111 protein-coding genes and 3 tRNA genes (2 of these 114 running past the window's edge) are annotated in these 115343 nt (G+C 54.0%); 50 read left to right on the top strand and 64 right to left on the bottom strand.

Annotated features, from left to right (window positions below):
* The 14 genes from DY252_RS10770 to DY252_RS10705 all read right to left on the bottom strand — a co-directional run.
* A protein-coding gene (locus DY252_RS10770) for a cytochrome-c peroxidase (protein ID WP_174713877.1) crosses the window boundary here: on the bottom strand, window positions 1-627 show its 5' end (the start). It extends 651 nt beyond the left edge of the window; 627 of the gene's 1278 nt are visible here — the first part of the coding sequence; it begins with the start codon at window positions 625-627; its stop codon lies beyond the left edge, outside the window.
* Between the two features lie 215 nt (window positions 628-842).
* Window positions 843-1370 (bottom strand): gamma carbonic anhydrase family protein, encoded by a 528-nt coding sequence (locus DY252_RS10765; RefSeq protein ID WP_082923531.1) that lies wholly within the window; start codon window positions 1368-1370, stop codon window positions 843-845.
* 174 nt (window positions 1371-1544) lie between these two features.
* The gene (gene argC, locus DY252_RS10760; protein ID WP_064789503.1) at window positions 1545-2591 is read right to left on the bottom strand and encodes an N-acetyl-gamma-glutamyl-phosphate reductase; all 1047 of its coding nucleotides are present in this window, start codon (window positions 2589-2591) and stop codon (window positions 1545-1547) included.
* A gap of 162 nt (window positions 2592-2753) precedes the next feature.
* Window positions 2754-4100 (bottom strand): hypothetical protein, encoded by a 1347-nt coding sequence (locus DY252_RS10755; protein WP_064789502.1) that lies wholly within the window; start codon window positions 4098-4100, stop codon window positions 2754-2756.
* An 11-nt stretch (window positions 4101-4111) separates the two neighbouring features.
* The gene (locus DY252_RS10750) at window positions 4112-4969 is read right to left on the bottom strand and encodes a CgeB family protein (protein ID WP_064789501.1); all 858 of its coding nucleotides are present in this window, start codon (window positions 4967-4969) and stop codon (window positions 4112-4114) included.
* Window positions 4970-5002: 33 nt separating this feature from the next.
* Complete coding sequence (locus DY252_RS10745) at window positions 5003-5734, bottom strand: cephalosporin hydroxylase family protein (RefSeq protein ID WP_064789500.1); 732 nt, start codon at window positions 5732-5734, stop codon at window positions 5003-5005.
* Between the two features lie 16 nt (window positions 5735-5750).
* Window positions 5751-6809 (bottom strand): class I SAM-dependent methyltransferase, encoded by a 1059-nt coding sequence (locus DY252_RS10740; RefSeq protein ID WP_064789499.1) that lies wholly within the window; start codon window positions 6807-6809, stop codon window positions 5751-5753.
* Between the two features lie 7 nt (window positions 6810-6816).
* Window positions 6817-7662 (bottom strand): NAD-dependent epimerase/dehydratase family protein, encoded by an 846-nt coding sequence (locus DY252_RS10735; protein ID WP_064789498.1) that lies wholly within the window; start codon window positions 7660-7662, stop codon window positions 6817-6819.
* On the bottom strand, window positions 7659-8882 hold the full coding sequence (locus DY252_RS10730; protein WP_064789497.1) for a class I SAM-dependent methyltransferase: 1224 nt from the start codon (window positions 8880-8882) through the stop codon (window positions 7659-7661). Before DY252_RS10730 ends, DY252_RS10735 begins: the two co-directional genes overlap by 4 nt.
* On the bottom strand, window positions 8879-9439 hold the full coding sequence (locus DY252_RS10725) for a dTDP-4-dehydrorhamnose 3,5-epimerase family protein (RefSeq protein WP_064789496.1): 561 nt from the start codon (window positions 9437-9439) through the stop codon (window positions 8879-8881). The genes DY252_RS10730 and DY252_RS10725 overlap by 4 nt, the downstream gene beginning before the upstream one ends.
* The gene (gene rfbG, locus DY252_RS10720; protein WP_064789495.1) at window positions 9436-10503 is read right to left on the bottom strand and encodes a CDP-glucose 4,6-dehydratase; all 1068 of its coding nucleotides are present in this window, start codon (window positions 10501-10503) and stop codon (window positions 9436-9438) included. Before rfbG ends, DY252_RS10725 begins: the two co-directional genes overlap by 4 nt.
* Before the next feature lie 11 nt (window positions 10504-10514).
* Window positions 10515-11288, bottom strand: a complete 774-nt coding sequence (gene rfbF / locus DY252_RS10715) for a glucose-1-phosphate cytidylyltransferase (RefSeq protein ID WP_008890943.1) — start codon at window positions 11286-11288, stop codon at window positions 10515-10517.
* 218 nt (window positions 11289-11506) lie between these two features.
* Window positions 11507-12304, bottom strand: coding sequence for a hypothetical protein (locus DY252_RS10710; protein ID WP_064789494.1), 798 nt, complete (start codon window positions 12302-12304; stop codon window positions 11507-11509).
* A gap of 59 nt (window positions 12305-12363) precedes the next feature.
* Window positions 12364-13302: a GNAT family N-acetyltransferase gene (locus DY252_RS10705; protein WP_064789493.1), complete on the bottom strand. Its 939-nt coding sequence runs from the start codon at window positions 13300-13302 to the stop codon at window positions 12364-12366.
* A gap of 381 nt (window positions 13303-13683) precedes the next feature.
* Between DY252_RS10705 and DY252_RS10700 the strand changes: the two genes are divergently transcribed.
* Window positions 13684-14847, top strand: a complete 1164-nt coding sequence (locus DY252_RS10700) for an alpha-hydroxy acid oxidase (protein ID WP_064789492.1) — start codon at window positions 13684-13686, stop codon at window positions 14845-14847.
* A 149-nt stretch (window positions 14848-14996) separates the two neighbouring features.
* Here DY252_RS10700 and rpsI read toward each other — a convergent pair whose 3' ends face one another.
* The 5 genes from rpsI to DY252_RS10675 form a co-directional block, all read right to left on the bottom strand.
* Window positions 14997-15485 (bottom strand): 30S ribosomal protein S9, encoded by a 489-nt coding sequence (gene rpsI / locus DY252_RS10695; RefSeq protein WP_008890947.1) that lies wholly within the window; start codon window positions 15483-15485, stop codon window positions 14997-14999.
* The gene (gene rplM / locus DY252_RS10690; RefSeq protein WP_008890948.1) at window positions 15485-15952 is read right to left on the bottom strand and encodes a 50S ribosomal protein L13; all 468 of its coding nucleotides are present in this window, start codon (window positions 15950-15952) and stop codon (window positions 15485-15487) included. The genes rpsI and rplM overlap by 1 nt, the downstream gene beginning before the upstream one ends.
* 155 nt (window positions 15953-16107) lie before the next feature.
* Window positions 16108-16548: a PaaI family thioesterase gene (locus tag DY252_RS10685; RefSeq protein ID WP_008890949.1), complete on the bottom strand. Its 441-nt coding sequence runs from the start codon at window positions 16546-16548 to the stop codon at window positions 16108-16110.
* Window positions 16549-16686: 138 nt separating this feature from the next.
* Window positions 16687-16974: a hypothetical protein gene (locus tag DY252_RS10680; protein WP_064789491.1), complete on the bottom strand. Its 288-nt coding sequence runs from the start codon at window positions 16972-16974 to the stop codon at window positions 16687-16689.
* Between the two features lie 253 nt (window positions 16975-17227).
* Window positions 17228-18211, bottom strand: a complete 984-nt coding sequence (locus DY252_RS10675; protein ID WP_129542719.1) for a hypothetical protein — start codon at window positions 18209-18211, stop codon at window positions 17228-17230.
* A 181-nt stretch (window positions 18212-18392) separates the two neighbouring features.
* Here DY252_RS10675 and DY252_RS10670 point away from each other — a divergent pair, with 181 nt between their 5' ends.
* From DY252_RS10670 to DY252_RS10660, 3 genes are all read left to right on the top strand, one after another.
* Window positions 18393-19187 (top strand): enoyl-CoA hydratase, encoded by a 795-nt coding sequence (locus DY252_RS10670; protein ID WP_064789489.1) that lies wholly within the window; start codon window positions 18393-18395, stop codon window positions 19185-19187.
* Window positions 19188-19283: 96 nt separating this feature from the next.
* Window positions 19284-19913 (top strand): LysE family translocator, encoded by a 630-nt coding sequence (locus DY252_RS10665; RefSeq protein WP_008890953.1) that lies wholly within the window; start codon window positions 19284-19286, stop codon window positions 19911-19913.
* Between the two features lie 243 nt (window positions 19914-20156).
* Entirely contained in the window at window positions 20157-22127 is a 1971-nt protein-coding gene (locus DY252_RS10660; RefSeq protein ID WP_064789488.1) for a methyl-accepting chemotaxis protein, read from the top strand.
* A gap of 82 nt (window positions 22128-22209) precedes the next feature.
* On the opposite strand, the gene DY252_RS10655 is transcribed toward DY252_RS10660, so the two are convergent.
* The gene (locus tag DY252_RS10655; protein ID WP_064789487.1) at window positions 22210-23088 is read right to left on the bottom strand and encodes a protein-methionine-sulfoxide reductase heme-binding subunit MsrQ; all 879 of its coding nucleotides are present in this window, start codon (window positions 23086-23088) and stop codon (window positions 22210-22212) included.
* Window positions 23089-23289: 201 nt separating this feature from the next.
* Here DY252_RS10655 and DY252_RS10650 point away from each other — a divergent pair, with 201 nt between their 5' ends.
* Window positions 23290-23712: a CoA-binding protein gene (locus DY252_RS10650; protein WP_064789486.1), complete on the top strand. Its 423-nt coding sequence runs from the start codon at window positions 23290-23292 to the stop codon at window positions 23710-23712.
* Window positions 23713-23806: 94 nt separating this feature from the next.
* Here the strand turns inward: DY252_RS10650 and DY252_RS10645 are convergent, their stop codons facing one another.
* Both DY252_RS10645 and DY252_RS10640 read right to left on the bottom strand, forming a co-directional pair.
* The gene (locus DY252_RS10645) at window positions 23807-24460 is read right to left on the bottom strand and encodes a hypothetical protein (protein ID WP_008890957.1); all 654 of its coding nucleotides are present in this window, start codon (window positions 24458-24460) and stop codon (window positions 23807-23809) included.
* A 170-nt stretch (window positions 24461-24630) separates the two neighbouring features.
* On the bottom strand, window positions 24631-25530 hold the full coding sequence (locus DY252_RS10640; protein WP_063090081.1) for an OmpA family protein: 900 nt from the start codon (window positions 25528-25530) through the stop codon (window positions 24631-24633).
* A gap of 225 nt (window positions 25531-25755) precedes the next feature.
* On the opposite strand from DY252_RS10640, the gene DY252_RS10635 reads away from it, so the two are divergent.
* The 3 genes from DY252_RS10635 to DY252_RS10625 all read left to right on the top strand — a co-directional run bounded on the left by DY252_RS10635 (window position 25756) and on the right by DY252_RS10625 (window position 27937).
* Window positions 25756-26724 carry a mechanosensitive ion channel family protein gene (locus DY252_RS10635; protein WP_064789485.1) on the top strand — a complete coding sequence of 323 codons (969 nt, stop codon included), beginning with the start codon at window positions 25756-25758 and terminating at the stop codon, window positions 26722-26724.
* Window positions 26725-26922: 198 nt separating this feature from the next.
* Window positions 26923-27504, top strand: coding sequence for a DJ-1/PfpI family protein (locus DY252_RS10630; RefSeq protein WP_063090085.1), 582 nt, complete (start codon window positions 26923-26925; stop codon window positions 27502-27504).
* Window positions 27505-27622: 118 nt separating this feature from the next.
* Window positions 27623-27937 (top strand): ribbon-helix-helix domain-containing protein, encoded by a 315-nt coding sequence (locus tag DY252_RS10625; protein ID WP_008890961.1) that lies wholly within the window; start codon window positions 27623-27625, stop codon window positions 27935-27937.
* Window positions 27938-27980: 43 nt separating this feature from the next.
* Here the strand turns inward: DY252_RS10625 and DY252_RS10620 are convergent, their stop codons facing one another.
* From DY252_RS10620 to pyk, 3 genes are all read right to left on the bottom strand, one after another.
* On the bottom strand, window positions 27981-28964 hold the full coding sequence (locus DY252_RS10620; protein ID WP_064789484.1) for a hypothetical protein: 984 nt from the start codon (window positions 28962-28964) through the stop codon (window positions 27981-27983).
* 5 nt (window positions 28965-28969) lie between these two features.
* Window positions 28970-30496 carry a DUF2336 domain-containing protein gene (locus tag DY252_RS10615; protein WP_064789483.1) on the bottom strand — a complete coding sequence of 509 codons (1527 nt, stop codon included), beginning with the start codon at window positions 30494-30496 and terminating at the stop codon, window positions 28970-28972.
* Between the two features lie 363 nt (window positions 30497-30859).
* Window positions 30860-32281, bottom strand: coding sequence for a pyruvate kinase (gene pyk, locus DY252_RS10610; protein WP_064789482.1), 1422 nt, complete (start codon window positions 32279-32281; stop codon window positions 30860-30862).
* A gap of 285 nt (window positions 32282-32566) precedes the next feature.
* Between pyk and DY252_RS10605 the strand changes: the two genes are divergently transcribed.
* From DY252_RS10605 to DY252_RS10585, 5 genes are all read left to right on the top strand, one after another.
* On the top strand, window positions 32567-33040 hold the full coding sequence (locus tag DY252_RS10605; RefSeq protein WP_008890965.1) for a deoxycytidylate deaminase: 474 nt from the start codon (window positions 32567-32569) through the stop codon (window positions 33038-33040).
* 284 nt (window positions 33041-33324) lie between these two features.
* Entirely contained in the window at window positions 33325-33819 is a 495-nt protein-coding gene (locus tag DY252_RS10600) for a response regulator (protein ID WP_064780731.1), read from the top strand.
* A complete protein-coding gene (locus DY252_RS10595; protein WP_064789481.1) occupies window positions 33816-34370 on the top strand; it encodes a hypothetical protein in 555 nt (184 codons plus the stop codon). Before DY252_RS10600 ends, DY252_RS10595 begins: the two co-directional genes overlap by 4 nt.
* Before the next feature lie 263 nt (window positions 34371-34633).
* Window positions 34634-34710: transfer RNA gene (locus tag DY252_RS10590), tRNA-Asp, on the top strand.
* A gap of 243 nt (window positions 34711-34953) precedes the next feature.
* Window positions 34954-35030: transfer RNA gene (locus tag DY252_RS10585), tRNA-Asp, on the top strand.
* Here the strand turns inward: DY252_RS10585 and DY252_RS10580 are convergent.
* The gene (locus DY252_RS10580; RefSeq protein WP_129542718.1) at window positions 35019-35219 is read right to left on the bottom strand and encodes a hypothetical protein; all 201 of its coding nucleotides are present in this window, start codon (window positions 35217-35219) and stop codon (window positions 35019-35021) included. The two genes, DY252_RS10585 and DY252_RS10580, sit on opposite strands and share 12 nt — an antisense overlap.
* Between DY252_RS10580 and DY252_RS10575 the strand changes: the two genes are divergently transcribed.
* The 8 genes from DY252_RS10575 to DY252_RS10540 all read left to right on the top strand — a co-directional run bounded on the left by DY252_RS10575 (window position 35220) and on the right by DY252_RS10540 (window position 42570).
* A tRNA-Asp gene (locus tag DY252_RS10575) sits at window positions 35220-35296 on the top strand.
* Window positions 35297-35707: 411 nt separating this feature from the next.
* On the top strand, window positions 35708-37297 hold the full coding sequence (locus tag DY252_RS10570; RefSeq protein WP_064790424.1) for an ABC transporter substrate-binding protein: 1590 nt from the start codon (window positions 35708-35710) through the stop codon (window positions 37295-37297).
* Between the two features lie 26 nt (window positions 37298-37323).
* Window positions 37324-38391, top strand: a complete 1068-nt coding sequence (locus DY252_RS10565) for an ABC transporter permease (RefSeq protein WP_082923604.1) — start codon at window positions 37324-37326, stop codon at window positions 38389-38391.
* A 2-nt stretch (window positions 38392-38393) separates the two neighbouring features.
* The gene (gene nikC, locus DY252_RS10560; RefSeq protein WP_064790423.1) at window positions 38394-39317 is read left to right on the top strand and encodes a nickel transporter permease; all 924 of its coding nucleotides are present in this window, start codon (window positions 38394-38396) and stop codon (window positions 39315-39317) included.
* Between the two features lie 2 nt (window positions 39318-39319).
* Window positions 39320-40162 carry an ABC transporter ATP-binding protein gene (locus DY252_RS10555; RefSeq protein ID WP_064790422.1) on the top strand — a complete coding sequence of 281 codons (843 nt, stop codon included), beginning with the start codon at window positions 39320-39322 and terminating at the stop codon, window positions 40160-40162.
* An 11-nt stretch (window positions 40163-40173) separates the two neighbouring features.
* Window positions 40174-40938: an ABC transporter ATP-binding protein gene (locus tag DY252_RS10550; RefSeq protein WP_064790421.1), complete on the top strand. Its 765-nt coding sequence runs from the start codon at window positions 40174-40176 to the stop codon at window positions 40936-40938.
* A gap of 11 nt (window positions 40939-40949) precedes the next feature.
* Window positions 40950-41999 carry a dipeptidase gene (locus tag DY252_RS10545; protein ID WP_082923603.1) on the top strand — a complete coding sequence of 350 codons (1050 nt, stop codon included), beginning with the start codon at window positions 40950-40952 and terminating at the stop codon, window positions 41997-41999.
* Window positions 41941-42570, top strand: coding sequence for a hypothetical protein (locus DY252_RS10540; protein WP_129542717.1), 630 nt, complete (start codon window positions 41941-41943; stop codon window positions 42568-42570). The genes DY252_RS10545 and DY252_RS10540 overlap by 59 nt, the downstream gene beginning before the upstream one ends.
* Here DY252_RS10540 and DY252_RS10535 read toward each other — a convergent pair.
* Window positions 42559-42987: an acyl-CoA thioesterase gene (locus DY252_RS10535; RefSeq protein ID WP_064790420.1), complete on the bottom strand. Its 429-nt coding sequence runs from the start codon at window positions 42985-42987 to the stop codon at window positions 42559-42561. The two genes, DY252_RS10540 and DY252_RS10535, sit on opposite strands and share 12 nt — an antisense overlap.
* 295 nt (window positions 42988-43282) lie before the next feature.
* On the opposite strand from DY252_RS10535, the gene parE reads away from it, so the two are divergent.
* The gene (gene parE / locus DY252_RS10530; protein WP_063087262.1) at window positions 43283-45265 is read left to right on the top strand and encodes a DNA topoisomerase IV subunit B; all 1983 of its coding nucleotides are present in this window, start codon (window positions 43283-43285) and stop codon (window positions 45263-45265) included.
* 197 nt (window positions 45266-45462) lie between these two features.
* Window positions 45463-46044 (top strand): hypothetical protein, encoded by a 582-nt coding sequence (locus DY252_RS10525; protein ID WP_064790419.1) that lies wholly within the window; start codon window positions 45463-45465, stop codon window positions 46042-46044.
* 22 nt (window positions 46045-46066) lie between these two features.
* On the opposite strand, the gene DY252_RS10520 is transcribed toward DY252_RS10525, so the two are convergent.
* Window positions 46067-46828, bottom strand: a complete 762-nt coding sequence (locus DY252_RS10520; RefSeq protein WP_064790418.1) for an alpha/beta fold hydrolase — start codon at window positions 46826-46828, stop codon at window positions 46067-46069.
* Complete coding sequence (locus DY252_RS10515; protein ID WP_063087259.1) at window positions 46825-47385, bottom strand: hydrolase; 561 nt, start codon at window positions 47383-47385, stop codon at window positions 46825-46827. The genes DY252_RS10520 and DY252_RS10515 overlap by 4 nt, the downstream gene beginning before the upstream one ends.
* A 211-nt stretch (window positions 47386-47596) precedes the next feature.
* Here DY252_RS10515 and DY252_RS10510 point away from each other — a divergent pair, with 211 nt between their 5' ends.
* Window positions 47597-49462 carry a DEAD/DEAH box helicase gene (locus DY252_RS10510; RefSeq protein WP_064790416.1) on the top strand — a complete coding sequence of 622 codons (1866 nt, stop codon included), beginning with the start codon at window positions 47597-47599 and terminating at the stop codon, window positions 49460-49462.
* 91 nt (window positions 49463-49553) lie between these two features.
* Here the strand turns inward: DY252_RS10510 and DY252_RS10505 are convergent, their stop codons facing one another.
* Together DY252_RS10505 and DY252_RS10500 are read right to left on the bottom strand one after the other, a co-directional pair.
* A complete protein-coding gene (locus DY252_RS10505; protein ID WP_008891472.1) occupies window positions 49554-50000 on the bottom strand; it encodes an Rrf2 family transcriptional regulator in 447 nt (148 codons plus the stop codon).
* 4 nt (window positions 50001-50004) lie between these two features.
* Entirely contained in the window at window positions 50005-50505 is a 501-nt protein-coding gene (locus tag DY252_RS10500; protein ID WP_063087257.1) for a GNAT family N-acetyltransferase, read from the bottom strand.
* Window positions 50506-50978: 473 nt separating this feature from the next.
* Here DY252_RS10500 and DY252_RS10495 point away from each other — a divergent pair, with 473 nt between their 5' ends.
* Entirely contained in the window at window positions 50979-51458 is a 480-nt protein-coding gene (locus tag DY252_RS10495; protein WP_008891470.1) for an Lrp/AsnC family transcriptional regulator, read from the top strand.
* Between the two features lie 112 nt (window positions 51459-51570).
* Here DY252_RS10495 and DY252_RS10490 read toward each other — a convergent pair whose 3' ends face one another.
* Window positions 51571-52908, bottom strand: coding sequence for an MATE family efflux transporter (locus DY252_RS10490; RefSeq protein WP_064790415.1), 1338 nt, complete (start codon window positions 52906-52908; stop codon window positions 51571-51573).
* A 540-nt stretch (window positions 52909-53448) separates the two neighbouring features.
* On the opposite strand from DY252_RS10490, the gene DY252_RS10485 reads away from it, so the two are divergent.
* The 3 genes from DY252_RS10485 to DY252_RS10475 all read left to right on the top strand — a co-directional run bounded on the left by DY252_RS10485 (window position 53449) and on the right by DY252_RS10475 (window position 58102).
* Entirely contained in the window at window positions 53449-54147 is a 699-nt protein-coding gene (locus DY252_RS10485) for an alpha/beta hydrolase (protein ID WP_064790414.1), read from the top strand.
* Between the two features lie 300 nt (window positions 54148-54447).
* The gene (locus DY252_RS10480) at window positions 54448-56148 is read left to right on the top strand and encodes a methyl-accepting chemotaxis protein (RefSeq protein ID WP_064790433.1); all 1701 of its coding nucleotides are present in this window, start codon (window positions 54448-54450) and stop codon (window positions 56146-56148) included.
* Between the two features lie 253 nt (window positions 56149-56401).
* On the top strand, window positions 56402-58102 hold the full coding sequence (locus DY252_RS10475) for a methyl-accepting chemotaxis protein (RefSeq protein ID WP_064790413.1): 1701 nt from the start codon (window positions 56402-56404) through the stop codon (window positions 58100-58102).
* A gap of 95 nt (window positions 58103-58197) precedes the next feature.
* Here DY252_RS10475 and DY252_RS10470 read toward each other — a convergent pair whose 3' ends face one another.
* From DY252_RS10470 to DY252_RS10435, 8 genes are all read right to left on the bottom strand, one after another.
* Window positions 58198-58776 (bottom strand): YceI family protein, encoded by a 579-nt coding sequence (locus DY252_RS10470; RefSeq protein ID WP_064790412.1) that lies wholly within the window; start codon window positions 58774-58776, stop codon window positions 58198-58200.
* A 1-nt stretch (window position 58777) separates the two neighbouring features.
* Window positions 58778-59332 carry a cytochrome b gene (locus DY252_RS10465; RefSeq protein WP_064790411.1) on the bottom strand — a complete coding sequence of 185 codons (555 nt, stop codon included), beginning with the start codon at window positions 59330-59332 and terminating at the stop codon, window positions 58778-58780.
* A gap of 105 nt (window positions 59333-59437) precedes the next feature.
* Complete coding sequence (locus DY252_RS10460; protein ID WP_064790410.1) at window positions 59438-60031, bottom strand: YceI family protein; 594 nt, start codon at window positions 60029-60031, stop codon at window positions 59438-59440.
* Between the two features lie 34 nt (window positions 60032-60065).
* The gene (locus tag DY252_RS10455) at window positions 60066-60293 is read right to left on the bottom strand and encodes a hypothetical protein (RefSeq protein ID WP_129542716.1); all 228 of its coding nucleotides are present in this window, start codon (window positions 60291-60293) and stop codon (window positions 60066-60068) included.
* 38 nt (window positions 60294-60331) lie between these two features.
* On the bottom strand, window positions 60332-60781 hold the full coding sequence (locus DY252_RS10450; protein WP_064790408.1) for a DUF2155 domain-containing protein: 450 nt from the start codon (window positions 60779-60781) through the stop codon (window positions 60332-60334).
* A gap of 8 nt (window positions 60782-60789) precedes the next feature.
* Window positions 60790-61032: a hypothetical protein gene (locus DY252_RS10445; RefSeq protein WP_008891461.1), complete on the bottom strand. Its 243-nt coding sequence runs from the start codon at window positions 61030-61032 to the stop codon at window positions 60790-60792.
* A gap of 132 nt (window positions 61033-61164) precedes the next feature.
* Window positions 61165-61617: an outer membrane lipid asymmetry maintenance protein MlaD gene (gene mlaD, locus DY252_RS10440; protein WP_064790407.1), complete on the bottom strand. Its 453-nt coding sequence runs from the start codon at window positions 61615-61617 to the stop codon at window positions 61165-61167.
* A 201-nt stretch (window positions 61618-61818) separates the two neighbouring features.
* Window positions 61819-62181: an NADH:ubiquinone oxidoreductase subunit NDUFA12 gene (locus DY252_RS10435; protein WP_064790406.1), complete on the bottom strand. Its 363-nt coding sequence runs from the start codon at window positions 62179-62181 to the stop codon at window positions 61819-61821.
* Between the two features lie 951 nt (window positions 62182-63132).
* Between DY252_RS10435 and DY252_RS10430 the strand changes: the two genes are divergently transcribed.
* The 4 genes from DY252_RS10430 (at window position 63133) to DY252_RS10415 (ending at window position 69904) form a co-directional block, all read left to right on the top strand.
* Window positions 63133-66837, top strand: coding sequence for a vitamin B12-dependent ribonucleotide reductase (locus DY252_RS10430; RefSeq protein WP_064790404.1), 3705 nt, complete (start codon window positions 63133-63135; stop codon window positions 66835-66837).
* A gap of 98 nt (window positions 66838-66935) precedes the next feature.
* Window positions 66936-67508 (top strand): isochorismatase family protein, encoded by a 573-nt coding sequence (locus DY252_RS10425; protein ID WP_064790403.1) that lies wholly within the window; start codon window positions 66936-66938, stop codon window positions 67506-67508.
* A 179-nt stretch (window positions 67509-67687) separates the two neighbouring features.
* Complete coding sequence (locus tag DY252_RS10420; RefSeq protein ID WP_064790402.1) at window positions 67688-69520, top strand: autotransporter outer membrane beta-barrel domain-containing protein; 1833 nt, start codon at window positions 67688-67690, stop codon at window positions 69518-69520.
* 174 nt (window positions 69521-69694) lie between these two features.
* Complete coding sequence (locus DY252_RS10415; protein WP_064790401.1) at window positions 69695-69904, top strand: DUF3185 family protein; 210 nt, start codon at window positions 69695-69697, stop codon at window positions 69902-69904.
* 19 nt (window positions 69905-69923) lie between these two features.
* On the opposite strand, the gene DY252_RS10410 is transcribed toward DY252_RS10415, so the two are convergent.
* Window positions 69924-70976: a helix-turn-helix domain-containing protein gene (locus DY252_RS10410; protein WP_064790400.1), complete on the bottom strand. Its 1053-nt coding sequence runs from the start codon at window positions 70974-70976 to the stop codon at window positions 69924-69926.
* A 300-nt stretch (window positions 70977-71276) separates the two neighbouring features.
* Here DY252_RS10410 and DY252_RS10405 point away from each other — a divergent pair, with 300 nt between their 5' ends.
* The gene (locus DY252_RS10405; protein ID WP_064790399.1) at window positions 71277-72104 is read left to right on the top strand and encodes a DODA-type extradiol aromatic ring-opening family dioxygenase; all 828 of its coding nucleotides are present in this window, start codon (window positions 71277-71279) and stop codon (window positions 72102-72104) included.
* A 46-nt stretch (window positions 72105-72150) separates the two neighbouring features.
* A complete protein-coding gene (locus DY252_RS10400) occupies window positions 72151-72573 on the top strand; it encodes a secondary thiamine-phosphate synthase enzyme YjbQ (RefSeq protein ID WP_064790398.1) in 423 nt (140 codons plus the stop codon).
* An 18-nt stretch (window positions 72574-72591) separates the two neighbouring features.
* Here the strand turns inward: DY252_RS10400 and DY252_RS10395 are convergent, their stop codons facing one another.
* From DY252_RS10395 to DY252_RS10385, 3 genes are all read right to left on the bottom strand, one after another.
* Window positions 72592-73212: a TetR/AcrR family transcriptional regulator gene (locus DY252_RS10395; protein WP_064790397.1), complete on the bottom strand. Its 621-nt coding sequence runs from the start codon at window positions 73210-73212 to the stop codon at window positions 72592-72594.
* An 86-nt stretch (window positions 73213-73298) separates the two neighbouring features.
* Complete coding sequence (locus tag DY252_RS10390; RefSeq protein WP_064790432.1) at window positions 73299-74969, bottom strand: phosphoethanolamine transferase; 1671 nt, start codon at window positions 74967-74969, stop codon at window positions 73299-73301.
* Window positions 74970-75063: 94 nt separating this feature from the next.
* On the bottom strand, window positions 75064-75969 hold the full coding sequence (locus DY252_RS10385) for a DMT family transporter (protein ID WP_064790396.1): 906 nt from the start codon (window positions 75967-75969) through the stop codon (window positions 75064-75066).
* A gap of 269 nt (window positions 75970-76238) precedes the next feature.
* Here DY252_RS10385 and DY252_RS10380 point away from each other — a divergent pair, with 269 nt between their 5' ends.
* A complete protein-coding gene (locus DY252_RS10380; protein WP_064790395.1) occupies window positions 76239-76703 on the top strand; it encodes a RidA family protein in 465 nt (154 codons plus the stop codon).
* A gap of 66 nt (window positions 76704-76769) precedes the next feature.
* Here DY252_RS10380 and DY252_RS10375 read toward each other — a convergent pair whose 3' ends face one another.
* The gene (locus DY252_RS10375) at window positions 76770-77624 is read right to left on the bottom strand and encodes a LysR family transcriptional regulator (RefSeq protein WP_064790394.1); all 855 of its coding nucleotides are present in this window, start codon (window positions 77622-77624) and stop codon (window positions 76770-76772) included.
* A gap of 155 nt (window positions 77625-77779) precedes the next feature.
* On the opposite strand from DY252_RS10375, the gene DY252_RS10370 reads away from it, so the two are divergent.
* Window positions 77780-78394 carry a LysE family translocator gene (locus DY252_RS10370; RefSeq protein WP_064790393.1) on the top strand — a complete coding sequence of 205 codons (615 nt, stop codon included), beginning with the start codon at window positions 77780-77782 and terminating at the stop codon, window positions 78392-78394.
* Between the two features lie 69 nt (window positions 78395-78463).
* Window positions 78464-79381, top strand: a complete 918-nt coding sequence (locus tag DY252_RS10365; protein ID WP_064790392.1) for an NAD-dependent epimerase/dehydratase family protein — start codon at window positions 78464-78466, stop codon at window positions 79379-79381.
* A 5-nt stretch (window positions 79382-79386) separates the two neighbouring features.
* Here the strand turns inward: DY252_RS10365 and DY252_RS10360 are convergent, their stop codons facing one another.
* On the bottom strand, window positions 79387-79713 hold the full coding sequence (locus DY252_RS10360) for a DMT family transporter (RefSeq protein WP_062957772.1): 327 nt from the start codon (window positions 79711-79713) through the stop codon (window positions 79387-79389).
* 265 nt (window positions 79714-79978) lie between these two features.
* Here DY252_RS10360 and DY252_RS10355 point away from each other — a divergent pair, with 265 nt between their 5' ends.
* Window positions 79979-81169 (top strand): FAD-dependent oxidoreductase, encoded by a 1191-nt coding sequence (locus DY252_RS10355; protein ID WP_064790390.1) that lies wholly within the window; start codon window positions 79979-79981, stop codon window positions 81167-81169.
* 15 nt (window positions 81170-81184) lie between these two features.
* On the opposite strand, the gene DY252_RS10350 is transcribed toward DY252_RS10355, so the two are convergent.
* The 8 genes from DY252_RS10350 to DY252_RS10315 all read right to left on the bottom strand — a co-directional run bounded on the left by DY252_RS10350 (window position 81185) and on the right by DY252_RS10315 (window position 89255).
* Window positions 81185-82015 carry a phosphodiesterase gene (locus tag DY252_RS10350; protein ID WP_064790389.1) on the bottom strand — a complete coding sequence of 277 codons (831 nt, stop codon included), beginning with the start codon at window positions 82013-82015 and terminating at the stop codon, window positions 81185-81187.
* A 50-nt stretch (window positions 82016-82065) separates the two neighbouring features.
* Complete coding sequence (locus tag DY252_RS10345) at window positions 82066-83160, bottom strand: ABC transporter ATP-binding protein (RefSeq protein WP_064790388.1); 1095 nt, start codon at window positions 83158-83160, stop codon at window positions 82066-82068.
* The gene (locus DY252_RS10340; RefSeq protein WP_064790387.1) at window positions 83160-83975 is read right to left on the bottom strand and encodes an ABC transporter permease; all 816 of its coding nucleotides are present in this window, start codon (window positions 83973-83975) and stop codon (window positions 83160-83162) included. Before DY252_RS10340 ends, DY252_RS10345 begins: the two co-directional genes overlap by 1 nt.
* A 1-nt stretch (window position 83976) precedes the next feature.
* Entirely contained in the window at window positions 83977-84882 is a 906-nt protein-coding gene (locus DY252_RS10335) for an ABC transporter permease (protein ID WP_318532890.1), read from the bottom strand.
* Window positions 84883-85893 carry an ABC transporter substrate-binding protein gene (locus DY252_RS10330; RefSeq protein ID WP_231959811.1) on the bottom strand — a complete coding sequence of 337 codons (1011 nt, stop codon included), beginning with the start codon at window positions 85891-85893 and terminating at the stop codon, window positions 84883-84885.
* 29 nt (window positions 85894-85922) lie between these two features.
* Complete coding sequence (locus DY252_RS10325) at window positions 85923-86951, bottom strand: LacI family DNA-binding transcriptional regulator (RefSeq protein ID WP_165374904.1); 1029 nt, start codon at window positions 86949-86951, stop codon at window positions 85923-85925.
* 235 nt (window positions 86952-87186) lie between these two features.
* Window positions 87187-88587, bottom strand: coding sequence for an ATP-binding protein (locus DY252_RS10320; protein WP_064790385.1), 1401 nt, complete (start codon window positions 88585-88587; stop codon window positions 87187-87189).
* Window positions 88588-88595: 8 nt separating this feature from the next.
* On the bottom strand, window positions 88596-89255 hold the full coding sequence (locus tag DY252_RS10315) for a response regulator (RefSeq protein ID WP_064790384.1): 660 nt from the start codon (window positions 89253-89255) through the stop codon (window positions 88596-88598).
* A gap of 162 nt (window positions 89256-89417) precedes the next feature.
* Between DY252_RS10315 and DY252_RS10310 the strand changes: the two genes are divergently transcribed.
* Window positions 89418-89720 carry a PepSY domain-containing protein gene (locus tag DY252_RS10310; protein WP_082923601.1) on the top strand — a complete coding sequence of 101 codons (303 nt, stop codon included), beginning with the start codon at window positions 89418-89420 and terminating at the stop codon, window positions 89718-89720.
* 143 nt (window positions 89721-89863) lie between these two features.
* On the top strand, window positions 89864-90397 hold the full coding sequence (locus DY252_RS10305) for a cytochrome b/b6 domain-containing protein (protein ID WP_064790383.1): 534 nt from the start codon (window positions 89864-89866) through the stop codon (window positions 90395-90397).
* A gap of 140 nt (window positions 90398-90537) precedes the next feature.
* Here the strand turns inward: DY252_RS10305 and DY252_RS10300 are convergent, their stop codons facing one another.
* From DY252_RS10300 to DY252_RS10285, 4 genes are all read right to left on the bottom strand, one after another.
* Window positions 90538-91107: a sugar O-acetyltransferase gene (locus tag DY252_RS10300; RefSeq protein ID WP_064790382.1), complete on the bottom strand. Its 570-nt coding sequence runs from the start codon at window positions 91105-91107 to the stop codon at window positions 90538-90540.
* Between the two features lie 30 nt (window positions 91108-91137).
* The gene (locus tag DY252_RS10295) at window positions 91138-92181 is read right to left on the bottom strand and encodes a patatin-like phospholipase family protein (RefSeq protein WP_064790381.1); all 1044 of its coding nucleotides are present in this window, start codon (window positions 92179-92181) and stop codon (window positions 91138-91140) included.
* A gap of 158 nt (window positions 92182-92339) precedes the next feature.
* Window positions 92340-93815 (bottom strand): pentapeptide repeat-containing protein, encoded by a 1476-nt coding sequence (locus tag DY252_RS10290; protein WP_082923600.1) that lies wholly within the window; start codon window positions 93813-93815, stop codon window positions 92340-92342.
* A 244-nt stretch (window positions 93816-94059) separates the two neighbouring features.
* Window positions 94060-95193, bottom strand: a complete 1134-nt coding sequence (locus DY252_RS10285) for a LysR family transcriptional regulator (RefSeq protein ID WP_064790379.1) — start codon at window positions 95191-95193, stop codon at window positions 94060-94062.
* Window positions 95194-95448: 255 nt separating this feature from the next.
* On the opposite strand from DY252_RS10285, the gene DY252_RS10280 reads away from it, so the two are divergent.
* Both DY252_RS10280 and DY252_RS10275 read left to right on the top strand, forming a co-directional pair.
* A complete protein-coding gene (locus DY252_RS10280) occupies window positions 95449-95727 on the top strand; it encodes a CopG family ribbon-helix-helix protein (protein WP_064790378.1) in 279 nt (92 codons plus the stop codon).
* Window positions 95715-96008: a type II toxin-antitoxin system RelE/ParE family toxin gene (locus DY252_RS10275; protein ID WP_064790377.1), complete on the top strand. Its 294-nt coding sequence runs from the start codon at window positions 95715-95717 to the stop codon at window positions 96006-96008. The genes DY252_RS10280 and DY252_RS10275 overlap by 13 nt, the downstream gene beginning before the upstream one ends.
* A gap of 21 nt (window positions 96009-96029) precedes the next feature.
* Here the strand turns inward: DY252_RS10275 and DY252_RS10270 are convergent, their stop codons facing one another.
* Entirely contained in the window at window positions 96030-96983 is a 954-nt protein-coding gene (locus DY252_RS10270; RefSeq protein ID WP_064790376.1) for a LysR family transcriptional regulator, read from the bottom strand.
* A 205-nt stretch (window positions 96984-97188) separates the two neighbouring features.
* On the opposite strand from DY252_RS10270, the gene speB reads away from it, so the two are divergent.
* The 4 genes from speB to DY252_RS10250 are packed head-to-tail and all read left to right on the top strand — an operon-like array spanning window position 97189 to window position 100890.
* Window positions 97189-98205, top strand: a complete 1017-nt coding sequence (gene speB / locus DY252_RS10265) for an agmatinase (RefSeq protein WP_174713876.1) — start codon at window positions 97189-97191, stop codon at window positions 98203-98205.
* A gap of 57 nt (window positions 98206-98262) precedes the next feature.
* On the top strand, window positions 98263-99240 hold the full coding sequence (locus tag DY252_RS10260) for an ABC transporter substrate-binding protein (protein ID WP_064790375.1): 978 nt from the start codon (window positions 98263-98265) through the stop codon (window positions 99238-99240).
* Between the two features lie 40 nt (window positions 99241-99280).
* Window positions 99281-100075 (top strand): ABC transporter permease, encoded by a 795-nt coding sequence (locus DY252_RS10255; RefSeq protein WP_064790374.1) that lies wholly within the window; start codon window positions 99281-99283, stop codon window positions 100073-100075.
* Between the two features lie 14 nt (window positions 100076-100089).
* On the top strand, window positions 100090-100890 hold the full coding sequence (locus DY252_RS10250; RefSeq protein WP_064790373.1) for an ABC transporter ATP-binding protein: 801 nt from the start codon (window positions 100090-100092) through the stop codon (window positions 100888-100890).
* A gap of 414 nt (window positions 100891-101304) precedes the next feature.
* On the opposite strand, the gene DY252_RS10245 is transcribed toward DY252_RS10250, so the two are convergent.
* Genes DY252_RS10245 through DY252_RS10235 form a run of 3 tightly spaced genes read right to left on the bottom strand, consistent with a single transcriptional unit; the run spans window position 101305 to window position 109893 of the window.
* Window positions 101305-101550, bottom strand: coding sequence for a hypothetical protein (locus DY252_RS10245; protein WP_007091585.1), 246 nt, complete (start codon window positions 101548-101550; stop codon window positions 101305-101307).
* 11 nt (window positions 101551-101561) lie between these two features.
* Complete coding sequence (locus tag DY252_RS10240) at window positions 101562-108092, bottom strand: two-partner secretion domain-containing protein (protein WP_064790372.1); 6531 nt, start codon at window positions 108090-108092, stop codon at window positions 101562-101564.
* Between the two features lie 22 nt (window positions 108093-108114).
* Window positions 108115-109893 (bottom strand): ShlB/FhaC/HecB family hemolysin secretion/activation protein, encoded by a 1779-nt coding sequence (locus tag DY252_RS10235; protein ID WP_082923599.1) that lies wholly within the window; start codon window positions 109891-109893, stop codon window positions 108115-108117.
* Window positions 109894-110539: 646 nt separating this feature from the next.
* On the opposite strand from DY252_RS10235, the gene DY252_RS10230 reads away from it, so the two are divergent.
* Window positions 110540-113623 (top strand): FAD-binding and (Fe-S)-binding domain-containing protein, encoded by a 3084-nt coding sequence (locus tag DY252_RS10230; protein WP_082923598.1) that lies wholly within the window; start codon window positions 110540-110542, stop codon window positions 113621-113623.
* Window positions 113624-113631: 8 nt separating this feature from the next.
* Window positions 113632-113952, top strand: a complete 321-nt coding sequence (locus DY252_RS10225) for a Dabb family protein (protein ID WP_064790369.1) — start codon at window positions 113632-113634, stop codon at window positions 113950-113952.
* 101 nt (window positions 113953-114053) lie between these two features.
* On the opposite strand, the gene DY252_RS10220 is transcribed toward DY252_RS10225, so the two are convergent.
* Entirely contained in the window at window positions 114054-114305 is a 252-nt protein-coding gene (locus DY252_RS10220; protein ID WP_064790368.1) for a hypothetical protein, read from the bottom strand.
* A gap of 193 nt (window positions 114306-114498) precedes the next feature.
* Here DY252_RS10220 and vapB point away from each other — a divergent pair, with 193 nt between their 5' ends.
* On the top strand, window positions 114499-114729 hold the full coding sequence (gene vapB / locus DY252_RS10215) for a type II toxin-antitoxin system VapB family antitoxin (protein WP_064790426.1): 231 nt from the start codon (window positions 114499-114501) through the stop codon (window positions 114727-114729).
* Complete coding sequence (vapC, locus tag DY252_RS10210; RefSeq protein WP_064790367.1) at window positions 114729-115127, top strand: type II toxin-antitoxin system tRNA(fMet)-specific endonuclease VapC; 399 nt, start codon at window positions 114729-114731, stop codon at window positions 115125-115127. Before vapB ends, vapC begins: the two co-directional genes overlap by 1 nt.
* 134 nt (window positions 115128-115261) lie before the next feature.
* Here the strand turns inward: vapC and DY252_RS10205 are convergent, their stop codons facing one another.
* Window positions 115262-115343: the end of a hypothetical protein gene (locus DY252_RS10205; RefSeq protein WP_129542714.1), read on the bottom strand. The gene runs 488 nt beyond the window's last position; 82 of the gene's 570 nt are visible here — the last part of the coding sequence; its start codon lies beyond the right edge, outside the window — the gene reads right to left on this strand; its stop codon occupies window positions 115262-115264.

Raw genomic sequence — 115343 nt, 5'->3', positions numbered from 1 at the left:
TGCGCCATATGCATCATCCGCATCCGACCAGATATCATTGCCAAACAACGCCTTGAAGCCTGCAACATAATCGTCGTCTTCGCGCAGACGCGCAACCACACTGGCCTTGTCCGGCATCCCCATCTCAATCGGGTTCAGCGGCGGACCACCGGCCTGCTCAGCCAGATCCATCGCCCGTCCATCCCAGAACTGGCCTCCGACCGCGACACCATCTTCGCGCACATGAAATGGCGGGGAGAATTTGGCGTAGCTTGCTGTTGGTGCATTACGATCGCCAAGACTTTCGCCATCATCGCCCAATGAAAACGCCCCGCTTGCGACATCGCCCCGCGGATCACGGAACCCTGTTGATGGATCGTGGCAGGTGGCGCAGGACATGGTGCGATTGGATGAAAGGTTGGTATCGAAATAAAGTGCCTCGCCGAGGTCCGCCAGATTTTCAAAGGGTGACTGCGCCTCTGTGGCCGTCGCAACTTCCGACACACTCGCCGTGTTGCGATGTCCCGTATCGGCAAGCCGATGCAGCATCGCCGACGCCTCTTCCGCAAAGGCGGGACTGCCTGCAAAGCAGCCCATTAGGGCGAGAACGGAGGTTAGATGCAGTGACGAACGAAGACTGTGGGGCATCGAAAACACTTTGATTTGGTCGACTATCGGGTGAGGGTCACGCAATTTTTCAATCGCGAACGCTTTTCATTTACACCCACACAATTGCCCCTTGCCTTGATCAAAGTCAATGGCTGGCTGCCTTTGGCTTCCTTTACGTCCGTTTATTCAAACGCGCATCGACCAGAACCGGCATCACAGGACATCAGTCCAGTAAACCGCATTGCTGGGGGATCTTATGCCAGGTCCTCGGGGATTGATTTGACATATTCCTGCGCCAGATCGGCATAGCGATCAGCCGACACCTTGAAGAACTCGATTTCTTCCTGCGTCAGATCCCGCACCTTGCGTGCTGGTACCCCGGCCCAAAGCTCGCCAGCTGGAATGCGTTTTCCCGGTGCCAAAAGCGCATTGGCACCCAGCATCCCGCCCTGCTCAATTACACAACCATCCATCACGGTCGCACCCATGCCGACAAAGCTTCGATCTTCAAGCGTGCAGGCATGAATGATCGCCGAATGCCCAATGGTGACGTCATCGCCGATATAGGTGCCGAACTTGCCCTTGGCGACATGCACCATGGTCAGGTCCTGAATATTGGTGCGCGACCCAATGCGGATTTCATGCACATCGCCACGAATAACACAGCCAAACCAGATGCCGGTCTCAGCCTCGATTTCAACATCACCAATGATCGTCGCATTGGGGGCAATGAAGGCGGTTTCATCAATGGTGGGCTTTACCCCGCGATAGGACAAACGCATGCTGTGGGACCTTTCACAAACTGGCATTCAATGAGTTGCCGTCAGTTTAAAGTTGATACGGCCGACATGAAAGCCCGCTGTGGCAAAATTCCACCATTGCCCGATAAGATTCGCCGATAACGAAAAAGGCGGAACCAGATGGCTCCGCCTTTAATTTGTTGTTCGCCGGTTCGCTTACGGGAACAGCGGCTCGATCTCAAGGCCCATGGTTTCGGGCAGGCCCAGCATAACGTTCATGTTCTGAACCGCCTGACCGGATGCACCTTTGACCAGGTTGTCTTCGACCGCAACAATAATCACACGGCCCTGCACACGGTCCTTGACGACCCCCATCAACACATAGTTAGACCCACGCACATGGCGGGTCTGCGGCGTGACACCGAATGGCAGAACACGCACAAACGGCTCATCGGCGAACCGCTTTTCAAGGGCGGCCTGAATGTCCTCGGCCGTGGTGCCGTTGGTCATTTTGACGTAGATGCTTTCAAGAATACCGCGGCTCATCGGCATCAGGTGCGGGGAAAAGTTCACCACAACATCACTGCCGCAAGCCCAAGCAAGGCCCTGCTCGATTTCTGGCGCGTGGCGATGCCCGCCGGTGCCATAGGCATGAATGCCTTCGGTCACTTCGGCATACAACGTGCCTTCTTTCGGCGAACGCCCTGCCCCGGTTACACCGGATTTGGCATCAATGATGATGTCCTCAGCATGCACCAGCTTGCCTTCCAGAAGCGGCGTCAGTGCAAGCTGGACCGGTGTCGGATAACAGCCCGGATTGGCGACAACACGTGCCTTTTTGATCTTTTCTCGATGCAGTTCGGTCAAGCCATAAACGACTTCTTTCTGAAGGTCCTGTGCAGCATGTTCCGCGCCATACCATTCCTTGTAGGTCGCCGGATCAAACAGGCGGAAGTCGGCCGAAAGATCGACGACCTTTACGCGATCAGGCAGACCGGCAATGACTTCCTGCGTCGTGCCATGCGGCAGCGCACAGAAAATCAGATCGACGGTCGACCAGTCAGCCTCGGCTATCGAGATCATGGTCGGCAGTTTAATATGAGCAAGATGGGGGAAAACTTCCCCGAACGGGCGTCCGGCGCGTCGGTCTGCGGTCAACAGGGTAATTTCCGAAGCTTCGTGATGCGCAAGAATGCGAACCAGTTCCGCCCCGGTATAGCCACTGGCACCGAGAATTCCGACTTTGACCTTAACGTCGCTCATTTCAATTCCTACTCCATATTTAGCACCCGTTCGAAAACAGGCATTGATAACGCCCGGATGTTGGCAAACAAGCCCCGCAGATGCAAGCAATTAGGCGGGAAATACCCCTTACGATTTGCAATATTCCCATGCGCTTTGGTCATGGTTGCAAATCATTGCACCCTATTTCTTGCGCGCCCGGCGTACGGTATCGGGACAGGCGCGCGCATCCTCGGGCAAAACGGTATAGAATTTCTCAATCTTCTCGTATCCCGTGGGGCTTGCAACGGGATAGCTTGCAACGTAGCGTGCGTCAGACAGCCCAAAGTCACTGGCCTTTAGCCCGGATCGCTGCAACCACATGCGCCGATGGGCATCCGACACCACCACATCCGGGTCATCCACCAGAAAAATCGCATCACGGGCCAGCCGGTCATTGTATTTGTGATGCGTCGGCAGCCAGGCCGCCAGTTGTTTACGCAGCTCGCCCGGGCTTGGCACATTTCGCGTGCGGGTGACGAATTTTGTCATGCGGTCGACAAGGTCGCTGATATCGCCGGGTGGGACGGAACCATGGGTTGCACGGTCGATGAAAAAGGCCAGATCAATCTCGGTCGGATCTCGATTTATTACCGATTTCAGGGCGTTATACAATTTGAATAATCGCGCTATCTTGCCACCATCGGCATTGGCGGCGTCATATACCCGATGATACGCCGCCTGCACTTCATACCGCGCGCCATAGGCAGCAAAGCGTTTTTCGAAGGCAGTACGCTTACGCTCATCGACCCAGATCGCGCAAAGTATTTCAAAAGCCGCATCATTGTTGCCAAGCGCCAGGCGATGCATATCCTCGGTAAACGGTCCAAAGACGTTTTGCAGCAATCCGGGATTGGCGCGCTCGGCCGCAAACAGAATTTGCTGAATTTCCGCCCCTGCCCCGGCCGTTGCACCGCGCGGCCCCCATGTCAGATAGGCGCGCGGATCATTGGTATGGCAATAAGGATCACCTTCAAGGAAGGTCTTGCCGCTGCGGGGATTTTTCGACTGACAGAAATTGAACTGGATGACGTCGTAGTCCGTGCCCTCCAGCGCGAAGGTCAGGTGGTTGGCCCGCGTGATCGCATCAGGTGGTGGCAGTTGGGCTGGCATCAATAACCGCCAAAGCCCGACCGTGATTGCCCCATAACTCTCGGCTCCGACTGCGGCCCTAACAGCGGCATTCAGGCAAGGCTGCAGATCAACGATCGCCTGACGCGTCTTTGCGCCGACAACCCCGTCCGGCGAACCATAGCTACTGTCCGATTTGCCTGCACAATTCGCCGCCTGCGTAAAAAGCCGCTCCTGAAACACCGCCATCGCGCCATATCGGCCCAAGGTCAGTGCCCGGTTTTCAAACCGGTACAGGACCTGTGACAGGTTCTCAGCGGATGCCGGAAGTACAACCCCAAAGGCAATGACGCAGACAAGCGCAAACATGGCACCGGCACGGCACGCTGCAACTTTGATACGCGTGTGTGCTCGGAGCATGTCGATCAGCCTTAGTGCGTGAATTCCAGAAGGGGTTTGGTGAAATCAACCTGCGGATGCTTGATGATGCTGTTCAAAGCGCGACGCTGCAGCGCCTTACGTTTGGTTGTATCTTCGACAAGCTCAGACACCGCATTCACCAAACCGCCATAGGGAACATCAAGTATCCCTTTGCGGAAGCGGTCTTCGATGACCGTCTCCGGGTTAACTTCAGCCACCACAGCCTTGGCGTTGGTAAGCAGGTAAGAAACACGCACAATCTCGAAAATCTGGCTTTCGTAGAAGTGGTGATTCAGGATGACTTTTGACCGCGCAATCCACTGATCACGTTCCTTGCCATAAACCCCCATCAGAACCTTCAGGTTGAGCCCCTTGGCTTCAATCTGGTTCAAGATATCCCGCCGGCGCTCATTGATCGATCCATAAAACAGAACGTCAATGTCCTGTTCGACGGTAATATCGATCCGCTGGAGCTCTTTCTGGAAGCCAATCGGCAAGTAGCGGACCTTTTCAGCCCCCAGCGCCTTGATGACCTCGATATTGGCCGGGCTGTAATCCCAGATTTCAAGGCCAGACTCAAACCAGCCTGTCAGCTGCTCCCGCCATTTTTCTCCAACCCCCGTAAGCTGCTCGGTATTAAGGATAATCGTTCCCTCTGGCACCGCGCGCAGAGCCGAAACATCCAGCAAATGCGCCCCGACAATGACGTTCACGCCACCTTGCACAAACTGATTGGTCTGGATCTGGGCCGGATGCCCCGCCTCCCGGATCGAATACATCAAAAGCTCGGCCAACTCCGCAAACGCCAGCGAATGAATATAACCCGGAGGCTGGACGATGCAGATGTTGTAGAGTTTCTGAGTATTCATAATCAAAAATCTTTTCTGTTTAAATTGTTAGCTTTAGCTGGCTGTGCGCTTGAGATATCCGTCCGGCGCAACACTAATCAGAATCTTGTCTGAGATAGCCTGATCGATTTCAAACTCGGGGTGAGTTTTCAAATATTCCCAAACCGCTGTTTTCGGATTATCCCCAACCCCCCAAGGGCGATCAGGAAATGCATCATTTGAGAGATCTTCAACCACTGTATCAAACACTACGCAGTAACTCTCGACACTAACCAGCGGCGCGTAAAGTTTTAGCTCTGATAAAACATGTTCATGGGTGTGGTTGCTGTCGAGCACAACCAGAATTTTCGAATAGTTTGCAGCGACCTTCTTTACCTTGGAGAAGATCTCATCCGAAATACTGGATCCTTCCAGCATTTCAATCCTTGGATACATGGGATGTGCTTCGATGGCCTTACGGTTATGGGCACGAATATCAATATCAACGCCCAGAACTTTTCGCTTTGGCTTCGAAGGATCAAGCATCTCACCGTTCAGTACTGCTTCCGACATTTCCAAAAGCGCCAACATTGAAGCGCTAAAAATCAAGGACCCGCCGTGTGCAATGCCGGTTTCAATGATCAAATCCGGCTTCACCGTCCAAATCAGCTCCTGCAGGGCACATATATCCTGCGGATACTGTATGATCGGCCTTCCAAGCCATTCAAAATTATAAGAATATCGTTCCGATATAGACTCCCGCATAAACACATCAGCAGCATTTTTCAACGTATTGGATTTTTCCATTTTTGCGGACCCGCCTCTATTTTCTGGTATCTGTTTCAATAAGGTTGAACCTATCCGATGTTATCCGGCGAATTTCATCAGTGTAATTAGAGTTCATCACATAGACATCAGACCCTTGCTGTAGTGACGCCATCGCTTCATCCGGAGAAATCACCGGCACACCAGTTACGGGCAGGTATTTTCCCTGCTTAGCCGGGTTAATATCAACCGCGGCCTTCACATTGTATCCAGCACGCATCATCAATAATGCAAAGATAACGCCTTTCGATGCACCACCCCAAATAACGATATTTTTTTCAGGGTGTGTTGGAATATTCAAAAAGTCTTCCGGAAAGGGCAGTCGCTCATCTGAACCCATTTCAGGTGTCCCAAGTGAAGCCAGGTCTGCAACGACATAAAGATACTGACCACCGAAAAGTCGCCCCTTCTCCAGGATGCGGCCAAATATTCGGTCAAAATCGCTTAGACGGAAATAATTAACATGCTCATAGAAAATATCGAACCAAACCTTGTTTTCGCAGATCCAGTCAAAACACGGAACTTCGATATAAATGAGCCCCTTTTCACCGTTTGCGACCTTAAGCCGTTCAAGAAACGAAACGGGGTCGGGAATATGTTCCAATACATGTCTCAGAATCAGCCCATTGGATGGCGCCATAACTCCGGGCTCGAAGTATCGTTTCTCAATTTTTGGGTTGCTTCCTTCGTAAGTTGGATCAAACCCTGTAATCGTTGCTCCTTTGGATGACAGGAGCTCCAGAAAAAGGCCTTTTCCGCAGCCAACTTCTACAAGATCGGACAATTGCATTGTCCGCTGGATGATCTCAGAGACACCTTCAAGGTGATCCTTGAAGAAAGTGCTATGACCCTGCTCATTATCGTAGTTCGCGTCGTAGTCGATAATTGACGGATCAAATGCGATATTGCGAACTAAACCCGTTTGGAGGTCTTCGACGACTTCTATATCACCCGTGACACAACTTATTGCATCACTTTGGCTTGCATAAACACGGTTCTGAAGTACTGGAAACGACTTCTGCCGATACAACACATTGACACCTGAGCTTGAAGTCATAAAGTCGTTACTCCCCAACAATATAGGGCGGATCAATCACGTTGTCTTCGCGCGCGCCAAAGCGCAGAAGATCACATCGCCCAAACTCGTCCGCAACTTTTTCCGCAAGTTCTCTAACAGTCGTTGCCTTCCTGCTGCATATGTTAACCGGCCCCTGAACATCTCCCAGTGCGACCTCGACAATTTCTCGTGCTGCATCGGAGACATCCATAAAATCCCGAACCTGGGTACCCGACGTCAGTGCAACCGGCTCTCCTTTCCGGATTTGGTTTCGGATATGCGAAACCAATCGTCGTTCGTCTTCACCTTCTCCGTAGAGATAAAATAGACGACACCAGGCAAACTCAACTGCTTTCCCTTTCAGGTTTGAAGAATTCAGGAAAAACTGTGACAATGCCAAGTATAGTGCCGCCTTGGCAGCCCCGTAGGGTGAATTGGGCCTAAGCGGCGTGGTCACTGGCAAAACCTTTTGGGAAAGGTCATATTCAAAGCATGTGCCAATTCCGACGAACCTACTGACATTCGAGGTTTCGCAGGCTTGCGCCAGTTTTAAGGATCCAGACAAACAGTCAATGTTACGTGCTGATGTTTGGTATTTTCCCGGTTCAGCATACCACGCCAAATGGATAACGGTATCAACACCCTCCAGATGGCGCTGCCACCATTCTACACTTTCTTTAAACAGGTCGGTGGTGGAAACTATAACTGGCGCAAACTGATTGCTGTCAATGACGGTCAAATCAGGCTGCTGACGGGCAACAAGCTTTAATCTGACGTCCTTCTCACACAGCGATCTCAGCACGTGTCGCCCGACAAATCCCGTTGCACCTGTAACAAGGACCGACCGCGTCATACAATTTCCAGTTCAGGAACGGCAATTACAAACTTGGTATTGTGTTTGGTCAAATAACCAAGCTGTTCGCGTATTTCAGGCAGCAAGTTCCAAGGCAGTACAAGTACATAATCAGGTGCATTTTCCTTAAGCACTTCTGGTGCAAAGATCGGGATATGGCTTCCGGGCAGATATTTCCCCTGTTTTGAGGCAGCGGCATCACAAACGAAGGGCAACAAATCCTTTTTGACACCCGCATAGTTCAAAAGCGTATTGCCCTTTGCCGCGGCCCCGTAAGCGGCGACGGACTTCCCCTGCTTTTTGCAATTGATCAAGAACATCAGCAGGTCATCTTTGATCTTATCGGCGCGTGCCTGAAAACTCTCGTATGTCTGCGGCTTACGAAGTCCCATCTTTTCTTCTTGCGACAGGACTTCGGAAACAAATGACGTTGTTTCGATATCTGCATCCTTATGACAGCCATAGACCCGAAGACTGCCACCATGAGTTGTCAGTTCCTCTACGTCATAAATTCTCAGCCCCGCATCGTTAAAAATCTTCCCAACGGTGTAGAGAGACAAGTAAGAGAAATGCTCGTGATAAATTGTATCAAACTGACACAGCTTGATAAGCTGCATCAAATGCGGAAACTCAAGTGTAATGGTACCTGACGGCTTGAGCATTGTTGCCAAACCACGCGCGAAATCATTGATATCGGGAACGTGGGCAAACACGTTATTGCCGATCACCAGATCCGCCTTCCCATGACTGGCCGATAGTTTTTCGGCAAGAGCGTGACCGAAAAATTCGCGCACAACTGGAACGCCCAAGAGTTCTGCCGCCCTCGCGGTATCATCTGTCGGTTCCACACCAAGACACGGAATTCGCTGCATCACGAAATTTTTCAGGAGATATCCATCATTCGATGCAACCTCGACAACAAAGCTTTCTTCGTCGAGGTCCAAGTCACGGGTTACCTTTTCACAATACTTTGCAGCATGCGCGAGCCAGCTTTTCGATGTACTGGAAAAATAGGCGTAGTCGGAAGTAAAAAGGTCAGTTTCCTTCGTATAATCCTCTGTCTGCACCAACCAGCAATGATCACAAACCTGAACCCGCAGCGGATAGCAAACTTCCGGATCCGAAAGATGTTCACGAATGACATAACTATTAGATGGCGGCGCAAAGCCTAAATCAAGAAACCCGCTCGTCAGTGATGCATTGCAGTGCCGACAGTTCATAGCTTTATCCCTGAAAAATGTTCATCAATCATGGGATGCCCTTTGTCTCGCTTAGACAAATTCGCGCAAGGCAATGGCCATTTTATTCTTAATTCAGGATCATCCGGACTCAGGCCATCTTCAGACGCAGGGTCGTATGGGGCTGAATGCAAATATATCAATTCAACGTCATCCGTCAGCGTTTGAAATCCGTGCGCAAACCCTTCAGGAATTAGTATTGCTTCCCCGCGTTCTGACGATATCTTTTCGCCGTGCCACTGAAGGAAAGTGCTGGAATCTCGGCGGATATCGACAACCACATCCCAAATCTCCCCGTGAAGGCAAGTTACCAATTTTTTTTCGGAATATGGTGGACGTTGAAAATGGAGTCCTCGCACTGTGCCCTTTTCCGACGTCAGGGTATGGTTGATTTGCGCGATAGAAGTATCCCAGCCAGCTTTTTCAAACTCGTCACGGCAATACATGCGGCTTAAAAATCCCCGCTCGTCCCCCCTGAACGAACGCACAATCTTGCTGACCCCCGCCAAAGGCAGGTTATGTATTTCAAACCTGCTCATAATAGGGGAAGCCTTTTTTCAAAATCATAAATATCGGCAAGGCAAAGTTTACGGGCATCAGCCCCATCCAAAAATTTGCGGTACCACTTCATGGTTCGCTCAATGGACTCTTGCAAACTCCAGACCGGTTTAACACCAAGTTGAATTCGACTTTTTGAGCTATCAAGGCGCAGCGTTTTTGCTTCGTGCAAAGCATCCTGGGCAGCACCGAAAACAACCTTTCCACCACCAAACTTGCTGGCAGCCAATTCTGCAACAAATCGAACGTCGTCAGTCCCCTCATGGCTGGGACCGAAATTATATGCCCCGGCAAGCGAAGCGTCATTAAACGAGCGCTCAGCCAAGGTCAGATACCCGTAAAGTGGCTCAACCACATGCTGCCATGGCCTTACAGCATTTGGGTTACGAACCTCTAGTGTGCGTCCTGATGACCATGCCCGAACAGCGTCGGGCAACAACCTGTCTTCCGACCAGTCGCCGCCGCCAATCACATTTCCGGCCCTGGCAGATGAGATACTCACGCCCTTCTCTGCAAAGAAGGAATCACGAAACGATGAGATCACATGTTCGCTTGCAGCTTTGCTCGCACTGTATGGATCGTGACCACCAAGCGCTTCGTTCTCTCGATACGGCCAGAGCCATTCCTGATTCTTGTATACCTTATCCGTGGTAATCATGACCGCGCATTTAAGCTCGCTGCACTCCCTGAGGGCATTTAGCAAATGCGCTGTTCCCATGAAATTTGTATCAAAAGTCAAAAGTGGATCGCGGTAACTAGCCCTTACCAACGGCTGAGCAGCCAAATGGAAAACGATCTCGGGATTGATGGCCGTAACGTGTTGCGCCAAAGCATCACGATCACAAATATCGCAAAAAACGCTGCTGTTGATCACTGACGCGACACTGGCTGCATCAAACAAGTTTGGATTGTTATCAGGGCTCAGGCTAATCCCATAGACATCAGCCTGCATTTCAGCCAACCAGAGGCTCAGCCAGCCCCCTTTGAAGCCGGAATGTCCCGTTAGAAGAACTCTCTTTCCTTTCCAAAAGGATGAATTTTGCATTTTTGGAGCGCCTAATCCCAAATCTTCCAAGGGGCGGAACCCGTTTCCCACAAACGCTCGAGCATGTTCTTGTCTCGTAAGGTATCCATGGGCTGCCAAAAACCGTTATGTTCGAATGCTTCAAGCTGCCCGTCTTTGGCTAACCCGGCTAGTGGTTCCGCTTCCCAACTGGTTTCATCTCCTTCAATTCGTTCAAGCACTTTTGGCGACAGAATGAAGAACCCACCATTGATATAGCCACCATCACCGCGTGGTTTTTCCGAAAACCCTGTTACATGCGTTCCGGATCGCTCCAATGCTCCGTAGCGTCCCGGTGGCTGAACTGCTGTTACCGACGCTAGTTTCCCATGTTTCTTATGAAAATCTATGCTAGCGGTGACATCAAGATCGCAAACACCATCGCCATACGTGAAGCAAAATGCATCCTCGTCCTGAACATAGTCTCGCACACGTTTAAGACGCCCTCCGGTCATGGTTGCCTCACCGGTATCAACCAACGTGACACGCCACGGCTCTGCCTTGCGTTGATGGACTTCCATCTTGTTAGATTGCATGTCAAACGTGACATCAGACATGTGAAGGAAGTAGTTCGCGAAATACTCTTTGACCAGGTACCCTTTGTAACCACAGCAGATAACGAAATCATTGACGCCGTGTGTGGAGTACACTTTCATTATGTGCCAAAGGATCGGCTTACCGCCTATTTCAATCATGGGCTTCGGTTTAAGGTGCGTTTCCTCAGAAATACGCGTCCCCAACCCACCAGCAAGTATAACTGCTTTCACCACCCCTCCTTACGATCATAGACGTCACAGACAATGACGTGCTTGGCAAGCTATCAGGTTACCAGTTTTAACCAGTCTACTAAAACAACGCTGATTTTAGGATTCTCCATATAACTCGTTACGATAAAGATAAGGCCCATCCGAACGAAATATTTAGCCGCTACAAGTGATCAACGAAAACAGTTACTGAGGTCGACAATAGTCACGTATCTCAAGCGTTAGCGCCCGGGAAGATAAATATCCCCCTCTGAGACAGTATGCATCGTTCCCATAAAGCTCATTGGTATGTTTCCTTTGTTGGTATTGCTCAGATGCATCAACAAAAAGTAACTACCCAATCTTTCAGAACAAAAGGCAACAGCACGCTTCTGCACAGGATTGTCAGGGGCTTTAACTTTGAACTGATCGACAAACGCTAAATTACATCTGAAGACCTTTTCAGCAGCCACCTTCCACCAATCGGTCTTGAAAGTGCCCAACTCAATTCCCCCAGGTATCAGGAACTTGAAATTGGAAAACTGAAGCGTCTCTTTGGGATTAAGTACACCTGTTTCGAGCGTACAAATCAGATACTTATAGAAATCCTCAAGATGGTGGACAGAAGCATAGTGGTTGATGATGCTACCCAAATTAAGAAGAGACGGGAAAAAGAAATCTGATGCATCTGAAACAACCGGAGCAACTTCCTCCCCCTTGTTAACCGAATACATGCCGGGATAGTTTTTCGTTGGCTCGCCATATTTTGTCTGGCTCACGAATTTTCGGTATTGCCAGATCGTGGTCTTTTCAGGAGCTTTTTCACCTTGCTCAAGTAATAGCTGCAATATCACATAGGCCCCAAGGGAACCTGCGAGGTAATTGTGAACATGTTCGGGATTTTCACAGAAATCATATCCATGAATGATTTCAAACTCATCCGACTTGGGAGCTTTCTCTGAATTCAGCCAGATGACCTTGGCCCCTTCAGGCAACCGGTAAAGCGGCATTTCGCTATTACAAATGACGTATACTGACATCCGGTTCCCCTAAACACACCGTAAGACCCAGATTTAATTGTATATATGGGGAACCTATCTCAGTCCACCATACTCTCTGATTGCATTTCGGCGTACCCAGGAATTTCGGCCGTTCTGATAGTTGCCCAATCTTGATGCACCGCCAACAACGCCAACCGATACCGCCCGATCTTCTTAAACCCAAGCGCCTCATACGCCTTTGCGGCCGCTTCACTGTCGGTTGACAGAATAGCACGTCTAACACCCCGCGCCCGCACCGCCAGAAGCGTTTTCGCAACCAGGATACGAGCATAACCGTTCGAGCGTTCCTCGGGCGGGGTCCAGACGGGGCCGACTTGAACCATATCAGGCAAGGTTGCATTGAAGCCGGATAGCGACACCGCCTTGCCGTCGACGATCAGCCCCCACATTGTCCGGGCATCCAGCGCATGGACGAGGCGTGAAGCGATTTTACTATCAAGGCTTGGTGTGTCTTCCGCGCCGAGTGCCTCGATCTCGTAGGCGCGCAACCAGCGCAGCAATGTATTGCGGTCAATCTTTTCCGCATCAACCATCTGAAAATCATCGGCGCGTGCATTTTGCGGCACGATCAGGTTGCTGAGATCAAGCTCGTAAAGCACATCCGATGCATTGATCGCATAGGCCGCATCCTCAAGCCCCAGTTGGCAGAGCATATCCTGCGCCGTATCGGAATCACCAAACACACCTGCAACCGGTTTCAGCGGATCAGCAACAAATGCTGCCGTCAGGCCCTTTGGGATAGCCTTCTGATCGCCGGCCTCGACAAAGACATTGCCATTGCCGAACTGCGCGACAATCGCGCTGATGCCGCCATCTGGGGCCACTTCCCCGAACCAGTTGCCAGAAAGCGGGTGGCGACGTCGTTCGATACCGGCAGTTCGCAGGTTTCCACGCAGCACCATGCAGGTCGCTGCATGATTGGCAAGGAATGCGTTTGCGGCATCAAAATCGGCGTCGTGCAGCTTTCTGTACTGCATATCGTGGGTCCCTTTCTTTGGGCTTCAGGTAAGTGCCAAACTTTCAAATTGGCATAAAAAAAGACCGCTCCATTAGCGGCCCTTCACATATCGCAAGGTTATCCAACAGAGGTTCAAACAGTTATGTTTTGAAAACTCGTCGCATCGTTCCAACCATCGGATCACACCTTAAATTCAAAAATTTATCATCTCAGAGATTTGTTAATATCACAACCTTCCAAATTTTCGATCCCTCTTTTTAAAATTCTTTGGTGCCAACAACATCGGCCTGAATCCGGCTTACGAAAACAACAACTCAGAAGCTGATTTTCAATTCGGTTTGCGACAACCTCGGAAAGTGGTATTACCAATACAAGGCACATTTTATTCGGAGTTGACCTCATGCCAGTGATTACCTGCGTCGAAGACCTTAAACGCATCTATAAACGGCGCACACCGCGCATGTTTTACGATTACGCAGAATCCGGAAGCTGGACCGAGCAGACATTCCGTGAAAACACTACCGATTTTCAGGAAATTCACCTGCGTCAGCGGGTCGCAATCGACATGGCCGGGCGCTCCACCAAAAGCCAAATGATCGGTCAGGATGTAGCCATGCCCGTCGCCCTTGCCCCGGTCGGACTGACTGGCATGCAAAGCGCTGACGGCGAGATCAAGGCTGCGCGTGCGGCAGAGAAATTCGGCGTCCCCTACACGCTGTCGACCATGTCGATCTGCTCGATCGAGGATGTGGCCGAAAACACATCCAAGCCGTTCTGGCTGCAGGTTTACACACTGAAAGACGACGACTTCATGAAGCGCCTGTTTGACCGCGCCAAAGCCGCCAAATGTTCGGCCGCAGTCATCACGGTCGATCTTCAGATGCTGGGCCAGCGCCACAAAGATCTGAAAAACGGTCTGTCCGCCCCGCCCAAGCTGACTTTCAAATCGGTTACCAACATGATGACCAAGGTCCAATGGGGCCTTGGCATGCTCGGCACCAAGCGGCGCTTCTTTGGCAACATTGTCGGTCATGCCAAAGGGGTTGCCGACGCGTCATCGCTGAGCACCTGGACCGCCGAAGCGTTCGATGTATCCCTTGATTGGGATCGTATTCGCGAATTCCGCAAAATGTGGGACGGGCCGCTGATCATCAAGGGGATCATTGATCCGCGCGATGCCCTGGAAGCACTCAATGTCGGCGCAGACGCCATCATCGTTTCGAACCACGGCGGACGCCAGCTTGATGGCGCCCTGTCCTCAATCCGGGCCCTACCGGCGATCATGGATGCCGTCGGCGACAAGATCGAAGTCCACCTTGATAGTGGGATCCGCTCTGGCCAGGACGTTTTGAAAGCCTTGGCACTTGGTGCAAAGGGCACCTATATCGGCCGCGCTTATGTTTATGGCCTTGGTGCAATGGGCGAAGCCGGTGTGACCAAGGCGCTTGAGCTCATCCAAAAGGAGCTTGAAGTGTCCATGGCGCTGTGTGGACGCACGGAAGTCACCAAAGTCGACCGTGACATCCTGATGATCCCGCGCGATTTCTCGGACCGCTGGCAATAAGCAACAGGTACGTCTTGATACGAAACAGAAAGCGGCGCTCTCCTGTGTGAGAACGCCGCTTTTTTTATTGGCTTTCGCAAAAAGAAAAAGCGCCACCCGAGGGTGACGCTTTTCCAAACAGTATCGCGAGCCTTGTGCCCGAAAACGACTTAACGTTTCGAGAACTGGAAGCTACGACGAGCTTTGGCGCGACCGTATTTTTTACGTTCAACAGCACGCGAGTCACGGGTGAGGAACCCACCAGCTTTAAGTGACGGACGCAGTGCCGGCTCGAACATGGTCAGTGCACGGGAGATACCGTGACGAACGGCACCGGCCTGACCGGAAAGACCGCCACCGGAAACGGTGCAGACAACGTCGAACTGATCTTTGCGATTGGTTACGCCGAACGGCTGGTTGATCACCATGCGCAGAACCGGACGTGCGAAGTAGTCTTCGAACTCACGGCCATTGACGGTGACTTTGCCCGAGCCCGGTTTGATCCAGACGCGTGCAATTGCGTTCTTACGACGGCCGGTTGCATAGGAACGGCCCTGTGCGTCGATCTTCGGCTCCGGCAGGGTGCCTTCTGCAGCAGCAGCAACTTCGCCGCCCTGTGCCAGATCCTTGAGATCTTCAAGAGTTTTGGTGTCGGCCATTATTTGCCACTCCGCTTATTCTTTTCGTTCATAGCCGCTACGTCGAGGACTTCCGGCTTCTGAGCTTCATGCGGATGCTCGGTACCAGCATAGACGTGCAGTTTGGAAAGAACCTGGCTGCGCAGCGGGCCACGGCTCATCATACGCTCAACAGCTTTGATGATGACGCGTTCCGGATGCTCACCGTTCAGGAGCTTGTCCATGGTGCGTTCTTTGATGCCGCCCGGGTAACCGGTGTGCCAGTAGAACTTCTTGTTCTGAAGTTTACGGCCAGTCAGTTTGACTTTTTCGGCATTGACGATGACGATGTGATCGCCACAATCCATGTGCGGGGTAAACATCGCTTTGTGTTTACCACGAAGACGGTTGGCAACAACGGCTGCAAGGCGGCCAAGGACGACGTCTTCTGCGTCGACCACGAACCATTTGCGCTCGATGTCGCTCGGTGTCGCAGTGAAGGTTTTCATTATTTCTATACTCGAAAACTGGGTTCCACGGAGGGAATGTTCCCTCGTTGAAAGTCGGCGCATTATGCCAGCATCCAACAGGAAAACAACAGGAATATTTCACATTAAATCAATGACTTAACGGTAGAGGTATTATTTTACCACAACAATTTAGCCTATTTTTCGGCCGGCGGCATGGCATAAGTCCCGATCACATGCGCGCAAAGGCTGTCATCAACGGCAGATCGAATATGGCATTCGGCAATTAAAAGCCGCCTGCCCGCCTTCAGGATTTTGGCCTCTGCAATCAGATCGCCGGGCTTTGCCCCGGACAGGAAATGCACTGTCGCCTCGGTTGTTACCGCCAGATCCGCCTTGGGCACCACAAGCCACGCCACGGCATACAGCGCAATATCGGCCAGCGCAAAGATCGCAGGCCCGGTCACCACATTGCCCGGACGCAGATAGCGTTCCTTGAATGGCAGACGCAGGATCGCGGTATCGCCTGAGAGGCTTTCGGTCCTGACATCCATATCCCCGACAAACGGGACCTTCTCGCGCATGATGGCATCAAAGTCGGCTGGCGTTACGCCGGTCCGGGTCACGGAACTGTTCATGGCTTGGATGGCCTCCCTGTGGAGCTGCTTTGACGCAGCATTTTTGTTTCAGGGAGATAGCCTGACATAACGTTTACGTTAACGTCAACAATTTGCGCATACACAGACCGCTTTTAGGGGACATCAGATCCCCAACCACTAGCGGGTCAATATCCCGGCCACATCAGTATAGATCGCCACCACGACACACAGGATCACGATAGCCGCAATCGCCGTTGCGCCGAGCCCGGGCAAATTTTCACGCATCCACTCACCGGGCGACATACCCGGCCCCGGATCAGATTTTTGCCTGAACCGGGCGTGAACCGGCCCACGCGAAAGATCACGCAGCGGTTTGTCGACTTCGTCGTTGGATGCCCAGTGAAAACGGTTCTCTGGCAAGTAAACAGGCTGACGGTCTTCCTGACCGGTTTCGTCATACATCATGGCGACTTCACAGCATCGATTGCTGCCTCCTGCAACAGGGTGAACTGTCTTTTCGCCCTGATCCCGGCATCATTTCCATCATGCCATGATCACGGCGGCCCCCGCCTCGGATGATTTCGCTCTGTCTTCCCCGTACCTTGTTCTTATCGTTGCGCAACGCGCAAGGCCCAAGCGGCCCTGACGTCACACCACCGAATTCCTCCTTGATACATGGGGATTAAGGCAATCGTTCGGCAATAGTTTGTTATCTGTGTTATCTGCCGAGAATTGCCGAAAATTCGTTGACCGTCAGAACCAGCACATAGCCCACAGCCACCGCTGCAATCATATAGGCTGCCAACCGCGCGATCATCTTGTTAAAGCCCAAGGGTTCACCCGGCTGTTTACGCCCCTTCGATGATTGCCCTTTTGCAGATCCCGCCGACTTTCCCTGCTTTTGCAAAATCGCCTGACGCTTGGCATCAAGGTCTTCATGCAGGGCCCAGTTGTCTTCGCTATCTGGCAGATTGATGCGGGACTTTCGAACCTCGGCTTCTTTCAGGTCGTCTACCCGGCCTGCAATGTCATTGCCAACATCCCCACCCTGGCTGTCCTTTTCCCGGGTCCGATCAAGCAATGTCTTACCGCCATTCAGACTGTCGACATAGTCGTCATAGGCGCTACGTTCCTTGTCGATGGCAGCCCTTTGGGCAGCTTCATGGGCTGTACGATCCTGTGGTCGCACCAATTGTCCGCCCCCTGCACCGCCCGCGTCTGATGCACCAGATTTCAGCTGGCTATCGTCTGGCAGGAACATCGAAACAAGCCCGCTTGCCTTGTCCGGGACATAGACATGGCGATTAGGTTTGACCTTTGCCGCGGCAACCGCAACCGAACTTTTGACATCAGAGAGCTTTTCACTCTTAACCGGCATGGTAGGCTTTGGCCCGATCATGGCTGGTGGACGCAGATCTTCCTCGATGACAGGATCGGGTGCATCACCGGCGTCCTCGTCTTCAGGATTGATCTTGGGTTTGGGCATCAGAAAGGCTGGAATATCAAAGCCGTTCTGTAAAAGGCGTGCACGGGCCTCTGCGCGATATCTTTCAAGATCGCGTTCCATCATGTCCTTGCTGTCAAACCGCTTGATGGGCGTTTCACGCACAGGTTTTGTCAGCCGCACAGACTCACGGACTGTCCGGGTCGGAACGAAACGCCCCGGTGCCCGCCCCCGCCGATTTGGGAAATCTTTACTCATGCACAACCACTTGCCGAATTAATTTTTATCGATCAGGCAAAGACAGAATAACATTCGGCACATCCCCAAGGTTTTATTATTGGCACAGGCCGCTAACCCTTTGCGTGTAATTCTACTACGGTATACCGTGTTTTAAAAATCAAAAAACGTCAAACACATACAGCCATCCGGGAGGCCCGCCATGACCGTTTCCACAACCGAGCCAGAGCTTGTCACACGCACAGACAATGACGGCTCTGTCACCCTGACGATGAACAACCCCAAACGCCGCAATGCCCTGTCGGGGGCGATGATGACGGCCCTTAAGGACGCGTTTGACAAGATCGCCAAGGAGACCACCGTCAGATGTGTCATTCTGGCAGCAGAGGGTCCTGTCTTTTGTGCCGGCCACGACCTTAAGGAAATGAATGGCATTACAGAATGTGATCAGCATGCCAGCCTGTTTACGCAGTGCAGCGACCTGATGATGACGATTGTCAGTCTGCCGCAACCCGTCATCGCGCGCGTGCGCGGCATGGCAACAGCAGCCGGTTGCCAGCTTGTCGCCAGTTGCGATCTGGCTGTTGCCGCCAACAGCGCCAAGTTCGCGACCCCGGGGGTCAATATCGGCTTGTTCTGCTCTACACCGATGGTCGCACTTAGCCGCAACATTGCCCGTAAACATGCCATGCGGATGCTTCTGACCGGCGATCCGATTAATGCCGAAACCGCCTTTTCCATGGGACTGGTGTCAGACGTGGTTGGGGATGAGGAACTTGAAGAACACACAAACGCCCTGGCCGCCCGGATTGCCGCCCGGTCGGGCATGACGGTTCGGCTTGGCAAACAGGCATTTTACAAACAGCTCGAAATGCCGCTGTCGCAGGCCTATTCCTATGCATCCGATGTGATGACCGCGAATATGCAAAAACATGACGCCCGCGAAGGGATCGGCGCCTTTATCGAAAAGCGCCACCCCAGCTGGCGCCACGAATAGACTGCCCTATATCGGGTAAATTACCTTATGATGGTATTTGCAAACCCTTCGGAATGACGCATTCTGTGAACAGATACCTTTTTCGGAGTACGCCCCATGTCGTTTGAAATCTGGCTTGCCTTTGCTTTTGCCTGTGCTGTGGTTCTGGCCATTCCCGGCCCGACCATCATGCTTGTTGTCAGCTATGCCTTGGGCAAGGGTAAACAAACTGCATGGGCAACGGTTCCGGGGGTTGCACTGGGCGATCTCACCGCAATGACGATCTCGCTGGCCGGGGCTGGTGCGTTACTCGCGGCCTCGGCAGAGGCTTTTACCGTACTCAAACTCGTTGGGGCGGCCTATTTGATCTATCTTGGCATCAAGATGTGGCGTGAAAAGCCCGAAGCCCTGCACGACAACCCGGATGCCAAACGCAACCGTCCGTCGCGCATGTTCCTGCAGGCCTATATCGTCACCGCCCTGAACCCCAAGGGCATCGTTTTCTTCATCGCCTTTGTGCCGCAGTTCGTGACAGCCGGCGATCCGCTTTTGCCTCAGTTCACGATCATGACCGCAACGTTCGTCATATTGGCTGCGATCAACGTTGCGATCTGGGCGGTAATGGCAAGTGCGCTGCGTGAACGGTTCCGCCACCCATCCGCCCTGCGTCGCCTGACACGCATCGGTGGCGGGGTCATGATTGGTGCTGGATTGCTGACTGCCCTCACCCGCCGCGCAGCGGGCTGAGGGCCCCACCCCGTCCATAAAGACCGTCACCTCCTCCAATCGTCAAAAATTTGCTTCAGACGATTGTCTGGAGGTTTTCCTATGCTTACCGCAACATTATAACCTTTAGATATATAAATACCCGTATTATTTGGTATTCACATAAACCCAAAGTTGAGTTTAGATGATCTCCGCAAGTCTTCAGAAGAATGAATATTTATAATTCTTCTAAGAAAAACAATAGATAGGCGGGGAAGTGTGGACATGCTGAAATCTTTGAAAATAGGTCCGCGACTAAGTATCGCGATGATCTTTATAACCTTTGCGACTGCATTGGTGATCGGGCTTATCAATCTTTCGATTGAACGTGACATTGTCGCAGGTGCTGAACAACGCGAACTGCGCGTCAATTTCGAAAAGTTGCGAAGCGCGCTGGACATGGAAGCCGCCCGTGCGCTTGCGATGGCGGATTTTGCTGCAACCATCCCCGCCGCCCAAAAAGCCATGGCGGAAGATGACCGCGATACGCTGGCCGATATTTTCGGCCCTGGCTTCGCCGAACTCAAAGAAAACCATGGCGTGCGTCAGTTCCAGTTCCATAAGGCCCCGGCGATCTCGTTCCTCAGGGTTCATAAGCTTGAGAAATTCGGTGACGATCTGTCTTCGTTCCGCAAGACAGTGGTCGAAACCAATACAAAACAACAACCCATTAGCGGCCTGGAAGTCGGTGTTGCCGGTCTTGGCATGCGCGGTGTCACACCTGTTTTCAACGATGGGACGCATGTGGGCTCGGTTGAATTTGGATTATCCTTTGGTCCGGCCTTCTTTGAAAACTTCAAGGCACACTCCAACACCGATGCCGCCCTTCTGATTGACCGTGACGGCACCTTTGAAGTCTTCGCCTCCACCTTCCCCGAAGGCTTCCTTGATATTGCATCGCCCACCCTTGCCGCGGCACGTGACGGCGAACAGATCCTTGCCCCGCAGGATTCCGAGGGCACCGAACTGGCCCTGATGGCGCGCCCGATCACGGATTTTAGCGGCCAGAACCTTGGCATTGTCGTCATGGGCATTGATCGCAGTTTCTTTGCAAGCGCGATCAACGACGCCACCACCCTGTCACTGGGTGTAAGTATTGTAACCCTGCTGGTCGCACTACTGATCGCCTTTAGCGTCAACCGGTCGATCTCTCATCCGATCCGGGCCATGACCGCGGCCATGAACAAGATCGCTGGCGGCGAACTCGACACCGAAGTCCCGGCAAAGGATCAAAAGGACGAAATCGGCGAAATGGCCAGCGCGGTCATAATTTTCCAGACCAACGCACAGCGCATGAAAAGCCTTGAGGCCGAGCAACAAGAACTGCGTCGAAGAAACGAGGAAGAGAAAAAGACTCTCGGTCGCAAGCTTGCCGATGAATTCGAAAATACAGTCGGGGCCATCATCGACGGCCTTGAAAACGCGGCACGCGACATGGATGACGCATCCCGCGTCATGTCCGGCACGGCTGATGAAACGACCCAACAAGCAAAGATCGGCATGGATGCTGCGCAAAATGCATCAAACAACGTTGCCACCGTTGCCGCCTCGTCCGAGGAACTGTCTGCCTCCATCACGGAAATCAGCCGTCAGGCCAACCATTCAAGCGAGGTAGCCGCCAATGTCTCAAACAAGGCAACCAGCACGCGCGAAACAGTGGACGGCCTTGTCGAGGCCTCTGCACGTATTGGTGATGTCATAGCCCTGATCAACGACATCGCGGCCCAGACCAACCTTCTGGCCCTGAATGCCACGATCGAGGCCGCCCGTGCTGGCGAAGCTGGCAAGGGCTTTGCGGTTGTCGCCAACGAGGTCAAAAACCTCGCATCTCAAACCAGTCGCGCGACACAGGAAATTTCCGAGCAGATCGAAAGCATCCAGAACGCGACGAAGCTGTCCTCGACCGCAATCAACGAGATCACCGATATCGTCGGTGAACTTAACGAAAGCGCATCGGCGATCGCGGCGGCGGTCGAAGAACAAGGTGCTGCGACTCAGGAGATTTCCGGCAGTGTGGAAAATGCTTCTGTCGGGACCAGCGGTGTGACCGAAAGCATCAGCTTGGTCAGTGCGGCTGCTGTCCGGTCGACCGAAAGTGCCGATACAGTTCTGAAATCAGCCCATGAACTGATGGAGTACTCGGTCAATCTGCGTCGCGAAACCAACAACTTCCTGAGCAAGATTCGCTCGGAATAAAGCCAATCGCACCGGTCCACTGTCAGTCAGTCGACGGTGGACCGGAATTTCACGAAACCGCAGACATAGCTGGTTATGCCACTTAACGCGATGATGCCTCGGCGGTGACGCTGTTATTCCCAACGAGCCGTGCGATCCAGCTCCGTGCCGGTTTATCTCGCCCGAACAAAGAAATCACACTGATCGCGACACCGGCCAGCAACACATTCCATGCCGGACGCAACGGCCACATCCATTCAAGATTGGCCGCAACCACGCGATCGGCAGGAATACCGGTCGCCAAGGCATACCATGCATATTCAATGCCGGCTGTTGCCAACCCGGCAATCACCGCAATGACAGACAAAGTCACAACGGATCTAAGCGACCATCCCCGCCAATGGGCAAAGCGATACAGCATCAGGCCGACAAACATCCCGGCCATCAGGGTTGCTTCACTGACATCGACCTTGGACTGCAAAAAGAAATGCACCACGCCAAGTACGGCAATCGGATAGACCAGTTTATGCAGGCGCCCCCACTTGGCCCCCAGCCTGCGCATCGCTGATTTGGTGGATGTTGCGGTCAAAACCGCCAACCCAATCAGGGCAACAAACCCGATTGTCAGATAAATCCGCAAAACGATCTCGCTGGCAATGCGGCCAAGATCAAGATTCTGGCTGATCGCATACAGGCCGAAATGGATCATCACATAGCAAAAGGCGGCCACACCAATTTGGCGGCGCACCTGTCCCAGTTTTGAAAATCGGGTTATGCGGCGAAGCGGTGTGACCAGTAGCGTGATCAGTAATATCCGGATGGTCCATTCACCGCTTTCCAGAATAGCTTCCTTGACCGGGATGGTTGCCCCGCCCTCGGCAATGACCGGCCACAACAACACGATGCCGGGCACAAGAAGTGCAACAAAGACTGCCAGTTTGAAAAAGGAAAACCGCCCGGAAGGATCAAGCCATGGATACATACAAAACAACCCTGTCAGGTTTCGCCGATCCCCCAGTCAAAAAGCATTTGGTGGCCGCCGTCACTTAAATTGCCATCAACTTTCCGCGAGGGCAGACATTTGCACGCCCGTGACATGCTTGGTGACGCATATCAACGTTGCAGGAAGCCACCACTCATATAACATTCATACACAGTGATCACCCGAAGTGGATGAACCCAAATGGCCGAATTTCAAAATCCCACCGATCCGGAAATCAAAACGCTTCTGGAAACGACAAAGACCATCGCGCTTGTTGGCGCCAGCCCCAAGCCGGAACGCCCGTCAAACCGGGTGATGAAGTTCCTGCTTGATCAGGGATACAGAGTTATTCCGGTCAATCCCGGTCAGGCCGGCGGCACCATTCACGGTCAGACTGTTGTGGCACAACTTTCCGATATCGCCGATCCGGTCGATATGGTCGATATTTTCCGTAACAGCGAAGATGCCGCTGGCGTCGTCGATGATGCCATTGCAATCGGTGCAAAGTCGGTCTGGATGCAGCTTGGCGTGATCAATCCAGAGGCTTGTGCGAAGGCCAAGGCAAACGGTATGACCGCGGTGATGGATCGCTGCCCGGCAATTGAACTGCCGCGCCTGACCTAAAGTACCAGTCCGACAGGACGCCATTGCATTACGACAACAAAAAAGGCACCGGATCATCCGGTGCCTTTGTCGTTTCAAAACATCTTTGAAAAGCTTAGCTGAGCCCGCACTGCGCAATCAGATCCGGGACAAGGCCCTGGTTGCCGATAAACACCGGCTGCACGGCACTGGTCACGGTGTATGCCGTGGTTTGCTCATCAACAATCGTGTCAAAGTGACCAGCTGTTTCGAGCACCAGTGACATCACACCATCCGGCTTGATGCGAAGGGCAGCAAATCCATTGGCATATTCGGTGCGCGCGCATTCGCGACCCAAAATAACATCGAAACGATTGATCAGGGCATACCGCGGATTTTCAACCAGATCGTCGCGACCGGAAACCTCACTCGGCTTCACACCGTATTTCGGCACATATTTCGCAAAGTTCGTTTGCGACTGGACAATGTAACCATCCGGGAAATAAACCGCGACATCCTCTGCCAGCAGGATACGATCCCCGATGACCTGGCCAGAACGCAGAAGTTCCTTGATTCGCGTGCCCGGAATTTCACCGGAGAACGCGTTGAATCGCAGGGTCTTTCCGTCGCCGCGCAAGTCAGCGAAATAACGTTCAAACGGAACGACCGGTGTTTTGTCTGCCGCGCGCGCAGTCGGCAAGACCGACATGGTTGCAACTGCCAGTGTGGCAACTGCAAGAGCAACGCCCCCCGAGCGCCGCGAAAAGACCGTCTTGATGGCCTTCAGCATTTGTCCCCGCCTCTCACTTAAATCAGGAATACAATCCAGAGATTATTCACATTAATCCCAAATTCAACACCTGTTTCCGCCAAAAATCGCCAGATCGTCAAAACCACATAGAAAAACAACGAGGTGGCATTATGCCACCTCGTTGCCAAAGATTTGGTAAATGTCGGTGATTAGTCGACAGAAATCGTCACACGACGGTTACGCGGCTCGCGAACACCATCCGGAGTCGGGATCAGAAGATCGCCTTCACCAACAGCATCCTGCGAAACCATGTCGCCTTTCACACCGCGACCGGTCAGCTCGCTAAGGGCTGCTGCGGCACGACGCTCGGACAGACGCAGGTTGTAGGCTGCCGGACCGGCAGCATCAGCGTGACCAACGACGGTGATGTCACCCATCGAGGATGCCCACTGCTCAGCAGCTGCATCAAGAACACGCTCGGAAACCGGGGTGATCGCAACGCTGTCAAAATCGAAGAAGATGGTGAACAGACGCGGCTCAGCAGCGGCAACCGGGGCTACAACAACGGCCGGCTGTTCTGCACGCAGCTCAGACATTGCAGCTTCGAAATCTTTCCAGCACTGGCTGATCAGCTCGGTCTGCCAGCCTTCTTCGCTTTCCTCGACCCAGCAGTCATAACGAGACTGTGCGATCGCTGCGGTTGCCGGCATTGCTTCGCGCTTGCCGTCATCAAGAAGGGCCAGAAGTTCGTCACGGACGGCGCGTTTCTGTGCAATTTCCTCATCAGAGAAGCGCCAGTTTGCCGGATCTTCCGGAAGAACGATGGTGTCACCGCTCACGCGACCGGCTTTCTTCGCAAAGAAGTCGGCATCGAAGAAGTCATACCATTCGTCAGCTTCGCGCTGTGCGTATGCAAGATATTCGGCCTTAAGCGCTTTACCGAAGTCAGTGGTCGGCTCTTCGGACGAGAGCGCAGACGAGACCGAGCTGCTGTAGGTGAACGGGTTACCGCCGTAAGGTACCGCGGTGCCGCTATTGTCCACACTGCTACATGCACTCAGAAGCGCAACGCCACCAAGAGCACAAAGAATTTTCGGATTGATCTGCATGTCTTACCCCTGTCATTAAGGTTGTTCTTCAGCTAATAACTTAACACCAATGATGGTGGAATTATGGTCTTAAACGAACAGAATTCTGGTTTGTTCCAGCCATCTGTAAAAAATGGTGTTGGCGTCCTACTTTTCAAGCGCACTCAAACCTGTAATGCTAATCCTCTCATACAGAAGTATGGTTGGCAATCAACACAATTATGACACGGAGCGGACGAGGTTCAAATGATTGAAACCGATGTAGCGACCATCACAGAAATGCTTAAAGGATTTGCACTGGGCTTTGGCCTCGATTTGCTTGGCGCTATCCTGATACTAATCGTCGGCTGGTGGGCCGCCGGCCGGGCGGCAGCATTGGTCCGCCATTCCCTAAAGAATACAAAGTTTGTTGATGCGACTTTAAAGCCGCTTGCATCAAGCATTGTACGTTACGTGATCTTGATTTTCGTCATCGTCGCCGTTCTGTCGAACTTCGGCGTCGAAACAACCAGCATCATCGCCGTTCTTGGTGCCGCTGGTCTGGCAATTGGTCTTGCCCTGCAGGGTACACTATCAAATATTGCCGCCGGTGTCATGATCCTGATCTTGCGTCCGCTCAAGATTGACGAATTTGTCGAAGCTGGTTCGATTTCAGGCACCGTTGTTGAAATAACATTGTTTACCACCTTGCTCAAAACGCCGGATGGTGTGTTTATTTCTGCCCCGAACTCGCAAATCTGGAATAGCGCGATCAAAAACTATTCGCGCAATCCAACCCGCCGCCTCGATATCAAGGTTGGCATTGCCTATGATGACGATGTTGATGCGGCCCTCGAATTCCTTAAAAACCTTGTCGCATCCGATGAACGCGTACTGAAGGATCCGGAACCGATGAGCTTTGTCGCCACCCTTGGCGAAAGCTCGGTTGATCTGACCGCACGCGGCTGGGTTGCAACCAGTGAATTCTGGCCGACCTTCTTCGATCTGACCCGTAAATCGAAAACGGAGCTCGAAGCGGCCGGTTTCTCTATTCCCTTCCCGCAGCGCGACCTGCACGTGATCGAAAGTGCAGAAACCGCAAGCACCGCAAAATCCATTGCAAAGCCGGCAGCCAAACCTGCGGCAAAGAAACCGGCAACCCGTTCACGGTCAACCGCATCGAAAACGGCGGCCAAAACCACGGCTGAGAAAAAGCCGGCAGCATCCAAAAGCTGATCTCTTTTTCACAAAACCGCATTTCGAAAGAGGCCCAGACGGGCCTCTTTTTTTGTTCGGGTGACGGACGCCACAACGTACACCACGTCAACTTCCTCGCACGTAGTACCCCGCTGTTACCCGCCCAGCTTGCATCAGGCGTATAGTTCCCTGCCCTTGCCCAAAAGCGGCAAATGAAAACAAGCGGGAGGATAAAACATGTCTGCGAAAAAAATTCTGATGATTACCGGCGACTATGCCGAAGATTACGAAACCATGGTGCCGTTTCAGACATTGCTTGCGGTTGGCCATCATGTCGACGCCGTTTGCCCGGACAAGAATGCCGGCGATACGGTTGCAACGGCCATCCATGATTTCGAAGGTGATCAGACCTATAGCGAAAAGCGCGGCCACAACTTTGCCCTGAATGCCGATTTTGCGACGGCCCGTGCCGAAAACTATGACGCGCTTGTCATCCCCGGCGGTCGTGCACCGGAATATCTGCGTCTGAACGAAGATGTCATTCGTCTGGTGCGTGATTTCCATGCCGCCAACAAACCGATCGCTGCTGTCTGCCATGGCGCGCAACTTCTTGCAGCAGCCGATATCATCAAGGGTCGCAAGGTTTCCGCCTATCCGGCCTGCGCACCGGAAGTCAAACTTGGCGGCGGCACCTATGCCGACATTGCTATTGATGATGCCTGCATCGACGGCAATCTGGTAACCGCACCGGCTTGGCCGGCACATCCGAAATGGATGGCCGCCTTCCTCAAGGTTCTTGGCACTGAAATCAATTTGTAACTCATCGGCGCCCAAACGGTGATTGCGTTTGGGCGCCATTTGATCGACCATTGCGCCAAACAAAAAGAAAACCGCTGCACATCTCGTAACAGCGGCACAAACAGGAAAGGGCGTTCAAATGTGTCAGATATATTCTGGAACTGACCCGGAACTTTATCAGTCTGTCAGCCGGTCTGTACGGATCAATGGTGTTGTCACAAGCCTGCGCCTGGAGCTGCGTTTCTGGCAGATTCTTGATGAAATCGCCGCGGGTGAAGGTTTCAGCACCCCGCAGTTTCTCGGCAAAATCCACGACGAGGTCGTCGCCCAACGCGGTGACATCCCGAATTTCGCATCGCTTGTGCGCGTGATTTGCACCGTATATCTGGAAAAACAGGCTGGCCTGCATGTTCATGTCCCGGCAAACACCGCGACATCACAGATGCTGAGCTAGCCAATCGCAAAGCGTATCGGCAGCAAAGCTCAGGGTCTGAACCCTAGTTAAGCCAGGAAGACAGTTCGCGCGTGCTGAAGCCGCCGCTGGTCATAATGCTCGGCGTCGCATTGCGCTTCAAAGTCGGCTCGGCCGGTTTGATGATGCTGTTGCGGCGATGCATGCCCGCAGCCGCCCCGAAATCGATCTGTGACCGCCCGACAAGATCGGCCGCCGTGATACGCGGCCCGGATGCATCCGCATTGCCCGATGCATTAATCGGCGTTTGTTTGGCATGTGGCAGCTGCTGTTTCTGCTTTGCCTCGTAGATCCAGCGCAATTCCTGCTTCAGGGTCTGGTATTCCGGCGTATCGGGTGCGGAATTGACTTCATTGACGATCTGAAGCTTTACCATCTGTGGAAAACGATCAAGGCGTTCCAGCAGCATGAATTTCACACTTGGCCGCACTGCGTCTGAGCGCATCAGCTTCATCACCAGACGGCGATAGATATCAATCCTAAGGTTGCCATTTGATGCGAGTTCGATGAATTCCTCGACAAACTCGCGCGCAGCCATCTTGCCATCCAGCAATGCGCGCAGGTTATCCCCCATCGCCCGGCGATAGGCTTCGCGGATTTCCACAACGTGATTTGAGGCGCGCGTGCGCACAAGATGGAATGCTTCTGGGCTGAATGCGTTCTTGGTCAGAAGTTTGGCGCAATCGGCAACCAGTTCATGCTTGGTTGCTTCGGAAACGACTTCAAAGACCCCGGTGATCAGTTCCTTGCATTTGGCATGCGGCCCCATACGGATCGCAGCCGCCAAGGCCATCGGGCTTTCCGGATCCCTGGTTGCGATCACGGCAAGGGCCAGCGGATCGTCATATTGCATCAGGGCAAGATCATTGCTCAGCAAATGTTCCGGCATCAACAGGCGCTGCTGTTTGGCCGCCCCGGTCACGGTAAGCGGCTCGCCAGACAGATAGCTTTCCTTGATGGTAAGGGCATGTTTCAGCCCGTCATAAGAGATGCCGTGATTGCTGCTCATGGCACTCAGTCCTCTTTGAGACCTTTGGACCGCCTGTCAGAGACGAGCCCCTCGAGCCCGCCACTGTTGCGCCCGCTGCGCGGTCGAAGTCCCTGGCCGCGCGACATGGTCCTGCCGGTTGGCTTTGCTGTCTGTGCAGATGCCGGCGCAGGTTCGCTTTCTTTTTCGACCTTCATGCGCGAAGCCACCGGCTTCATGTCGCTAAAGAAATCGATATACCAGTCCATATCGGCAGCTGCCATTGCAAAACGACCACCGGCCGCCGGACTTTCGATTGCCGATTCCGGGATACCGTTGCTGATCTGCAAAACAACAGCCGCCGGTGCGGTCATCCCTGCCCGCCATGCAAGGGCTGTGATCGCCCGGGCACTGCCGGAATCAAGGATTTTGGAAACGGCATTGGCGCGAATTTGCGCGTAATGGGCAAGTGCCTGCACCACCAGCGCATCATCATTGCGCGACAGGGCATCAAGCACATACTGGTCAATCGTCATCTTGGCATCTGTTGCCTCGATGACATCGTTTTCGACCATTTCATTGTCTGCGATCTCGACATCCATGTCTCTATCACGCGACGGCATCGGCACCCGGTTTTCAAAACGGGCCTTTTCAATCCGCTGACGGACCGACTGGCGCAACGCGCGGGCAACCTCAGTCCGCATCCGGCCCTGCTCGACCAGCGTGTCAAACAGGGACGCCATGATGAAATGGGCAATACGGCGCTGGGCCTGACGTGAAATGCGATTCTGACCACCGAGGATATCGTTCTCCGGCACCTTTGGTTTTGCGGTCTTTTCAACAAAATGCGGCGTCATCGGCACAACGTTTCGCGGCGCGTCATCAGATGACAGCAACCGGTTCAGCAAGCCGCCCTTTTCCTTTTCCGCCTGCTGCTCGATCAGGCGGGCCTTGGCGGCGGCCTCAAGCTCGGCACGTTCACGTTCGGCTGCGGTTTGAATGAATTCACCGCGCCCGCGCATGATATCAAGGAAGTCGGAATCGCTCAGAAGCTCTATATAATCGGCAATCGATACCCGGCCAATCGCCTGAATATCCTGACGTAAACGGTTGGCAGCCTGACGGGTCATGTATGGTGTATGGCCCAGTTCCTGTTCGATCAGCGCAATCACCTGCGGGCGATAACAGTCGCCCATATTGGCAATCGCCGAAACGAACTCGTCAACCATTTCAAGTCGTTCAGACGGGCTCAAATCTGTCAGATGCCGACGCAGACGGCGCGCCACATCCATGCGTACGTCGCTGTCAAAATCAGGTACATCCTCGGCATCTTCCAGCGCGTCCAATTCAGAAGAAAGACGGGCTGCGTGTTCAAGGGCCGATGCATCGGCGTTATTTTCGGAAACATGTCTGCGGGGAATCGCGCGACCCTGAACGCGACCTGTATCAGATCCAAACGTTTCAGGTGCGATGGTGCGAACAGTGTCGGCCAGATCACGCAGCTTGGCCGAGGCTTTATCATCAAGCCCCCCATCGCCCGCATTTTTCTGCCGATTGAACATCCAACTCAGCATTATCGCAGTAATTCCCCTGGTCCCGTGCCTGGCGACGTATCGGCATCGACGTTGCGATACCTTATTTTTGTGTTTTGTCAGAACAGCTTAACCCAAACTGACAGTGTTACACAACCAGACAAGGCGTCTAATTTTCATAACCTAATCTCAAGGGCACATATCAATAGACAGAGCCTTGATTACAGAATGACTATCGGCGCAAAGACTCAAAAAAACATTAACGATACAGGGGTCTATGCCCCCTCCTGTCCGTTGCCATCGAAAAACCTGCGCGCCGACGGATTTCTGGCAGTATGCGCAAATGAAAACGGGCGCCCCAAAAGGACGCCCGTCATCGAAAATCGTTTCACGCAATCATTTGCGTTAATTATTGCCGACCCATGCAATGCGCAGAATATTGGTCGCCCCCGGCGTTCCGAACGGCACACCGGCGGTGATGACAAGCGAATCACCCGGTCCTGCAAATTCTTCACGCTTTGCCACTTCGGTGGCGATCCCGACCATTTCGGCAAAGTTGGTGGCATCACGGGTAAAGACCGGATGCACGCCCCAGCACAAGGCAAGGCGACGTGCGGTCTGAATCCGCGGGGTCAGACCAAGAATTGGCACTTCCGGACGTTCACGTGCAGCACGGAATGCCGTCGACCCGGACGATGTATAGTTAACAACCGCTTTGGCACCGATGGTAGTGGCCACCTGACGGGCGGCTGCACTGATTGCATCCGGTGCGTTATGCTCCGGATCCGGGCGGTTGGCGTCACGCATCCGGTAATAAAGATCGTCCTGCTCCACACGGCGCAGGATACGGTCCATGATCGAAACGGTTTCAAGCGGATATTTGCCAACCGCACTTTCGGCTGACAGCATCACCGCATCGGCACCGTCATAGATCGCGGTCGCAACGTCGGATGCTTCGGCACGGGTCGGTGCCGGATTGGACACCATCGAGTCAAGCATCTGGGTCGCAACGATCACCGGCTTGCCGGCCTCGCGGCACGCTTTGATGATACGTTTCTGCAGGATCGGCACATCTTCCGGCGGGCATTCGACACCAAGGTCACCACGGGCAACCATGATCATGTCCGACAGATCGACAATCTCATCAAGGTGATCAATTGCCTGCGGCTTTTCCAGTTTGGAAACGATGGCTGCACGGCCCTGAATGATCTTGCGGGCCTCGGCAACGTCTTCGGGACGCTGCACAAACGAAAGCGCCACGAAATCAACGCCCATTTCCAGACCGTAATCCAGATCGGCACGGTCCTTTTCGGTCAGCGGTGAGAGCGGCAACATCACATCCGGAAGGTTGACACCCTTGCGGTTGGAAAGCGGCCCACCGGTAATGACGGTACATTCGGCCGACTTGTCGTCGCATTTCTCGACACGCATGCGCAGTTTGCCATCATCAAGCAGCAGGTTAGCACCCGGCTTGATAGCAGCATAGACTTCCGGATGCGGAAGCGACACGCGCGTGCTGTCACCCGGCTTCTTGTCCATATCGAATTTGAACGTATCACCGGCGGTGAGTTCAACTTCACCGTCGGCAAAGGTACCAACACGAATTTTCGGACCTTGAAGATCCATCAAAATACCGATCGGGCGGCCGAGTTTTTCTTCGACGACACGGATCGCTTCAAAACGGGCCAGATGTTCTGAGTGTTCCCCATGCGAGAAGTTCAGGCGGAACACATCCACACCTGTCTGCACAATTTTCTCGAGGATTTCTGGCTTTGAACTTGCCGGCCCCAGGGTCGCGATGATCTTCGCCTTACGTTGACGGCGCATCGGCTACTACCTCTTGTTATTCGGTTTACACGTGAGCCTTCCCGCTTCGGCCTGCATCTGCGGCGAGACGAAAAGGCGTCCTGATCTTTTCTGGGGGTAACCCCTTAATAATCAATCAGCCCCTATTTGAACAGGGACTTTTCATTAAATGCCTTTACAAAAATGTGATTTTTCGCTGGACAATTACAAGAAGCACCTTCTTTAAAGAACCCGTACCGGTGAAACGTGCCGGTCAAAAACGAATGCCCAACAGACCCATTTTACGGCGCAGACAGGACCCTTTTCATGAGCAAATGGCACCACCGCTTTCTTGGACTTGCAGCCCATATTGCAGACTGGTCAAAAGACCGCAGCACCCAGGTCGGTGCGGTTGTCATCGGCCCGAAAAAAGAAATTCGTGCTGTTGGCTATAACGGGTTTCCGCGCGGGGTCGATGACGAAGTCGAAAGCCGCCATCAGCGTCCGGAAAAATACGCCTATACCGAACATGCCGAACGCAATGCGATTTATAATGCCAGTTACACCGGCACATCCCTTGATGGCTGCGCCCTGTATGTGACGCACTTTCCGTGCTGTGATTGCGCGCGCGCCATCATCCAGGCAGGCATCGCCGAGGTCTATGTCGACAAATCGAAACTAACCCCGGACTTTCTTGAACGCTGGGAACAGGATATGAAGATATCGACCGAAATGTTCGAGGAGTCCGGTGTTGCCGTTAAGGTGATTGATGACGACGGCGTCACCAAGCCCATGAAATAAAAAAGATCTTCCTCTTTACTCTTGAAAAAAAGGCCCAATATTGGGTGTGTTCAAACCGGACGCGAGCATCAAAAACAAAAAGACGTAAACGTCGTTTGTTCTAACTTTTCAACTGGCTTGGGGTCAGTATTTGTCAGATTTTCGGGCTGAACACAGAGTGGTTTGGCCTTGCTGGAAACCAGACAAAGGTATAAGGGTTTATACATCAGCAACTGGTTAGATTTGCTGCTGTATCCCCCTGAACAGCGACGCATTTCGTGATGATGCTCAGGAACCGAGGCCGGATGAACGCGAAAATAGACTTTAGTAAGATTAGTTTTCTGATCGTTGACGGGGACAAGATTTCAGCTCAGGTGGTCTATGACACGCTCGCCTATCTCGGAGCCAGTCATATACAGCGTGTAAAATCGCCGAATGATGCCTTTGACGTACTACGCACCGAAAAAATTGATATCGTGATTTGTGAATGGCGCTTGCGCGGCATGGATGGCCTCGAATTCCTCGATGTCATGCGCAATTCGACCAATTCACCAAACCGGTTCATTCCGGTGATTATGCTGACCGCACATTCCGAGATGCGTTATGTGACGACGGCACGTGACCTTGGGATTACTGAATTTCTTGCCAAACCCTTTAACGCCAAGGCACTTTACAGCCGTCTGGTTTCGGTGATCGCCCGACCAAGACGTTTCATTAACACTGGAACGTATTTTGGCCCGGACCGACGTCGCAGACAGGTCCAGTTTGATGGTCCTGATCGTAGGAGCCTTGACGAATGACCCATTATGACTGGGGAAGCGGAGCCATCGTGAAGCCGGAAGAACCTAAGAAAAAGAAGAATGTGCAGATCATCCCTGCGCAGACCGATCTGAAACGCAAAGCTGTCAACTTCATCAAGGGATTTGACATCAACCTGTCACCTGAACAGCTTGAAGAGCTCGAACAGGTTGTACAGCGCAGCTCCGAGACCTTTGTCCGCGACATCGGCAAGGACCTGATGGAATGCCGCAAGCTGGTAATCAACGCCCTGCGCGACAAGTCCAAGCGGCCAGAAGCCATCATCGCGGCAAATGACCTCGCCTATTCGGTCAAGGCCCTGGGCGGTACCTTCCAGTATCCCCTGATGACCCAGATCGCAAAATCGATGGAAATCTTCGTTGCCGACCGCACCACGGCCAACGAAAAACAGCTGCTGGTGATCCAGCTCCACATCGACTCGCTTTATGTCATTCTGGCCGGCCGCGTGACCGGTTTTGGCTCAACCGTCGAACAGGCAACTGTCGCGGCCCTAACCAAACTGACCGAACGCTACGCAGAACCGCGCGAGTAGCCCCACACCTCTTGACCGCAGACGATCTCGCTCACCGGGCAGCATTTCACGATGCATTCTCAGGTGGTGCTTGTGCGCGCGTGGCAATTCCAAATATCCCCCTCACCTGCTTGCCTTCGCAAAGCCTGACAGGTGAACTTTAACGTGCCCGATGCATGGTCGGTTTCTACCGCCGGAAGAACGCGGTTAAAAATTGAAAAATCATGGCAAAAAAGCGCTTGCACCACCTGTGACCGGCTGCTAAAAACCGCGCCACGCACCATGCGGGTGTAGCTCAGTTGGTTAGAGCGCCGGCCTGTCACGCCGGAGGCCGCGAGTTCAAGTCTCGTCACTCGCGCCATTCCCTCCCTGATTGGGAATGACGTACAAAATAAGCGCCGCGATTTTTCGCTGGCGCTTTTTTGTTTTCCACCCGCTTTTTACACATTTACCCCACCCCGGATCGACCGCTTTTCGCTGCGAAACAGGCGTCGCATCGAGACTGCCAAGGACGATCAGACTGGTAAATTTCCGGTCCGTCTTTTTTTTGCAAAAAAGCCCTTGCCAGACCGAACCACCCCTTATATAAACCGCGCCACGCCATGCGGGTGTAGCTCAGTTGGTTAGAGCGCCGGCCTGTCACGCCGGAGGCCGCGAGTTCAAGTCTCGTCACTCGCGCCATTCCCTCCCTGATTGGGAATGATGCACAAAATAAGCGCCGCGATTTTTTCGCTGGCGTTTTTTTTGTTTTTGCGCCGCTTTCTTGCCGATCAAACCGGCAAAACACTTCCGCGCATTTTTCTTCAAAAATCGGTCAAAAAACACTTGCCTCAATTGGGTGGTCTTTATATAAACCGCGCCACGCACCATGCGGGTGTAGCTCAGTTGGTTAGAGCGCCGGCCTGTCACGCCGGAGGCCGCGAGTTCAAGTCTCGTCACTCGCGCCATTCCCTCCCTGATTGGGAATGACGTACAAAATAAGCGCCGCGATTTTTTCGCTGGCGCTTTTTTGTTTCTAGGGCCAAACCGCGGCGGAAAAGCACCGCGCTACCCGCATGGGTAATTTCATCAAGACTTCACACAACCTTAAGAAATCCATTTTCGGGAAAGTTGTGCCATTTGCTGATTTAGACAGCATTGCTGACCGACTGGTCATTGATTAATCGTATAAATTATGCTCAGCTCCACATGCACTAAGCGAACCTGCAGGCCGCCCCGCAATTATAAGGGCCTGAAGGCGTCGATAGAACTCCGGATGGTTATAAAGCTGAGCCCGTCTCGTTTTGGCCCTCCCTTTCGATAGCCGATCAGTCCACGCATTGGCCTGCAGTCCCACAACAACAATCGGGAGGCGCATCATGCGCAAATTTATTGCAGGGCTGGTCATGGGGACCGCGCTCGCGACCGCACCTATGATGGCTCAGGCCGAAACACCGAAAAATGCTTTGGTCATGGCTTTTGCCATTGATGACATCATCACGCTCGACCCGGCACAGATTTTCGAATTCTCGGGCGCTGAATATGCCGGTAACACCTATGACCGCCTGATCGGTTTCGACAATGACGATGTGTCGAAGATCTATGGCGTCGTTGCCGAAAGCTGGGATGTCTCCGAAGACGGCAAGACCTTTACCTTCAAAATTCGTGACGGCATTACCTTTGCCTCTGGCAACGAACTGACCGCTGAAGACGCAGCCTTCTCCTTGCAGCGCGTGATCCTGCTGGATCAGTCGCCGGCCTTCATTCTCGGCCAGTTCGGTTTCACCGCCGATAACGTCAAGGAAAAGATCTACGCCACCGACGATTCCACGCTGGTCATGGAAGTCGACAAACCTTACGCACCAAGCTTCGTGCTGTATTGCCTGACCGCTGGCGTTGGCTCTGTTGTCGACAAGGAAGAAGTCCTTGCCCATGAAGTGGACGGTGACCTTGGCCACGAGTGGCTTAAAACCAACTATGCCGGCTCCGGCCCGTTCAAGCTGAACAAGTGGACCGCGGGCGAAAGCCTTAGCCTGACCGGCAACGAAGATTACTGGGACGGCGCGCCAGAAATGAAGCGCGTGATTATCCAGAGCGTCAAGGAAGCCGCAGCCCAGCAGCTCCTCCTTGAAAAAGGCGATATCGATATTGCCCGTAACCTCGAAGCCGATCAGCTGGCTGCCATTTCAGACAATGACGACATCAAGATGATGTCCAAGGGCAAAGGTGCTCTGTGGTATCTCGGCCTGTCGCAGAAAAACGAATATCTGTCGAACCCGAAAGTCCGCGAAGCTCTTAAATACCTTGTCGATTACAAAGGCATTTCCGAAACCATCCTGGCTGGTCGTTCGCAGATCCATCAGGCCTTCCTGCCTGAAGGTTTCCTGGGCGCATATAACGAGAACCCCTATTCCCTGGATATCGAAAAGGCCAAAGCCCTTCTGGCCGAGGCAGGCTATCCGGACGGGTTTAGCGTAACCATGGATACCCGTAACACCACCGCGATTATGGCGATGGCTCAGTCGATCCAGGCGACCTGGTCACAGGCTGGCATCAATCTGGAAATCATTCCGGGTGATGGCAAGCAGACCCTGACCAAATACCGCGCCCGTCAGCACGATATCTATATCGGCCGCTGGGGCCCGGACTATCAGGATCCGCACACCAACGCATCCACCTTTGCATGGAACCCGGACAACTCCGACGATGCCGCTGCCAAGCCGCTTGCTTGGCGTAACTCGTGGGATGCCGGTGACTTGACGGCAAAAACCGATGCCGCCACGCTGGAACGCGACGATGCGAAACGTGCTGCGATGTATGTCGATCTTCAGAAAGAAGTTCTGGAAAATGGTCCGTTCGTGATCATGTTCCAGGAAACAGAGATCGCATCCATGCGCGGTAACGTGAACAACTTCGTCCTCGGTCCGTCATTCGATAACAACTATTATCGTTATGTCACCAAAGACTAATCTCGACGAAGGAGACAACGGTCGTAATGTCCGCTGTTAAACGCAAAAAACGGGACGGGCGCAACCGCGCCCGTTTCGCTTCCGGCCCGATGGGAACTTTCCTGCGGCTGGTATTCTCGCTTGCCATTACATTTTTTGGCCTGCTGCTTGTCACATTCCTGATCGGTCGCGTCTTGCCGATTGATCCGGTGCTGGCCGCCGTTGGTGATCATGCATCGCAAAGCACGTACAACCGCGTGCGGGAGGAAATGGGACTTAACCTGCCGCTTTGGCAGCAGTTCTTTATTTATATTTCCAACGTACTGCAGGGTAACTTCGGCCAATCGGTGCTGACATCCAATACCGTGCTAGATGACATTAAACGTGTCTTCCCGGCCACCCTTGAACTAGCGACCATTGCAACCATTATCGGTGTTGTTCTGGGTATTCCCGCTGGCGTTTTTGCCGCCATCAACAAGGGCAAATGGCCCGACCACATGGTTCGCGTGATCGGCCTTGCTGGCTATTCCATGCCGATCTTCTGGCTGGGTCTGATGGGGCTTCTGGTATTTTACATGAAGCTCGACTGGGTCGCGGGTCCAGGACGCCTTGATTCGTTCTATCTCGACTATATCGAACCCACCACCGGTCTGATGCTGGTTGATACCCTTATCGAAGGCGACATGGACCTGTTCTGGAACGCTGTATCACACATTGTTCTGCCTGCATCGATCCTGGCTTATTTCTCGTTGGCCTATATCGCACGAATGACCCGCTCCTTCATGCTCGAACAGCTTAGTCAGGAATACATCCTGACCGCCCGGGTCAAAGGTATTTCCGAACATCGCATCATATGGCGCCACGCCCTTGGCAACGTCATGGTACCACTGGTGACCGTGATTGCGCTGTCATACGCCAACCTGCTTGAAGGTTCGGTTTTGACCGAAATCATCTTCGCATGGCCGGGACTTGGTCTTTACATCACCAACTCGTTGCTCAATGCCGACATGAATGCGGTTCTAGGTGGGACGATTGTGGTCGGTGCGGTCTTTATCGGCGTGAACATGCTTTCTGACGTGCTTTACCGCCTGCTCGACCCCAGAGCGCGGAGATAATCATGACAACACAAACACAAGTTTCGCAAACCGGCCTGAAACAATGGCTGACATCCGATACGCCAAAATCGCGCTGGCAGGCAAAATGCGGGCGCGCCTGGCTTGGCTGGGTCAAGTTCACCGAAAACAAACTTGCCATGATCGGCCTTTCGATCGTGATCGGCCTTATTCTGGTAACGATCTTTGCCCCGCTTCTGGCCCCTTATGATCCGCTGGCAGCTGACCTTGCCAATCGCATCCAACCACCCGGTGCAGAACACTGGTTTGGCACGGATCAGCTGGGGCGCGATATTCTGTCGCGTCTGATCTATGGTGCGCAATACACCCTTCTGATCGTCGCCCTTGTTGTGATCACCGCAGCCCCGGTCGGCCTACTGGTTGGCACAGCCGCCGGATTCTTTGGCGGCTGGATTGATGCCACCCTGATGCGCATCACCGATATCTTTCTGGCTTTCCCGAAACTGATCCTGGCGCTGGCCTTTGTGTCCGCCCTTGGACCGGGTTTGGAAAACGCCATTCTTGCCATTGCGATTACCGCATGGCCGCCTTATGCCCGTATCGCACGCGCAGAAACCATCACGGTTCGCAAATCCGATTTCATCGAAGCCGCCCGTCTTCAGGGCACTTCGAACCTGGGCCTGATTACCGGTCACATCATGCCAATGTGCATGAGCTCGCTTGTTGTGCGTGTGACCCTTGATATGGCGGGCATGATCCTGATTGCTGCCGGTCTTGGCTTCCTTGGTCTTGGCGCACAGCCACCGATGCCGGAATGGGGAGCAATGGTTTCTGAGGGTCGTCAGTTCCTGCTTGAACAATGGTGGGTTGCCACGGTTCCTGGGATTGCCATTTTCGTCGTCAGCCTTGGCTTCAACCTTCTGGGTGATGGCCTGCGTGATGTTCTTGACCCGCGTGGAGGCGATTGATCATGTCCAATGAAACCCTTCTGACGGTCAAAAACCTCGAAGTCACTTTCAACACGCCCAAGGGCGATGTCCATGCGGTGCGTGGTGTATCTTTTGATCTTGGTCGCGAAAGGCTTGGAATTGTGGGCGAATCCGGGTCTGGTAAATCCCAGACCGGGCGTGCCATCCTGGGCCTGACCGCGGCCAACGGCAAAATTACCGCCGATCAAATGACCTTCCATGATGTCGATCTGGCAAACCTGACGCCCAAACAATGGCGCAAGGTACGCGGCGCGCGCATTTCCATGATCATGCAGGATCCGAAATACTCGCTGAACCCTGTGATGACCATTGGCGATCAAATCATCGAGGCCTACCGCGAACACCATAAGGTCAACGCCAAGGAAGCCCGCCACCGTGCGATTGATATGCTTGATGCGGTTAAAATCCGCGATCCAGAGCGCGTGTTTAACTCCTACCCCCACGAAGTTTCCGGCGGCATGGGGCAACGCGTCATGATCGCCATGATGCTGATCCCCGATCCTGAACTGATCATTGCCGATGAACCGACATCGGCCCTTGATGTCACCGTGCAGCTTCAGGTCATGGCGATCCTTGATGATCTGGTGCGCGATCGCGGCATGGCGCTGATTTTCATCAGTCACGACCTGCAACTGGTTTCAAGCTTCTGCGACCGTGTGCTGGTAATGTATCAGGGCCACGTGGTCGAGGAAATCAAGGCCTCTGCCCTGCACGAAGCCAAACACCCCTACACCAAGGGACTTTTGAACTGCTTGCCGAAAATGGATGGTGATCATTCTGATCTGCCGATCCTTGAACGCGAAGCAAGCTGGGCCGAAGGGTAAGGGGTAGTCACATGATTGATATCAACAAACTCAATGCCTGGTTTGACGACAACCACGTTCTCAAGGATGTCGACATCAAGGTCCCGAAGAACGGCTCTTTCGGTTTGGTCGGTGAATCGGGTTCGGGCAAATCAACGGTGCTGCGCACCATCACCGGTCTGGTCGATGACTGGGAAGGCCAGATCCTTGTCAATAACAAGGAACTTGGTCCCACGCGCGACAAGACATTCTATCGCCTTGCGCAAATGGTGTTTCAGGACCCGTTCGGGTCGCTCCATCCGCGCCATACCATTGACCGCATCCTGACCGAACCGGTCAATATCCACGGGCTTGGCAATTCCGACGCGCGCGTGGTGCAGGCGCTTGAACAGGTCGGGCTCGATAACTCGTTCCGCTTCCGCTATCCCCACCAGCTTTCCGGTGGGCAGCGCCAGCGTGTCGCGATTGCCCGCGCCCTGATCCTTGAACCCAGGATTTTGCTGCTTGATGAGCCGACCTCGGCCCTGGATGTATCTATTCAGGCCGAAGTGCTTAATCTTCTGTCATGCTTGCGCCGGGAACTTGGCCTGACCTACATCATGGTCAGTCACGACCTCGCCGTGGTGGCCCATATGTGCGACGATATTGCCATTATGAACCATGGCCGTATTGTTGAACGTGCCACCGCAAGCCAACTCGCAGATGGCAGACTTGAACATCCCTATTCGCAACAGCTTTACAAGGCTGCCGGCGGCTATGACCGCGCTGTCATCGACAGCTTTGTCGACTGGGACTGAACGGAGACACCATGACTTCCGCCACCACACTGAGCTTCGCAACCCCCTTCGCCCCGGCCGACAGCAAACTTGCCAACTACCAACGCCGGCATATCCCGTCTTTCACATGGGATGCCCATGCCTGCCTGCCGCTTGATGAAAAGACGCCGATAGACCTGCTTGATACCTATGTTGCCGGTCATATCGACTATGTCTGTGTCAATGTCGGCATGGATATGAACAGCGTTGCCCACATCCTGCGCGTGATCGCCGCCTTCCGCGCCAAGATCGCCGCCCACCCCGACAAATACATGCAGATCGAGAAATTCGAGGATCTGGCGATTGCCAAATCCAAGGGCCTGCTCGGCGTAGGCTTCGATCTTGAAGGCTCGGTCATGCTCCAGGACATGCCCGAAATGGTGCCGGCCTTTGCCAAGCTGGGTGTGAAGCAGATCCACTTTGCCTATAACCGCAACAACTCGGTCTCTGGGGGCTGTCACGATATTGATATCCCGCTTACCGATCTCGGTGTTGAAATGGTCAAGGCCGTGAATTCCAGCGGCATGATCATGGATTGCTCCCACACCGGACGACAAAGCTCGCTTGATATCATGCGGGTCTCATCCAAGCCGGTCGTGTTCAGCCACGCCAATCCCAGGGAACTGGGTGGTCATGAACGCTGCATCGATGATGAACAAATCAAGGCCTGTGCTGATACCGGTGGCGTGATCGGCATCTGCGGCTTCCAGCGTTTCATTAAATCCAAAAATGCGCCGGAAGTCCCGGACATGATCCGCCATATCAAATATGCGGTGGATCTGGTCGGAGTTGATCATGTCGGCATCGGGCTTGATACCATGCCCTCCGTCGTCGGGACCAACGACTTCCCGGATGGTGTCGACAAGGACTTCTATTGGCCCGCCGCCAGTGGCTATGGCCCGGCAGCCGGTGGCGCGGCGGTCTTTGACCCACGCAAACTCCCTACCCTTGCGGATGCGATGATTTCGATTGGTTATTCGCCCGATGATGTCGATAAAATCATGGGCGAAAACTTCATGCGCATTGCCAAGGCAAGCTGGTAAAGGACTAGGCACAGCGATGATAACTGGAAATAGCGTACCTGATATCGTGACACATAACTACGATCCCATCAGAGGCCGTTTCCAGAATATCTGCGACCTGCCAAGACCAGAAGCAGAACTGATACTTGCTGAGATTCGATGTTCACTTCAATCAAGACTGAAGAAAAACTATCTTGATCGTCGATTAGCTGTTGAAAAGTGGCTACGAACCGAACGTCAAAAGCTAATCGGCTCCACACGCCGAAGCACGCCAATTTATTTCTTTGTTGGTAACTTTGCTGACGGTCGAGATCCAATGCGCCCCAAATCCCTTCGACTGCCTCTCGAAAGTTTCTCAGAAAATACTGTTACCTTTACCTATTCGGACAGCATGAGTTGCTTCGAAAATGCTCACGTCAGTGACAGGCAATATCCTCCTTTTCCGAAAACGTTGTTCACACTTAGAAGCTTGAACGATGCAGTTCAGAAATGGGGTATGCCAACAAACGATTGCAACTCACACTCAGGGCTGCAGCCATTCATAGAAATGCAGCTATGGGATGATGCGCAACTTAACCAACTACAAGCTTAGAGTCTCATCCTTGCGTACCGGGCGCGGTCGACCTTCGGCGTCAATCGCGACAAAGGTAAATGTCGCCTCGGTCACTTTGATGCGTGGCGGTTGATTGCGGCGGAGCACCCAGGATTCAAGATGCAGCACAATCGATGTATTGCCGATCTTCTCTATGTCGCCATAAACGCAGACTGTATCGCCGACATAGACCGGGCGATGAAAAGTCATGCCGTCCACTGCAATGGTCGCAACACGCCCTTCGGCGACCTGACTTGCCATCACGCCACCGGCGATATCCATCTGCGACATCAACCAACCACCAAAAATATCGCCACTTGGGTTGGTATCGGCGGGCATGGCAAGAGTTCGGGTGCAAAGTTCACCGCGCGGCATCGTGCTTTCCGCAAGAAGGGATTGGTCTTTCTCAGTCGCCATTAGGCTCACTCCAGTTGGCGGCACGCCTGTTACGGCACGCCATTTTTTTATTGGACCTCCCGGTCGCGGTTTTCTGCGTCCAAGCCCGGCAAAATTATGGTCGGAAGTAGCGACCATCACTTGCATTGGATTCAAAAACACATTTTTATTGTCGGTGCGCACCGATCATCTGGTACGAACCGATAAAGATATGGTACTCGTTTAGCGCCGAGGCTTCCAAGACCATAATATCGAAGAACAGATATACGGTATTGGACCTTGTTTTAACACAATAAAAGAAGTTGCGTTCCGGGGCATGACCGACCTTTTTGAAGATTCAAACCAGTCCACCGATAAAGCCTATTCCGCCAAGGATATTGAAGTTCTCGAGGGCCTTGAGCCCGTCCGTCGACGCCCCGGTATGTATATCGGCGGCACCGATGATGCCGCATTGCATCATCTGGTCGCGGAAATTCTCGACAACTCGATGGACGAAGCAGTTGCTGGCCACGCCGACTGGATCGAACTGGAATTGCAGCCAGACAACACTGTGCTGGTACGCGATAACGGGCGTGGTATTCCGACCGACCCGCATCCGAAATTTCCGGACAAATCAGCGCTTGAGGTGATCCTGACCACGCTGCACTCGGGTGGTAAGTTCTCTGGCAAGGCCTATGAGACCTCGGGCGGTTTGCACGGTGTCGGTATGTCGGTGGTGAACGCGCTAACCGACAAATTCCGCGTTGAAGTCTGCCGTGATCGCAAGATGGTGTTTCAGGAATATTCCAAGGGCACTCCGCTGGGTCCGCTTCAGGATGGCGGCGCGATAAACAATCGTCGCGGCACCACCGTTATTTTCAGACCCGACCCCGAGATTTTCGGCACCCGCGCCAAGCTCAAGGCAGCGACCATCTTCCGTATGGCGCGCTCCAAGGCCTATCTGTACAAGGGTGTTGAAATCCGCTGGTCGGTTGACCCAAGCCTTCTGACCAGTGACGACCCGACCCCGCAGCAGGAAGTCCTGAAGTTCCCGAACGGCATTCTTGACTACCTCGAGATGACGCTTGAGGGCCGCGAGATGGTCACAGACCGTCCGTTCGCAGGCGAAGCCAAATTTTCTGAAAGTGCCGGGCGTGTTGAATGGGCCATCGGCTGGCCAGAAAGCGGTGAAGGCTATTTCCATTCTTACTGTAACACCGTACCGACCCCGCTTGGCGGCACGCACGAAGCCGGTTTCCGTTATGCCATAACCAAGGCGATCAAGGCCTATGGCGATATGCTGGGTCAGAAAAAGGCCGCAGCCATCACCGCCGAGGACGTCTTTGGCGGCGGCTGCATCATGCTGTCGGTGTTTATTCCCGATCCTCAATTCCAGGGCCAGACCAAGGAAAAGCTGGGCACTCAGGGTGCGACCAAACTGGTTGAAACCGCAGTGCGTGACCACTTTGACCACTGGCTGACCGGGGATACCGAAAACGCCAAGCGTCTGCTGGAACGCATCATCCTGCGCGCCGAGGAACGTCAGCGCCGAAAGGAGAAAAAGGAAACCAAGCGTCAGTCGGCCACACGCCGCCTGCGCCTGCCGGGCAAGCTTGCCGACTGTTCGCGTTCAATCGCGGCTGGCACTGAAATCTTCCTGGTGGAGGGTGACTCTGCAGGTGGTTCTGCCAAGCAGGCCCGTGACCGTGAAACGCAGGCCGTCCTGCCGCTGCGTGGCAAGATCCTGAACGTGGCATCGGCCACCTATGAAAAGATGATGGCCAACCAGGAAATCAAGGACATGATCGAAGCCTTTGGCTGCGGTTCGGGGTCTGATTTCCGGCTGGGTGATCTGCGCTATGAACGCATCATCATCATGACCGATGCTGACGTCGATGGCGCCCATATCGCATCCCTTCTGATGACCTTCTTCTATCAGGAAATGCCTGGCCTGATCGAAAACGGCCATCTGTATCTGGCAATGCCGCCGCTTTACCGCCTGACCCAGGGTGGCAAGTCAATCTACGCCATGGATGACGCCGAAAAGGAAGTTATCCTGGAAACCGAGTTCAAGAACCCGAACAAGGTTGAGATTTCCCGATTTAAGGGTCTGGGTGAAATGCCGCCGCAACAGCTGCGCGAAACCACCATGGCACACAAGAAACGCACGCTTTTGCGTGTCACCCTGCCCGATGCGGCTGAACCGGATGCCCGCGGACAGACAAAGGACCTTGTAACCCGCCTGATGGGTAAAAAGCCGGAGCTGCGTTTCCAGTTCATTCAGGAACACGCCCGCTTCGTCGAAGATATTGACGTCTGATCGGCACGCACCACAACCGACAAAACCCGGCCTTTGCGCCGGGTTTTTGTTTTTTCGATCCCGAGCATGTTGGTCGACTATCTCAGCTAAGACAGGCAGATGCCAAAAGTATTCCTATGTCATGGTGCCCCAACAAATTCACATTGAAGGATCATGTTTTCGGTCAGTAAATGTTGCCCCACCAAAGGATAAATTCGATGATCACACGCAACCGTTTTAAACTGGCTCCTATCAGTGCATTGGGTGTACTGACACTGCTCAGCGGATGTGGCGCTGCCTTGATTGAACCGCCAAACTATAGCGTCAGCGAAGTCCAGAGCTTCAAGGTCGCAGGTGCACCAAGTCAGATCATGATACTTGACGTTGTCGATGCCAACAACACCCTGCCCGATACGGCATGGTCCGCTGCGCTGTCAAATCATGGCTTTCCGCCGCGCCTGACCTTCATCACCAATTCTGATGACATCACCGATACGCAAACCCTTAAACCTGAAAACCGGTTGGTTGCCGTCGTCAATCCTACCCAATCGACCTTTGGCGGCAACATGTGTACCGAGCCACAATCGGCCAAAATGGATGGAATATCGGATCAAATCATTGTGCGGTTCGGCTTTTGTGTCGGGGATAAAGTGATTTCGCAAACCCGCGCCCGCTTCAAAAGCGATACCTTCCAAACCCAACTGGTCGATAGTGCGGATACGCTAAGTCACCAACTGTTCCCTCGCCATATCCGCAATCAGAATGATGACCGTTGCTCCCGCCGTGTCCCGGGCTGTTAAGCATCTGATCAGACGTCACGCTTTAACGCGACAAAAGGTCCAACAACCCCTTGGCAAATGCTTTTGGCGCTTCTAGCGGTACATAGTGCCCTGCCCCTGGGACGATGGTAAACGCCCCCCCTTTGATCGCATCCGCCATCTCCCGGTGGCTTTCAGGGCTTATGATCCGGTCATGCGTACCGACAATAACGCTGCATGGCACGGCAATATTGCGAAGATCCGCCATGCTATCCGGGCGGGTCGCAACCGCATGGTTCTGGCGTTCAAACACCCCCACCCCGCACGCATCGCCCATCTTGGTCAGCAGTGAAACCAATGCATTGTCATTGCGGTTATCGGGGTGGAGCATCTCATCAAGCATGCCGTCATTGACTGCGACAAACGGCGTCTTGCCCGCGACAATCCGCGACAGCAACAAACGCCGACGTCGCACCGCCTCGCTGTCGGCCGTTGCCCTTGTATTAACCAGCATCAGGTGACTGACACGTCCCAGGGCCTGACGCAGGATTTCAAACGCTGCATAGCCCCCCATCGACATACCGACGAGCGCAAAGCGATCCGGCGCGGTTTCAAGCACTGCACGCGCCATATCCGCAACCGTATCCTGATCAAACAATTCGCAGAATACCGGCTTAAGTACGAGCTTGGCCGGATCGTCAATATCACCATATGCGGTAATCGCCCGATGCCACATACGCTGATCGGCCAGCATGCCGGACAAAAACACAACGGGCACGCCATCACCATCGGCGTGCCCGGTAGCCTTCTTTGAAGTCGAGCTCATTTAATCAGCGCACTCAGTTCCTTGAACTCCGGCGTGCCTGCCACCCGAAGCCATTCAAACATCACGCTTTCGCGGGTCACGATCTTTGCCCCGGCATCGCGCATGCGCTCAAGACCGAAAATCTTGTCATGCTGGCTGCGCGATGTCACAGCATCGGAGACGACATAGACCTCCCGACCGCGTTCGATCAGGTCCATCACCGTTTGCAGCACACAGACATGGGTTTCCATGCCCGCAACCACCACCTGATCACGCCCCTGATTTTCTTCCATCTTTTCGATGAAGCCATCGGCCGGAACGGCGGAAAATGCCACCTTGGAAACGACATTGCCGCCCTCAGCAGCATCACCCGGCTTTTCCAGAAGATCGACAATCGGTTTGGCCGTATGACCAAGTCCCTTGGGATACTGTTCGGTAACGATCACCGGCACCTCAAGGCGATTGGCGCATTTGATCAGAAAACAGCAATTGGCGATGATCTGATCCGGTTCCAGACAGGCCGGATAGAGTTTTTCCTGAACGTCGATTATCAGCAAACTTGAACGGGTTGCGTCCATCAGCACTGTTTTTCTCCCCGAGTATGAGCTGTTGAGGCAGATTACGCTGTCAAATTGTTGCAAACAAGCCTCTCAAAGCCCGCCGAATGGGTTTTCCAAGGCAATTAAGCGGCGTTTTTCTTGACTTAATTAAGGGTTGGCTTTACGACGCAATCAGATTTCTAGCGATCCGCTTAACCTTAACGCATTTCTTTGCGGGAAAACGAACCATATGAATTTCGCCGATCTCGGTCTGAGCGAAGATATCCTCAAAGCCGTCGCAGACGCCGGCTACGACACCCCAACCCCGATCCAGGCCCAAGCTATTCCGTCGGTGCTGATGGCACGCGACATTCTGGGCTGTGCGCAAACGGGTACGGGCAAAACGGCCAGCTTCACCCTGCCGATGCTTGATATTCTCCATCATGGCCGGGCCCGCATGCGGATGCCACGTTCCATCATTCTGGAGCCGACCCGCGAACTGGCCACCCAGGTTGCTGCAAACTTTGACACCTATGGCAAATATATCTCGCTATCCAAGGCGTTGATTATTGGTGGCGAATCTGCTGCCGAGCAAGGCAAGGTTCTTGAAAAAGGTGCCGATGTCATCATCGCGACGCCGGGCCGCCTGATTGATACGTTTGAGCGCGGCAAACTGCTGTTGTCTGATTGCAAACTTCTTGTAATTGACGAAGCCGACCGCATGCTCGACATGGGCTTCATTCCCGACATCGAAAAGATCGTCAACATGCTGCCCAAGCAGCGCCAGACGCTTTTCTTCTCGGCGACCATGCCCAAGGAAATCAAACGCCTTGCCGACAAGTTCCTGTCCAATCCCAAGGAAATCACCGTATCGCCACCTTCGACGATGGCAACCACGGTTGAACACAAGCTCCTTGTCATTGATGATTTCGACAAGCGCGAAGCCCTGCGCCGCCTGATCCGCGCCGAAGATGTCCGCAACGCTTTTGTGTTCTGTAACCGCAAAAAAGACGTCGACATTCTCTATAAATCGCTGACCAAGCACGGCTTCAATGCTGGTCGCATGCATGGCGATCTGGCGCAAAGCGAACGTACCGAAACGCTGGCAAAGTTCAAAACCGGCGAGATCACCCTTCTGGTCTGCTCGGACGTGGCCGCACGCGGTATTGACGTTGCCGATGTTTCGCACGTCTTTAACTTTGACGTACCGTTCAATGCCGAAGATTACGTGCACCGTACCGGTCGTACCGGTCGCGCAGGCCGCGATGGCAAGGCCTTTACCCTAGCCGTGCCAGAGGATGGCAAACTTGTTGCTGCGATCAACAAATCCATCAATATGGACATCCCGCTGACCGAACTTGAAGGCATCGAGACGCTCGAGTTGGACTTCACCGGCAAGAAGCGTCGCAACAAGAAAAGCCGCAAGCCCAATACGCGTGACGACAAACCCGCCCGTCCGGCAAGATCGGATAAAAAGGAAGCGGCAACTGACGCCCCGTCCCCGGCCAAATCCGACGCGCAACCGCAAAAAGACGCCGACGACGCCCCCAAGGCACCGGTACGCGACGCGCGCAACAACGCGGGCAACACTGATCGCAACCGCACCGAGCGTCCGGATCGGACCGAGCGTAATGATCGCAACGATCGGAATGACCGTAACAACCGCAACAATCGTCGTGATCGTGAAGACCGCGATGACAAAACAGTCATCGGCTTTGGCGATCACGTTCCAAGCTTCCTTCTGACAGAAGTGCCGGCCTCAAGCCTTGGCAAAAAGCCTTCTGACGACGAAGAAGAAGCACCGAAAAAGACCACCACGGCCAAGCGCAAGCCTGCTGCTGAAAAGTCGAAATCAACGACGGCCAGAAAGCCGCGCCGTTCGACCAAAAAGGCCAGCGACGAAGCACCGGCAGAGGATGCTGCCCCAGTAGCAACCGAGGCACCGGCCGAAACCGCAAGCGATGCAAAGTCCGACGCTGCACCGGCCAAGGAAGTCAAAAAACGCGCACCGCGCCGTCCGCGCAAGAAGGCTGCCCCAAAGGCAGAAGCTGCTGACAAGGCTTCGGATACCGCCCAGGCATCAGCAGAACCGGCCCCGGCAGAAAGCGAAAGCTAAGCCCGCCGCGCGTTCGCCAATCAAAAAGGCCGTCAGAGCAATCTGACGGCCTTTTGTCTATCTGGTAGGTATTTGTGCCTGGATCTGTGCGTTAAACTGCGCGGAACAATCCGGTGGATGTCGGTTTTTCCGGGCGACGTTTGCGCATCAGTTTCAGCATTGTCTCGATGGTGATCGACAACAATGTCGCATGGGTGATCTCTTCGATCTCATCCATCACCATCGAAAGCGCCGCACCGGCATTGGTATTCTGCACGATGCTGTTGGACGGGCTTGTGCCGACCTCTTCAAACAGTTGCACAACATCCAGAAGCGTGGTGCGCTTGGCATTGCCACAAAACCGGTAACCACCACCGGCACCACGAACCGATTCAACCAGCCCCGCCCGACCCAGATCGCGCAGGACCTTTGCCAGATGGTTGGTCGAAATATTGTAACGTTCGGCAATTTCCGATGCCGAAAGCTGGCGGTCGGTATCTTCGGCCAGTTCCAGCACGGCATAGAGGGCAAACAGCGTCGCCTTTTGCAAAGACATCATCGGCTTATTCCCCCTCTTCCATATCTGTTTCCAGCTGGATGAATGGTCCCGCCATCATGCCCTGCGCGCGGAAGAACGACATCAAATCGGTCGCATCGCGCGGGATCATGGTCCGGATTTTGGTCACCCCGGCCTTCCGGAAACAGCGGCAGATTTCGTTATAAAGGATGGTACCGATCCCGCCCATGCGCAGGTCCGGTTCGACACTAACGGTGCCAACCCAGCCGCACGGCACGGAATTGAATTCCCACGACCGGACTTCACCAAAAATGCAGCCAAGAAGCGTGCCGTTTTCTTCGGCAATCAGGAAGAAACGGGAATCCTTGCGGTTGCCATAACGGGTAAACAGGTCGTCCCAGTAATCCGGCTTGCGCAGTCCCGTGGTCCGGTCATCAAGATCGACAACATTGGCGAGATCTGCCTGAACCGCCGGACGAATATTGATTTTATGCTCGCCAATTGTAACCAGGTTATATCCCGGCGTGTTTTGCGCAGCGTCCACCATACGTGCCTTTCAGTATATCGGCTGCCAATGTCAGACCAGTGTCAGACAGTGCCAACCTCCCCCGGGCTCCCGGCAGGAGAATAATCACAATCGAAATAAGTAAATTGGTACGATTATACTACACTGCCCGGATGGCACACGGCAACGATAACTTCCGCTGCAGATGTTCACAACTGCAGGCATTCCAAGGAATTGAAGGTCATACTTGCATTGCTTGCCTGTTGCAAGTCTTTGGCATGCACGCTGCGGTTAAGATCTGTTGCACCGCATTGCGATCATATACAGGATTTCGACGTAAAAATTGCACCGTTTGACGACGCAAAGATTGACAGAAACGCGAAGTCATGGCTTATCGCGCAGCAGAAATTATGTACGCCCGGTCGGGAATTTGGCAAAATCCACCCTTCCGAAAATACGGTTCTCCGGGCGAATTTCGGCCCGTTATCTTATCGTCCAAAGGAGTGTGGCACGCTATGGCGCGCAACGGTTTCGACGCAATTGATCGCAAAATTCTTCGTGAAATTCAGGAAGACGGTCGAATCTCCATGGTCGAACTGGCTGACAAGGTCGGCCTGTCCGTTTCCCCTTGCCTGCGGCGTCTGCGCAAGCTCGAAGAAAGTGGCGTCATCCGCAAATATGTCGCCCTGCTGGACCCGGCCCATCTTCGCCTTGGTGTGAATGTCTTCGTCACCGTATCGCTGACCCAGCATGACGAACCGTCGCTCCGCCGCTTTGAAACGGCCGTGCAGGAACACCCGGAAATCGTTGATTGCTATGCCATGGTCGGCAATCAGGACTACATGATGCGCATCGTAGTGCCGGACCCGGCCGCCTATCAACGCTTCCTGTCCGAAGTCATGATGAAGCTGCCCGGTGTCGCCAACATGAAATCAAGCTTCACGCTTCACGAAGTCAAAAACAGCACCACCCTGCCGGTTGCTGACGCCGACTAACATCGGATCAATGCCTGCCATCACGAAGTGACAGCGAAATAACCAAATCTGCCACCGTCATCCCCGTGAAGGCGGGGACCTCGATCAGCAAGTGCCGAACCGAAAAAGCGCTCTACGCCACAGCCTGACGCTGCTTGGGAATGATCGTCGGGAACAGCACCGCCAGTGTCAGCCCGCGCAGCAGGAAGAAGCCGTTAAACGCAGCCCATAGAAAATGGTTGCTGCCCATCACCACGGCCCACCAGGCAAACCCGGCATAGATCGCGACTGACAGCAACATCATGTTGCGCCAATGCTTGGTTTGCATCGCGCCCAGAAACACACCGTCAAACTGAAAGCCCAAGACCCCGGTAATCGGCAATACCACCGCCCACATCAGATATTCATAGGATGCGGTGCGGACTTCCGGAATGCTGGTCAGGGCATCAATGATCCAAGGCCCTGATGCGGCAAACAGGGCAGCCATTACCACGGCTGAAACAATCCCCCAAACAGTTGTCTTGCGCACCGCCCACAGGAACTGCTTGCGCTTTTCCGCGCCATAGGCCTGCCCGACAAGGGTTTCTGCCGCATGGGCAAAACCATCAAGCGCAAATGACCCGAACATCAGGAAGTTTTGCAGAACGGCGTTGGCGGCAAGTGTTACCTCGCCAAACCGGGCTGAGAAACTGGTAAACAGCGCAAAGGCTGATGTCAGCGCCATGGTGCGGATAAAGATATCGCCATTAATTTTCATCAGCCGGGCCAGTTGCGCACGATCAAAAAGACCAATACCGCGCCACGTCCCACCCAATCTTTTCAGATGTGGCTGCATCAGGAACCAGCCCAACACCACACCGGAATAGTCCGCAATCACCGTGGCACCAGCCACCCCGCGCACATCCCAGCCGAACCCCTGCACAAACAGGATATCAAGGATGATGTTCAGCGAATTAAGGACCACCTGAAAAATAAACACTGCCCGGCTGTCACGCATCGCCAGCAACCAGCCCAGCATACAATATTGCATCAGCGTCGCAGGCGACGCCCAGATCCGGACATGGAAATAATCGCGTGCGGCGGCCTCGACCGCCGGTGTCGGCGCAATCAGGCTCATCGCCAGTTCAATGATCGGCCATTGCAACACCATCACCGCCAAACCGGCAACCACCGCAATCAGGGCCGCGCGGGCAAATACCGCACGCACGCCATTTGGATCGCGACGTCCATAGGCTTGTGCCGCAAGCCCCGTGGTGGCCATGCGCAAAAAGCCAAAGCTCCAGAACACATAGGAAAAGATCAGCGCACCAACTGCAACCGCCCCGATATAATGCGGGCTATCGAGATGTCCGACCACAGCCGTATCGACCGCGCCAAGCAACGGAACAGTCGCATTGGAAAGAATAATCGGCAGGGTCAACGCCAGAACGCGTCGATCACCCTTGCCGAACCAGCGGCGCGTGCGGTTCATTTGGACCTCGGTCTATGGATCATGCTGTGGGGCATCCGGGCGAACCGGAAGAATTCTTGTGGCACAGATTACCAGGCGGCAAAAGGCACCTTTTAATGACCGGCTGTCCAAAAAATCCACATCGTTAACTTTTTGTCCCGCCTCATGCAGCTTGTGCGCGAATTGTCTTCGCAAATCGGACTCCGCAATCGGCTGCGTGCCACAGGCTGTCCAAACACCAAGAACAGGAAAATCAAATAACTATTTGTTTTTATTTACTAAAATTAACTACAGAACATCTGCATCTTTTAAATTAGAAAACTCAAAAAATCTATACTGAGGAATAAGCACCCAAGACCAAAACTGATGTTTTTGACATTTTACAGGATAATTTTCCCCAAACCTGCTTTTCCATCCACAAAGTTATCCACAGGTCATGACGGTTTATGGGTTTCCTGCAATCACGGCCGTCCGGGAACCTTTGGTTTTGTGACAAAAAATGCTGGTGGTCAGTCGACTGCATTGCTAAGCAGGTGCAAAGGGAAATTCAGGAAAGCACGCATGAGCACCGACACATTGTTATCTGGTCCGGCCAAACCGGCTGCCTCGGGCACCACCAAAAGCGTTGTCATCTTTCTGCATGGCTATGGCGCGGATGGAAATGACCTGATCGGTTTGGCGCCGCATCTGGCACGCGCCCTGCCCGACACCACCTTTTATTCACCAAACGCGCCGTTCCCGTGCGAAATGTCGCCGTTCGGACGCCAGTGGTTCAGTCTGGCCGAATATGATCCCGAATTCCTGCGTCGTGCGCCGGAAACCATGTCTGGCGCCCTTGCTGCCATGGCCGAAGGTGCCCGCAAAAGTGCTGCCTATGTCGATGACTTCATCGATCACGTTATGGAAACGCATGGCGTGTCTGCGGACAAGGTCGCACTGGTAGGCTTTTCGCAAGGAACGATGATGTCCCTGCAAACCGCGCCCCGGCGTGATGATGAAATTGCCGGTGTTGTCGGCTTTTCCGGTGCATTGCTTGGCGAACAGACGTTTGGCGCTGAAATCAAGTCCCGTCCGCCAATGGTGCTTATCCATGGTACCGCCGATCCGGTCGTACCGATCGAAGCATCGCGTCTTGCCAAGGAAACGCTTGCTGCCAATGGCATTGAAGTCAGCCTTCATGAAAGGCCCGGTCTGCAACATGGCATTGACGAAGAAGGCCTTGGCATTGCCGCAGGATTTTTGACAAAGGTACTTGCCTGACCCCACGAGTTTGATCCGTCGCAAGACATTTAAAAAGGACATCTGCAATAATCGCAGATGTCCTTTTTTGATTCCTGACCGCCCCCTGTGCAACGCCGCTTGTCTGCGTCTGCGCAGGTCCGTGTTGCCGCACCGCAACAGTCACAACTTTTGATTAGTGAATTTCCTCAAAAGGGATAAATATTACTATACTTTTCGACAGGTAACTGTTTTAAAATATACGCGCATCAAGGGGTAAGGAAAGGGTGCCATCCCCCTGACATCGCTGCTGAAATGGCAACATACACGGGTACAGATCACATGTTACAAAACATCAAGATCAGCAAGAAGGTTGCGAGCCTGACCTTGCTGTCACTGGTTGCACTGCTTGTAATCTCGGCGCTGGAGCTTTTTGCATTGCGGGAAGCCTTGCTTGAGGACCGCAAGGACAAGGTTAAAGCCACAACCACAATGCTTGTGACCGCCGCGCAGTCCTATCAGGACCTGGTCGATAGCGGCGACCTCAGTCAGGAAGAAGCCGTAACCGAATTTTACCGGGTTGCTGCGGCATCCAAGTTCGACGATGGCACAGGTTACTTCTTTGCCTACGACAGCAAGGGCGTCAACATGATGCATGCGGCCAACCCCGCCCTTGTCGGCAAGGACCTAAGCAAGCTTCAGGACCCGAGTGGCTCCTTCATCATTCAGAACATGCTGGACGTCGCCAAGGCACCGGCGGGTGGGTACTTCACCTATCTGTGGCCAAAGCCCGGCCACCCCGAAGAAGACCTTTTCGAAAAGCAGTCCTTTGCCGCCACCCTGCCCTGGGGCGACGTCATCGGTACCGGCATCTATATTGATGATGTCGATGCAGCGTTCTGGGAACAGGCGATTTTCGTTCTGGTCGTCATCGCGATTGTCATCGCGATCATGCTGGCTGTTTCCTTTGCAATCGGCCGCAACATCACGGTCGGACTAAGCAAGCTTTCAAGCCGCATGACCGAAATTGCCAGTGGCAAACTTGAAGGCGAGATCGAAGGTCAGGACCGCGGTGACGAAGTTGGGGACATGGCCCGCACTGTGGTTGCCTTCCGCCAGCAAGCGCTTGAAAACCAGAAGCTGCAAACCCGCCAGCAAGAGCTTGAGGCACAGGCCGACAAGCAACGCCGTCAGGACATCACCGATATGGCCGACAGCCTTGAATCGCGTGTCAAAGGCTTGATCCGTTCGATCTCGGGCTCGATCACCGAGATGAAAAAAGCCACATCCTCGATGGAAGAAGCCAGCAACACCAACAGTTCTCTCTCTGCGGCTGTGGCATCTGCAACAACCCAGACCTCGACCAACGTTCAGACTGTGTCTGCCGCGACCGAGGAACTGACCGCATCCTCCGATGAAATCGCCCAGCAGATCTCCCATTCCGCAGAAATCGCCAATCAGGCCAACGAACAGGCCACCCGCACCAACCAGACCGTTACTGGTTTGGCCGATGCGGCCCAGAAGATTGGCGATGTTGCCAAGCTGATCGGTGATATCGCCGAACAGACCAACCTGCTGGCCCTAAACGCCACCATCGAGGCGGCACGTGCCGGTGATGCCGGCAAAGGCTTTGCCGTGGTCGCAAGCGAGGTCAAGAACCTTGCCAACCAGACCGCCAAGGCGACCGAGGAAATCAACCAGCAGATCCTCTCGGTTCAGAATGAAACCGGCGAAGCGGTTGAGGCGATCCGCCTGATTTCCGAAACCATCGCACAGGTCGCCGATAGCTCGACCGCGATTGCGGCTGCTGTCGAAGAACAGCACGCCGCCATTGGCGAGATTTCGCGTAACGTTCAGCAGGCCGCAGACGGCACCAGCGAAGTCTCCCAACGGATCGAGACCGTCAACGAAAATGCCGGTCGCGTATCGTCTGGCACCAGCCAGTTGGCCCAGTCGGCCGAAAAACTGGTCGACGAAGCAAGGTCGCTTGATGAGGCGGTTGAACACTTCCTTGCCGATCTGCGCAAACGCGCAACCGACTGATCCGTATCGAAAGCAAAACCACCCGAAAGGCTAGGACATTTTGTCCTAGCCTTTTTTGATTGCTCCAAACCTTACAAACTGTACTCACTCAACACTTTTAAACTCATAAGACACGCCCATCGGCACGTGCTATTTCGACGTTTGTCCACATACAAGACTACACTTTAGGATAATATCTATTGCATGTGATCTGAATCTACACCAATATATTCGTATATTTTGATCAACAGACCGCGGCTGGCGGAGGAACCACATGCTTGGCAATCTAAAGATTGGTTACAAAATCGTCATCTTGTCTGTCATCGCGCTTGCGGGCGTCATCGTCGTTGGCGGGCTTCAGCTCTCCACCCTGCGCGATGCACTCCTTGAAGATCGCAAGGACAAGATCCGGTCCACCACCAACTACATCACTTCAATCGCGCAGTCCTATCAGGACAAGGTTGATGCTGGTCTTCTCAGTCAGGAAGATGCGATCAGCCAATTCTACGAGTTGGCCGGTGCCGGCAAATATGACGGCAAGATCGGATATTTCTTTGTCTTTGCGACCAACGGCATAACCGAAATGCACGGTGCCAATCCAGCACTTGTCGGCAAAAGCCTGAATGACGCGCAGGACTCCCAAGGCAATTATTTCATCCGCAATCTGATTGCGTCCGGTAACAAGGCAGGCGGTGGTTTCTCGTCCTACTACTGGCCCAAACCTGGTGAAGATGAAAAACTGACCTTCGAAAAACTGTCCTTTGCAGAACCCCTGCCATGGGGCTCAATCATCGGTACGGGTATCTATATTGATGACGTCGATGCGGCTTTCCGTGAACAGGCAACATTTGTTGTCATCATTGGCGGTGTCATTCTGTTGATCCTGACCCTTGCCGGGCTGGCCATTGGTCGCGATATTACCGGCGGACTTAAAACCCTTTCCGCCCGGATGCGGATTATCTCGTCAGGTGATCTCGAAGGCGAAATCGAAGGCCAGGGCCGCAAGGACGAAGTCGGCGACATGGCACGCACCGTGGTCTCCTTCCGCGAACAGGCGCTTGAAACCCGCAAGCTTCAGGAAAATCAGCGTGCGCTTGAAGAACAAGCCGAAGAAAATCAGCGTAAAGCCTTGATGGAAATGGCCGATTCTCTTGACGTCAAGGTCAAGGGTCTGATCAGTTCGATCTCCAGATCGATCAAGGACATGCAATCGGCCACCGATGAAATGCGCAGCGCGACCAACATGAACAGCGAACTGTCGGCTGCTGTTGCCTCGGCAACCACCCAGACATCAAGCAACGTTCAGACCGTCTCCGCCGCGACCGAGGAACTGTCTGCATCCTCCGATGAAATCGCCCAACAGATTGCAACCTCGGCAAACATCGCCAATCAGGCCAATGAACAGGCGACCCGCACCAACCAGACCGTTACCGGCCTGTCCGAGGCCGCCCAGCGGATCGGCGACGTCGCAAGTCTGATTGGTGACATTGCCGAACAAACCAACCTGCTGGCGCTGAACGCCACCATCGAGGCCGCCCGTGCGGGTGATGCAGGCAAGGGCTTTGCCGTTGTGGCAAGCGAGGTCAAAAACCTTGCCAATCAGACCGCCAAGGCGACCGAGGAAATCAACCAGCAGATTCTGGCCGTTCAGAACGAAACCACCGAGGCGGTTGATGCCATCCGTCTGATTTCCGAAACCATCGCCCAGGTCGCTGACAGCTCAACTGCGATTGCAGCCGCAGTCGAAGAACAGCACGCCGCCATCGGCGAGATTTCACGCAGCGTTCAGCAGGCAGCTGACGGCACGCGCGAAGTATCCGAACGCATCGAGACAGTTAACAGTAATGCCGGCAAAGTATCTTCGGGCACCAACCAGCTTGCCAGCACGGCCGAAAAACTGGTCTCCGAGGCGGTCGCCCTTGATGACGCTGTTGAGGCGTTCCTTGATAACTTGCGCAAAAGCGCAACCAACTAAACGTAAATACCAAGTAATGCAGGACACGTGCAAAAAAGTCGCCCCGGAACATCTCCGGGGCGACTTTCTTTTCGGATGGTCAGGCTTGTGCCGGTTTAAGGGCGCGTGGCCTCGATCTCGATTTTGATGGTCACAGCGTCACCAACCTGTGACGTGTCCTGCCATTGGCCCTGCCCGACACCAAAGTCCGTACGGTTAATCGTCACCGTCCCTTCGGCTTCGGCCTTGTTGCCTTCAATCTCAAGATCAAACGGCAAGATCACTTCGCGGGTGACATCACGGATCGTCAAATCAGCAACCGCTTCGTACTTGCCCGGTGCAATTTCGCTAAAGGACTTGGTGGCAAACTTCGCCGTCGGCCATTGTGCCGCATCAAACCAGTCTGGCGAGACGATCTGACTGTCACGGTCGCCATTGCTGGTATTGACCGATGCAATATCAATCAGGACCTCGACCGACGACCCGGCAAGATCATCGGGTGAAAACACGATATCGGCGTCAAAGGATTCGAACTTGCCTTCAAACTCTGCACCAAGCTGGGTGCCGGTAAATTCAATTTCGCTTTCGTTGGCGTCCACCACCCATTGGTCGGCGGCCAGTGCAGCCCCGGAAAAACCGGCGATGGTCGTGGCAATTGCCAATGCAGGCAGCATTTTGCGTTTCATCTGAAACATGTCAGTTTTCCTCGAGTTTGCCGGGCAACATACGCCGCAATGTCGCGTCGCGATCCCAAAAATGATGTTTGAGTGCCGCCAGAAAATGAACACCAACCAATCCGGCAACCGCCCATGACAACAACCAGTGCACGGTGCGCAAGGTTTCGAACAGTTCCTGATTGGGCGACACAAGATTGGGCAAGGTAAACAGGCCAAAGACGCTGACAGGGAAGTTCGCAGCCGACGACATGGTCCAGCCGGTCAACGGCATGGCAAACATCAACAAATACAATCCCAGATGACCGGCCTTTGCCGCCAGACGTTCGATCTGAAGTTTGCCAAGCTCATGCGGGCTCGGTTCACTCAACCGCCAGATAACCCGCAGGATCACCAATGCCAGTACCGTTATGCCAAGTGACTTGTGGCGCGATATCCATTGCAGCTTTTCCATCCCCAGCGGCAGGAAATCCATGTACCAGCCAATCGAAAAAACGCTGATGACAAGAAGCGCCATCACCCAGTGAAAGGTCTTGGTCACCGTGCCAAAGGCGTGCTTCGTATTGCGAATTGTCATAACCGGCTTTCCTTGCTGCCTGCCCATGTCTTGCCCGGGTCTGAAATGTGATGTGCGCCGCAGCAAATTTGCCACAGCGCACACCCGAAATCCAATAAAGCCGGATTACTTCTGCTTCAGGAATTCCGAAGAAATCTGAAGCGTTACTTCGTCACCAACGCCCGGCACGAGGAAATCCATGCCGTAATCGGTACGGGTCACAACACCATCTGCCGAGAAACCGACAACTTCGTCACCGGTCATCGGATGGGTGCCTTCACCGCTAAGGGCAACGTCAAGAACCAGCGGCTTGGTTTCGCCAAGAAGGGTCAGGTCGCCCGTGACGGTTGCCGCATTGTCACCAACCAGCTCAACCGAGGTGCTGGTAAAGGTCGCAGTCGGGAATTCTTCAACATTGAAGAAATCGGCGGATTTCATGTGGTTATCAAGCGCCTCGACACCACTGTCGATCTGGTTGAGATCAATCGTGATGGTGGCAGATGATGCCGACGGATCTTCGCGATCGAGGGTCAGCTCGCCGGTAACACCGTTAAAACGGCCCTGATAATCGGAGAAACCAAGGTGGTTCACGATGAACAGAACACTGGTGTGGGTCGGATCCAGTTTATAGGTGTCGGCCGCCTGGGCCGAGAAAGCCGCACCGGAAAGACCGGAAACGACTGCCAGCGTTGCGCCAGCTTTTTTAATCGAGTTAAACATTTTGAATTCCCTCATTTTCACAAGGTGCAAAGGCTCATTGCACCGCAATAAATCGTGAGGTGAGGATGACAGGCCTACCCGGCGCTCTCAAGCCAACGAAACCGCAACACATATTTTCTGTTTTGGAAACAATGGCAAAAACATTCGCCATATTCTTGACAATATAGGCCCAATCCCGTCGAAACGGCTGGCCGCGATACCGTTGGTTTTTCGCCAATTCTGCAAAATTGCGCAGCGGCATCATAAAAAAAGCTGACCACATTTGCGGTCAGCTTGTTGCCAATCTGGATATGATCGGATTTATGGCTGCTCCGGGGCGGCCTGGCCTTGCGGGGCGGATTCGCCGCCGCTGGCATCGCCCTCGGCCGGATCAAGACATTCTTTCAGCCACACATCATAGACCGGATGTTCAAGGGCCGACAAACCGGGACTTGATGCGAACATCCAACCGGAAAACAGGTCTTTGCGGGGTGTCTTGCCATCTTCGCGAATGTCGGCAATATCAAGGAAAGTCGCACTTTCCGGGAGCTCTTCCGGGGGTGTTCGATAACACGCATCCACCCGGATTTCGAGTGTCCCGAAACGCGCAACCTGCCCTACTGGCACCTCAAAGGTCGAAATGCGGGCGGTAATTTTATCCAAGCCCTGCAACTGGGCAACCGGGGCCGGGCGATAATCAAGCGCCGAAGACGCCGTTCCGATCATTGCACATGTCGAACAAATCGCGGCAATCGCAAAGGATCGTTTCATTGTGGTCTTCAGTCCTGTTCGTCGCTTTTGTTATAGGGATTATGCAGTTCGGCAACCAGATCGCGCATCACATTACGGAACTGTTCTTCGTCACAGCCCATCAGAAGCGCATCTTCAAGCGCGTCCTGCATGATCTCGCGCAGTTCACCGAAATTGTCATTGAGAACCTTGATCTTTTCCACGCATGAAAGCGGCGAGCCATCGCTGGCCTGCCAGGTGGGAAAGTGATCAACATTTCCGGTCTTTTTCATCAACCGCTCCGACATTTGGGGCAAGGCAGGTTTCTGTACGAATTTGATCTGCACCTTGCTGCGTTCTCTGCGTCGCACCTTGCTGTGCAATCCCGGCAAAATCATGGCCGCTTGTCACCGGCCTCTGATCAATCAATTATCGCTGTTGGTCGAAGAATAGATAACCTGACCAATAATATCTTCAAGGTTGACCGACCCTTGGGTGAACTCAATCTCGCCACCGGCCTCGATCATGTCGATATCCCCGCCCGGCTCAAGGGCAACGAACTTGCCACCCAGCAACCCGTCAGACGCAATCTTTGCCGAACTATCAAGCGGCAATGCCAGATCAGATCGCACCGACATCTTGACGACCGCCATATAGGTATCGGGATCAAGTTCCTGTGCGGTCACAGTGCCGATTTTAACACCGGACACACGAACGTCATTACCAACAACAAGACCATCAATGCGATTGAAGCTGGCCATGATTTCATAGCCTTCCACCGTATTGATCCCGGCACGTGAATAGGAATAGGCCGCAAATCCGACCGCAACAGCGATCACGGCAGCACCGGCAATGGTTTCAATCAGTCTGTTGCTCATCGACCTTATCCGTTCTGTATCTCTTTGAGACTTAGGGTCAGGACCCTATACTGTATTGCCCCGCCCCGAAAAACAACCACCCAAAAGACAACCGCTGTAAACAGGCCATCGGGAAACAGAATTCAGGCAAAACATATTCAAAACACAAACGGGCGCGAGTTGCCCCGCGCCCGCCTGTTAATCGGTATTCTTTCGGATCAATCAGCCTTCCGGCGACCAAGCCTGATAGTCACCGGTCGCCGGTGCACGCTTGCCACCACTATATTCATGTCCTTTCGGACGATAGGCATGCTTGGTGCCCGTCAGGTTCGGCTGGTGTTCTTTCTGCCAGTCATAACGGTCTTCGGCCTTTTCAGACAGCGGCGCATCAACAGTGTAATGCAGCCAGGCATGCCATTCAGCCGGGACCTTGGATCCTTCGACGACACCTTTGTAAACAACCCAACGCTTGGTGCGACGACCTTTGGCCTGAGTCTTTTCGGTGTAATAGATATTGCCGAAACGGTCTTCGCCAACGCGCTTGCCAAACAGCGCAGTATAAATACGGGTGCCGACGGTGGCCATGTTGGGTCTCTCTCCAGATCTGGTTTGTCCGCCTGCTTTAAGCGATGGCGGCAAAAGGCAGTACAGCGTGTTTGGTGATACACCCTGTCAATCAAGTGACTTATATGTCGTGATGTTCGTGGAAAGTCAATGTTTCAGGCCCCCCCGCCGTCAACAAACCAAGGACATTTTATATCTGTTCGCAAACCGGCTCCTCGCCCTGCGCCGCGCACGAATAAATCAGCGCCTGCCTTTGATGGAAATTTCCGTCTGAAAACAACCCACAACTGCTTGTAGGGCGACGACTCTTTGATCCATCTACATCTGGGGGCTTTGTCCACCTCCTTATCCACAATGCGCCCCATATATGTAGTGGGCCGGAAGGCTTGATACCCCTGCCTTTTCACACAGATCCGAAACAAGACTTTCATATAAATATCAAACTGTTACCATCTGCTTCCATGCTACGAAAAGCCATGCGGTGCCTAATTTTCAGCTTGGCACTGGAAATGGAATGAAAACGGCGTTAGCTTGATCAAGCGTTGGGTGGGTCAAACGCGCGCCCACACAATATGTAGTCCGAGTCTTAGGACCGACACACAATCTCGCTGCGAAACAAAGCGCAGTTTTCCGGGCCTCCCGGACCGATTCAGAGATTGTTAACGAGAATCCCACCAGCATCGAATCAACAAGACAGCAATCGACCCACTACATGTTGTGGTAAAAATTACTGTCAACCACAAAGATTAGTGGACTGTGGCGAAATTTTGCCATTATAGTCTTTCCTACGGACCGGATGGTTCCAAGGGGGGACCAAACCACCGAATACCCATATCTGCGGGCTCTGGAAATGCTGGAAAATATCGGCATCAGGGGCAGCGCAAGAGCATTGAGCAAACTATATAAAGTCAGGCGATGTTGGCGCATCACCAGATAGCGCCCTGTTACGTCTGATCAGAACCGGAGCAGACCATGCGGATTACCAGAAAATTCACTCAGGAAGGTGTCAGCCCTTACGCCGACATCGAATTTCGTAAGTTATCATCTGTCATCAAAAACCCGGATGGTTCCGTCGTTTTTGAGATGAATGACATCGACATGCCCGCCTCCTGGTCACAGGTCGCGAGTGACGTTCTGGCACAGAAATATTTCCGCAAGGCCGGTGTTCCGGTTGCCCTTAAACCGGTCAAGGAAAAGGACGTCCCATCCTGGCTGTGGCGTAAGACCGCTGACACCGCCAAGCTTGACAAAATGCCGGCTGAAAAACGCTACATCAGCGAAACCAGCTCAACCCAGGTCTTTGACCGTCTGGCAGGCACCTGGACCTATTGGGGCTGGAAAGGCGGCTATTTTGACGCCGAATCCGATGCGCAGGCTTTCTTTGATGAAATGCGCTATCAGCTCTCCCACCAGATGGGTGCGCCGAACTCGCCGCAGTGGTTCAACACTGGTCTGCACTGGGCGTACGGCATTGATGGCCCGGCACAGGGTCACTCCTATGTTGATTTCAAAACCGGCGAACTGACCAAATCGGCCAGCGCCTATGAACATCCGCAGCCGCATGCCTGCTTCATTCAGTCCGTTGCCGACGATCTCGTCAACGAAGGCGGCATCATGGATCTCTGGACCCGTGAAGCGCGTCTGTTCAAATTCGGCTCCGGTACCGGTTCAAACTTCTCCAACGTACGTGGCGAAGGCGAAACCCTGTCGGGTGGCGGTCGTTCTTCCGGCCTGATGAGCTTCCTTAAAATCGGTGACCGTGCTGCTGGCGCGATCAAGTCGGGCGGTACTACCCGTCGTGCGGCGAAAATGGTTGTGGTTGATATCGACCACCCGGACATCGAAGAATACGTAAACTGGAAAGTCGTAGAAGAGCAGAAAGTCGCTGCCCTCGTCGCCGGTTCCAAACTCGCTGAAAAGCACCTGACCCAGGTTCTGGCGGCTTGCACCAACTGGGACGGTGCTGCTGACTCCGAGGATCGCTTCCTGCCGCGCGCCAACCCGCAGCTCAAAGAAGCTGTTCTGGCAGCCCGCGCTGTGATGATCCCGGATTCTTATATCAACAAGATCATCGAATTCGCCCGTCAGGGCTTCACCGAAATCAGCTTCAAGACCTACGACACCGATTGGGACTCCGAGGCATACCTGACCGTTTCGGGTCAGAACTCGAACAACTCTGTTCGTGTGTCGAACGACTTCCTGCAGGCTGTTCTTGATAACGGTGACTGGGAACTGATCCGTCGCACCGACGGCAAGATTGCCAAGAAAATCTCTGCCCGCGAATTGTGGGAAAAAGTCGGCGAAGCTGCCTGGGCGTGCGCAGATCCGGGCATCCAGTACGACACCACGATCAACGAATGGCACACCTGCCCGAACTCGGGTCGCATCAATGCGTCCAACCCGTGCTCGGAATACATGTTCCTTGACGACACCGCATGCAACCTCGCATCGCTGAACCTGATGAACTTCCGTTCTGATGACGGCGGTGTGGATATCGAGGCTTACGAACATGCTGTCCGTCTGTGGACGGTTGTTCTCGAAATCTCGGTTCTGATGGCACAGTTCCCGTCTGACCGTATCGCAGAACTCTCCTATCGTTACCGTACCCTTGGCCTTGGCTATGCCAACATTGGCGGCCTGCTCATGAGCATGGGCATCCCGTATGACAGCGACGAAGGCCGTGCGATTGGCGCGTCCCTGACCGCGATCATGTGTGGCGTGTCCTATGCGACCTCTGCCGAAATGGCCAGCGAACAGGGTGCATTCCCGGGTTATGCCGACAACGCGGCTGAAATGCTGCGTGTGATGCGCAACCATCGCCGTGCCGCTTATGGCGAACAGGAAGGCTACGAAGGCCTGTCGATCAATCCGGTTCCGCTGGTTGCGGCTGACAGCCCCTATGCCGATCTTCCGGTTGCCGCCCGTGCAGCTTGGGACAAGGCGGTCGAGCTTGGCGAAAAGCATGGCTATCGTAACGCCCAGACCACCGTTATCGCGCCGACCGGCACGATTGGCCTGGTCATGGATTGCGACACCACTGGTATTGAGCCTGACTTCGCACTCGTGAAGTTCAAAAAGCTTGCCGGTGGCGGTTACTTCAAAATCATCAACCGCACCGTTCCGGTGGCACTGGCAACACTCGGCTATACCGAAAACCAGATCCGCGACATTGAAAAATACGCGGTTGGTCACGGCACCCTGGTTGGCTCGCCGGCCGTTACCCACGAAGAACTCAAAGCCAAGGGCTTTGACGACGATGCCATTGCCAAGGTTGAAGGTGCGCTGAAAAACGCATTTGACGTCAAATTCGTCTTCAACAAATACACCTTTGGCGATGATTTCTGCGTCAACCAGCTTGGTCTGGATGCCAAGGCAATCAACAGCATGGACTTTGACATGCTGGCTGCCCTCGGGTTCGATAAAAAACAGATCGAAGCAGCCAACACCTATGTCTGTGGTGCGATGACCCTTGAAGGTGCCCCGCATCTGCGCGACGAAGACCTTGCTGTCTTTGATTGTGCAAACCCGTGCGGTCGTATCGGCAAGCGTTACCTGTCGGCTGAAAGCCACATCCGCATGATGGCCGCGGCTCAGCCGTTCATCTCGGGTGCGATTTCCAAAACCATTAACATGCCAAGCAGCGCAAACATCCAGGATTGCAAAGACGCTTACATGCTGTCCTGGCGTCTCGGCCTCAAAGCCAACGCGCTGTACCGTGATGGTTCGAAACTCAGCCAGCCGCTCAACTCTGCACTGGTCGAAGAAGACGATTACGCAGATCAGCCGACCGCTGCCAAGGCAGCCCAGGCGTCTGAACAGATCGTTGAAAAAATCATCGAACGCGTCATTCGTGGCGACCGTCGTTCCCTTCCGGGTCGCCGTAAAGGCTACACCCAGAAAGCGACCGTTGGTGGGCATAAGGTTTACCTGCGCACCGGTGAATACGAAGACGGCAAGCTTGGTGAAATCTTCATCGACATGCACAAGGAAGGCGCTGCATTCCGCTCGCTGATGAACAACTTCGCAATCGCGGTGTCCATCGGCCTGCAATATGGCGTTCCGCTCGAAGAGTATGTCGAAGCCTTCACCTTCACCCGCTTCGAGCCATCCGGCATGGTCTCGGGTAATGATGCGATCAAGATGGCAACCTCCATCCTTGATTACATGTTCCGTGAACTGGCAATCTCCTATCTTGGTCGTAACGACCTCGCCCACGTTCAGCCGTCCGACATCCTTCCGGATGCGGTTGGCGAAGGTGTCAGCGAAGGTGACCTTGGCGAGGAAGCCAAGAAAACCGGCGATCAGGCGATTGAAACCATCCGCAAGGTGGCATCAAGCGGCTTCGTACGTCGCAACCTCTATGTTGTCGATGGTGGTGCACAGACCGAAGAACGCGTCGTGGAAGTAAAATCCACCGGCACCGACGGTCATGGCCACAGCCACGAAACCACCGCAAGTGCAACCACCGCTGCACCATCAGCACCGCAAAACAATGCGATCCTGACCGCCAACGAAGAAGTCGTCGCCAAAACCGATGCCAAGATGGACCAGATCCGCGAAGCACGAATGAAAGGCTATGAAGGCGATGGTTGCCCGGATTGCGGCAACTTTACCCTGGTGCGTAACGGCACCTGCCTTAAATGCGACTCTTGCGGCGCGACCACCGGTTGCTCGTAAGGTCTCCGGCCTTACCGAACAACTGATCTGATCAGCAAACCGGCCGGGGTTCATCTCCCGGCCGGTTTTGTTTTGGGATATTGAAAAAGGAATGCGTTATGGCCGTACCCCCGCTTGGAAATGACACCGCCCTCATCGTTCTCGATGTGCAAAAGGCAATTGATAACCCGCACTGGAATTCCAAAAACAATCCCGGCTATGCCGGTGTGATCGCAAAGCTGCTGGAAAAATTTCGCGCAAGGAAACTGCCCGTCATTCATGTCCGCCACGAAGAAGCCAACCCGGCCTCAAGCTTCTATGTCAACGGCCCCGGACAACCGTTTAAGGACGAAGCCCTGCCAATTGATGGCGAAACGATTATCGCCAAACAGCAAAACTGCGCCTTTGTCGGAACTTCGCTTGAAAAACACCTGCATGACCATGGCATCAAACGCCTGATCTTCACCGGTGTGGTCATCCACAACTCGATGGATATCACCATCCGCATGGCCCATTGCCTTGGCTTTGAAAACTGGCTCGTGCTGGACGCCACCACCGCAATCGATGTGACCGATGCCAATGGCAAAACCTTCCCGGCACAGGATGTTTTTGATCTTTATGCCGCTGTTCTTGCTTCAGAGTATTGCAGCCTGATCAGAAGTTCGGATGTGATCGCGGCCCTGCCCGCATAACGATAATGCGGCCCGAAAACCGGGCCCGTATCCACTTTGCGCAAAACCTGTCCACTTAATGTCAGAAAACGACATCACCCCGCCTTTAAGAATAGCCCTTCCCATGCGCGCGCCCTAAAGCTCTTGCAAACGGGCCGATCTATCGGCACCGAGCAAAAAGGATATGGGCATGGCAAATAATGAATAAGATCAGCAACACCTGCAAACAGGGACGATCTGATCGTTCGCACCACTCCGCGTGCAAATCTGTCGCGAAAAAAGGGTTTTATGCGCTGGCGCTGATAGGGCTGTCGCTGCCCTTTGCCGACGGTGCATTCGCACTTAGCGCCGGCTGCAGCCAGTTAAACAGTTTCACAGGAACCTCGGATGGCGTGCAGGTCTCCAGCACCTTTAGTGCGAACGAGGTAGCCAAAGTTACTTTCACACATGCCGCTCCTGCTTCGACAATCAACTATACCTTTACCTATACGGACAATAACAACGCTGCCAATTCGCAGACGATCACGACCGGCAGCTCTGAAAATGGCGACACCATAACCCTTTCCTTCGAGATCCCAGCCGACACCACAAGCGGCGTCATTTTCTTTCAAGGCGTCGGCGCGAGCTACAACATGACAGGTGCCTGCGCACTCAAAGCAGAACCGGCCGCGTCATCCTCCGCCAGCACCACATCCGCCGTTATCAATGCTGTTTCAAGGTCACAAACCACCGTCATACAGCAAAATATCAGATCACGTATCGCGTCCACGATCCGCAATACGGGTACGGGTATTGGCAATATCGCCACAGGTGGGCTAGATACTCCCGAGACCGAGAATGCCAATCTTGTCGCTCCACGTGCTGACGCCACCTCAAATAGCATAACCGATGGCAAGAATGTGCTGCGCCGCGTCGCTATGATAGGAAGCTTTGATAGCTCGACCGGTCAAGGCATGCAGATGCTGAGCCTTGACCCGACTGATCAGGGTGATGTTGGCGGTGCGGCCGGTGTCGATGGCCGTTCGGCCTTTGCGACTACAACGCCCTTTACTGTGTGGGGCCATGGTTCCTTTACCTCGGTCGATAACGACTATGTCAGTGGTGCCAATGACAGTCGCTATGACGGTGATGTCTGGGGCTATAATCTCGGTCTGGATTATCGGTTTGACGATGCGCTGATCGCAGGTCTGTCGCTTGGCTACAACGATACCGATCTGACGACATCGTTTAACAATGGCAGCTACCGCGAAACCGGCTGGACCGCATCGCCCTATGTCATTTACCGCCCCATTCAAAACCTCACCATCTCTGGCGAAGCAGGCTACGGCATGGGCGATATTGATGTCATGCGTGACAACGGCACGGTATCGGGCAACACTGATTCCGACATGTGGTACGCCGCCCTGACAACCTCCTATCGTGTCCGCCCGGTTGACACCATACCGCTGTCCCTGACTCCGTCGATCGCGGTCCTCGTTGCCAGCAAAACCGTCGATGCCTATAGCGAAAGTGATGGCACGGCCAATGCGACAAGCCGCTCAAACACCCGTCAGATCAAACCGGCGATCGAGGCCACCTATGATTTCGCGCCAACCAGAAGCCTGACCGTAACGCCCTTTGTCGCAACCGGCCTGACCTATGACTTCACCGATGAAATCAACAATGACAAAACCGCCTTTAATCTTGGCGGCGGTGTGCGCTTGTCCGATGCCATGACCGGGCTTAACGCCGCCCTTGAAGGCAACTACCTTGCCGGGCGCGCGGATTACACCGAATACACCATTGGCGGCCTAGTCACCTATGGCTTTTCCCTGACCGATCCGGATGGAAAGCAAATGGGGATCATCACCCCGTTTTTCACCAGCAACCTCAATGAATATGGCAATCAGCGCATCCGAACCGGTTTTGGTTTTGCTGTCGGACGCCTGAGTAGCGAGCTTGCGCTTAGCCACATGATGACGCTTGCTAATAACGAGGATGAGTACAACCGCGATGCAAGTGCCGTTGAAATCAGCATGTCATTGCCGTTCTAACGGGCTTATCACCAATCCCGCCACCTCAGGTATTACGTTTTTATTGCTGTATCAGCTGTCGGGAACAAGCTTGGGGATCGTGCGTTATCTTTTCTGTTCAATATGTTGGCGCCTGCCATATCCCCTTGCACAGGGCGGCACCAACCAAAACAGATTAAGACAGGAGCAAACATCATGTCCCTTCGCCGTATTCTGGGTGTTGTCGCCCTTGTGGTCGGCGTTGGCCTTCTGGTGACGGGCTATAACGCATCCGAAAGTGCTGTTGATCAGCTTTCGGAAACTTTCCTTGGCCGTTATACCGATGAAACGGTCTGGTATCTGATTGGCGGTGTTGCGAGCGCGATCGGTGGCTTGCTGTTGCTCATCATGGGTGGCAAACGATAAGACTTCCGCCACCGCTGCATTACGCCAGCGTATGCAGCCAGTTCTCATAGCGCTTATCAACACCATCACCAGCATGGCGCGGATGCGGTCGATGTCCGGCCCTCACATCCCCCGGTGTGACGCCATATTTCGCGCGGAACGCCCGGATAAATCCGGTATCGGTTTCATAACCACAATCCAGCGCAATGTCATACATTGACCGCCGCCCTGCTTTGGGATCACCCAGCAGTTTCAGGGCATGGCGCAGCCGCATCTCACGCAAATAGTTTTTAACCCCGCCATGTTTTTCAAACAGCTGATAAAGGCTTGATCGTGACAGGCCAAGGTCATTGGCGGCCTTGTCCGCGGTCAATTCGGCTGCGAACAGGTTTTGTCGAAAATATCGCCGGATCATCACACCTTTTTCGATATCACGGCGCATTGCATCGGTGGAACGGGTCCCTCCGTCCGCGGCATTCAGGCAGGCCGAAAGCATCATGACGATCGTTTTCTGCAAAACCGATATTTCATGATCGGCAAGCTCGTTGATATAGCGATTAAGCGCCAGAATTTGCTGAAACAGGATGCTGACCAGCGGGTCACGCTCGGACAGGAAACGCAGATTGTGATCATCAGGATGGGTCAGATGATCCTCGACCAGATGCCGTGGCAAAAACAGATGCATCGACTTGAAGCCATCGCTGGTCTGTGCCTCGGTCCGCTGCGAAAGATCAAGCAACAGCAACCCACCGGGTTGAAGAACATCCCCGCCAATGCCGATCTCGGATTTTACCCCGCCATCGGTGTAAAGCTGGATGTTGTAATGATCCATCCCATCGGCGGCGATCATTTGCGATGTACGCGAAAAGCTTTGTGAACAGCTTTGCGCCTCGATCATCAAAAGGTCGCGATGCCGCCATGAATTAAGGTTCGCAACAAAACCTGCCTCGCGGGTTTTGCGATCCATTTCGACACTGTAAATACAGTTGATGCTTTCTTTCCAGATCTCGAACTGTTTTGCTCTTGGCAGCTCGCCAAGCGAAAAACGCGACCTTTCAAGCAGCGCAGACTTGGGGTTTGTTTGATGCGTCATACCTTGACAGCCATATGTGGAAAACTCTTCCTGTTTTTACCCTGCGCCTATTTCTCCCGCTTTTCAATGGGCTTCTTATGCCAACGCATAGGGTCACCTTACTTTGCACCCCACCCAGAACTTCCCATTTTTGCGACGCGAACCCGCAGAAAATCTGGCTTTAAGGCCCCTAGCAGTGTTTCCCTGAAACAAACAAAACCGGAAAATGGCAACAGACTGTTGACGAACGGTGACTGGTCAAGGCCAGATGCGACCCGCATATTCAATTCAAATGGTTGAATAGCCCGATGAGGTATTCCAATGACTGACCCGTCAGCAAACGCCGACAGCACTGCACAAAGCCTGGCGCCAATGTTTATTTCCCATGGCTCGCCAATGCTGGTGGCGCGTCAAAGCACCCCGGCTTTCCATTTCTTTGTCGATGAGCTTTCGAAACTGACCGATGGCGTGCGTGCCATTGTCATGATCTCGGCCCACTGGCAGACCGAACGCCCGACGATCTCCACCGCGCAACGCCAGGAAACCATTCATGACTTCTATGGTTTCCCGCAGCCGCTTTATCAGTTGCATTACGATGTGGCGGGTGACCCGGAACTGGCAGAACAAATCGCCGCACAAATCGGCAGTGAGACCGATGCCAAACGCGGCCTTGATCACGGGGCATGGATGCCGATGATCCTTGCCCGCCCGAATGCCGATATTCCGGTCTTTCAGCTTTCCATGATCGGTCACGGTGGCCCGCGCGAACATTTCGAGCTTGGCAAAAAGCTGCGCGGTTTGCGCGATCTGGGTGTTCTGGTGGTCGCAAGCGGTGCGATGACGCATAATCTGCGTGCGCTTGATCGCAACGAAGGCGCAATTGACCCGTGGGCAAAGGAATTCACCAACTGGATGGTGGAAAAGATCAAGGCACGCGATATCAACGCCCTGCTTGATTACAGAAGCCTCGCCCCCCACGCCGCCATGGCGCATCCGGACGACGATCACCTGATGCCCTTCTATGTTGCGCTGGGTGCTGCATCCGATGATTTCGAACCTGATCTTCTTCATGACAGTTACGAGTTCGGCAACCTTGCCATGACCGCCCTTCGCTTCTACGATCAGGATGAGCTCAAAACTGCGGCCTGACGGACTGATCACGTGATCCCGTCCGGCCCAAAGCCGGACGGGTATCATGCTTTCGCAAGATCAGATCACTCTTGAAATCACCACCAGCGGTCAGGGACTTTACGAAGTCACCGAACCGATCCAGTCATGGGTGGCCGGGACCGGTCTGGTGCGCGGGCAACTGACCATCTTTGTCCGTCACACCTCGGCCAGCCTGACCATCCAGGAAAATGCTGATCCGGATGTGCGGTTTGATCTTGAAACCTTCTTTGGCCAAATGGTGCAGGAAAACCCAAGCCTCTATCGCCATACCTGCGAAGGGCCCGATGATATGCCAGCCCACATAAAATCGGCCCTGACCGATGTGTCGCTGACCATCCCGGTATCCAATGGCCGCGCCGTGCTTGGTACGTGGCAAGGCATCTATCTGTTTGAACATCGCCGTGCGCCCCATCATCGCAAGGTCACCCTGCATCTGATCGGCGAATAGGCTTAGGCCGTTATGTCGTTATGCTGCCAAGTGCGGCTCGGACGCCCAAATCCCTTTGACCTGCACTTCAAGCAATTCACGCAAGGTCCCGCACATATCCTCGCAGTCAAAATTCTGCGTACTGAAATGTTCGTGGATGGTGAACAAAAACAACGACATCAGGGTTTTCTGGATCAAAACCGGCGGCAAATCACGGTTGAGCTCGCCTGAAAGCTGCGCTTCCTCAATCAGGGCCTGAATGGCTGCAATCAATCCGCTGCTTTCCATAACGGCATGCACCGCCCCCTTTCTTGGTGAAAAGACAATCTGCTGCATGATCACCTGCCACAAGCCGGGATTAAGCCCCACCTGCGTGAAGCGATAGGACGCAACATGCATCATCTTGTCCACAAAGCACCATTCCGGGTCCATCGTATACAGACCCTTTTCAATCGCCTCTGCCATCTGTTGCCCAACACAGCAGATCAGAAGATCTTCCTTGGTCGGGAAGTGATTGAAGATCGTTCCTTCGGCAACGCCGGCACGTTTTGCAATCTCTCGCGTGCTGACAGTGTCAAATTCCCCGGCACAGAAACAGTCACGCGCGGCATCAAGGATTTTCTGGCGCGTTTCTTCACGTCGCGCAGCTCGAATATTCATCAACGCCTCCGGTTTAAATGAGCGCACTCACTGAGTACACTCATTTAAATTATCGGATCAGGAATGTCAATTCCTGCCCAACGCCCTCACCGGCGTGCGGCATGTATTACCGGTGCCCGACAGGTGGCAAAGATGTCTGTTTCCGGGCGATATAGTCCTGTCGCGACATGCATCGCTCCCAGCACGGTCGAAAACAGATTGTCATGCGAAAAGCGGCCCGTTTGTGCCTGTGCTCTCAGGCAATCGGTCTCGATCCGGTTGGCATCGGCATAGCCATCCGACATCCAGATCATCATCGGCACCTTGGTTTGTTCAGAGGGTGCGAGAACATAGGGCGCACCATGCAGATACAACCCGCCCTCGCCCAAGGACTCTCCATGGTCCGAAACATAAAGCAACACCACGTTGTAATCATCCTGATAGGCTTTCAGGCGTTCGGTCAATTGGGCGACGACATAGTCGGTATAACGGATTGTATTGTCATAGGTGTTGATCAGCTCTTCGGCGCTGCAATTTTCAATATCACTGCGCAAGCAATCGGGGACAAAGGCCCGATGCTCATCGGGATAACGCTTGTAATAGGTCGGCCCGTGACTGCCCATCAGGTGAAAGGCAATCAGTTGATCGTGCGGTTCACCGGATGCGACTTCCCCCTCAAGGCCGCGCAGCATCACTGCATCAAAGCAGATGCCAAGTGCGCAGTCTTCGGGGAAATCATCGGGTGATATGTCGATATGGCGCACCCGGTCACACACCCCTTTGCAGCCCTCGTCATTTTCTTTCCACAGAACGTCGACACCGGCATGTGCCAGCACATCCATCAGGCTTTCACTATGGCGTGCGACGTCGCCGTCATAACCGGCATGATCCATCGGCGAAAACATGCAGGGCACCGAAACCGCGGTTGCCGTGCCGCACGATGACACATCCTGAAACGCCAGCATGCCGTCAATCTGACTGGTAAAGGGCGATGTCGGGCGCGTGTACCCATTGGCAGCAACACTTTGGGCGCGTGCGGTTTCACCGATCACCAGAAACATCAATGTCGGTTTATCATCACCGTCCTGCGCGACCTTGCGGGCATCTTGCCCGATGGTTTGAAACGGCATGTCGGCATAAAGATATCGCCGCTTTACCAACTGGATCGTGCCAGCGATATAGTTCGACGGCACAAGCTCCTTGCCCAGAACCTTGTGATTGCGCCCGACCGATGCGTAATCCTTGAAATAAAGCGATCCGATCCCGCCCAACACCAAAAGCGGCAAGATCATCAAAACCACCCGCTGCCCGATCCCGCGCAAAACCGTTTTCGGGAATTTAAGCGGCACAAGGATCAGCATCGCAGCCGGCAGAAGCCCGGTCACGGCAAACCACAATCCGGCCTGCAAATTGAAATATGAAAGCGCCTCGCCCTGATTGGTCTCGACCACGTTTTCGATCATGCCGCGATCGAACACGATGCCGTATTTCAACATCGCATAATGCGAAATCGCACCCGTGATAATCAGGAAAATAAAGAACGGCTTGAACAGATAGCGCCAGGAAAACGGCGCAAAAACCACAAGTGACGCACAGATCAGAACAAACGGCGCGCTGATCGCAAAGCCCATGTCAAAGTCACCGAGGCCCTCCAGAATTCCGTAAAAGTGGCTAAGGACCTTCCAGTTCAGAACCAGCGTGAAATAGACCGCGAGTGTTAAAAGGCCAAATCGATAATCAATCGGTGAAAGGTGCAAAAAGGAACGAAGTCGACGCATCCAGGCATCCTTGGGGCAATGAACCATGCCCCTCGCATACAGTGCGAAGCTGACAACAAGCTGAAGTCACCCGGATTGCTTGCGGATCCGTCCGTCAGGCCGCAGCCCTTGCTTGTTTGCTTGCACGCTTGCTGGCGCGCAGCCCCAAAAGGCTGTGAATAACAAGCGTGGTGATCACCACCGCCCCGCTGATCAGCGTCATTTCGTCGGGCACTTCATTGACAAACACCCAGACCAAAAACGATCCAAAGATCGCTTCATTAAGCATAATCAGGCTGACCTCGGCGGCCGGAATTTTGCGCGATGCATGGGCGATCAACAGGAATGACACTGGCAACACCCAAAATCCCAGCATCAAAAGCCAGACCCAGTCCAGACCAACTGGCGATAACGGTGCGGCACCGGGCAGCAGGATCAGTGTAACCACAAACGCGCCAAACAACATACCCTTAAGCGCGTCCACTTCGGGCTTGGCACCCAGCACATTGAAATAACCCGCCATACAGATCGCAGCGCCAAGGGCCAGCATATCGCCAAGCGCGTTTTTCCCGCCAAAACCGGCACTGAACAGGCCAAGCAAGGCAACAAACACCACGACCGAGGCAACCCATGTCCGGATCGGCTGGGAACGTTTGAAGATAAACACGCCAATCAACCCGGCCAGAAGCGGTGTGGCGGCAATAATGATCAGGGTATTGGCGGCATCGGTATTGCGTACCGAAAACATGAAAAGCGTACAGGTTCCGCCGTAAAACAGACCGGTCAACATCTCGAACCCGTTGGGCCGGATCGATTGCACGATGCCTTCGCCCCGCTTGGCCCCGTTCCAAAGTGCCACCAGCAAAAGCGCCACGGTCAAAAAGCCCAGCCGCCAGAACGCGGTTGTAAAGTCATCGGCCGCAATCAGACGCAGCAAAAGCGCATCGGGCGACAGGATCAAAACCCCCAAAAGGGCAATCCAGCCACCATGAACACTCCCGAACCGATCCCGCAACGTCATCTCACCCAACCCTTACGCGGTTTGCCCCGCATCAAAACCCCAAAAACAAGGCAGCAGGTTTTCGCCGTGCTGCCAATACCCCATTGTTACGGGCCTTTCCCCTTATGGCAATTTGATTTTATTCAACTGTTTGAAACGATCGCACAAACACTTGCCGCAACGCCCCAGCGCCCAATTGCATCGATACAAAGAAACTGTTTTGTTTGCCTCCCAACCCCGATAAGTTGGGGGCAAATTTGAACATCTGCCAAGCAAAAGGATGGATCATCATGGCTGGTAAAATTGACGCGCATCTTGCCGATCTCGGCATCACCCTGCCGACTGCGACTGCACCGGTTGCGAACTATGTGCCCTATGTCATCTCGGGCAAGCTGGTGCATATTTCCGGTCAGATCACCATGGAAAATGGCGAGTTGAAATTTGTCGGCAAACTCGGTGCCGATTATGACGTAGAAACCGGTCAGAAGGCCGCCCGCCTGTGCGCGCTTAACCTTGTCGCACAGCTCAAGGCCGCCATCGGCGATCTTGATAAGGTCACCCGTGTTGTCAAACTGAACGCCTTTGTCAATTCGGCCCCGGATTTCACCGATCAGCCGAAAGTCGTCAATGGCGCGTCGAACACCATGGTCGAAATCTTCGGCGATGCTGGCAAGCATGCCCGCTCGGCCGTTGGCGTTGCTGCCCTGCCGCTCGGCGTGGCTGTTGAAATTGATGGCATCTTCGAAGTCATCTAATCGCCATTCAGACGTTTGAAATCATGCACCGACCAGCACAACTGGTCGGTGTTTTCTTTTGGGCAATTACATCTGATGAAAATGCGTGCGCACCATCTGGGCAAAGACGTCGCGTACATCGTTATGTGACCCCGCCTTTTCCATCAGGCAAATGGCAAATGTCGGCAATTCCGGCAGGTCATGATCACCGCGAAGCGCCTCAAGATCATCGGGAATTGTGCCCAACAAAAAGGCCGTAACCGACAAATCCGATCGCACAGTTGCGGCAGTCGCTTCGATATTGCCGCTTTCAAACACGCTGCGCCATGTAATGCCTGCCTGATCAAGTGCGTCTATCACCGCCGGTCTGAACGCACATTCACGACTGACCAGTGACACCGGCAACGGGCGTTTTGTTTGCGCCTTGCCCGATTTTGCCCCGACCCAGACCAGTGGCGCGACGGCCAGGCAATCACCGGCAATCTGCCCGACCGGCTCCTCGACCAGCGCAATATCAATCTCGCCACTATTGACCATGCTCCGCAGTTCCGATGAACTGTGGCACCGTAGCGAAAGCTCGATCCCCGGATAGTGATCGCAAAACTTGCGAAGTGGCGTGCGCATAAACGTGCCGACAAGATCATAGGGAATGCCAACGGTAAGCTTGCCAACATGGCCCGCCCCGGTCATGTCCTGCCAGATCTCGTCATTGAGCAAAAGCATCCTTTGCGCCTTGCGCAGCAATTGCTCCCCATTCTGGGTCAGGCGCAATCCCTTGCGCGCGCGTTCAAACAAGCCGCAGCCGAATGCGGTTTCAAGCCGCTTGATCTGCTGGCTCACCGCCCCTTGCGTCAGGTTAAGCACCTCTGCCGCGCCGGTCATGCTGCCGGTTTCGGCCACCGTTACAAAGGCGCGCAAAAGCGCCACATCAAGGTTTCGCATGGGTTCCCCGCCGATCCAGCCGCGACATCAACAACAGCATTAACAAAGGTAATGCCATCCATAATGAACATTCGCTTTCCTGATGCAAAGAATTGTTTTCTGATGGTCCATGCATAACATCCGCCATTTGCCCCGAGCCACTGCTGGACGATAGAATGATCGAAACCCTGCTGCCCGTTTTGTCCTTTACCCTGGCCGCGGCCCTGTCGCCGGGCGGGGCGACAACCCTTGCAACTGCGTCGGGCGCACAGTTTGGCTTTCGCCGTTCTGTGCCATTCATCATGGGCATTTCAATCGGCATGCTCACACTCGCCGTTGCAGGCGCGCTTGGGCTGGCAAACCTTGTGCGCGCATTTCCGTCCATTGAACTCATCACCAAGCTGATCGGCACCAGCTATCTGGTGTGGCTGGCCTTCAAAATCGCCATGGCCCCGCCGCCCCCTTCTGCCCAAAAGCTTGAAACCGATGGCGCAGAACAAAGCCAACCCATCCCGTTTCTTGGCGCCTTTGGCTTGCTGTGGCTGAACCCGAAAGGCTGGGCTGTCACCATCGGCGCGGCAGCGTCCTTTTCTGCCATCGCACAGGACCCGACCGAACTGGCGATTATTCTGGGCAGTGCCTTTGCCTTTTCCGGTTTTTTGTCGATGGCGCTTTGGTGCGCATTGGGCCTAAGCCTGTCGTTGTTACTCACATCGGATTGGCAGTGGCGAACGGTCAATGTAACGCTGGGTGCACTTTTGATCGCCTCCATCATTCCGATGTGGCTCTAAAAACGTTCTTGACCTCAACCACGGTTAAGGTCGGACAAGGATCGCATCACATCCGTATGGGGAAACAGAATGCGCGTCTTTGTCACAGGTGGCACCGGCCTGATCGGCTCGGCCATTGTTGAAAATCTGATCCATCATCAACACGATGTTTTCGCCCTTGCCCGATCACGCGCCAGCCACGAAATGCTCGTGCGTCTTGGCGCAACGCCAATCCGGGGCGATATCACCAACCCGATCGCCTGGGTCAACGGCCTCCCCGATGTTGATGCCGTCATTCACACGGCCTGTGATTTTTCCGATCAGATGCCCCGTATTGATGCCAATCTGCTCGATCACCTGATCCCGGCCCTTCATCGCATGCCAGGCCAGATACGTTTCCTCTATACCGGCGGCGTCTGGAGCTACCCCCAAACCAAACCGGGACAGGTCGGCGATGAAACAATGCCCTTTTCCTCTTTGCCGGAATTTGACTGGATGATTGCCGGGCTAAACCGCATTCTTGGCGATGAAAAACTGCATGGCATCATCATTCATCCCGGATGTGTCTATGCCACTGGCCGCAATGGTCATACAGGCCTGTTTGAACGCGCCATCACATCCGCCCAAAGCAGCAAAATGATCACCATTGTTGGCGGCGACCATGTTGATCAACCCATGGTCCACGCCGATGATCTGGCCGATCTTTATTACCGTGCACTGACCAATGCCAAACCCGGTTCCAGCTATATCGGGGTTGCGATCAACGGTGTTTCAAATGCTGCTGTTGCCAAGCTGATCGCCAGACATTTCGCCATTGAAAACTGCCAGTTTGAAACGATCAGCACACAAACCGCGATGGCCCGTTATGGGGATTGGGCAGACGGGCTTGGCTATCATCAACATCTCAGCAGCGCCAAGGCCATGCGTGAACTGGGCTGGGACCCCAAACACCTTGATATCGAACAGGACATCAAGGCGTGTGCCACTGCAATGATGCCCACAAGTTAACGATGTCAACTTTCTGTGCTGATGGTCTTGAGCCCGACCACCCCGCCAATGATCATCAGCAACAACACCGCCTTAACTGCGGTCATCGGTTCCTTCAGGAACAACCAGCCAATCAGGGCGACCGATGCCGTACCGAGCCCGGCCCACACCGCATAGGCCGTTCCGACCGGAATGATGCGCAGCGTCATCGACAAAAACCAGAAGCTCAGGCCATAAACGCCAAGGCTTAATACCGTAAAACGCCAATCGGTAAATCCATCCGAGAATTTAAGCGATATCGTCCCGATCACCTCAAGACTGATCGCAATAAACAGATATACCCAGGCGAGCATGATCTTATTCCTTGTTTTTGGGGTGGTGGCGGAAGGCGCTCCTGACGGAAGGCACTCCCAAAATGGCCCAATTTTCCTTATGGGGCAATCCCCGCGCCCGCCTTATCGCCAACCGCCAAAATCGCCTTGCCGTAATCTGGATCAAAACGGATGGCAAAATCGTTGCGTATAGTGACCCAACAGGGCACATTGCCCGCAACGATTTGCCGGTCACGGTCGCACAGATGTACGTGCGATATCCGGCCAAAGAATGGGATAAACAGTCATGATCGAAACCGATATTCTGATTGCAGGCGGCGGGATCGCCGGAATGAGTGCCGCGGCACGTTTTGCCGCCGATGGCCATCAGATCGTGATTGTCGACCCGGCCCCCTCCGACATCGGCGAAGGCACGGATTTGCGCACCACCGCCTTCCTTGAGCCGGGCATCGAAACCCTAAAAAAAGCTGGCGTCTGGGATGCCATCAAACCGACCGGGGCTGAGCTTCGCGTCATGCGGATTGTTGATGCCGGCGGCACGGAACGCACCCCGCGCGAAACTGCCGACTTTGATGGTTCTGAAACCAAGAACGGCTTCTTTGGCTGGAACGTCTCGAACAAGGCGGCCCGCGTCGCCCTGATGGCGCGCCTGGCTGAGCTTGATAATGTCGATTTCCGCTTTTCCACCACCGTGACCGCGTTCAAAGGCACCTCGCGCTATGGCGAAGTAACCCTGTCCAATGGCCAGACCGTGCGGGCAAAAGTCGTCATTGCCGCCGATGGTCGCAATTCATCCTTGCGCGACATGGCCGGGATCAAACACAAACGCTGGGCCTATGATCAAAGTGCGCTGGTGTTTGTCGTCACCCACAACAAACCGCATGACAACATCTCGACCGAAATTCACCGCACTGGCGGTCCACTAACACTCGTGCCCATGCCCGACCTTGATGGCAAGCCCTGCTCGTCCGTCGTCTGGATGGTGCCAGCTGCCCGCGCCGATGAACTCAATGCCATGAGTGACGAGGCCCTGTCGGCCGAAATCACCCACGACACCATGAACCTGTTTGGGCCTCTCACGGTCGCAAGCCCGCGCGCCGTCTGGCCAATGATCTCGCAAGTGCCGTCGCGCCTGATTGCCGCCCGCCTTGCCCTGATTGCGGAATCCGCCCACGTAGTGCCGCCGATTGGCGCACAGGGGCTTAATATGAGCCTGCATGACATCGAAACCCTGGCCGAACTGATGGCCAAGGCCAAACTGCATGGCGAAGACATTGGCGCGACCCCACTTCTGAAATCCTACGAACGCCGCCAACTGCCCAAAACCGTCGCCCGCGTCGGCGGCATTGACCTGCTCAACCGCGCATCGATGTTTGAACCCAAAACGCTGCGTGACCTGCGCTATGTCGGCTTATCCGCGCTTAACCGTATCGGGCCGCTGCGCAAACTGGCAATCAAGGTCGGGGTGGGCAAATAGGCCCACCCGCCATCGTCAGACAATCAGTTTGCCGTTCTTATCAAAGAACGGATATGGCCCGTCATAGTGTTCGACATAGGCCAGATGCGTCAGCAGGCAATGCTGCTCCTCGTCCCAGCGATGCAAATGCATGGCCGGCGGCTCCATGGCAAAGGCCGATGGTCCGTCTTCACGTAAATCCAGCGCCACCTGATGGGCGATCGACGGGGCAACAATCAAAGGCACGCCCGCCCATCTTGTATGGATCGGGCGGTGCACATGGCCGCATAAAATCGCCTGAATGCGTTCCTTGCGGGCTGATACAATCTGGGCAAGCGTCTTGGCCCCGGTCAAAAGACGCTGCTCATCCATATGCCGGATGCCGACCTCGACAGGCGGATGATGCACAAACAAAACGCACGGCCGGTTATCCCCGTCATTCAGGGTGCGCTCCAGCCAATCAAGCCTGTCACAACATAACATCCCCTCTGGCCGTCCTTCATCCAGACTATCCAGCCCGATCAGGCGAATTGGCCCGGCATCAAGTACGTAATTGATATAGTCCATTCCTTCCGCAACCGGGATCGCATCGGGAAAGGCTGCACGCAATGGGCCGCGCTGGTCATGATTGCCCGGGATCATGTAAAATGGCACCGTAAGGCCCCGCAAGATGTCTTGCACCAGTGCGTATTCTTCGACCGTGCCCAGATCACCGATATCACCGGTGAACAAAACCATGTCCGGTTTTGGCACCATGGTATTGACCCGTTCTACCGCCCGTTCAAGGGCGCTTGCCGTATCCACCTTGCGATAGGCCAAACGCCGTCCGGCACCGATATGCAAATCGGTTAGTTGCGCAATAAGCATGCTTTTAATTCTCTCGTATCTCGATTTTATTCTTCTTGGGATTTGCGAATTTAGTTCGCTGCAAACACGGTCAGTTTTTCAGGCACCAAGCGGCAATGCACCGTTTCCCCCAACGTCACCACACTGTCTGGATCGGCATCAACCATCACCGCATCATCGCCGATCCCGGCCACTGTCACACGCAGCTTTTCCCCCAGATACGACACCGCCTCGACGGTTGCCGTGAAATGCGCATCATCGGGCGCACACAGCATAAGCCCATCTGCCCGGAAATAGATCTCCGACAGGCCATCTGTGGCGGGGTTGGCGTTCCATGCACGCGACACATCAACATCCACAAGGCCCAGCAACGCCCGCCCGTTTTCGATATCGACCTTCAGGCAATTACTTGCCCCGACGAAGTCGGCCACAAACGGGGTTTTCGGCGCACGATAGATTTCCTGTGGTGTCCCGATCTGCGCGATTTCACCCTTTTGCATCACGACAATCCGGTCGCCCAGTGCCATGGCTTCTTCCTGATCATGGGTGACGTAAATCGCTGTGATGCCAAGCTTGCGCAAAAGCGCGTTGATCTCGGTGCGCAGCCGCACACGCAGCTTGGCATCAAGCGCCGTCAACGGCTCATCAAGCAGCAACACACGCGGACGCGGCGCAATGGCACGCGCCAGTGCCACACGCTGTCGCTGGCCACCGGAAAGTTGATCAACCCGGCGATCCGCCAGCATGTCGATATGCATCATTTCCAGCATCTCACGCACGCGCTGATCGCGTTCTGCCTTGGCAACCTTCTGCACCTTAAGGCCATAGGCGACGTTTTCTGCCACGGTCATATTGGGAAACAGCGCATAGGATTGAAACACCATCCCCACCCGGCGCTGCTCAATCGACTGGCGGGTAACATCGTCGTCACCAAAATGGATCGCACCACCCGCATCGGCGAACTCCAGTCCGGCAATCATGCGCAAGATCGTTGTTTTGCCGCAGCCTGAAGGGCCAAGCAAAACCAGCGTCTCGCCCGCATTGATCGACAGATCAAATGGCATCAGTGCGCGTGTGCCATCGGCAAAGGTCTTGGCACAGTTTGTCAGCTTAATCGCAGTTCCGGCGTCTTGCGCCCGCCCTGCCTTGTTCTGGGAAATGGTCATTATTTATCCTCCGCCGTCGCGGTTGTTCGTGCAGGCTTGCTGCCACGGTTTGCCAGTATTTGCATGGCAATCAGCAACGGCATGATCAGTACAAAGAAAATCAGGGTATAGGCGCTGCCGATCTCAAGCCGCATGGAGGCATAGGCATCGGCAAGCCCGACTGGCAGCGTTTTGGTCAGCGGCGTATGCAACATCCAGGTCAGGTTGAATTCCCCGACCGACAGGGTCACCACCATCAACGCACCGGCCAGAATGCCCGGCTTGGCATTGGGCACGATGACCGTGAAAAACCGCCGCCAGAACCCGGCACCAAGGCTGGCTGCGCCCTCTTCAAGGGTTTTCATATCCATCGCCGACATCACAGCCGCAACCGAGCGCACCATGAAGGGCAAGGTAAACAACACATGCCCGGTCAGGATGAAAAGCCAACTGGATCGATATCCACTGACCCCGCCATAGGTAATCAAAAGTGCCAAAGCCAATGCCAGACCGGGGATCGCCACCGGCAGGGTCAGCAATTCCTCAAACAACCGGGTGGCACGGCCGGGTTTGCGCACCAGAACATACGCCAACGGCACACCGGCAATCAGCGTGACGAACAGACACGCAACCGCCAGCCACAATGACAAGAATATGCTTGATGCATAAAGGTCCCAGACCTCGAAAATCCAGCGCAGTGTCAAGCCCGAAGACAATCCCTGAAACACATTGACCGTTACCCCCGCCAAGGCCGACATCACAATCGGGATAACGATAAACAGGCACAGCAAAATGGTCAGGCCAAGCTGGGCATAAAAGATACCAGTGCGTCTCATATTATGCCCCTCCCCGCACGGCGATATTCTTGCCCTCGCCGGTAAAGCTGCGCACGGCCGCAAGGCAGGCCCAGGTAATCAGGCCCAAAACAATGCTGAGAGCTGCCGCCACCGGGATATTGGCGTTACGGGTGAACTCGGTATAGATCACCATTGGCAACACATCGATATCGGTCGCCAATGTAAAGGCCGTGCCAAACGCGCCCATCGCGGTCGCAAAGCAAATCGCCCCTGATGAAATCAGACCGGGCATCAGGCCGGGCAAAATCACATCGCAAATCACACGAAACCGCGACGCCCCCAACGACCGTGCCGCTTCTTCAAGCTGCACATCAAGCTTTTCGGCAGATGCCATTACCGCCAAGATCACACGCGGGATCGAAAAATACAGATAGCCGATAAAAAGACCGGCAATGTCATAAGCAAAGACCAGTTTGGACCCAAAGGCTGCATCCGTCAGCCCGCCAATCACGCCCTGCCGCCCGGCCAGCATGATCACCATGAAACCAACCACAGTGCCCGGAAAGGACAGTGGCAGGGTCAATGTTCCAATCAAAATGCTGCGCCCGGCAAATCTGTTGCGCACCAAAAACAGCCCGACAATTGCACACAGGATCAACGCCATCACTGTCACACCTGCCGACATCGCAAGCGTCTGGATCAGGCTTTCAAGATACCGCCCGTTGGTCAGGATCAGCAAATAAGTCGCCCAGCCTTCCGGACCGTTGCCAACTTCAAACGCAACCCGCGCAATCGGGATCAAAAAGAATGCCGCCACAATCACAAGCCCCGGGATCAGCAGGATCGACAGGATCGCCGGGCTCGCTGCCGCCGCACGCGGGGTCATAAAGGATGAAAGCAAGGAAGGGCGCGAACGCCCCTCCTTCAAATCAAGGTCGATCGACACTTAACGTACCTCGGAAAGATAACGGTCGGAGAACCCGGTTTGCACGGCTGCCATCTTGGCGTAATCAACCGGCTGGGAACGGGCATAGTCGGCTTCCGGCAGGAACTTGGATGCAGCTTCCGGCGACATTGCACTCGGGATCACCGGACGCAGGAAGGCATTTGCCCAATGGGCCTGACCTTTGTCTGACATCACATAATCCAGAACCTTTTTGCCATTCTCGCCATGCGGATTGTTGGCAACCAGGCTCATGACATACGGCACCGTAACCGTACCCTCGGACGGGATAACGAATTCAACATTCGCGCTGTCTTTGTATTTCGCGCGATAGGCATTGAAATCGTAATCAAGCAGGATCGGAATTTCGCCCGACAGAACGCGTGCATAGGCGGTCTGTTTCGGGACGATCGGATCGTTTTCCTTCAATTTCTTGAAGAACTCGATACCCGGGGTGAAATCGTCAAGCGATCCGCCCATTGCACGGTTGATCGCAACCGCACCGGCATAGCCGACAAAGGCGCTTGACGGGTCAAGATACCCGACCATGCCTTTGTATTCCGGCTTCAAAAGATCATTCCAGCTTTGCGGAACCGGCGCACCGTCAAGCGCATCAACATTGACAAACAGGCCAATCGTACCCGAATGAATGGCAAACCATCCACCGTTCGGATCTTTCAAACCATCGGGGATGGCGTCAAAATTGGTCGGCTTGTAATTCTGGACGACACCGGCTTCTTTGGCCTTGATGCCAAACGACACCCCGTAATAAGCAACGTCTGCAACCGGGTTGTCTTTTTCTGCCAGAAGCTGCGACAGGGTCTGACCCGAGTTTTTGTTGTCCTGCGGGACGTCGATGCCAAGATCCTTTGAAATATTCTTGAGCTGTCCGCCCCAGTCCGCCCATTCCGGCGGGCAGTTATAGCAGATGGCCGCTTCATCGGCGAAGGCAGGCTGTGCCGCGGTCGCAGCAACCGCAAGGCTCACACCCATAACAAGTTGTTTGAAACGCACTTTTGATCTCCCTATAATCGGGGTGATGACTAATGCCGGGCAGGTCCGATCGACTCACCCGTGCTAAGTTGATGGGGCAAAAGCAAACTTTGCGGTTCTGTCTGCCCCCTTATCAGGCCCAGCAGGAATGCAAGCGCCTGCTGGCCCATCTTCTGGGTGGGTTGAACGGCCGAACACAGTTTCGGTGTGATCAGCCCACCCACCGCAATTCCGTCAATGCCCCCGACCGACACATCCCCCGGGACCGAAAGCCCGTGGCTGCGGCATGCGCTCATAGCGGCAATCGCCAGCATGTCGGTGGAACAAACAAGACCGGTCACCGCATCCGGCCCGGTCAGAAAATCTTCAAGGATGCTCTCAAGATCGGTCTCGCCAAACCCCACCTGACACAGGCGCGGGGCCGCCATCGGCGCCCCGTCGTTCCGTTGTGCATCGTCAATGGCCTGACAAAACCCGTCATAACGCTGGCGCGACCGGTCCGAACTTTCAAAGTGACCAGCCACCATCGCAAGCTTACGATGGCCCTGTCCGATCATCGCTTGCGTGATGTCATAGGCAGACTTGGCGTTATCAACACTGATGGCGGCGACATCGGTTCGGTTTGGCTGGTTAAACAGCAACACAAACGGGATATTTTCACTGATCAAAAGGTCGATCACGCGATTATCATCGGCATTGGCCAATGTCAGGATCAACCCGTCCACCCGGTTATTGAGCAATGTCGACACCGCGCCCAATTCCCGTTCCGGGTCATATTCCGATGACGTCAAAAGAACGGTCAGGCCATCTTCATTGGCAGCCTGCTCGATCCCTTGCACTGATGTCGCAAAAACCGGGTTGGCCATGGTTGGCACCAACACCCCGACCGACCGCGTCTGCGCCATTTTAAGGCGTCGGCCATTCATGTTTGGCCGATATTTCAGATACGCCATGGCCGCACGCACGCGTTCAACCGTCTCAGTCGGAACCTCATCAGGGCAATTGATCACCCGTGATACGGTCGCGATTGAAACGCCGGCCTTCGCGGCAACATTGCGCATGGTGGGTTTGGACGTCATGAACCACAAAACTCCTTCGACGGGACAAACCATACCCAATGAAGAAGTCAGTTCGATAACGCTTATGTTTCAATTTGATGAACATTTGAAACGTTTACAATGGCGGAAAACTGCCATTTATGACGTTTCGATTTCAAAACATAAAACGGTAACCCCGTGCCATGATCGCAAATCTTCAAACCGGTTTTCCGGGACTGCATTGCTGGTCAGACGTTTTATGGGGCTGTTTGTCCGCTTAGCTTTGATGCAAACGAAGTTCGGCCATGAAGCCGTCCGCATGATCCGGGCGCGGGGAATAGAGCTTGAGCTCGGCCTTGGTATTGCGCGCAATCGCCTCGACAATCGCCAGACCCAATCCCGAACCATCGGCCTTGTTGCTTGATCGTTTGAACCGGGTGGTCAGTTGATCAAGTTCATCCGGGCTGACCGGCGCGCCACCATTTGCGACCTGCACGATATGCCCCTCCACCACGCGGATATCAACAGGTTCTTCATCGCCACCATATTTCAGGGCATTTTCAATCAGATTACGCATGCAGATCGCAAAGGCATCCAGATCGATATTGGCCGATAATGTCGCCAGATTGTCGGCATCAAAGCGGATATGCGCCCCTTCCATCCCGGCCCGTCGGATGTCTTCGACCACCAGATTAAGCGTCGGGCCAAGATCCTGATTATGCCCCGTCGGGCTAAAGCCACCGCTTGATTCCGCGCGCGCCAGCTGCAAAAGCTTTTCGGACAACCGCGACAGGCGTTTAAGCGCCTCTTCCGTCTGGACCGCACGTTTGCGGGCCGCGTGCCCCGCGGGCAGTTCCGCCAAAAGCCTTTGCGTTTGTGCCAACGCCACGGCAATCGGCGTGCGCAACTCATGCGCACTGTTGGCGGTAAAACTGCGCTCGACACTGAGTGCCGCCTCAAGCTTTGCCATCAACCGGTTGACCGCCGTGACGATGGTGCTGATTTCTTCGGGGGCTTCGTCCTGCTCAAGCGGTTGCAGATTGCCTTCGCCGCGTTCCTCAATTTCGTCACGCACGCGTTTGATCGGTTTCAACCCGCCGCGCAGCACGACAATCAACTGAATGATCACTACCGGAATCAAAAGCGCAATCGGCAGGAACTGGGCGAGAACACTTTCCATCAGCGCCTCGCGCCGGTGCTCAAGCGGCTCTGCCACCTGGATCACCCGCTGTCCGCCCATCAGGACCGCACTGTAAATGCGGAAATCTTCCTCGTTATAAAATCCCTCGACCAGGGGGGCTTCAAACGGTTCTTCCTCGGCGTTGAACGACCGCAGCAAAAGCCGCCCGCCGCCATCACGCACATGATACATCAGGTAATCTTCGCCAAGCTCCTCGTCTCCGTCACCATCGCCGTGATCATCGGTCAGGATCTCCCCCATGGCCGGGCTAGGCAGGACTTCTTTCGGGCTACCACCCTTATGATCCTTAAGGTACTCATCAATCAGCGGGGCATAGCGATAGGCCGTGGTGACAAGGCTGTTATCAAACGCTTCCTGCATTTCATGATACATCGTCATCGCCGCAAGGACCGAGCCCGCCAGCCAGAACACCCCGACCGTAAGCGTCAATCGCCGGGTCAGGATCGCTTGCAAACTTCTGTTGGGATTTTTACCCATGGCGTTGCTTATCCCTCTACCCGATAGCCGACACCGCGCACGGTCTTGATGACGTCTTTGCCAAGCTTGCGGCGCAAACGGCTGACATAAACCTCGACCGTGTTGCTTTCGATCTCGGCCCCGAATTCATAAAGCGCTTCTTCAAGCTGGCGTTTCGAAAGTGTCTGGCCCGGCCGTTTGACCATCTGATCAAACAGCGCCCATTCACGCGATGTCAGATCGATATGTTCGCCATCGCGCAAAACAGACCGCCCGGCAAGATCCACCTCAACCCCGCCCTCCAGTTCGACAAACGGATTGGGATTGCCGCTATAGCGCCGCGACACGGCGGCCAAACGCGCCGAGAGCTCGTTCAGATCAAACGGCTTGACCAGATAATCATCGGCCCCGGCATTCAATCCCTCGATCCGATCCGAAATCTGATCTTGTGCGGTCAGGATAATACACGGTGTTGCCGATCCCTTGCGGCGCAAATCGCGCAGCAGATCAAGCCCCTTGCCATCGGGCAGGTTCAGATCCAGCAGCAAAACATCATAGTTGGTCCCGCGCAGCATGATCTCAGCATCGATCACACTTGCACTGTGATCAACCGCCTCACCCGCGGCGAGTAAATGATCGCGCACCGCGTCTGCCAGCATCAATTCATCTTCGACCAGAAGAATACGCACCCCAACCTCATCCCGAAGCTTTGCACAATCGGCCTTGGTTAAGGACGTTTCCTGACAGTGTGCTGAACGGTGGAAAATATCCGGTTCAGGTTATTGTCAGGGAAGCACGCCATACTCCGCACCGATCATGACATATCCCCTATCTTATGAAGGAACCGAGCCGTGAAAAACACTGTTTTGAAGAAAGCCGCCCTTGGCCTGTTTGCGACCACGCTTCTTGCCACCGCCTCCCTTGGCCTGAGTGCGAATGTCGCACAGGCAAGCGATGATTACTGCAACGTGCCGAAATCCGAATGGCAGAGCATGGATGCGCTCAAGGAAAAGCTGACGGCCGAGGGCTGGGAAATCCGCAAGATCAAGGAAGATGAAGGCTGCTACGAAGTTTATGCCGTCAAGGCCGATGGCAAGAAGGTCGAAGCCTATTTCAACCCGGCGACTTTTGAGCTCGTCAAGGAAGACGACTGATCTCAATCGGTCCTCCCGCGGGTGAGTGCGGCTTTGGCCGATACATTGTCCCCCGGCCCCGTGCCTGCCTGCACGGGTGTCCTCGGTCAAAGCCGCCTCTCTGAAACACCTGAAAACGCATTCAACAGTCAGTAGCACGCATCATGTCTGTCAAAGTATGGGACCCGTTTGTCCGCCTGTTTCACTGGGGCTTGGCGGCAAGTTTCGTTATCGCCTGGATCTCGGCCGATGAATGGGACAGCCTGCATCACTGGGCGGGCTATGCCGCAGGTGGCCTGATTGCACTGCGTCTCGTCTGGGGCCTGATCGGCACCCGTTATGCCCGCTTTACCCAATTCATCAAAAGCCCGTCGGCAACCCTGCGATATCTGCGCGACATCCTGTCTGGCAGCGAACGCCGCTATGTCGGCCATAACCCGGCCGGTGCGGCGATGATCATTGCACTCATACTGGCCATGGCCGGCTGTGCACTGACGGGCTGGATGTACACCACCAATATGTTCTGGGGATCAGAATGGGTGGAAGAAACCCACGAGGCGCTGGCAAACGGCCTGCTGTTCCTGGTGCTGCTGCATATCGGCGGCGTGATCCTCGCCAGCGTGCGCCATCATGAAAATCTGGTGCGCTCCATGATCACCGGCCGCAAACGCCGCCCGGCGACAGACGACGTCACCTGAACCAAGTAGCCGAACTTTTTCACTTACCCTTCCCCTGTGACATCCTGAATTAGGTTTGTCCCAACTAGGAGCTCGTGATGAGTTCTAAGGCAACCGCGTCCACCCCTGGCCGGTTGCCTCTTTTTTTGGGAAGTCGGAGATCACCGTGCAACAGGCTTGGCCGGGTTCCCAACAACCGTGGTCCCCGCCGCAACATCCCGCGTCACCACCGACCCAGCCCCAATGATCGCCTCATCCCCAACCGTGATCCCCGGCAGAATGATCGCCCCGCCGCCGATCCAGACATTGTCGCCAATTGTCACGGGCCTTGCGATCTCAAGATGTTGCTTGCGCAATTCCGGATCGCGGTGATGATCGGCGCAATAGATCTGCACATTCGGGCCCAGCATCGAATGCCGCCCGATCTTCACGGGTGCTGTATCCAAAATCACGCAGCCGACATTCAAAAACACGTCCTCAGCCAGATGGATGTTGATGCCATAGGCACAATGAAACCGCGCCTCGATCCGCACGTCATCAGCACACTTTGCAAACAGCGCGCGCAACTTCGGCCCGATATTGCCGCGATCAACCGGATACAGCACGCTGTGCTCATGACAGGCCTCTAACGCACGATGGCGCAAGGCGCTGATTTCCGGATCAAGGCAGGAATACCATTCACCGGCCTGCATTTTTTCAAGATCGGTTTTGGGCGTCGGGTTGTGAGACATTCAAGCAGCTTTCAGTGTGCGACAAATCGATCAGACATAATCCGGCGCAAACTGCTCAAGATCAAGCGTCGGGCGTTCGCCGATATCCCCGCGATGGGCATCAAGGAAGTTACCCGCGGCCTCGCGCCCCTTGTCGCGCAGCATGGTCATGAAGTCCCATTCCGCATTCATTTTCGAGGTATGATCAAGTTCCAGCATCACGTCACTGGCAATCAGATGCATGCGCATGGTGCCCCATTTGCTGGCTTCGCACATATGGGTTGGCATGTCCTTGCGGATCACCGACATCATGCGCAACTCCTTGACCAGGCTGCTGTTAAACGAAATCTCGTTCAGGCGACTTGAAATCTCGTGCGAGGTTTTCGGGATCCCCGGCCGTTTGACCGGATTGATCTGCACAAGAACCGTGTCATTGGCTGAACATTCCCGCACCAGCGGCCCAAGGCTCGGATTACCGGAATACCCCCCATCCCAATAAGGCACGCCATCAATCTCGACGGTCTTATAGATATTGGGCAAACAGGCCGAGGCGAGCAACACATCCAGACTGATATCAGGATTGCGAAACACCCGGGCTTGTCCGGTTTCAACATTGGTCGCGGTAATGAAAAGCTTGGTCGGACTTTTGTTGAGCAGATCAAAATCAACCACATCATCCAAAAGCCCCGCCAGCGGATTATCCCCCACCGGGTTCAGATCATAGGGCGAGAACATTTTCGCACTCATATCCAGCCACTGATACATCGGCGAATTGCCAAGCGACCAGTTGCCAAACAAAACATCAATCGGGGAACGTTGCAGCGGACTGAACCGCGCGGCTTCTGAAACTGCCGACCAGAACGCCTCAAGATCCTCGCGCGCGCCATCATATTTGCCCTTGCAAAAGCCCGATGTCACCACGGCGGCGTTCATCGCCCCGGCCGACGTGCCCGAAATCGCCTCAAGCTCGATTTCCTCATCCTCAAGCAACCGATCAAGAACGCCCCAGGTAAACGCCCCGTGCGATCCCCCACCCTGAAGGGCCAGATTGATCTTCTTGCGGGGCTTTGCCGAGTTCTTCGCGTGCGCGCTCATGCCATCTCCTGGAACAGGGTCATCATGTCAGGCTCCACGTCATGATATGTCGCAAATCCCGTGATGTGCCAGCATCGATGCAACAGAGCCAAAGGCGAAGCCGCCTCAATACCACGTCAAACTGGCCATGGACCCGAGAGTCCTGCAAGTACATCTAATCATCCCCGAGAACTATTAGGACATATTTTTCCGTGCCAAACCAGGCCCTCTGGAAGTTTGGGAGGATCACTAAACTCATCTGTTACACATGCTGTATCTAACTGTTCTTGAGTAAGTCCAGTCGAACCAGAGAACTGGGAGCCTGAGAGGTTCGCGCCTGAAAGGTTGGCTCCCGTCAGATCAACATTCGTGAAGTTGGCTTTTATGAAGTTGGCTTTTGCCAAATTTGACCGTCTCATATCGGAATTTGTGAAATTGGTACTTTCTGCATCTACGGCATATAGCTCGGCTTCCGAAAAGACCGCATTTGTCAGGTTCGAATTTGTTAGATTTGCAAATGACAATTCGGCATTTGCAAGCGTGGAACTTGTTAGATCTGCAGCACTCATAGTGACAGCCACTAGCGAGGCAGATGATAGGTCGGCATTTCTCAGCTTGGCTCGAAAAAGATATGCCCTTGTAAGGTCAGCTCTTACCAAGCTTGAAGTCTCGAGGTTGGCGCCCTCTAGGTTGGCTTCCATTAGCTTGGCGTTTTCAAGATCTGCACCAGAAACATCAGCATGGTACAGGCTGGCCTTATTAAGGTTGGTCCTTTGCAACACAGAAAAGGCGAGTGTAGCGTTATTGAGATTTGCTCCTACAAGATCGGAATCACTCAGAATCGCCCCTGAAAAATCGGCTTCTTTGAGGTCCGCCTCTTTAAAGTCGACGTTGACAAGAGTAGCCCGCCTAAGGTCGGCTTTCGACAATTTGGCATGGCTCAAATTAGCATCATTAATAGATGCACTCGTAAAATCAGCTCTTTCTAAGTTAGCCCTAACAAGTATCGCATTTCTCAGAGATGCCATTCGCAAGCTAGAATTCGCTAGATTTGCGTTCGAAATATCGGCGTATTTCAAATTAGCTTTGTTGAAATTTGAAGAGTAAAGAAATGCACCGGACAAGTTTGCCTCGAATAGGTTTGCGCTCTCAAAGTTACTAAAATTAATTTTCGTTCCACTAAGATTGGCACTAGCAAGCTTGGAAAAAGATAGATCGGTTGAGACCGGAAATTGCACCCCAAATACGGAAATTTTATCCATAGAAACATTGTTTTCTGCCAACAACTCCATAATTGAAGCAATTCCTGGGCCTGCGCTAGAGTGATTAGAAGTTGCCAAGTCAGCTATCTGCGCTAGGAGTGTTGCGTTTAGTGTCGCTCGATCCTCCTTTCGATTTTGTATTTCCAGATACAAACCAGCTAGACCTGAAACAATTATAGCAGCGCCCGTAAATTCAATCAGCATTCGCACTGAGGCATGTTCACGCCAAAACATGAACCACTTATCTGCTGGAACATCTAAGTACTTCCATAACGAACCCAAAAGTTTGATAATTTTATTTGCTGTATTTATTGCTCTAAATGACCACCCAAACTTTCTGCGTTCAGAGAAGCCATAATAAGGGTGATAACGTAATCTATTTTTTCGTGGCATATTCCATCCCCCCAAGAACCAAACGCTCCAATTATTTTTCAGTATACGACGCCAAATAAATGGAAAAGTTACTATCTTCGTTGACGTAGATGCATCGAATATTTCGCCTTAGGCACGAAGAAAAAGAATGCATTTTTAGTCGTTCTCCACTCGACATCCACCAGAAAACCCTAAATATCTACGAGTTCTGCATAAAGTTCGCCCAAATGATAAACGTGAAAGATGTGCTCCGCATATACACTCCTCAATACCACGTCAAACTGGCCGGAAGGTCCTGTTTGGGCGCAAGCGCAATCACCTGATCAAGGAACAGCCGCGCAATTGGCGACAGGCTTTTGCTTTTACGCGTGATCACGCCGATATGGCGATGGCGTTCCGGGGTGGTCAGCGGCACAAACACCAGCTTTTCCGGGGCCGCCATATCCGACACGCGTGCGGCCAATTCCGGCAAAACCGTAATCCCCACCCCTTCCGCGACCATGGCGGCCAGCGTGATGGTGTTGGATGTTTCAACTATCGGGCGCGGCAGGATCGGGCCGGTTGCGCCCAAGGCGATATCGCTGTCTTCCTCTGCTGCGTTACTGTCGTTCGGATCAAGCGACCGCAGCACCCTGTCCTCGGCCCGCATCGCCTTTTGCGCGCGGGCCAAAACGGTTTTCGCCGCCGGAATGCCCGCCGCCACCGCGTCACGCAAAGCAGGACTGAGAACCGGCATGGTGTCCGATGACAGATCGCTGGTCACACCGGGTTGCGCCATCAGCGCCCCGGTCCCGGATTCCGGCCCCAACCCGACAAGCTTTTGCCCGGTCAAATCCGACCAGCGCAAAACCGATTTTTGGGCAAATGCGTGATCAGCCCGGCACAGCACGCCAAACCGGTCGGAAAACAGCGGGCGAAAGGCAATATCTGGCAACGCCTGCCATTCCCCGGCAATACCGAAATCGGCGGCATTACTCGCCACCGCCTCATGCACTTCACCGGCATTTCGTTCATCAAGTCGAATGCGCGCATCGGGATGGGTGGCAACAAATTCGGAAATCACGGTGGGTAAAATGCGGGTCAAAACGGACGGTGCGGCGGCAATCGTAATCTTCCCACCAACACCTTTTGACAGCGCATCAAGATCGCCAAGCGCCTCTTCAAAATCGGCCAGCAACCGACGCGCAATCGGCAAGAACCGCTCACCCGTCTGGGTCAGCGCCACCTGCCGCGTCGTACGATCAAAAAGCGCCGCCCCCGTCACATCCTCAAACTGGCGAATGGTCGCGGTAACCGCAGGCACGCCCAGCCCCAGAACCCCGGCCGCAGCGGTAAAATTCCCCTGATCGGCAACTGCGACAAACACGCGCATATGACGGATATTAAGCGATGACAGCATGGTCTTGATGATCCGTTTCGGTTAATTCCCCTGCCCGCCGAAACCATAACGCCCGAAAGGGATTGAGGAAAAGGGTTATTGGTTTGCGCAACCGCTTCCGCCTCCACCTCATTTCTTTTCCACCGTCGGCGGCAGTGTTTTGATTGCCGCCCCTTCTCAATATCGGATAGGCAACCTAGCGGGACTAAACCTAGACAAAACGGCCTGAGAAAGCTATGGTAGCACAAGGTATTACCTTTTGATTCAGAGGCTCACATGGTATCTGCAACGTCCATCAAGCTCGATGACGACATGAAAGGCCGCGTTCGGAATCTTGCCGAAGCCCGGCAACGTACATCGCACTGGATCATGCGCGAAGCGATCGCGCAATATGTCGAACGCGAAGAGAAGCGCGAGGCGCTAAAGCGTGAAACGGTGCAGGCGTGGGAAGAGTTCCAGCAAACAGGCCGTCACGCAACGGCTGAAGAGGTCGACCGCTGGCTGGAAAGCTGGGGAACGGACGATGAATTACCCGCACCCAAATGCCGCAAGTAAGATTTGCACCGGCAGCCATTCGGGATCTGCAACGGCTCCGTGACTTTCTGCGCTCAAAAAACCCTGATGCCGCGCGCCGTGCCGGAGAAGCCATCCGTCAAGGCGTGAAAGTGCTTGGCGCCCACCCGAACCTTGGCCGACTGGTCGATGACCTTCCTGAAGCGTTTCGGGAATGGCTTATCGAGTTCGGTGACAGCGGCTATGTCGTGCGATACCGGATAGACGCGGATACGGTGACCATTCTGGTCATCCGGCATCAGCGCGAAGCAGGACATTCTTGAAAGTCCGCTTCAGCCTCCACCTCACTTCTTATCCAGCGTCGGCGGCACGGTTTTGATTGCGGTCACGGTCGGGTGCACCTCGATCAAACATTCGCGGAACACGCGCGCCATACGTGACATCACCGATTGCGGGAAATTGGCGACACACATGCCGATCTTGAAGCTGAGCAGATCGGGACGCAGCGCCCGCATTTCGCCGCGCCCCACCCATTGCCGGGCAAAGTGGGTCGGCAGGAAGCTGACAAACTTCCCACTTCGGATCAGATAGGCTAGCCCCTCCATGTCATAGGCCGTCGCACTTGGCGGATGTTTGAAAAGCGACTGAAACGCCAGCGCCACCGAATAGCCACGCCTTGCGTATTTCTGTTCAGCCAGTTGTTCGATCGGCATTTTTTCGTGCGCACTTTCAAACAACGGGTGGTCCTTGCCGCAATACATCGTCTGTTCTTCGTGAAAAAGCTGCTGCATCTGCACGGCTGCATTCATCGGCTGGTTGGGCATGACGGCGATTTCCATCTGTCGGCTGAGCAACGCATTTTCAATCTGGTTGGGGGAGACGACAACAAAGGTCGGATGCACGCCCGGTGCCCGTTCATGAAAAAGCGCAATCGCCTGATCCAGCTTGCAATTGGGGTTTTCGACCATCGCATCGACCACGCCAATGCGAAGCTCCCCCACCATATTGCCGCGAATGGCCCCGACCTCGGCCCGGAAAGAGTCGGCCGCGGCAAAAAGCTTGATCACCTCGCTATAGATCTTTTGCCCATGTTCGGTCAGCGAAAAGCCAGACCGCCCGCGCCGACACAGCTTGACCCCCAGCCGGGTTTCAAGGGCGGACATCTGGGTGCTGATGGTCGATCTGGAAATGCCCAGCTCATCCTGAGCGGCAGTAAAGCCGTTGCTTTCGACAATGGTTCTAAAAATCCGCAACTGGCGGAAATCCACATCACTAAGCGGCGGCAGAGCTACTGACATTGGCAGGAGACCTTCGTGAAAGCATTACGTTGAAAAAATCAGACGTTTAGTTTGAAAGTTTCATATTATTGAACACGTCCCTGCATGGCAATCTCCCTGCAAGCTTTTGAGATAATTACCGTGTGCGCACGGTCAGCCCGCCGGACCCGCGACAACACGCCACACCATCGTCATCGCCACCGCCACCGCGCTAGGACCTGCCTTCATGCCCAACACTGCTGACAAACCTGATACTGCGTCCGCTATTTCCTTTGTTCCACCCTCGGCGATGACCCTGCCGCGTTATGCCGGGGTGGCAAGCTTTATGCGCGCGCCGCATTTGTCGATTGAGAACCCGGTCTTAAGCGAGGTCGATATCGCCATGGTCGGCGTGCCATGGGATGGCGGCACCACCAACCGTCCGGGTGCGCGTCATGGCCCGCGTCAGTTGCGTGATCTGTCGACCATGATCCGGCCGAAACACCCCGCGACCGGCCAAAACCCGTTTGAAGACCGCAACATTGCCGATCTGGGCGACGCGCCGGTCAATCCGGCCGACATCATGGATACGCTTGAAAGTGTCACGGGCTTTATCGCCACGCTGAAATCAAAGGGCATCACGCCCTTGAGTGCCGGTGGCGATCATTTGCTGTCCTATCCAATCCTCAAGGCCCTGGCATCTGATGGGCCAGTTGGCATGGTGCATTTCGATGCCCATACCGATCTGTTTGACAGCTATTTCAACGGTTACAAATACACCCACGGCACGCCGTTCCGCCGCGCGATCGAGGACGGCTACCTTGATCCCAAGCGCGTGGTTCAGATCGGCATTCGCGGCACGATGTATGACGGCGAAGATGTTGAATGGGGCCTTGCCCAAGGGGTTCGCATCATCCGCATGGAAGAAGTCCTTGATCGCGGCATTGACGCGGTCATGCTTGAGGCCCGCGACATTGTCGGCCGCGACAAAACCTATGTCAGCTTTGACATTGATGCGGTGGACCCTGCATTCGCGCCGGGCACCGGCACACCGGAAATCGGCGGCTTTAACAGCCGTGAGGCGCAGAAAATGATCCGCCTTCTGGGCGGCCTTAATATTGTGGGGGCGGACCTTGTTGAAGTGTCCCCCCCTTTTGATCCTTCGGGAGGAACAGCCTGGCTTGGCATTTCGCTCATGTATGAATTGCTGTGCGTACTTGCCGGGTCAAACGCCACCAGAAACCCGAACCGAAAATCGGGCTAGGCATACCGAAAAAGACCAAAACCTATCAGAGAGCATCTCACACCGGAGACACCATCTATGAAACGCATTCTTTCGAAAATCTGCCTGTCGGGTGCGGCACTCGCAACCGCCTTCTCGCTGTCCACCGCCGCCTCGGCCGAGGAACTCACCATCGCGCATTCGACCTGGGTCGGCTATGGCCCGCTTTATATCGCCCAGGAAGAAGGCTTCTTTGAAGAAGAAGGCCTTGATGTTGATCTTGTCGTGATGGAAGACGTCAAAACCCGTATGCCGGCACTCGCGGCTGGCCGAATTGATGTGGCTGTGACCACCATTGACACCGTTCTTGGTTTTTACACCGAAGACCATCCGCTGACCTATCTGTTTGCGCTTGATGACTCACGCGGCGGTGACGGGATTGTTGCCAATGCCGACATCAAAACCATCGAAGACCTCAAGGGCAAAAACGTCGCCTATACCGAGGGGTCTGTTTCGCAGTTCTTCCTCAGTGTTCTTCTGAAAGAAGCCGGCATGAGCCTTTCTGACGTAAATTCGATGAACATGTCAGCCGGTGACGCTGGCGCGGCCTTTGTCGCCAAGCGTGTTGACGCCGCCGTGACCTGGGAGCCGTGGCTGACCCGTGGGCAGGATACCGAACATGGTCACCTGCTGATTGACAGCTCCAAGGCACCGGGCCTGATCACCGACATCGCGGTGACGACCGAAGAAACCCTTGAAGCCCGCCGTCCGGAAATGGAAGCGCTGTATCGTGCATGGGCCAAGGCGGTTGCCTGGCAAAAAGCCAACGAAGAAGCAGCCGACGTGATTATGGCCAAAGGCGTTGGCGGCTGGCTTGATGATCCGGCGGTCTTTGCCGACACCCGTTCGGGCATCGCGTTTTATGATGCTGACATGAACAAGACCTTCATGGACCCGTCCAACCCGGATGGCATTGTTGGCACCATTGCCAATGCCATGACCCTTGGCAAGGAAAGCGGCATGGTTACGCTGGACGCCAATCCGAAAAGCCTGCTGGCTGCTGACATCGTGAAATAACGAACGCCACCAAGTTCAAGACTTAAAAAGAGCAAGCATCATGTGGACCAGATCCCTTTTCTCGCCCAAGACCGATATCGACAAGGGCACCTATGTCGCCCTGTCACTGATTTCGGTTGCTATTGTCATGGCCCTTTGGTGCTTGCTCACCTATGGCGGGATCACGCCCAAGGACTTCCTTGCCGCCCCGCATGAAGTGGTGGCCGCCGGCATCAAGCGCATCGCCAATATGTCGCTGTTTGAACATATGTGGGCAAGCCTTGTTGTCATCCTGTCGGGCTTTATCCTTGCCTCCGTTTTTGCCGTTCCCATCGGCATCCTGATGGGCAGTTTCCGCGCGGTGCAGGCGCTGATTGAACCGATCACCGGTTTCATGCGCTATATCCCGGTTTCCGCCCTGATCCCGCTTCTGATCCTGTGGATCGGCATCGGGGTCGAACAGAAAATCATGGTGATTTTCCTCGGTACCTTTTTCCAACAGCTAATTTTGATTTCCGACGTTTCCGCCCGGATTTCCAAGGACCTGATTGATTGCGCCTACACCCTTGGTGCGGACCGCCGTCGCGTTGTCACCCGTGTGCTGGTTCCGGCCTGCATGCCCGGTGTGATGGATAACCTGCGGGTTACCATGGGCTGGGCCTGGACCTATCTGGTGGTGGCCGAACTGGTCGCAGCCGACACCGGCCTTGGCTACATGATCCTGAACGCCATGCGCGGGCTGTTTACCGATGTGATTTTGCTCGGTGTCTTTACCATCGGCATTCTGGGTCTGATCACCGACTTCTTCTTTAAATGGGCACGCCGGCGCTTGCTGCCCTGGTCTGCTGATTTTTAAGGGGCGATACACTCATGAGCAAGCTTTCCCTCCGTGACATCACGGTCCGTTTCGAACCCAAGGGCAAACCACCGGTTCTGGCCCTTGATGATGTATCGCTTGATGTTGCCAATGACACCTTTTCGGTGATTGTCGGCCCGTCGGGCTGTGGCAAATCAACGTTGCTGCGCCTTGTCGCCGGGCTTGAAACCCCGACATCGGGGCGGCTTGAGCTTGACGGCGATCCGATCAATGGCCCGTCTGCGGATCGCGGCATGGTGTTTCAAAGCTACACCCTGTTTCCCTGGCTCACGGTCCGCGAAAACGTCATGTTCGGGCCGAAGCTTAAAAACCTTTCGAAATCCGAATGCGAAGACATCGCCGATGATCTGATCAAGGCGGTTCACCTCGAAGGGTTCGAGAAATCATATCCCAAGGAACTTTCGGGCGGCATGCGCCAACGTGTGGCACTGGCCCGGGCACTGGCCAATGATCCGCGCATTTTGTTGATGGATGAACCGTTTGGCGCGCTGGATAGCCAGACCCGTCAGATGATGCAGGAATTGCTGCTTGATGTCTGGCAAAGCCGCCGCAAGACGGTGCTGTTCATCACGCATGACATTGACGAGGCGATTTTCCTTGGTGATGAAGTGCATGTGATGTCGGCCCGCCCCGGCCTGATCAAGCAGTCGCTTGATATCGCGATCCCGCGCCCGCGCCATATCGATGCCCTGACCAGCCCGGAATTCATGGATTACAAGCGCACGGTCCTGTCGCTAATGCATGACGAAGCAATCAAAGCCGAAGACGCCGCCAACCACCGCAAATCGGCCTAAGCCCCGCAAACAAAGCGACAAAAACAAACACCCGCCTGACGTACCACCACCCGACAGGCTCAAGCACAGGGAATGTGCGGCTCACAGCAAACTCCGCACATTCCCGACTTTTATAGTCGGGTGGTTTTCCGTTAGGATTTCGGTTTTCTTCTTACCAAAGAAACCAGCGCCGCCGGAGCTCGACGTGTGTGAATAGCTTAAGTGTTCCATACCTGCTGTAATCGACAGGTCGTTATAGGCCATGACATCAAGCTTGCAATCGGCGGCAAGGTCAAAGCCCCCGCCGCCTTAGTACCTGTCATGACCATGCTACTCCCAGCATTGATGCCCGAGGTTAGGGTACGATTTAAAGGTGCCTAGAAATAAATCTGTCACCTTCTTCCTACATCTTTTGCATCCCATTTTTCGCTCAAATCAATTAACGTCGTATTTTTTTAGAAGTTCTTCAAATGAAAGTCTTCCTAGCTTTAGCTCTTCGAATTCTTCAGCAGTTACCTTATATCGGTCAACACCACCACCATGACGTGCTGCAAGAAACTCGAATATAAATTCTGTACCAAACCTTTCCACCTTCCAACCTGGTCCTTTGACTAAATTATCAGTCACAGTTATTTCGGGCTTTGGAGGATAATACGTTTTACCAAATTCTAATTTCGACATTGAATCCCCTCTTAGAACTGAATTGGTGTAAATGGCACACCGATGAAATCCATCACTGCCTCAGGAACACCATCTGATGTGAACCCACCCGGAACCCATTTGCTATTTGCGCCGCCTTCGTTACCTGATGGTATTCTTAGATTGTTCAGATTTTGTGGCTCAATTGCCAGCGCGACAGTATTTCCGCTAGTTAGCGAACCAGTATCAAGTCCGAGACGGACTTCTACCAAGCTTAGGTCACCTCCTGCTTCTTGAACAAGATTGTCGAATTCTGATTTCGGTATAACGAACCCTCCGCTAGGCGGTCCAGCTGTCCTGTAAGTCGACACATCTTCTGCAGACGCGAACCTAACAGCACCATCGTCAAAGCGTGCCAAATGTGCATCAATGTCAGCTTGCGACATATAGGTTGAAGGATCGGGTCTTTCTCCTTTGGGAGTTGACACCATCTGGTCGACGAAATCTTCCGTCAGGCCTGTCTTTTTAGAGGCTTGCTCAGTCCAAAGAACGCGCCATTCACCATCATCCGTAAATCTTAAAAGACTACCATCTGAGGCGCGGAACAGCTCACTACTAGCATTCAAATGAGTAAGGTGTCCAAGTGTCTCATCAATCACGCCAAGAACTTCATCACCTTTCTTCAGCACTATCGCAGAGCCAGCTGCAAAAGCGATCCCGCCGCTACCCGCAAGCGGACCTCCGGCAGCGACTTCCGCTCCTGCCTCGACTAAGGTGATGCCGAGTTCATTGAGGCAGGCAACATTTGTCGCACAGTTTTTGAGAACCTGAAGCATCTTGGGCCCGGCAGCCATACCGCCACCGACCACGACAGAAAGAACAAGCTTTGCTTTGTCTACAACTTCGAGTTTTTCGTTAACGTTTTCCCACGCCTCGTAGTGAGATTGTGCACAGGCAGCAGAGGCAACACCTCCACACTTAACGTCTACGTAGTTCTCGTAATCCTCCCTGAAGCGAATATTTGCATCAATTTGATCAAGAGCAGGCTGGAGAACCTCAAAAGAATAACCCGAATGCAAAATACTGAAGACAGTAGGGCTGAGACTCTGCAACTCAGCAGCTTTATTGGAGAACAGGTCAACCTTCTGGCCAAGCATCGCTTGAACGCAAGCCAAATCAGAACAAGTCGCGGCAAGAGTTTTATCGTTCCCGACAGCAACATTCAGCCATTTGTACGCGATTTCCCTCTCTTCCGCATCAGAGCACCCTCCTTCTGACGCCTGACAACTACGCAACTCAGACATCATGTCGTTCACATTGGCATGTGTCAGATAATTATTGATAGCTGCAGATTGAGCCACATGGGCTCCTAACCCTACTTCACTTCCATCACCACCAGCAATCAGGGCAGCAACCCCACCAACCAGTTGGCTAATTGCTGAAATTTGGTGTGCTTCAAGACCATCAAACCAACCGGCGTTAGCTACGCTAGCCGAAGCAAGAGCGGAGACCGCACCAGTCGCAAAATCATTACCCAGCACCTGTGCGGCGAGCCCCCCCGCAAGTGCGTGCGCGACCATATTTGCAACCGGCAAGTCGCTCGCTCCAAGACCATCTGTCAGATCGCCGATAACGGTTTGTGTGGATGACAACAGAGTGTCGGTCGCGGCGAAACGCAAGTTAGCAACGATTGCATCACTGAAATCCGTGCCACCGATAACGCTGGAGATACCACTCCGAAGGGCACCATCTAGACTTTTTTCCAGAAGAGATGACACAAATTCGGGCGTCTGGCCCAGCTCATCAAATCCGATTGTATCGAGATTGATAGAATGTGTAGCACCTGCAGTCAGAGCGCTAATTACAATGCTTCTTAGCGTGTTGCTTGAGAAAATCGACTGAAATGCCCCGCGCATATCGCCCGAAACAGCCCCATTCGCAATTGAGGTCGCTGCTGTCGCTGCGACACTTGCGAGTGCAGCATTGACCATTATCATTGATGTAATTTGTGTGGCCGTACCGACATACGTTGCTCCAGCTATAGAAATGGACGCCATGCCTGCTTCGACAGCTGCACCTGCTGCAAGTTGAGTTGTTCCAGAAATGCCTGCCGCCAGCCCCGCAGTAATCCCCGCTGTCAGAACTGCCGTTGCAATGGCAATAAGCGCCATCGCACCACCACCAAGGCCAGAGCTCTGGTCGTACCAGGTTTCGTAGATTTCCTCGACGCCCTCCCAGTCGACATTGTCCATGCCTTGCAGGTCAGCAAGGTATTCAAGGCCCGGTGCCTCGGCCAACTGGGCGATGTCAGTGGCAAAATCGCCGGTGGAGCGGTATTCAACCACCACGCCGCCAGGGCTTTCGATGATGAAATCCCCACCCGATTCGAGGATGGCATGACGGACCACTTCCTTCTCGTGGCCATATTCCGTCACCGTCCATTTAAGGGTGCCGCCCTCATATTCCGAAACCGACAGGTAATCGCGTTCCTTGTCGGTCAGAAGCCACAATTTGGCATCCGGATCGGCAAACGGACCTTTGCCGACGCTGATGTTCAAATCGCCCCCGGCCGAAACCCGGCTGGCACGAATGGTGGTATCCGATCCCGACTGCGTGGTCAGATCGGTCAGCGAGGTGATTTCCGTCCCCTTGATCTCGGTGAGATCCCGGATTTCCGTGCGCGAGCTGGATCCACCGAACATCCCGCCGAAGCGGCCTGTTTTCTCGACCTTATGTTCGCGATGATGCTGTTCCTGAAGCGAGGTAATCGTCAGCCCGCCAAAGGCGGTAATATCAATATCGCCGCCGCTTTCGATTTCGGAGCCTGCAATGCCAATATTGCCCATGGCATTAAGCGACATGTCATCGCCGCTCGACAGCACACTTTCCTGATAGGTCAGGTGATTTTCCGTCAGGCTTTCGGACTTTTTCTTGCCAAAGAAACCGCCGCCACCAGAGCTGGATTTATAGGAATAGCTTGAATTTTCCATACCTGCCGTAATCGACAGGTCGTTATAGGCCATGACATCAAGCTTGCCATCGGCAGAAACGGTAGATGCCTCGATCCCGACATTGGTGCCGGTCATGGCAATATTGCCACCGGCATTGATCGCCGACGTCAGGAGCTCTTCGGAGTGCGCCTTGGATGATGACTTGCCACTGGTTTGCGAATAATCATAAACATTGCGCGCAGAGCCGACCAAAAGATCACCGCCCGCTGCAAGCTTCACATCGCCATCAACATTTGCATCAGTCCCGACCACCGACACGTCATTGGCGGCCTCAACCGTCAGGTTACCGCCAATATTAAGCGTGCCGCCCTGATGGGTAACAGATGTTCCACTGCCACTGCCGGTTTTGACGCGTTTGGTCGTGTATTGTTCGCAATCGCCATCATTTGACGAGCAATTTGGATTGCGAACACGGACATCGGAGTACAATTCCCGTGTGAAGTTGGTTGTTTCCTCAATGGTTTCAACCAAAACATCGCCACTGTCACTTTTAAGCGTGACATCGTTTGCGGCCTCAATATCCACCGCAGCTAGGCGGACTTCCTGATCCCCCGAAAGGCTGATATCGCCATCTGATTTCAGATCGCCGCGTTCAAGATCAATCCGATCCGCAGTGATTGTCGTTTCGCTGTCACTGACAATCTGCCCACCACCAATTTGTTTGACCTCACCGGCGGCAATATCCACCTTGTCCGCAGAAATCAGCGCGCCGTTGCGTTTATCTAAGAAGGCTGTCACTGCAGAAAGCGGTTTGGCCCCATTATCGCTTGAGGTCGGCAGCGCCAGTGCGAGTTCGAGTTGCTCGCTGATCACGTCACTACGTGTCTGACCGGCACCATCCCCGCCAAGCAGTTGGGCCGTACGAATTTGCTGGGTCGCCCAGGCCTGACGAACGGTGGGGTCATTGGAAGACAGGACTTCAAAGGCGCGCAGTTCATTCTGTTCGATCAACGGCTCAAAATCAAGTCGGCTGAACAGATACGGCGATGACATGAAGGCATCGAGTTCCCCGGATTCCGGGGTTTCGAAATTCTCGTGTGCCTCTTCAAGAACCTCTTCGAGTTCGGCGATCAGGTTAACCAGGGTCGATGTTTCCGCACCTGGCGTTGATGTTTCCGGTGTCGGTGCGACAGTGCTTTTGGACGGTTTTGGAACTTCTGCGTTCAGACGGTTGCTGGTGCTTTGAAGATGCACGCCGATATCGGCCAGCAACTGAGACGCACTTCGGCTGCCGATCGTCATGTTCTTGAGTGAATCGGTCACCGAAATGTTCAGATTTCCATGTGCCTGAATCACACCGCCAAATGTATCGGCGAAATCAAGCACACCTTCGTGGCAGGTGAAACAGCCGCGTTTATGCACTTCATGGCGGGACTGACTGGCCCCAAACGAGGTATTGGTCAGGTTTTCTGCCGTGATGTCCAGATCGCCCGCCGCCTGAATAGCACCATAGACATTGTTGATATTTTTGGCTTCAAGCAGGATGTTCTTGCCTGCCTTAAGTTCCGCCAGAACGCCATCGTCATTCAGTGTATCCTGGGTGATCGTCACCAGGATCGTGTACCCAGCGCCCGAACCCGCCCGAATAGAATTCCACAGATTGCTGATTTCCGGCAGGACGGCCCCATCCTTGACATAAGATGGATTAAGGGCTGCAAGCGTATCGGCACTTATGGCCTGACCAGACGACAGGCTTTCCCAAAGGGCGAGATATTGTGGAAGATACTCCGCCTTGATAGAGCCGGGCTCTGGGCCTTCGGCAACTGGTTCCGGATCGCTTGGTGCACCTGGTGCGCCGCCTGCCCCACCCGGTTCTGCGGGTTCAGGCTCGGCTACGACTTCTTCAACACGTGCGGTATCGGCCATCAGGCCACGCATCATCTCGACAAGAGATGGCACGCCAGCCTCAGACGCCTTACCTGTCAGACGTCCAAAATAAGTGACCCACGAAGAACCAAGTGTGTTGCCGCCGCCGCCAACGGCCGATGCCTGCAAAAGAACCAGAATCTCAGGGTCCAGTTCTGTTGCATTGCTCAGGTCGTCAGAAAACAGCTGCTCCCAAAGCGCGACATAGCTTTCGGTATATTCCGGTCGCACCGTGCCGTCTTCAGCAAGAAACGTTGCAGAGACCAAGCGGTTTTTGATATCGCCATTCGGGTTAACCGGGCCTGGGGTTTCATAGAACTGATAGATGTTGTCCTTGATATTGGCCGTCGGTGCAGTGCCCTGGTTAACGATGTTTTCGGCCTTGATTTCAAGGTCGCCCCCAAACGCTTCAATACGACCATTGCGGTTCAGGACATAATCGGCACGTCCGTTAGCTGCCTCGGACGAGCCGATCGTGACATTGTCATTGGCCCACAAAATGCCGCCATCATTGCGGATATCGGGCGCGTCAACATCAAGATTGCCATAGGCCGCTACAACGCCGTTGTTTTCAATGCCGGTTCCGGCCTTCAGGCTCGTGTCATCTTCCGAGCGGATCATGGCCGTTTTGCCGGACTTTATCTGCTCTTGCGCTTCAAGGCTGACGCTTGCCCCCGAATTCAGCACGCCGTTATTCGTGATATTCTTGGCGGTTACACTCAGATCGCCCGCAGACTTTACACTGCCAGCCCCCTCGAAATCCTCTGTCGTCGTAATCGTGGTCTTGGCACCCGATGAAGCTTTCGACGCAGCACCGAAACTGATCTTGCCATTCGCATCAAGGGTAAGGTTGCCTGCCGATGCCACCTCACCATTCATATTCACCCCAACCCCGTCATCGGTCGCGATGAGGCTGATGTAATCGGCATACATACCGCCAAGGGCAGCGACATCCAGGGCAACTTCCGGAACCGCACCGCTACTGGCCGTCTGGTTATGGCTCAGCGATGCATAATCGACTGTGTTACTGCCGGTGATGACGTTAAGCTGCTTTGCCCTGAGCTTGGCGGCATCGCGAATGGCAACAGTTCGTGCAATCAGGTCGATCTGATCGCTTGCTTGATTGCCACTAACGGCATCAAGCCCTGTGCCATTGATCAGGATATCGCCGCGCGTTACATCAAAACCGGCAAGTTCCCCTGACGCGTTGATATTTGCAGCCCCTGTCGAAAGGGTCGCTCTGCTGGTATTGATAAAGCCGCAGCCATTGCACGTGATGCCATTCTCGTTGACGATGACAAGCTGCGCCTTTTTGCCTGCCACCTCCAGAAGGCCATTCATCTGGGATCGCGACCCGCCAATGATCTGATGAAGGATCGTTGACGCTTCCTGTCCACTTCTCAGGTTAGGGTTGCCTTCGATGTAGCCTTTTTCAAGCTGGGAATAGGTTATCGTCGCCGAGTTGTTATCAATTGCGCCCCGTGTGGGGATGTCGAAACTGTTATGGATGTTGTTCGACAGTCCCTTGGCGTTGGGTGTATTGATATTATAGATCGTCAAGCCGTTGCGGGATTGGTCAACAGCGGACCGATCCGTGTTTGCCGCCTGTTGCGCGCCCGCAACAACAGGGGATAACGTGTAAAGCACGGCTGCAATCAAAGCTGAACTTTTCTGAAGACCCGGCAAAAGTTTGCTGATGTACTGCATGATCTATGTCCCAACGGCCCCGTTAAAACGAAAATGACGCTTGCGCGTATCTGATAATTCCTGAATCCGTGAAGGCCTCGGGCCGCTTAAGCGCCCGGGCAACCACAAGATCAAGATTGAAAATTCCAAGGAAATTGACCCGCACTCCGGCAGATGCACCTGCCAGAAAGGGGGCGTCATAGGTCTCCCGGTCATCCTTGCTGAGTTCGACGTAACCGGCATCAAGTCCAAGGACGATGTCCAGGCTGGCATCTTTATCCTCAAAGGCTCGGTAGCTCAGATCGTTGCGCGTCGAAATGCCCGACCTTCCCGACAGACTGTCTTCTCGAAAGCCACGGATGCTGAAATATCCGCCCCCGATGGCGAACTTGTCGGAACTCCCAAGATTATCTTCGGAATACTGTCCGTTGATTTGATGGCTCAAACGCAACAGCCCATCTGCAAAGCTGGCTTGCAGCGCAGAGCTTGCGGTAAATAGCAATGGCTCTGGATCAATGTCAGGATCCAAAGGCGGCTCCGCCCCCAGCGCGTTCAGTCCGCGAATGGCGTTGACCGACCAGTCGTGGTAGCCGTTCTCAAAATTGAAACGCCCATTCACGCCGAACTTGGACTTGGTCGAAAATCGCCTCTGAACAACGACTTCGAACTCGTCCAGGAAGTTTCTTGAACGAGATGTTTCAATACCGGCGACTGCATAGAATTTGGAAGACTCTCCGCGCCAGATAAGGCGTTGAAGATCGGCGGAAATCCAGTGACTACGCCCATAAACGGGCAAGTCCTCATTGATTGCCGGAAGAATGAAGCCGTATCGGCTATATCCGGCGCCGACACTGACACTCCAGTTTCCGAACGGCACAAAATAGCTTCCGCTTGCCGTTCTGGAATAGGTATCGCTCGATGTTAACCCCCTCTTTGTGGAAGAGGCATTTATCTGGATTGTGTCATTGAGATTAAGCAGGTTGTCGTAATACAGGTTGCCACCGATTTTTTGGCGTCCGGTATTTTTGTAGCCAAAATTATTGAAAGTCAGTGTGCCGCCATACGGCGGATCATTCACCGCAGAAAGACGGATGATCGAGGTCCCTTGTCGTTCTCCGGGGTAAAGCTTGAACTTTCCGGATTGAGAGCGCGGCGAGTTGAAATTTTCCAACGCTTGCTCAATCTCGCGCAAGTTGACGACATCCCCCTCTCCGGACGGAAACGCCGCAAAAATTCTGCTGTCAGCACTTTCACCTGACTCGTAGTCAAATCCCTCAATACGCCCGGGTATAATCAGGACTTTGAGGATGCCGTTAGAAAGGTCCTGTTCGGGTAAATAAACCCGTGTCGTGATATAGCCGCGATCAGAATAGAACGCGTTCATCTCATTCAAATACGCATTGAGATCATTAAGATTGACACATTTGCCATTCAATCGGTCGAAGTCGTCGGGCAAAACCTCGAATCCGTCCACCCCTTCAATCTGGGTCGACTGAATTGCAAAACAAGGCTGATCTGTGTCGTCCGGAACGGTGGGCGCAGACGTTTCCGGTTGAAGCCGGATATCGGGCCTGCGTTGTGGTTGCCGCCCAAAATCCCAGTCTCTCTGCTGCTGGCGCAACTGTTCCTGTTCAATTGATCTGTTGACCGCGTCAGGAACAGTTTGGGCATGTGCCGAAAACAGTACCAAGCTGGCCGAAAGCAGAACTCCGCCCCATATGCAGCGGCGAACAAAATTTCGACGCGCGGAAGGGCTAATCCGATTAAACTTGCGGATTGGTTGTTCGGTCTGCCGACCACATTTAACGGCGTTCGAATTCATCGTACTTAGCGATTGCACTCAGATCAAAAAATGAACGGCAACATCAGATTTTTCTGATTTAAATGACTGTGCGTCATTTTTTCTTCGCTAAGACAAAACTCAGAAATCGAAAGTGACGAGCGTCACAGAAAGTTGAAATCGATTGATAAAGAAGACGCCAACAATAACCATAGGTTTCTGTTAGCTATACTCTACGGGTAGAACCTACTCCAACGAGGTAATCCCATTGAATGTTTTGTGACCACCGTTCGTCAACTGATGCCCCACTTAAGCATGAAGACTTGAGTGGGCAAAAGAAACAACCGGAGAGAGGAGACAGCGGGAAAACAACAAAACGGCCCCTCTTTCCACCCGCCCAAACTACCGCGCCTCTTGCAAGAAAATCGGGGCTGGGTTTCAGATCTGAAGGCAATTGTATGAGGATTGAAAATGCGCCATCGCGGTGCATTTTGACCGGCGGTTTGGAGCACCTTGCCCGGCGCTTTGATTATTCACTTATTTTGAATAATCTTTCGGAATTTTCGATTTGTCTATTCAATCGCGATCAGGTCAAATGGAGTTGCATGCCAGATCGGGGCGCCGACCCGCATCGGAAAAAACCCGATAAAAGCATATGATATTATCATACGAGTATTGAGAGAGACTGATGTCCGTCCCTGCCCCGGCAACCACCCCGGTTACGAATGCGTCGAACAAGAGCGTGATCACGAAATTGCCGGCCCTGACCCCGGATCGGTCACTCGATAGTCTGACGCTGGGCTTTCTGAAAACGCTGGAGGCCGAGGGAAAGTTTAGCGGCGAAATCCATGCCGATTTCCCGACGCGCCTGATCAATGCCACCGACAACAGCGTTTATCAGGTGATGCCGAGCGCCGTGCTGCAGCCCAAAACGCGGGGTGACATCAATGTCGTGATGGAACTGGCCGGGCGCGAGAAATTTTCCGAGGTCAAAATCACCCCGCGGGGTGGCGGCACCGGCACCAATGGCCAGTCGCTGAACAACACCATCATTCTTGATACCTCCAAACACCTCAACAACATCCTTGGCTTTGATGCGGAGCGCGGGCTTGTGCATGTCGAGCCCGGTGTGGTGCTGGATCAGTTGAATGCCTGGCTAAAGCCATACGGCTATTTCTTCCCGCCGGCGGTGTCGACCGCAAGCCGGGCCACGGTGGGCGGCATGATCGGATCGGATAGCTCCGGCAAGGGATCGCGGATTTATGGCAAAACCAGCCATTACATCCATGACATGACCACGGTTCTTGTCGACGGCACGGATTTCAATACCCGCGCGATGAGCGCATCCGAGGCCAAAGACACCATGGCCCGCACCGATCGTGTCGGGCAGCTTTATAAAAAAGTCCATGACGAAATCGCCCCAAAGCGCGATCAGATCAAAGCCACCTTCCCGGAAATGAACCGGGGGCTGACGGGCTATAACCTGAAGGAAGCGGTATCTGACACCGGCGATATGAACCTGTCGTTCCTGATTGCCGGGGCCGAAGGCAGCCTTGGCATGGTCAAGGAAATTACCTTCCGCGTCATCCCGCTGCCCAAGCACAAGGCGGTTACGGTTGTCCGTTATGACAGCTTTGATTCAGCGCTGCGCCACGTCAAAACCCTGGTGCAGTTTGATCCGGTGGCGATTGAAAGCATCGATGACAAGGTCATGAAACTGGCCGAGCAGGATGAAAGCTGGCACATGCTGGGAAAGCTTCTCGGCACGGAAAACAGCAATACCCCCACACGCGGCTTTAACGTGGTCGAGTTTGTGGGCGAGAGCGAGGCCGAGGTTGCCGCCAAGCAGGCGGAACTCAAAACCTACCTTGATGCCAACCCGACCGAAGAGTTTGCGCCAATTGGCTTTGTGCAGGCGACCGATCCGGGGCAAATTGCCGCGATCTGGTCGATCCGCGCCAAATCGGTGGGCTTGCTGGGCAACCTTGAAGGCAAACGCCGCGCCACCCCGTTTGTCGAAGATACCGCCGTGCCGCCGGAAAACCTTGCCGATTTCATTGCCGAGTTCCGGGCACTGCTGGATGCCGAGGGGCTTGATTACGGCATGTTTGGCCATGTCGATGTCGGGTGCCTTCATGTCCGCCCGCTGCTTGACATGATGGATGAAGAGGACGAGGCCCGCATTCGCCGCGTTTCGGACGCGGTGGCGGAGCTTACCAAACGCTATAACGGCCTGATCTGGGGCGAGCATGGCAAGGGGTTCCGGGGTGAATACAGCCCGATCTATTTCGGGCCGGAGCTTTATGAGTGCCTCCGCCGGATCAAGGAGGCGTTTGATCCCGAAGGGCAGCTTAACCCCGGCAAAATCGCCTCGCCCTATAGCAAAAACACACCAATCACGGCGATTGACGAAGCGCCCATGCGTGGCCAGTTTGACCGGCAGATCGAGGATGCGCTTCGTGATGAATACCTGAATGCGACGCGGTGTAACGGCAACGGGGCGTGCTTTAACTGGGATTTGATGGATGCGATGTGCCCGTCCTATAAGGTCACGCGATCGCGCGTTCATTCGCCCAAGGGTCGGGCCGGGATGATCCGCGAATGGATACGCCAACTTTCGGTCGGCACCGATCCGATGAACAAGGATCTGGCTGTGATCAACAGCCGGGATTTCTCCCATGACGTCTATGAGGCGATGGCCGGTTGCCTGTCGTGCAAGGCCTGTGCTGGGCAATGCCCGGTCAAGGTCGATATCCCGGAGATGAAATCCCGGTTTCTGGAGACCTATCACACCCGCTACAAACGCCCAATCAAGGACCATGTGATTGCGTCACTGGAAAATATCGCCCCCCTTCTGGCAAAGGCGCCGGGGCTGTTTAACGCGTTGCAATCCATCCCGCCGATGCCATGGATTTTCAAACGCTTCATCGGCCTGACCGATTTGCCGAAACTCCATCGCCAGAGCCTGAAATCCGCCCTGCGGGCACGTGGCATTGGCAAATTCAAGCAGGCGGAGCTTGAGGCCTTAAGTGCGGATGAAAAGGCCAAGTCGGTGATCCTCGTGCAGGATTGCTTTACCACCTATTATGATACGGACGTGGTTCTGGCCCATGTCGACCTTTTGCAACGCCTTGGATACCGCGTTTTCGTGCCGCCCTATCGACCAAATGGCAAGGCGATGCATGTGAAGGGGTTCCTCAAACGCTTTGATTATCAGGCGAAGCAAAATGACATTGTGCTGGGCAAAATCGCCCAGTCCGGCATTGCCATGATCGGGATCGAGGCCAGCGTGACCCTGACCTACCGGCAGGAATACGCCCAGCGCCTTTCAAACCGCCCGAATTATCGCGTGCATCTGCTCCATGAATGGCTGGCGGGCGAGATCGAGCACGGCCGCCTCACCCCGCCGAAACTTGATAACGGCGTTAACATGGGCACGACTGAGGCCCCGGCAAGCCTGTTCCCCCATTGCACGGAAAAGACGTCCATCCCTGATGTTGGTGTGAAATGGCAGAACATCTTTGCCGCCTTCGGGCTTAAACTGACCACCGAAAAAACCGGCTGCTGCGGCATGGCCGGTGTCTATGGCCACGAAACCCGCCATCAGGAAACCGCGCGCGAGTTGTATGATCTGAGCTGGAAAAAGAAGGTCGATGCGACAGGTGCTGCTAACATGCTGGTAACCGGCTATTCCTGCCGCTGTCAGGTGGACCGTTATGAAGGGGTCAAGCCGCAGCATCCGGTCGAATACCTCGCCAAACTTATTGCATAGGAAACCCCATGATCCGTCACTTAGTTCTGACCAAATTCAAGGCCGAGGTTACCAAAGCCGAAATCGACAGCCTGTTTGCCAAGCTGGCGGACCTTCAAAGCCATATCCCCGGCATGCGCGGCTTTGATGGCGGCGTCTCGGTCAGCCCGGAGGGACTGGAACAAGGCTTCCGCCACGGATTTTCAATTGATTTTGACGATGCGGCGGCACGCGACGCCTATCTGGAACATCCAGAGCACAAAGCCTTGGGCGGGCAGTTGGTTGGGCTGCTTGCGGGTGGTGTCGCCGGGTTAGTGGTGTTTGATCTGGTTGTCGGCGCGTCTGCGTAGTCGCGCAGTTTAGTACCCGGACGGCCTGCTTCACTTTACTCGCGGGGGCCGGACGATCATCCCGGTCCCCATCCATATTACTTACCAACAACGTCAAACTATTATTCAGAAACAATAACTGTGCCGTTTGAAGCCCATATAACAATCCTGTTATAGAAGATCAGGATGGACTGGAAGAATACCGCAAAGGCAATCGACAACAGGAATGGTGCCCAAGGGAACGGCCTATCGGATATCCCGCCCATAACACCTCCAAAAATTGCTCCGAGAATGAACAGAAACGACAGCAATTTGCAGAGGAAGAAAACAAGGCCACGAAAAGTCGTGAGCACAGCGTAGATTACAGACTTCATTTAATGCTCCAGCACAACACGCTATGAGTGAAACACCCACAATGATTGCACTTTAATTTCGGATGTCGCGCCACTTCAACTCAAAAACGTACCTTGGTAAGATTATCTACAAACAAGTGCTGGTATATACATTTGACATATACACACTCAAAGTGCACAATGCTTGGAAGCTTACCCGCTTATGGAGGCATTCATGACTCAGGCATCCGTATTTCTAAACAATAAGACGCAGGCTGTCCGCCTGCCCAAGGATGTTGCCTTTCCTGATGGCACGAAAACGGTTGAGGTGATTTCTGTCGGGGTAACGCGCGTGATTGTTCCAAGCGATCACTTGTGGGACACGTTTTTTGACGGACATGCAGTCAGTGATGACTTCATGGAAGACCGTAATCAGCCCGCCATGCAGGAACGGGAAGCGCTGTAATGCTGCGCTTTATGCTGGACACCAATATCTGCATCTATGTGATCAAGAACCGCCCGCCGTCCTGCCGGGAGAAATTCACCACCCATAGCGGGGCCTTGGCAATTTCATCGGTCACCATGGCCGAATTGATCTATGGCGCGATGAAATCCGCCAAACCGGAGAGCAACCTGCGTACCGTCGAAGAATTCGCCGCCCGCCTGACCGTGCTTGATTTCGATACCAATGCCGCAGGTCATTACGGCGATATCCGCAGCAACCTTGAAGCCAAAGGTACCGTCATCGGCCCCTATGACATGATGATCGCAGGGCATGCGCGCAGTCACGGCCTGATCCTTGTCACCAATAACATCCGCGAGTTTGAGCGGGTGGACGGGTTGCGTTTGGAGAATTGGGTTTAGGTCATACTTACATAATCTGACACTTCGCGCGCGGCTTGTGACCCTTCACTGAGAAGGGAACAGCCCCCCTTTTTTTCCCACAATCGTTCTAATGGTGATGGGGTGCAGAAGGTTGGGTTTTGCGTAAGCTAAGCTCAAAGTCGAATGAGATCAACTCCAGCCGATGTAAGCCAGGCTCCCCAGCCAAACAAACCGTAAGAAGTTAGAACACCTACA

The sequence above is a fragment of the Thalassospira indica genome (assembly GCF_003403095.1).
Taxonomy (GTDB): Bacteria; Pseudomonadota; Alphaproteobacteria; order Rhodospirillales; family Thalassospiraceae; genus Thalassospira; species Thalassospira indica.
The sequence above is the reverse complement of the archived record's forward strand: the minus strand, read 5'-3'. Positions and strand labels throughout refer to the sequence as shown.

Bases quoted from the DNA above. Each gene is read 5' to 3' on its own strand.
- DY252_RS10685 (WP_008890949.1), bottom strand. From the start codon at position 16,548: ATGAACAGTTCCGTGACCCGGACCGGCGTAACGCCAGCCGACTTTGAT.
- DY252_RS10495 (WP_008891470.1), top strand. From the start codon at position 50,979: ATGGCGCGCAACGGTTTCGACGCAATTGATCGCAAAATTCTTCGTGAA.
- DY252_RS10705 (WP_064789493.1), bottom strand. From the start codon at position 13,302: ATGCAGTACAGAAAGCTGCACGACGCCGATTTTGATGCCGCAAACGCA.
- DY252_RS10285 (WP_064790379.1), bottom strand. From the start codon at position 95,193: ATGCTGTCATCGCTTAATATCCGTCATATGCGCGTGTTTGTCGCAGTT.
- DY252_RS10255 (WP_064790374.1), top strand. From the start codon at position 99,281: ATGTGGACCAGATCCCTTTTCTCGCCCAAGACCGATATCGACAAGGGC.
- DY252_RS10390 (WP_064790432.1), bottom strand. From the start codon at position 74,969: ATGCGTCGACTTCGTTCCTTTTTGCACCTTTCACCGATTGATTATCGA.
- vapC (WP_064790367.1), top strand. From the start codon at position 114,729: ATGCTGCGCTTTATGCTGGACACCAATATCTGCATCTATGTGATCAAG.
- DY252_RS10280 (WP_064790378.1), top strand. From the start codon at position 95,449: ATGGTATCTGCAACGTCCATCAAGCTCGATGACGACATGAAAGGCCGC.
- DY252_RS10375 (WP_064790394.1), bottom strand. From the start codon at position 77,624: ATGCGAAACCTTGATGTGGCGCTTTTGCGCGCCTTTGTAACGGTGGCC.
- DY252_RS10500 (WP_063087257.1), bottom strand. From the start codon at position 50,505: ATGGTGGACGCTGCGCAAAACACGCCGGGATATAACCTGGTTACAATT.
- DY252_RS10435 (WP_064790406.1), bottom strand. From the start codon at position 62,181: ATGGCCACCGTCGGCACCCGTATTTATACTGCGCTGTTTGGCAAGCGC.
- DY252_RS10540 (WP_129542717.1), top strand. From the start codon at position 41,941: ATGATGTCGATAAAATCATGGGCGAAAACTTCATGCGCATTGCCAAGG.
- DY252_RS10290 (WP_082923600.1), bottom strand. From the start codon at position 93,815: ATGCCACGAAAAAATAGATTACGTTATCACCCTTATTATGGCTTCTCT.
- DY252_RS10740 (WP_064789499.1), bottom strand. From the start codon at position 6,809: ATGACTTCAAGCTCAGGTGTCAATGTGTTGTATCGGCAGAAGTCGTTT.
- DY252_RS10325 (WP_165374904.1), bottom strand. From the start codon at position 86,951: ATGACGTCCAAACCCACCATGCGCAATGTTGCCGCGAAGGCCGGCGTT.
- DY252_RS10350 (WP_064790389.1), bottom strand. From the start codon at position 82,015: ATGCTTATTGCGCAACTAACCGATTTGCATATCGGTGCCGGACGGCGT.
- DY252_RS10485 (WP_064790414.1), top strand. From the start codon at position 53,449: ATGAGCACCGACACATTGTTATCTGGTCCGGCCAAACCGGCTGCCTCG.
- DY252_RS10385 (WP_064790396.1), bottom strand. From the start codon at position 75,969: ATGACGTTGCGGGATCGGTTCGGGAGTGTTCATGGTGGCTGGATTGCC.
- DY252_RS10735 (WP_064789498.1), bottom strand. From the start codon at position 7,662: ATGACGCGGTCGGTCCTTGTTACAGGTGCAACGGGATTTGTCGGGCGA.
- DY252_RS10640 (WP_063090081.1), bottom strand. From the start codon at position 25,530: ATGCAGATCAATCCGAAAATTCTTTGTGCTCTTGGTGGCGTTGCGCTT.
- DY252_RS10520 (WP_064790418.1), bottom strand. From the start codon at position 46,828: ATGAGCTCGACTTCAAAGAAGGCTACCGGGCACGCCGATGGTGATGGC.
- DY252_RS10340 (WP_064790387.1), bottom strand. From the start codon at position 83,975: ATGAGACGCACTGGTATCTTTTATGCCCAGCTTGGCCTGACCATTTTG.
- DY252_RS10550 (WP_064790421.1), top strand. From the start codon at position 40,174: ATGATTGATATCAACAAACTCAATGCCTGGTTTGACGACAACCACGTT.
- DY252_RS10535 (WP_064790420.1), bottom strand. From the start codon at position 42,987: ATGGCGACTGAGAAAGACCAATCCCTTCTTGCGGAAAGCACGATGCCG.
- DY252_RS10625 (WP_008890961.1), top strand. From the start codon at position 27,623: ATGTGTCAGATATATTCTGGAACTGACCCGGAACTTTATCAGTCTGTC.
- DY252_RS10565 (WP_082923604.1), top strand. From the start codon at position 37,324: ATGTCCGCTGTTAAACGCAAAAAACGGGACGGGCGCAACCGCGCCCGT.
- pyk (WP_064789482.1), bottom strand. From the start codon at position 32,281: ATGCGCCGTCAACGTAAGGCGAAGATCATCGCGACCCTGGGGCCGGCA.
- DY252_RS10355 (WP_064790390.1), top strand. From the start codon at position 79,979: ATGATCGAAACCGATATTCTGATTGCAGGCGGCGGGATCGCCGGAATG.
- DY252_RS10370 (WP_064790393.1), top strand. From the start codon at position 77,780: ATGATCGAAACCCTGCTGCCCGTTTTGTCCTTTACCCTGGCCGCGGCC.
- parE (WP_063087262.1), top strand. From the start codon at position 43,283: ATGACCGACCTTTTTGAAGATTCAAACCAGTCCACCGATAAAGCCTAT.
- DY252_RS10580 (WP_129542718.1), bottom strand. From the start codon at position 35,219: ATGGTGCGTGGCGCGGTTTATATAAAGACCACCCAATTGAGGCAAGTG.
- DY252_RS10405 (WP_064790399.1), top strand. From the start codon at position 71,277: ATGACTGACCCGTCAGCAAACGCCGACAGCACTGCACAAAGCCTGGCG.
- DY252_RS10680 (WP_064789491.1), bottom strand. From the start codon at position 16,974: ATGATGTATGACGAAACCGGTCAGGAAGACCGTCAGCCTGTTTACTTG.
- DY252_RS10630 (WP_063090085.1), top strand. From the start codon at position 26,923: ATGTCTGCGAAAAAAATTCTGATGATTACCGGCGACTATGCCGAAGAT.
- DY252_RS10515 (WP_063087259.1), bottom strand. From the start codon at position 47,385: ATGGACGCAACCCGTTCAAGTTTGCTGATAATCGACGTTCAGGAAAAA.
- DY252_RS10700 (WP_064789492.1), top strand. From the start codon at position 13,684: ATGCCAGTGATTACCTGCGTCGAAGACCTTAAACGCATCTATAAACGG.
- DY252_RS10230 (WP_082923598.1), top strand. From the start codon at position 110,540: ATGTCCGTCCCTGCCCCGGCAACCACCCCGGTTACGAATGCGTCGAAC.
- DY252_RS10505 (WP_008891472.1), bottom strand. From the start codon at position 50,000: ATGATGTCTTTGCAAAAGGCGACGCTGTTTGCCCTCTATGCCGTGCTG.
- DY252_RS10240 (WP_064790372.1), bottom strand. From the start codon at position 108,092: ATGCAGTACATCAGCAAACTTTTGCCGGGTCTTCAGAAAAGTTCAGCT.
- DY252_RS10475 (WP_064790413.1), top strand. From the start codon at position 56,402: ATGCTTGGCAATCTAAAGATTGGTTACAAAATCGTCATCTTGTCTGTC.
- DY252_RS10275 (WP_064790377.1), top strand. From the start codon at position 95,715: ATGCCGCAAGTAAGATTTGCACCGGCAGCCATTCGGGATCTGCAACGG.
- rpsI (WP_008890947.1), bottom strand. From the start codon at position 15,485: ATGGCCGACACCAAAACTCTTGAAGATCTCAAGGATCTGGCACAGGGC.
- DY252_RS10730 (WP_064789497.1), bottom strand. From the start codon at position 8,882: ATGAACTGTCGGCACTGCAATGCATCACTGACGAGCGGGTTTCTTGAT.
- DY252_RS10650 (WP_064789486.1), top strand. From the start codon at position 23,290: ATGGCCGAATTTCAAAATCCCACCGATCCGGAAATCAAAACGCTTCTG.
- DY252_RS10415 (WP_064790401.1), top strand. From the start codon at position 69,695: ATGTCCCTTCGCCGTATTCTGGGTGTTGTCGCCCTTGTGGTCGGCGTT.
- DY252_RS10465 (WP_064790411.1), bottom strand. From the start codon at position 59,332: ATGACAATTCGCAATACGAAGCACGCCTTTGGCACGGTGACCAAGACC.
- DY252_RS10250 (WP_064790373.1), top strand. From the start codon at position 100,090: ATGAGCAAGCTTTCCCTCCGTGACATCACGGTCCGTTTCGAACCCAAG.
- mlaD (WP_064790407.1), bottom strand. From the start codon at position 61,617: ATGAGCAACAGACTGATTGAAACCATTGCCGGTGCTGCCGTGATCGCT.
- argC (WP_064789503.1), bottom strand. From the start codon at position 2,591: ATGAGCGACGTTAAGGTCAAAGTCGGAATTCTCGGTGCCAGTGGCTAT.
- DY252_RS10235 (WP_082923599.1), bottom strand. From the start codon at position 109,893: ATGAATTCGAACGCCGTTAAATGTGGTCGGCAGACCGAACAACCAATC.
- DY252_RS10745 (WP_064789500.1), bottom strand. From the start codon at position 5,734: ATGGAAAAATCCAATACGTTGAAAAATGCTGCTGATGTGTTTATGCGG.
- DY252_RS10410 (WP_064790400.1), bottom strand. From the start codon at position 70,976: ATGACGCATCAAACAAACCCCAAGTCTGCGCTGCTTGAAAGGTCGCGT.
- speB (WP_174713876.1), top strand. From the start codon at position 97,189: ATGCCCAACACTGCTGACAAACCTGATACTGCGTCCGCTATTTCCTTT.
- DY252_RS10555 (WP_064790422.1), top strand. From the start codon at position 39,320: ATGTCCAATGAAACCCTTCTGACGGTCAAAAACCTCGAAGTCACTTTC.
- DY252_RS10295 (WP_064790381.1), bottom strand. From the start codon at position 92,181: ATGAGCGCGCACGCGAAGAACTCGGCAAAGCCCCGCAAGAAGATCAAT.
- DY252_RS10380 (WP_064790395.1), top strand. From the start codon at position 76,239: ATGGCTGGTAAAATTGACGCGCATCTTGCCGATCTCGGCATCACCCTG.
- DY252_RS10765 (WP_082923531.1), bottom strand. From the start codon at position 1,370: ATGCGTTTGTCCTATCGCGGGGTAAAGCCCACCATTGATGAAACCGCC.
- DY252_RS10665 (WP_008890953.1), top strand. From the start codon at position 19,284: ATGTCGTTTGAAATCTGGCTTGCCTTTGCTTTTGCCTGTGCTGTGGTT.
- DY252_RS10420 (WP_064790402.1), top strand. From the start codon at position 67,688: ATGAATAAGATCAGCAACACCTGCAAACAGGGACGATCTGATCGTTCG.
- DY252_RS10525 (WP_064790419.1), top strand. From the start codon at position 45,463: ATGATCACACGCAACCGTTTTAAACTGGCTCCTATCAGTGCATTGGGT.
- DY252_RS10490 (WP_064790415.1), bottom strand. From the start codon at position 52,908: ATGAACCGCACGCGCCGCTGGTTCGGCAAGGGTGATCGACGCGTTCTG.
- DY252_RS10260 (WP_064790375.1), top strand. From the start codon at position 98,263: ATGAAACGCATTCTTTCGAAAATCTGCCTGTCGGGTGCGGCACTCGCA.
- DY252_RS10755 (WP_064789502.1), bottom strand. From the start codon at position 4,100: ATGCTCCGAGCACACACGCGTATCAAAGTTGCAGCGTGCCGTGCCGGT.
- vapB (WP_064790426.1), top strand. From the start codon at position 114,499: ATGACTCAGGCATCCGTATTTCTAAACAATAAGACGCAGGCTGTCCGC.
- DY252_RS10395 (WP_064790397.1), bottom strand. From the start codon at position 73,212: ATGAATATTCGAGCTGCGCGACGTGAAGAAACGCGCCAGAAAATCCTT.
- DY252_RS10675 (WP_129542719.1), bottom strand. From the start codon at position 18,211: ATGAGTAAAGATTTCCCAAATCGGCGGGGGCGGGCACCGGGGCGTTTC.
- DY252_RS10345 (WP_064790388.1), bottom strand. From the start codon at position 83,160: ATGACCATTTCCCAGAACAAGGCAGGGCGGGCGCAAGACGCCGGAACT.
- DY252_RS10425 (WP_064790403.1), top strand. From the start codon at position 66,936: ATGGCCGTACCCCCGCTTGGAAATGACACCGCCCTCATCGTTCTCGAT.
- DY252_RS10400 (WP_064790398.1), top strand. From the start codon at position 72,151: ATGCTTTCGCAAGATCAGATCACTCTTGAAATCACCACCAGCGGTCAG.
- DY252_RS10320 (WP_064790385.1), bottom strand. From the start codon at position 88,587: ATGGGTAAAAATCCCAACAGAAGTTTGCAAGCGATCCTGACCCGGCGA.
- DY252_RS10645 (WP_008890957.1), bottom strand. From the start codon at position 24,460: ATGCTGAAGGCCATCAAGACGGTCTTTTCGCGGCGCTCGGGGGGCGTT.
- DY252_RS10655 (WP_064789487.1), bottom strand. From the start codon at position 23,088: ATGTATCCATGGCTTGATCCTTCCGGGCGGTTTTCCTTTTTCAAACTG.
- DY252_RS10600 (WP_064780731.1), top strand. From the start codon at position 33,325: ATGAACGCGAAAATAGACTTTAGTAAGATTAGTTTTCTGATCGTTGAC.
- DY252_RS10270 (WP_064790376.1), bottom strand. From the start codon at position 96,983: ATGTCAGTAGCTCTGCCGCCGCTTAGTGATGTGGATTTCCGCCAGTTG.
- rfbG (WP_064789495.1), bottom strand. From the start codon at position 10,503: ATGCAAAATTCATCCTTTTGGAAAGGAAAGAGAGTTCTTCTAACGGGA.
- nikC (WP_064790423.1), top strand. From the start codon at position 38,394: ATGACAACACAAACACAAGTTTCGCAAACCGGCCTGAAACAATGGCTG.
- DY252_RS10245 (WP_007091585.1), bottom strand. From the start codon at position 101,550: ATGTCGAAATTAGAATTTGGTAAAACGTATTATCCTCCAAAGCCCGAA.
- DY252_RS10480 (WP_064790433.1), top strand. From the start codon at position 54,448: ATGTTACAAAACATCAAGATCAGCAAGAAGGTTGCGAGCCTGACCTTG.
- DY252_RS10360 (WP_062957772.1), bottom strand. From the start codon at position 79,713: ATGCTCGCCTGGGTATATCTGTTTATTGCGATCAGTCTTGAGGTGATC.
- DY252_RS10545 (WP_082923603.1), top strand. From the start codon at position 40,950: ATGACTTCCGCCACCACACTGAGCTTCGCAACCCCCTTCGCCCCGGCC.
- DY252_RS10455 (WP_129542716.1), bottom strand. From the start codon at position 60,293: ATGTGGTCAGCTTTTTTTATGATGCCGCTGCGCAATTTTGCAGAATTG.
- DY252_RS10615 (WP_064789483.1), bottom strand. From the start codon at position 30,496: ATGCTGAGTTGGATGTTCAATCGGCAGAAAAATGCGGGCGATGGGGGG.
- DY252_RS10660 (WP_064789488.1), top strand. From the start codon at position 20,157: ATGCTGAAATCTTTGAAAATAGGTCCGCGACTAAGTATCGCGATGATC.
- DY252_RS10460 (WP_064790410.1), bottom strand. From the start codon at position 60,031: ATGTTTAACTCGATTAAAAAAGCTGGCGCAACGCTGGCAGTCGTTTCC.
- rplM (WP_008890948.1), bottom strand. From the start codon at position 15,952: ATGAAAACCTTCACTGCGACACCGAGCGACATCGAGCGCAAATGGTTC.
- DY252_RS10670 (WP_064789489.1), top strand. From the start codon at position 18,393: ATGACCGTTTCCACAACCGAGCCAGAGCTTGTCACACGCACAGACAAT.
- DY252_RS10365 (WP_064790392.1), top strand. From the start codon at position 78,464: ATGCGCGTCTTTGTCACAGGTGGCACCGGCCTGATCGGCTCGGCCATT.
- DY252_RS10605 (WP_008890965.1), top strand. From the start codon at position 32,567: ATGAGCAAATGGCACCACCGCTTTCTTGGACTTGCAGCCCATATTGCA.
- DY252_RS10595 (WP_064789481.1), top strand. From the start codon at position 33,816: ATGACCCATTATGACTGGGGAAGCGGAGCCATCGTGAAGCCGGAAGAA.
- DY252_RS10635 (WP_064789485.1), top strand. From the start codon at position 25,756: ATGATTGAAACCGATGTAGCGACCATCACAGAAATGCTTAAAGGATTT.
- DY252_RS10620 (WP_064789484.1), bottom strand. From the start codon at position 28,964: ATGAGCAGCAATCACGGCATCTCTTATGACGGGCTGAAACATGCCCTT.
- DY252_RS10470 (WP_064790412.1), bottom strand. From the start codon at position 58,776: ATGTTTCAGATGAAACGCAAAATGCTGCCTGCATTGGCAATTGCCACG.
- DY252_RS10220 (WP_064790368.1), bottom strand. From the start codon at position 114,305: ATGAAGTCTGTAATCTACGCTGTGCTCACGACTTTTCGTGGCCTTGTT.
- DY252_RS10305 (WP_064790383.1), top strand. From the start codon at position 89,864: ATGTCTGTCAAAGTATGGGACCCGTTTGTCCGCCTGTTTCACTGGGGC.
- DY252_RS10450 (WP_064790408.1), bottom strand. From the start codon at position 60,781: ATGAAACGATCCTTTGCGATTGCCGCGATTTGTTCGACATGTGCAATG.
- DY252_RS10510 (WP_064790416.1), top strand. From the start codon at position 47,597: ATGAATTTCGCCGATCTCGGTCTGAGCGAAGATATCCTCAAAGCCGTC.
- DY252_RS10300 (WP_064790382.1), bottom strand. From the start codon at position 91,107: ATGTCTCACAACCCGACGCCCAAAACCGATCTTGAAAAAATGCAGGCC.
- DY252_RS10430 (WP_064790404.1), top strand. From the start codon at position 63,133: ATGCGGATTACCAGAAAATTCACTCAGGAAGGTGTCAGCCCTTACGCC.
- DY252_RS10570 (WP_064790424.1), top strand. From the start codon at position 35,708: ATGCGCAAATTTATTGCAGGGCTGGTCATGGGGACCGCGCTCGCGACC.
- DY252_RS10445 (WP_008891461.1), bottom strand. From the start codon at position 61,032: ATGAAAAAGACCGGAAATGTTGATCACTTTCCCACCTGGCAGGCCAGC.
- DY252_RS10750 (WP_064789501.1), bottom strand. From the start codon at position 4,969: ATGAATACTCAGAAACTCTACAACATCTGCATCGTCCAGCCTCCGGGT.
- DY252_RS10725 (WP_064789496.1), bottom strand. From the start codon at position 9,439: ATGAGCAGGTTTGAAATACATAACCTGCCTTTGGCGGGGGTCAGCAAG.
- DY252_RS10710 (WP_064789494.1), bottom strand. From the start codon at position 12,304: ATGTCAGTATACGTCATTTGTAATAGCGAAATGCCGCTTTACCGGTTG.
- DY252_RS10225 (WP_064790369.1), top strand. From the start codon at position 113,632: ATGATCCGTCACTTAGTTCTGACCAAATTCAAGGCCGAGGTTACCAAA.